The sequence below is a fragment of the Clostridium sp. AF17-21AC genome, from assembly GCF_003461365.1.
Lineage (GTDB): Bacteria > Bacillota > Clostridia > Lachnospirales > Lachnospiraceae > Coprococcus > Coprococcus ammoniilyticus.
In genome coordinates this window covers 1-115,343 of record NZ_QTWY01000001.1, presented here as the reverse complement: position 1 = coordinate 115,343, position 115,343 = coordinate 1, and the positions used below count along the sequence as shown (strand labels likewise).

The 115,343-nt window shown below is 41.0% G+C and carries 108 protein-coding genes and 4 pseudogenes (1 of these 112 running past the window's edge); 14 read left to right on the top strand and 98 right to left on the bottom strand.

Annotated elements, in window-relative coordinates:
- The 10 genes from DWW85_RS00555 to DWW85_RS00510 form a co-directional block, all read right to left on the bottom strand.
- A protein-coding gene (locus DWW85_RS00555; RefSeq protein ID WP_117807162.1) for a BMP family ABC transporter substrate-binding protein crosses the window boundary here: on the bottom strand, positions 1 to 614 show its 5' portion. It extends 1,333 nt beyond the left edge of the window; the window shows 614 of its 1,947 coding nt (coding positions 1–614); it begins with the start codon at positions 612 to 614; its stop codon lies off the left edge, out of view.
- 349 nt (positions 615 to 963) lie between these two features.
- Entirely contained in the window at positions 964 to 2,346 is a 1,383-nt protein-coding gene (locus DWW85_RS00550) for an ATP-binding protein (RefSeq protein WP_117807161.1), read from the bottom strand.
- Between the two features lie 77 nt (positions 2,347 to 2,423).
- Positions 2,424 to 3,098: a response regulator transcription factor gene (locus DWW85_RS00545; protein ID WP_117807160.1), complete on the bottom strand. Its 675-nt coding sequence runs from the start codon at positions 3,096 to 3,098 to the stop codon at positions 2,424 to 2,426.
- A 96-nt stretch (positions 3,099 to 3,194) separates the two neighbouring features.
- The gene (locus DWW85_RS00540) at positions 3,195 to 4,961 is read right to left on the bottom strand and encodes a Na/Pi cotransporter family protein (RefSeq protein WP_117807159.1); all 1,767 of its coding nucleotides are present in this window, start codon (positions 4,959 to 4,961) and stop codon (positions 3,195 to 3,197) included.
- A 143-nt stretch (positions 4,962 to 5,104) separates the two neighbouring features.
- Positions 5,105 to 5,395: a hypothetical protein gene (locus DWW85_RS00535; RefSeq protein ID WP_117807158.1), complete on the bottom strand. Its 291-nt coding sequence runs from the start codon at positions 5,393 to 5,395 to the stop codon at positions 5,105 to 5,107.
- A 36-nt stretch (positions 5,396 to 5,431) separates the two neighbouring features.
- On the bottom strand, positions 5,432 to 6,082 hold the full coding sequence (gene phoU / locus DWW85_RS00530; protein ID WP_117807157.1) for a phosphate signaling complex protein PhoU: 651 nt from the start codon (positions 6,080 to 6,082) through the stop codon (positions 5,432 to 5,434).
- A gap of 14 nt (positions 6,083 to 6,096) precedes the next feature.
- Entirely contained in the window at positions 6,097 to 6,852 is a 756-nt protein-coding gene (gene pstB, locus DWW85_RS00525) for a phosphate ABC transporter ATP-binding protein PstB (protein WP_008402764.1), read from the bottom strand.
- 27 nt (positions 6,853 to 6,879) lie between these two features.
- Positions 6,880 to 7,743 (bottom strand): phosphate ABC transporter permease PstA, encoded by an 864-nt coding sequence (pstA, locus tag DWW85_RS00520; protein ID WP_117807156.1) that lies wholly within the window; start codon positions 7,741 to 7,743, stop codon positions 6,880 to 6,882.
- Positions 7,744 to 8,595 carry a phosphate ABC transporter permease subunit PstC gene (pstC, locus tag DWW85_RS00515; RefSeq protein WP_117807155.1) on the bottom strand — a complete coding sequence of 284 codons (852 nt, stop codon included), beginning with the start codon at positions 8,593 to 8,595 and terminating at the stop codon, positions 7,744 to 7,746.
- Positions 8,596 to 8,610: 15 nt separating this feature from the next.
- Complete coding sequence (locus tag DWW85_RS00510; RefSeq protein ID WP_117807154.1) at positions 8,611 to 9,507, bottom strand: substrate-binding domain-containing protein; 897 nt, start codon at positions 9,505 to 9,507, stop codon at positions 8,611 to 8,613.
- A gap of 303 nt (positions 9,508 to 9,810) precedes the next feature.
- On the opposite strand from DWW85_RS00510, the gene tsaA reads away from it, so the two are divergent.
- Positions 9,811 to 10,482: a tRNA (N6-threonylcarbamoyladenosine(37)-N6)-methyltransferase TrmO gene (gene tsaA / locus DWW85_RS00505; RefSeq protein WP_242995969.1), complete on the top strand. Its 672-nt coding sequence runs from the start codon at positions 9,811 to 9,813 to the stop codon at positions 10,480 to 10,482.
- 279 nt (positions 10,483 to 10,761) lie between these two features.
- On the opposite strand, the gene DWW85_RS00500 is transcribed toward tsaA, so the two are convergent.
- The 6 genes from DWW85_RS00500 to DWW85_RS00475 all read right to left on the bottom strand — a co-directional run bounded on the left by DWW85_RS00500 (position 10,762) and on the right by DWW85_RS00475 (position 17,244).
- Positions 10,762 to 11,097: a cupin domain-containing protein gene (locus DWW85_RS00500; RefSeq protein WP_117785647.1), complete on the bottom strand. Its 336-nt coding sequence runs from the start codon at positions 11,095 to 11,097 to the stop codon at positions 10,762 to 10,764.
- A 46-nt stretch (positions 11,098 to 11,143) separates the two neighbouring features.
- Positions 11,144 to 12,544, bottom strand: a complete 1,401-nt coding sequence (locus DWW85_RS00495; RefSeq protein WP_117807152.1) for a PLP-dependent aminotransferase family protein — start codon at positions 12,542 to 12,544, stop codon at positions 11,144 to 11,146.
- 530 nt (positions 12,545 to 13,074) lie between these two features.
- Entirely contained in the window at positions 13,075 to 13,638 is a 564-nt protein-coding gene (gene pdxT, locus DWW85_RS00490) for a pyridoxal 5'-phosphate synthase glutaminase subunit PdxT (RefSeq protein ID WP_117807151.1), read from the bottom strand.
- 75 nt (positions 13,639 to 13,713) lie between these two features.
- On the bottom strand, positions 13,714 to 14,589 hold the full coding sequence (gene pdxS, locus DWW85_RS00485; RefSeq protein WP_021944999.1) for a pyridoxal 5'-phosphate synthase lyase subunit PdxS: 876 nt from the start codon (positions 14,587 to 14,589) through the stop codon (positions 13,714 to 13,716).
- Positions 14,590 to 15,029: 440 nt separating this feature from the next.
- Positions 15,030 to 15,944 (bottom strand): quinolinate synthase NadA, encoded by a 915-nt coding sequence (nadA, locus tag DWW85_RS00480; RefSeq protein ID WP_021945000.1) that lies wholly within the window; start codon positions 15,942 to 15,944, stop codon positions 15,030 to 15,032.
- Between the two features lie 94 nt (positions 15,945 to 16,038).
- The gene (locus DWW85_RS00475; protein WP_117807150.1) at positions 16,039 to 17,244 is read right to left on the bottom strand and encodes a 2-hydroxyacyl-CoA dehydratase; all 1,206 of its coding nucleotides are present in this window, start codon (positions 17,242 to 17,244) and stop codon (positions 16,039 to 16,041) included.
- 230 nt (positions 17,245 to 17,474) lie between these two features.
- Here DWW85_RS00475 and DWW85_RS00470 point away from each other — a divergent pair, with 230 nt between their 5' ends.
- The gene (locus DWW85_RS00470) at positions 17,475 to 18,227 is read left to right on the top strand and encodes a putative ABC transporter permease (RefSeq protein ID WP_117807149.1); all 753 of its coding nucleotides are present in this window, start codon (positions 17,475 to 17,477) and stop codon (positions 18,225 to 18,227) included.
- Between the two features lie 202 nt (positions 18,228 to 18,429).
- Here DWW85_RS00470 and DWW85_RS00465 read toward each other — a convergent pair whose 3' ends face one another.
- The 24 genes and pseudogenes from DWW85_RS00465 to malQ form a co-directional block, all read right to left on the bottom strand.
- The gene (locus DWW85_RS00465; protein ID WP_117807148.1) at positions 18,430 to 19,365 is read right to left on the bottom strand and encodes a DMT family transporter; all 936 of its coding nucleotides are present in this window, start codon (positions 19,363 to 19,365) and stop codon (positions 18,430 to 18,432) included.
- Positions 19,366 to 19,408: 43 nt separating this feature from the next.
- The gene (locus DWW85_RS00460) at positions 19,409 to 20,566 is read right to left on the bottom strand and encodes an ATP-binding protein (RefSeq protein WP_117807435.1); all 1,158 of its coding nucleotides are present in this window, start codon (positions 20,564 to 20,566) and stop codon (positions 19,409 to 19,411) included.
- An 83-nt stretch (positions 20,567 to 20,649) separates the two neighbouring features.
- Positions 20,650 to 22,053, bottom strand: coding sequence for a hypothetical protein (locus DWW85_RS00455; protein ID WP_117807147.1), 1,404 nt, complete (start codon positions 22,051 to 22,053; stop codon positions 20,650 to 20,652).
- A complete protein-coding gene (locus DWW85_RS00450) occupies positions 22,050 to 22,715 on the bottom strand; it encodes an ABC transporter ATP-binding protein (protein ID WP_173783785.1) in 666 nt (221 codons plus the stop codon). Before DWW85_RS00450 ends, DWW85_RS00455 begins: the two co-directional genes overlap by 4 nt.
- 2 nt (positions 22,716 to 22,717) lie before the next feature.
- Positions 22,718 to 23,995, bottom strand: coding sequence for an ABC transporter permease (locus tag DWW85_RS00445; protein WP_117807146.1), 1,278 nt, complete (start codon positions 23,993 to 23,995; stop codon positions 22,718 to 22,720).
- 2 nt (positions 23,996 to 23,997) lie between these two features.
- The gene (locus DWW85_RS00440; RefSeq protein ID WP_147340886.1) at positions 23,998 to 25,179 is read right to left on the bottom strand and encodes an ABC transporter permease; all 1,182 of its coding nucleotides are present in this window, start codon (positions 25,177 to 25,179) and stop codon (positions 23,998 to 24,000) included.
- Between the two features lie 37 nt (positions 25,180 to 25,216).
- Complete coding sequence (locus DWW85_RS00435) at positions 25,217 to 25,396, bottom strand: hypothetical protein (RefSeq protein ID WP_181986466.1); 180 nt, start codon at positions 25,394 to 25,396, stop codon at positions 25,217 to 25,219.
- A complete protein-coding gene (locus DWW85_RS00430) occupies positions 25,359 to 26,165 on the bottom strand; it encodes a tRNA threonylcarbamoyladenosine dehydratase (protein ID WP_117807144.1) in 807 nt (268 codons plus the stop codon). The genes DWW85_RS00435 and DWW85_RS00430 overlap by 38 nt, the downstream gene beginning before the upstream one ends.
- A gap of 146 nt (positions 26,166 to 26,311) precedes the next feature.
- Positions 26,312 to 27,028: a leucine-rich repeat domain-containing protein gene (locus DWW85_RS12840; protein WP_242995967.1), complete on the bottom strand. Its 717-nt coding sequence runs from the start codon at positions 27,026 to 27,028 to the stop codon at positions 26,312 to 26,314.
- Positions 27,029 to 27,072: 44 nt separating this feature from the next.
- Positions 27,073 to 27,552, bottom strand: coding sequence for a leucine-rich repeat domain-containing protein (locus DWW85_RS12835; protein ID WP_242995965.1), 480 nt, complete (start codon positions 27,550 to 27,552; stop codon positions 27,073 to 27,075).
- A gap of 284 nt (positions 27,553 to 27,836) precedes the next feature.
- The gene (locus DWW85_RS00420; RefSeq protein ID WP_117807143.1) at positions 27,837 to 28,817 is read right to left on the bottom strand and encodes a hypothetical protein; all 981 of its coding nucleotides are present in this window, start codon (positions 28,815 to 28,817) and stop codon (positions 27,837 to 27,839) included.
- 208 nt (positions 28,818 to 29,025) lie between these two features.
- Positions 29,026 to 29,439, bottom strand: a complete 414-nt coding sequence (locus DWW85_RS00415) for an EamA family transporter (RefSeq protein WP_021943198.1) — start codon at positions 29,437 to 29,439, stop codon at positions 29,026 to 29,028.
- Positions 29,440 to 29,501: 62 nt separating this feature from the next.
- Positions 29,502 to 30,836 carry an MATE family efflux transporter gene (locus DWW85_RS00410; protein ID WP_117807142.1) on the bottom strand — a complete coding sequence of 445 codons (1,335 nt, stop codon included), beginning with the start codon at positions 30,834 to 30,836 and terminating at the stop codon, positions 29,502 to 29,504.
- A 156-nt stretch (positions 30,837 to 30,992) separates the two neighbouring features.
- Complete coding sequence (locus DWW85_RS00405; protein ID WP_021943348.1) at positions 30,993 to 31,520, bottom strand: nitroreductase; 528 nt, start codon at positions 31,518 to 31,520, stop codon at positions 30,993 to 30,995.
- Between the two features lie 16 nt (positions 31,521 to 31,536).
- A complete protein-coding gene (locus DWW85_RS00400; RefSeq protein WP_117807141.1) occupies positions 31,537 to 32,517 on the bottom strand; it encodes a diaminopimelate dehydrogenase in 981 nt (326 codons plus the stop codon).
- 110 nt (positions 32,518 to 32,627) lie between these two features.
- Positions 32,628 to 33,224, bottom strand: a complete 597-nt coding sequence (locus tag DWW85_RS00395; protein ID WP_117807140.1) for a sugar O-acetyltransferase — start codon at positions 33,222 to 33,224, stop codon at positions 32,628 to 32,630.
- Between the two features lie 36 nt (positions 33,225 to 33,260).
- A complete protein-coding gene (locus DWW85_RS00390; RefSeq protein WP_242995963.1) occupies positions 33,261 to 34,922 on the bottom strand; it encodes an extracellular solute-binding protein in 1,662 nt (553 codons plus the stop codon).
- Positions 34,923 to 35,011: 89 nt separating this feature from the next.
- Positions 35,012 to 35,887: a sugar ABC transporter permease gene (locus tag DWW85_RS00385; protein WP_008399798.1), complete on the bottom strand. Its 876-nt coding sequence runs from the start codon at positions 35,885 to 35,887 to the stop codon at positions 35,012 to 35,014.
- Complete coding sequence (locus DWW85_RS00380; protein WP_117807138.1) at positions 35,887 to 37,272, bottom strand: sugar ABC transporter permease; 1,386 nt, start codon at positions 37,270 to 37,272, stop codon at positions 35,887 to 35,889. Before DWW85_RS00380 ends, DWW85_RS00385 begins: the two co-directional genes overlap by 1 nt.
- 112 nt (positions 37,273 to 37,384) lie before the next feature.
- Positions 37,385 to 38,692, bottom strand: a complete 1,308-nt coding sequence (locus DWW85_RS00375; protein ID WP_117807137.1) for an extracellular solute-binding protein — start codon at positions 38,690 to 38,692, stop codon at positions 37,385 to 37,387.
- A 136-nt stretch (positions 38,693 to 38,828) separates the two neighbouring features.
- The gene (locus tag DWW85_RS00370; RefSeq protein ID WP_117807136.1) at positions 38,829 to 40,571 is read right to left on the bottom strand and encodes a sensor histidine kinase; all 1,743 of its coding nucleotides are present in this window, start codon (positions 40,569 to 40,571) and stop codon (positions 38,829 to 38,831) included.
- Positions 40,564 to 42,081 (bottom strand): response regulator, encoded by a 1,518-nt coding sequence (locus tag DWW85_RS00365; RefSeq protein ID WP_117807135.1) that lies wholly within the window; start codon positions 42,079 to 42,081, stop codon positions 40,564 to 40,566. Before DWW85_RS00365 ends, DWW85_RS00370 begins: the two co-directional genes overlap by 8 nt.
- Positions 42,082 to 42,132: 51 nt before the next feature.
- Positions 42,133 to 44,382 carry a glycogen/starch/alpha-glucan phosphorylase gene (locus tag DWW85_RS12830; protein WP_242995996.1) on the bottom strand — a complete coding sequence of 750 codons (2,250 nt, stop codon included), beginning with the start codon at positions 44,380 to 44,382 and terminating at the stop codon, positions 42,133 to 42,135.
- 48 nt (positions 44,383 to 44,430) lie between these two features.
- Positions 44,431 to 45,900, bottom strand: a pseudogene (gene malQ, locus DWW85_RS12825) (4-alpha-glucanotransferase); the annotation flags it as partial.
- Between the two features lie 288 nt (positions 45,901 to 46,188).
- Between malQ and DWW85_RS00355 the strand changes: the two are divergent.
- Positions 46,189 to 47,070 (top strand): AraC family transcriptional regulator, encoded by an 882-nt coding sequence (locus DWW85_RS00355; protein ID WP_117807133.1) that lies wholly within the window; start codon positions 46,189 to 46,191, stop codon positions 47,068 to 47,070.
- Between the two features lie 21 nt (positions 47,071 to 47,091).
- Here the strand turns inward: DWW85_RS00355 and DWW85_RS00350 are convergent, their stop codons facing one another.
- The 6 genes from DWW85_RS00350 to DWW85_RS00325 form a co-directional block, all read right to left on the bottom strand.
- Complete coding sequence (locus tag DWW85_RS00350; RefSeq protein WP_117807132.1) at positions 47,092 to 47,850, bottom strand: immunoglobulin-like domain-containing protein; 759 nt, start codon at positions 47,848 to 47,850, stop codon at positions 47,092 to 47,094.
- Between the two features lie 138 nt (positions 47,851 to 47,988).
- On the bottom strand, positions 47,989 to 48,828 hold the full coding sequence (locus DWW85_RS00345; RefSeq protein WP_117807131.1) for a hypothetical protein: 840 nt from the start codon (positions 48,826 to 48,828) through the stop codon (positions 47,989 to 47,991).
- Entirely contained in the window at positions 48,818 to 49,465 is a 648-nt protein-coding gene (locus tag DWW85_RS00340) for an ATP-binding cassette domain-containing protein (RefSeq protein ID WP_117785610.1), read from the bottom strand. Before DWW85_RS00340 ends, DWW85_RS00345 begins: the two co-directional genes overlap by 11 nt.
- Entirely contained in the window at positions 49,462 to 50,343 is an 882-nt protein-coding gene (locus DWW85_RS00335) for a hypothetical protein (RefSeq protein ID WP_117785609.1), read from the bottom strand. The genes DWW85_RS00340 and DWW85_RS00335 overlap by 4 nt, the downstream gene beginning before the upstream one ends.
- Positions 50,340 to 50,915, bottom strand: coding sequence for a hypothetical protein (locus DWW85_RS00330; RefSeq protein ID WP_117785608.1), 576 nt, complete (start codon positions 50,913 to 50,915; stop codon positions 50,340 to 50,342). The genes DWW85_RS00335 and DWW85_RS00330 overlap by 4 nt, the downstream gene beginning before the upstream one ends.
- Before the next feature lie 357 nt (positions 50,916 to 51,272).
- Complete coding sequence (locus DWW85_RS00325) at positions 51,273 to 51,755, bottom strand: hypothetical protein (protein ID WP_117785607.1); 483 nt, start codon at positions 51,753 to 51,755, stop codon at positions 51,273 to 51,275.
- A 290-nt stretch (positions 51,756 to 52,045) separates the two neighbouring features.
- Here DWW85_RS00325 and DWW85_RS00320 point away from each other — a divergent pair, with 290 nt between their 5' ends.
- Both DWW85_RS00320 and DWW85_RS00315 read left to right on the top strand, forming a co-directional pair.
- Positions 52,046 to 52,417 (top strand): PadR family transcriptional regulator, encoded by a 372-nt coding sequence (locus tag DWW85_RS00320; RefSeq protein WP_117785606.1) that lies wholly within the window; start codon positions 52,046 to 52,048, stop codon positions 52,415 to 52,417.
- The gene (locus tag DWW85_RS00315; protein ID WP_117822167.1) at positions 52,389 to 52,856 is read left to right on the top strand and encodes a DUF6120 family protein; all 468 of its coding nucleotides are present in this window, start codon (positions 52,389 to 52,391) and stop codon (positions 52,854 to 52,856) included. Before DWW85_RS00320 ends, DWW85_RS00315 begins: the two co-directional genes overlap by 29 nt.
- Positions 52,857 to 52,970: 114 nt before the next feature.
- Here DWW85_RS00315 and DWW85_RS00310 read toward each other — a convergent pair whose 3' ends face one another.
- From DWW85_RS00310 to DWW85_RS00295, 4 genes are all read right to left on the bottom strand, one after another.
- Positions 52,971 to 54,002, bottom strand: a complete 1,032-nt coding sequence (locus tag DWW85_RS00310; RefSeq protein WP_117807129.1) for a sensor histidine kinase — start codon at positions 54,000 to 54,002, stop codon at positions 52,971 to 52,973.
- A 2-nt stretch (positions 54,003 to 54,004) separates the two neighbouring features.
- The gene (locus tag DWW85_RS00305; protein WP_117807128.1) at positions 54,005 to 54,685 is read right to left on the bottom strand and encodes a response regulator transcription factor; all 681 of its coding nucleotides are present in this window, start codon (positions 54,683 to 54,685) and stop codon (positions 54,005 to 54,007) included.
- A gap of 64 nt (positions 54,686 to 54,749) precedes the next feature.
- The gene (locus tag DWW85_RS00300; RefSeq protein ID WP_117807127.1) at positions 54,750 to 56,837 is read right to left on the bottom strand and encodes an ABC transporter permease; all 2,088 of its coding nucleotides are present in this window, start codon (positions 56,835 to 56,837) and stop codon (positions 54,750 to 54,752) included.
- Positions 56,827 to 57,600, bottom strand: coding sequence for an ABC transporter ATP-binding protein (locus tag DWW85_RS00295; RefSeq protein WP_117807126.1), 774 nt, complete (start codon positions 57,598 to 57,600; stop codon positions 56,827 to 56,829). The genes DWW85_RS00300 and DWW85_RS00295 overlap by 11 nt, the downstream gene beginning before the upstream one ends.
- A 619-nt stretch (positions 57,601 to 58,219) precedes the next feature.
- Between DWW85_RS00295 and hcp the strand changes: the two genes are divergently transcribed.
- The gene (gene hcp, locus DWW85_RS00290; protein WP_330599156.1) at positions 58,220 to 60,004 is read left to right on the top strand and encodes a hydroxylamine reductase; all 1,785 of its coding nucleotides are present in this window, start codon (positions 58,220 to 58,222) and stop codon (positions 60,002 to 60,004) included.
- Positions 60,005 to 60,073: 69 nt separating this feature from the next.
- On the opposite strand, the gene DWW85_RS00285 is transcribed toward hcp, so the two are convergent.
- From DWW85_RS00285 to DWW85_RS00215, 14 genes and pseudogenes are all read right to left on the bottom strand, one after another.
- Positions 60,074 to 60,373 (bottom strand): zinc-ribbon domain-containing protein, encoded by a 300-nt coding sequence (locus DWW85_RS00285; RefSeq protein WP_242995961.1) that lies wholly within the window; start codon positions 60,371 to 60,373, stop codon positions 60,074 to 60,076.
- On the bottom strand, positions 60,340 to 62,196 hold the full coding sequence (locus tag DWW85_RS00280) for a recombinase family protein (RefSeq protein WP_001820670.1): 1,857 nt from the start codon (positions 62,194 to 62,196) through the stop codon (positions 60,340 to 60,342). The genes DWW85_RS00285 and DWW85_RS00280 overlap by 34 nt, the downstream gene beginning before the upstream one ends.
- A 54-nt stretch (positions 62,197 to 62,250) precedes the next feature.
- Positions 62,251 to 62,514, bottom strand: a complete 264-nt coding sequence (locus DWW85_RS00275; protein ID WP_000253176.1) for a hypothetical protein — start codon at positions 62,512 to 62,514, stop codon at positions 62,251 to 62,253.
- Entirely contained in the window at positions 62,514 to 62,744 is a 231-nt protein-coding gene (locus DWW85_RS00270; RefSeq protein ID WP_001206986.1) for a PC4/YdbC family ssDNA-binding protein, read from the bottom strand. Before DWW85_RS00270 ends, DWW85_RS00275 begins: the two co-directional genes overlap by 1 nt.
- 45 nt (positions 62,745 to 62,789) lie before the next feature.
- A complete protein-coding gene (locus DWW85_RS00265; RefSeq protein ID WP_000743700.1) occupies positions 62,790 to 63,644 on the bottom strand; it encodes a ParB/RepB/Spo0J family partition protein in 855 nt (284 codons plus the stop codon).
- A gap of 8 nt (positions 63,645 to 63,652) precedes the next feature.
- Positions 63,653 to 64,618, bottom strand: coding sequence for a MobV family relaxase (gene mobV / locus DWW85_RS00260; RefSeq protein WP_001820668.1), 966 nt, complete (start codon positions 64,616 to 64,618; stop codon positions 63,653 to 63,655).
- Between the two features lie 524 nt (positions 64,619 to 65,142).
- Positions 65,143 to 66,168, bottom strand: a complete 1,026-nt coding sequence (locus DWW85_RS00255; RefSeq protein ID WP_001170964.1) for an AAA family ATPase — start codon at positions 66,166 to 66,168, stop codon at positions 65,143 to 65,145.
- 154 nt (positions 66,169 to 66,322) lie between these two features.
- Positions 66,323 to 66,797 (bottom strand): annotated as a pseudogene (locus tag DWW85_RS00250) (sigma-70 family RNA polymerase sigma factor).
- Between the two features lie 83 nt (positions 66,798 to 66,880).
- Positions 66,881 to 67,306 carry a sigma-70 family RNA polymerase sigma factor gene (locus DWW85_RS00245; RefSeq protein WP_000323895.1) on the bottom strand — a complete coding sequence of 142 codons (426 nt, stop codon included), beginning with the start codon at positions 67,304 to 67,306 and terminating at the stop codon, positions 66,881 to 66,883.
- 94 nt (positions 67,307 to 67,400) lie between these two features.
- Entirely contained in the window at positions 67,401 to 67,910 is a 510-nt protein-coding gene (locus tag DWW85_RS00240; protein WP_105116765.1) for a sigma-70 family RNA polymerase sigma factor, read from the bottom strand.
- Positions 67,911 to 68,509: 599 nt separating this feature from the next.
- Positions 68,510 to 69,730 (bottom strand): tetracycline efflux MFS transporter Tet(40), encoded by a 1,221-nt coding sequence (gene tet(40) / locus DWW85_RS00230; RefSeq protein WP_117807125.1) that lies wholly within the window; start codon positions 69,728 to 69,730, stop codon positions 68,510 to 68,512.
- A 50-nt stretch (positions 69,731 to 69,780) separates the two neighbouring features.
- On the bottom strand, positions 69,781 to 71,700 hold the full coding sequence (gene tet(O) / locus DWW85_RS00225; RefSeq protein WP_117807124.1) for a tetracycline resistance ribosomal protection protein Tet(O): 1,920 nt from the start codon (positions 71,698 to 71,700) through the stop codon (positions 69,781 to 69,783).
- 366 nt (positions 71,701 to 72,066) lie between these two features.
- Positions 72,067 to 72,441, bottom strand: coding sequence for a TnpV protein (locus DWW85_RS00220; protein ID WP_001129922.1), 375 nt, complete (start codon positions 72,439 to 72,441; stop codon positions 72,067 to 72,069).
- Positions 72,442 to 72,492: 51 nt separating this feature from the next.
- The gene (locus tag DWW85_RS00215) at positions 72,493 to 72,831 is read right to left on the bottom strand and encodes a hypothetical protein (RefSeq protein WP_181986465.1); all 339 of its coding nucleotides are present in this window, start codon (positions 72,829 to 72,831) and stop codon (positions 72,493 to 72,495) included.
- A 404-nt stretch (positions 72,832 to 73,235) separates the two neighbouring features.
- On the opposite strand from DWW85_RS00215, the gene DWW85_RS00210 reads away from it, so the two are divergent.
- A complete protein-coding gene (locus DWW85_RS00210; RefSeq protein WP_117807123.1) occupies positions 73,236 to 73,694 on the top strand; it encodes a DUF2798 domain-containing protein in 459 nt (152 codons plus the stop codon).
- 401 nt (positions 73,695 to 74,095) lie between these two features.
- Here the strand turns inward: DWW85_RS00210 and gtfA are convergent, their stop codons facing one another.
- From gtfA to DWW85_RS00180, 6 genes are all read right to left on the bottom strand, one after another.
- Positions 74,096 to 75,733: a sucrose phosphorylase gene (gtfA, locus tag DWW85_RS00205; protein ID WP_117807122.1), complete on the bottom strand. Its 1,638-nt coding sequence runs from the start codon at positions 75,731 to 75,733 to the stop codon at positions 74,096 to 74,098.
- A gap of 24 nt (positions 75,734 to 75,757) precedes the next feature.
- Positions 75,758 to 76,585, bottom strand: a complete 828-nt coding sequence (locus tag DWW85_RS00200) for a zeta toxin family protein (protein ID WP_117807121.1) — start codon at positions 76,583 to 76,585, stop codon at positions 75,758 to 75,760.
- Positions 76,586 to 76,689: 104 nt separating this feature from the next.
- Positions 76,690 to 78,867: an alpha-galactosidase gene (locus DWW85_RS00195; protein WP_117807120.1), complete on the bottom strand. Its 2,178-nt coding sequence runs from the start codon at positions 78,865 to 78,867 to the stop codon at positions 76,690 to 76,692.
- A 15-nt stretch (positions 78,868 to 78,882) separates the two neighbouring features.
- Complete coding sequence (locus DWW85_RS00190) at positions 78,883 to 79,767, bottom strand: carbohydrate ABC transporter permease (RefSeq protein ID WP_181986464.1); 885 nt, start codon at positions 79,765 to 79,767, stop codon at positions 78,883 to 78,885.
- Complete coding sequence (locus DWW85_RS00185; protein WP_347470664.1) at positions 79,764 to 80,621, bottom strand: sugar ABC transporter permease; 858 nt, start codon at positions 80,619 to 80,621, stop codon at positions 79,764 to 79,766. Before DWW85_RS00185 ends, DWW85_RS00190 begins: the two co-directional genes overlap by 4 nt.
- Positions 80,622 to 80,674: 53 nt before the next feature.
- Positions 80,675 to 81,958 (bottom strand): extracellular solute-binding protein, encoded by a 1,284-nt coding sequence (locus DWW85_RS00180; RefSeq protein ID WP_117807119.1) that lies wholly within the window; start codon positions 81,956 to 81,958, stop codon positions 80,675 to 80,677.
- Positions 81,959 to 82,170: 212 nt separating this feature from the next.
- On the opposite strand from DWW85_RS00180, the gene DWW85_RS00175 reads away from it, so the two are divergent.
- Positions 82,171 to 83,013: an AraC family transcriptional regulator gene (locus DWW85_RS00175; protein ID WP_117807118.1), complete on the top strand. Its 843-nt coding sequence runs from the start codon at positions 82,171 to 82,173 to the stop codon at positions 83,011 to 83,013.
- Between the two features lie 163 nt (positions 83,014 to 83,176).
- Here DWW85_RS00175 and DWW85_RS00170 read toward each other — a convergent pair whose 3' ends face one another.
- The 5 genes from DWW85_RS00170 to DWW85_RS00150 form a co-directional block, all read right to left on the bottom strand.
- Positions 83,177 to 84,598, bottom strand: a complete 1,422-nt coding sequence (locus DWW85_RS00170; protein WP_021943317.1) for a M56 family metallopeptidase — start codon at positions 84,596 to 84,598, stop codon at positions 83,177 to 83,179.
- Complete coding sequence (locus tag DWW85_RS00165) at positions 84,591 to 84,956, bottom strand: BlaI/MecI/CopY family transcriptional regulator (protein ID WP_117807116.1); 366 nt, start codon at positions 84,954 to 84,956, stop codon at positions 84,591 to 84,593. Before DWW85_RS00165 ends, DWW85_RS00170 begins: the two co-directional genes overlap by 8 nt.
- A gap of 178 nt (positions 84,957 to 85,134) precedes the next feature.
- Positions 85,135 to 86,646: a DUF975 family protein gene (locus DWW85_RS00160; RefSeq protein WP_117807115.1), complete on the bottom strand. Its 1,512-nt coding sequence runs from the start codon at positions 86,644 to 86,646 to the stop codon at positions 85,135 to 85,137.
- A gap of 26 nt (positions 86,647 to 86,672) precedes the next feature.
- Positions 86,673 to 86,843, bottom strand: coding sequence for a chorismate--pyruvate lyase (locus DWW85_RS00155; protein ID WP_117807114.1), 171 nt, complete (start codon positions 86,841 to 86,843; stop codon positions 86,673 to 86,675).
- Between the two features lie 364 nt (positions 86,844 to 87,207).
- A complete protein-coding gene (locus DWW85_RS00150; protein WP_021943313.1) occupies positions 87,208 to 87,462 on the bottom strand; it encodes a heavy metal-associated domain-containing protein in 255 nt (84 codons plus the stop codon).
- Positions 87,463 to 87,912: 450 nt separating this feature from the next.
- Between DWW85_RS00150 and DWW85_RS00145 the strand changes: the two genes are divergently transcribed.
- Positions 87,913 to 88,719, top strand: coding sequence for a LytTR family DNA-binding domain-containing protein (locus tag DWW85_RS00145; RefSeq protein WP_117807113.1), 807 nt, complete (start codon positions 87,913 to 87,915; stop codon positions 88,717 to 88,719).
- On the opposite strand, the gene mutY is transcribed toward DWW85_RS00145, so the two are convergent.
- The 7 genes from mutY to metF form a co-directional block, all read right to left on the bottom strand.
- Positions 88,702 to 89,754: an A/G-specific adenine glycosylase gene (gene mutY / locus DWW85_RS00140; protein WP_117807112.1), complete on the bottom strand. Its 1,053-nt coding sequence runs from the start codon at positions 89,752 to 89,754 to the stop codon at positions 88,702 to 88,704. The two genes, DWW85_RS00145 and mutY, sit on opposite strands and share 18 nt — an antisense overlap.
- A 134-nt stretch (positions 89,755 to 89,888) precedes the next feature.
- Complete coding sequence (locus tag DWW85_RS00135; protein WP_117807111.1) at positions 89,889 to 90,929, bottom strand: nucleotidyl transferase AbiEii/AbiGii toxin family protein; 1,041 nt, start codon at positions 90,927 to 90,929, stop codon at positions 89,889 to 89,891.
- Positions 90,930 to 90,937: 8 nt separating this feature from the next.
- Positions 90,938 to 91,669 carry a DUF6577 family protein gene (locus tag DWW85_RS00130; RefSeq protein ID WP_117807110.1) on the bottom strand — a complete coding sequence of 244 codons (732 nt, stop codon included), beginning with the start codon at positions 91,667 to 91,669 and terminating at the stop codon, positions 90,938 to 90,940.
- A gap of 205 nt (positions 91,670 to 91,874) precedes the next feature.
- Positions 91,875 to 92,114 carry a hypothetical protein gene (locus tag DWW85_RS00125; protein ID WP_008399828.1) on the bottom strand — a complete coding sequence of 80 codons (240 nt, stop codon included), beginning with the start codon at positions 92,112 to 92,114 and terminating at the stop codon, positions 91,875 to 91,877.
- Positions 92,115 to 92,120: 6 nt separating this feature from the next.
- Positions 92,121 to 92,747, bottom strand: a complete 627-nt coding sequence (locus DWW85_RS00120; RefSeq protein WP_021943307.1) for a metallophosphoesterase — start codon at positions 92,745 to 92,747, stop codon at positions 92,121 to 92,123.
- A 73-nt stretch (positions 92,748 to 92,820) separates the two neighbouring features.
- A complete protein-coding gene (gene bsh / locus DWW85_RS00115; protein ID WP_117807109.1) occupies positions 92,821 to 93,795 on the bottom strand; it encodes a choloylglycine hydrolase in 975 nt (324 codons plus the stop codon).
- Positions 93,796 to 94,422: 627 nt separating this feature from the next.
- Entirely contained in the window at positions 94,423 to 95,292 is an 870-nt protein-coding gene (gene metF / locus DWW85_RS00110) for a methylenetetrahydrofolate reductase [NAD(P)H] (RefSeq protein WP_021943305.1), read from the bottom strand.
- Positions 95,293 to 95,521: 229 nt separating this feature from the next.
- On the opposite strand from metF, the gene DWW85_RS00105 reads away from it, so the two are divergent.
- Entirely contained in the window at positions 95,522 to 96,844 is a 1,323-nt protein-coding gene (locus tag DWW85_RS00105) for a sodium-dependent transporter (RefSeq protein ID WP_117807108.1), read from the top strand.
- 237 nt (positions 96,845 to 97,081) lie between these two features.
- On the opposite strand, the gene DWW85_RS00100 is transcribed toward DWW85_RS00105, so the two are convergent.
- The 4 genes from DWW85_RS00100 to DWW85_RS00085 are packed head-to-tail and all read right to left on the bottom strand — an operon-like array spanning position 97,082 to position 99,984.
- On the bottom strand, positions 97,082 to 97,372 hold the full coding sequence (locus tag DWW85_RS00100; protein WP_117807107.1) for a hypothetical protein: 291 nt from the start codon (positions 97,370 to 97,372) through the stop codon (positions 97,082 to 97,084).
- Positions 97,373 to 97,417: 45 nt separating this feature from the next.
- Positions 97,418 to 98,305, bottom strand: a complete 888-nt coding sequence (locus DWW85_RS00095; protein WP_117807106.1) for a phosphatidylserine decarboxylase — start codon at positions 98,303 to 98,305, stop codon at positions 97,418 to 97,420.
- A gap of 21 nt (positions 98,306 to 98,326) precedes the next feature.
- Positions 98,327 to 98,947 carry a CDP-alcohol phosphatidyltransferase family protein gene (locus DWW85_RS00090; protein ID WP_117807105.1) on the bottom strand — a complete coding sequence of 207 codons (621 nt, stop codon included), beginning with the start codon at positions 98,945 to 98,947 and terminating at the stop codon, positions 98,327 to 98,329.
- Positions 98,941 to 99,984 carry a lysylphosphatidylglycerol synthase transmembrane domain-containing protein gene (locus DWW85_RS00085; protein ID WP_117807104.1) on the bottom strand — a complete coding sequence of 348 codons (1,044 nt, stop codon included), beginning with the start codon at positions 99,982 to 99,984 and terminating at the stop codon, positions 98,941 to 98,943. The genes DWW85_RS00090 and DWW85_RS00085 overlap by 7 nt, the downstream gene beginning before the upstream one ends.
- A gap of 338 nt (positions 99,985 to 100,322) precedes the next feature.
- Between DWW85_RS00085 and DWW85_RS00080 the strand changes: the two genes are divergently transcribed.
- Together DWW85_RS00080 and DWW85_RS00075 are read left to right on the top strand one after the other, a co-directional pair.
- Positions 100,323 to 101,696, top strand: coding sequence for an MATE family efflux transporter (locus DWW85_RS00080; protein ID WP_117807103.1), 1,374 nt, complete (start codon positions 100,323 to 100,325; stop codon positions 101,694 to 101,696).
- Between the two features lie 81 nt (positions 101,697 to 101,777).
- Complete coding sequence (locus DWW85_RS00075; RefSeq protein ID WP_117807102.1) at positions 101,778 to 103,010, top strand: HD domain-containing protein; 1,233 nt, start codon at positions 101,778 to 101,780, stop codon at positions 103,008 to 103,010.
- A gap of 106 nt (positions 103,011 to 103,116) precedes the next feature.
- On the opposite strand, the gene DWW85_RS00070 is transcribed toward DWW85_RS00075, so the two are convergent.
- The 8 genes and pseudogenes from DWW85_RS00070 to DWW85_RS00035 all read right to left on the bottom strand — a co-directional run bounded on the left by DWW85_RS00070 (position 103,117) and on the right by DWW85_RS00035 (position 110,455).
- Positions 103,117 to 103,374, bottom strand: coding sequence for a hypothetical protein (locus DWW85_RS00070; protein ID WP_117807101.1), 258 nt, complete (start codon positions 103,372 to 103,374; stop codon positions 103,117 to 103,119).
- 26 nt (positions 103,375 to 103,400) lie between these two features.
- A complete protein-coding gene (locus DWW85_RS00065) occupies positions 103,401 to 103,679 on the bottom strand; it encodes a hypothetical protein (protein ID WP_117807100.1) in 279 nt (92 codons plus the stop codon).
- A 158-nt stretch (positions 103,680 to 103,837) separates the two neighbouring features.
- Positions 103,838 to 105,547 (bottom strand): hypothetical protein, encoded by a 1,710-nt coding sequence (locus DWW85_RS00060; protein ID WP_117807099.1) that lies wholly within the window; start codon positions 105,545 to 105,547, stop codon positions 103,838 to 103,840.
- Between the two features lie 246 nt (positions 105,548 to 105,793).
- On the bottom strand, positions 105,794 to 106,177 hold the full coding sequence (locus DWW85_RS00055) for a C-GCAxxG-C-C family protein (protein WP_044944522.1): 384 nt from the start codon (positions 106,175 to 106,177) through the stop codon (positions 105,794 to 105,796).
- Positions 106,178 to 106,677: 500 nt separating this feature from the next.
- Positions 106,678 to 107,955 carry an ATP-binding protein gene (locus DWW85_RS00050; protein WP_117807098.1) on the bottom strand — a complete coding sequence of 426 codons (1,278 nt, stop codon included), beginning with the start codon at positions 107,953 to 107,955 and terminating at the stop codon, positions 106,678 to 106,680.
- A 209-nt stretch (positions 107,956 to 108,164) separates the two neighbouring features.
- Positions 108,165 to 108,851, bottom strand: a complete 687-nt coding sequence (locus tag DWW85_RS00045) for a GyrI-like domain-containing protein (RefSeq protein WP_117807097.1) — start codon at positions 108,849 to 108,851, stop codon at positions 108,165 to 108,167.
- Positions 108,852 to 109,151: 300 nt separating this feature from the next.
- A pseudogene (locus DWW85_RS12815) lies at positions 109,152 to 109,511 on the bottom strand (MmcQ/YjbR family DNA-binding protein); the annotation flags it as partial.
- 17 nt (positions 109,512 to 109,528) lie between these two features.
- Complete coding sequence (locus DWW85_RS00035) at positions 109,529 to 110,455, bottom strand: YafY family protein (RefSeq protein WP_117807095.1); 927 nt, start codon at positions 110,453 to 110,455, stop codon at positions 109,529 to 109,531.
- Positions 110,456 to 110,686: 231 nt separating this feature from the next.
- Here DWW85_RS00035 and DWW85_RS00030 point away from each other — a divergent pair, with 231 nt between their 5' ends.
- Positions 110,687 to 111,607: a tyrosine-type recombinase/integrase gene (locus DWW85_RS00030; protein WP_117807094.1), complete on the top strand. Its 921-nt coding sequence runs from the start codon at positions 110,687 to 110,689 to the stop codon at positions 111,605 to 111,607.
- Between the two features lie 276 nt (positions 111,608 to 111,883).
- Positions 111,884 to 113,100 (top strand): annotated as a pseudogene (locus tag DWW85_RS00025) (IS256 family transposase).
- Positions 113,101 to 113,407: 307 nt separating this feature from the next.
- On the opposite strand, the gene DWW85_RS00020 reads toward DWW85_RS00025, so the two are convergent.
- From DWW85_RS00020 to DWW85_RS00005, 4 genes are read right to left on the bottom strand one after another with little or no spacing between them, the layout of a single operon-like run.
- A complete protein-coding gene (locus DWW85_RS00020; protein ID WP_117807093.1) occupies positions 113,408 to 114,079 on the bottom strand; it encodes a hypothetical protein in 672 nt (223 codons plus the stop codon).
- A gap of 13 nt (positions 114,080 to 114,092) precedes the next feature.
- The gene (locus tag DWW85_RS00015) at positions 114,093 to 114,461 is read right to left on the bottom strand and encodes a hypothetical protein (protein WP_117807092.1); all 369 of its coding nucleotides are present in this window, start codon (positions 114,459 to 114,461) and stop codon (positions 114,093 to 114,095) included.
- The gene (locus DWW85_RS00010; RefSeq protein ID WP_117807091.1) at positions 114,458 to 114,754 is read right to left on the bottom strand and encodes a hypothetical protein; all 297 of its coding nucleotides are present in this window, start codon (positions 114,752 to 114,754) and stop codon (positions 114,458 to 114,460) included. Before DWW85_RS00010 ends, DWW85_RS00015 begins: the two co-directional genes overlap by 4 nt.
- On the bottom strand, positions 114,744 to 115,145 hold the full coding sequence (locus tag DWW85_RS00005; RefSeq protein WP_117807090.1) for a hypothetical protein: 402 nt from the start codon (positions 115,143 to 115,145) through the stop codon (positions 114,744 to 114,746). Before DWW85_RS00005 ends, DWW85_RS00010 begins: the two co-directional genes overlap by 11 nt.
- Positions 115,146 to 115,343: the final 198 nt, after the last annotated feature.

Below are 115,343 nucleotides of genomic sequence, written 5' to 3'. Positions count from 1 at the left end.
AATGCCAGATGTGCCGAATTCAGGTTCATACGATCATCATCCGTAAATCCACCATCCGGTGTCAATCCTATATATTCTCTTAATTTGTCATATCCGCCAAGCTGTGTGAACCATATATAGTTGATTCCTGTCTGCTTATGGAAATCTACAAATTCATAATAAATCTTGTTTTCCAGCTCATCTGTCCGCTTCGGCAGCTTTCTGGTTACCATCGCAGGGACAGAATCCGCACCGAAATATTTCAGTACGCTGACACGCTTATTTCCCTCTATGACATAGAATTTATTCATATATTCATATACTTTGATCGGATCATGGATTCCTTCTTCTATATGAGAGTCACAGAGAGATGACCATTTATTTCCGAATTCAGAATTCGCATCTAATATAGGCATGAAGTTACTTGCAAATGCTGTAGTACGGCCTTTTGTCGCTGTACCTACAACCCGATCGAGAGAAATATGCTGTAAACCAAGATTTACTTCGCCTGCAATATCGGAATTCGTGATCAGTTCATCCAGTACCGGCAGATATGGATATTCATTTTTGGAAAGTGCAGCCTGATATCTCTTTTCACCAAGCTTCTGCGCTTTTACATAATCATTTAATGACATGTTAAAAACCTCCTATCTGTGTCTAAATCAACCTGTTTAACTCATTGTCCTATCATTTTTCCGTTCACTATATATATACAACAAAAACCGAAAATTACCAGTGGTAAATCGTATTTTCATCTTTTTCACGCCTTAAAATTTCTTATGTCGGTAAAGTTTTGTATATTTTTAATAAAATGAATTGTGCATTTCTTACATTTTTACCTTGAAATTTAAAATAGCGTGTGTTAATATAGTATCAGAATAGTAAATAACATACAATCTTGAATTTCAAATCGGTGTGTGTGAATACTTATAAATCAAAGGAGCCTGTTTCCTAACTTCTTACAGGCTCCTTTTCCTTGTCTTTTTATCTGCTCTGAAAGGTGATCGTTATCTCTGTCCCCACATTCGGTTCACTTGTTATATCAAGCTTCGCATCATGCTGCGCTACGATGTGTTTTACGATCGCAAGTCCGAGACCGGTTCCTCCGGTCGACTTCGACCGACTCTTATCGACCCGGTAGAATCTCTGGAACACCAGCCCCAGATGCCCCTCAGGTATTCCGATACCGGTATCCTTCACCTTCATGACAACTGAATGATCTTTCTCATAAGAATACACAGTTACTTCTACGGTTCCATCCGGTTTATTATATCGGATCGCATTATCGGTCAGATTGTATACCAGTTCTTCCATCATCATCTTATTACCCATAATATAACTTGGCTGACCGGAAAACTTCAATGTAACGTTATGTTTTTCTGCCGACAGCATCAGCATATCCACATTCGATCTTGCAACCGCGCACAGATCGATTCGTTCCATAGACGGTGCATTCTCTGTTACATCAAGCTCTGACAGACGAATAATGTCATTGATAAGGGTAAGCAGTCGATTTGAATTACGATGGATCTCTGTAGCAAATCGTCTGACATCACCATCTGTCGCCATCCCGTTTTCAATCAGCTCAGAATAACCGGAGATCGCTGTCAGAGGTGTTTTTAACTCATGAGATACATTTGCCGTAAATTCCTGTCGCATCTGTGCATTCTCCATAATATCACTATGCTGTTCCCTAATTGTATCAATCAATGGACGGATCTCCTTATAGGCGTTAATATCATCAATATGATCCAGATCCTTTGCCATCTGTCCGATCGGACGGACGATACTCTTTGTCAGATATCGTGATATCAGAACCACGGCAGTCACAAGCACCAGCATAATAACTGTCATGCTTGGAAGTCCCTTCAAAAATACACTGACAATGCTGCTTGTCTCCTTTGATACACGAAGTACACAACCATTTGAAAGCCGGATCGCATAGTAGAATGTGCTCATATTGAGCGTCTGGGAAAGACGGGTATCCTCGCCTTCTCCTTTCTCAAATGCCTCCTCGATCTCCGGTCTGTCGTTGTGTTTTCCCATGGACTCCGGATCTGCCATGTTATCATATTTAACCGTTCCATCCGGTGCAACTAATGTAATACGCAGTTCTGTATTCTTAATCCTTACATTGCGAAGCTCACTGATATCATCAAATAATCCTGCACTCTTCAAGGTCTGTGTGTAATTTTCCAGATCGCGCATGATCTCCTTTTTAAACAGATCATAATAAACCGTTGTCGAAAGTATCATCGTACACAATATCGCAATCAGCGTCAATGCTATAAAGCGACTGTTGATCTTGCTGGATAATCGTTTGTCTTTTCTGACCTTCTTATCCTTTTTATCTTTCTGTTCTTCCATAAAAACCTGTTCTTTCTGTTATAAGATTCTTCTGTTATAAGATTTTCCTGTTTCTTCTTATTTATTCTTATCCATTTTCATTCCATCTTATATCCGACATTACGAACTGTCTTGATCATATTCCCTGCATCTCCCAGTTTCTGGCGCAGCGTCTTGATATGCATATCAAGAGTTCTGGATTCACCTTCGTAATCCGTTCCCCACACATCCATCATGATCACTTCTCTCCGCAGTACAATTCCGGCGTTGATCATTAGCAGCTTTAACAATTCAAATTCCTTAAAGGTCAACTCACACGGAACATCATTCACCTGCACGATACGTTTCTCGGAATCAAGGGTTACGTTCTTCAGTCGAAGAATCTGATCCTCCTGAATACTCTTACTTCTGCGAAGCAATGCTTTAACTCTGGATATAAGCTCCATTACGCCAAATGGCTTTGTCAGATAATCATCTGCTCCGATATCCAGTCCCTTTACCTTATCAAGTTCTGTCGTCTTTGCCGTCACAAGAATGATCGGCACGCGCACAGTCTCCGGACGTTCTCTTAACTTTCTGACAATCTCCAGTCCATCCTGATCCGGTAACATGATATCCAGCAGAATCAGATCCGGAATCTTCTCAGCTATTCTGGAAAAGAAACTCTTCGCATTCGCAAAACCTTCTGTTACGTATCCCGTGTTCTTTAAGGCAAACATTTCTATTTCCTGAATGTTCATATCATCTTCTACAATATAAATCAATGCCTGCATCTGCCGTTCCTCCTGTCTCTGTTCTTTCCTATTTATAATAATATATTTCTAATATATGGTCAAAGTAATTTGCACTTTATGATATTGTATACTTTACTATAAACTATACTTTTCCTTATACATGCTGTACATCGCCTGAAACTCTACATTTGATTCCTGTTTGACCCGGTTTAGATACTCATGCGTATCAAAGCTGTCTGTCTTAACCTGAAGCAATGATGCAGCCACATTTGAACAATGGTCTGCCACACGTTCATAATTATTCAGAAGATTTTCAAGGGCAATACCAAGCTCGATCGTACATTTTCCCTTCTGCAGACGTTTGATATGCTGCTTTTTGATCGTAGCATTCAGTCCATTAATTACTTCCTCCAATGGTTCAATCCGCTTTGCTATCTTCATATCATCTTCATTCAGCGCTTTACAGGTCATGCTCATGATCTCATAAACTGCATTTGAATACAGATTTAATTCTGCCATTGCCTTATCTGAGAACACCATTTCTTCCTTGTGCATCTTGGCATAAATTTCTGCGATTGCTAATGCATGGTCGGAGATACGCTCCAGATCTCCGATACAATGAAGCCCATTGGATACACGTTTGCTGTCTTCCTCCGCCAGTTCTTTTCCGCTGACTTTCGCCAGATATGTTCCGAGTTCATCTTCGTATTTGTCTACGATATCTTCCAAAGCCTCAACACGTTGCCATTTCTCATCCGAATAATCCTTCAGCAACTCTAATGAATCATATAACGCTTCAGCTGAATACCCTGCCATCTGATTCATAACATCCATGCTCTGTGTAACGGCAAATGCCGGCTGCTCCAGAAATCTTGCATCCAGATGCTTTAACGGTACAAGCTCCGCAATCTCCTCAACAGGTTCTTCCTTCTCACGGATCGTAAGAGTTGCCAACTTCTCAAGACCCTTTCCAAACGGAAGCAATACAATTGTTGTCAGAATATTAAATATACTGTGGATCACTGCTATGCCAGCCGGGGTTGCCATATCCTGTAATACACCGAATTTTACAAATGCATTGATCGAATAGAATACGATCATAAAGAGAATGGTTCCGATCAGATTAAAGTAAAGATGTACAAAAGCTGCACGTTTCGCATTTTTCTTTGCTCCGATACTGGATAATAATGCCGTTACACAAGTACCGATATTCTGTCCCATTATAATAGGAAGTGCCGTTCCATATGTAACTGCTCCTGTCATGCAAAGTGCCTGTAAGATACCAACCGATGCCGATGAGCTCTGGATGATTGCTGTAAATAATGTTCCTACGATCATTCCGAGTATAGGATTTGAGAACATTAAAAGCACATTTGCAAATTCAGGAACATCTGCAAGAGGAGCAACCGCACCGCTCATTGCATCCATTCCGTACATAAGGATCGTAAATCCCAAAAAGATCATGCCAATATCATGTTTTTTCTCATTCTTGGAAAACATCAGAAATGCAATACCGATAACCGCTAGGATCGGAGAAAATGAGGATGGCTTTAACATCTGGATCCAGATACTGTCTCCCTGAATTCCTGACAAACTTAAGATCCAGGAAGTAACTGTCGTACCGATATTGGCACCCATGATAATGCCGACCGCCTGACGCAGTTTCATAATCCCGGAATTTACAAAGCCAACAACCATAACGGTTGTAGCCGATGATGACTGAATAACCGCTGTTACAGCCGCTCCAAGCAGCACCCCTTTGATCGGCGTTGAAGTCAGCTTTTCAAGGATACGTTCCATCTTACCGCCCGCCGCACGGGTCAGACCGTCTCCCATTACGTTCATACCAAATAAAAACAATGCAAGTCCGCCAAACAGTGCAAGTACATCAAAAATACTCATAAAAAAATTCCTTCCTTTTTACATAAATTAGACATTTGTACCTTCGCACATCATCGTATAACAGGTATGTAAAAAGGAAAGGATTCCTACGTAAAGTCTGTGTAAAATTTTAAAATTTGTTTTACATTTCACGCTGAATGCGTTTAATATTCTTCCTGTCGCTGTTCAAGATACGTTCTGTCAGGACCGTCGTTTTGTAAAATACATACGATACCGCCAATCAATCCTACCAGACAAATACCATATCCTGCCGATACCAAAATGCTCTCTGCCATACTCCATGATGACATAAGCCCGATTCCTTTCAACGTGACAGCTACAACCACAGCGATCACGCCCCAGACGATACTGTTCAATAACAAAAACATTTTTATCAGGTGCTGTTTACTTTTTCCTTTACCGGCATCTGCTGTCATATTCCATATACGTCTCATGACAATCACCTCCTGATCCTGTATCCTATAAGACTCTTAATTTCCGGAAATATGTTCTCCTGTTATATAATATATGACCCATTCTGAAATATTCGTTGCATGATCGCCAATCCGCTCCAGATATTTTGCAACCATCAAAAGATCGGTTTCCTGTTCCCCTGCATCTGCATTCCTGTGGATCAGATTGATCAATTCACTCTTCACTTTTATAAACAGATCATCTACCACATCATCCTGGGCAATAACTTTTCTTGCTTTTGTAAGATCAAGATTCACATATGCTTCTATACTGTCAACCAACATGACCATGCTTTCTTTTGCCATTGCCTTAATATGTTCCAATTCTTTTACATAAGGTTTGCCTGCCATCTGGATCGTCAGTTCAGAAATATCTGCTGCATGATCACCGATACGTTCCATATCCGTTACCATTTTGAGCGCAGATGAAACCTGACGAAGATCTGTTGCAACCGGCTGCTCCATTAAAAGAAGTTTAAAACACAGACTCTCAATATCCTTTTCCTGCTGATCGATCTGATCATCCCTGCGGATAACCTCCTGTGCCAGATCAACATCCTGATTTACAAGTGCTTTGATCGCCTTTTCGATCACACCCTCGATCATGGATCCCATCTCAACCATTTCATCATTGAGTTTTTTCAACTGTCTGTCATAATTTGTCCTCATTATCTTTACTCCTTTTAACCAAATCTTCCTGTGATATAATCCTCAGTTCTCTTATCCTGTGGTTTCGAGAACATCTTCTCGGTATCATCAAATTCGATCACCTGACCCAGTAAGAAGAATGCTGTCTTGTCTGCAATACGGGTTGCCTGCTGCATATTATGTGTAACCATGATAATCGTATAATCATGCTTCAGCTCCATAGCAAGATCTTCGATCTTTGACGTAGAAATCGGGTCAAGCGCTGATGTTGGTTCATCCATCAGTAAGACCTCCGGTTCAACCGCAAGTGCTCTGGCAATGCAAAGTCTCTGCTGCTGTCCACCGGAAAGACCCAGCGCCGATTTCTTCAGTCTGTCTTTCAATTCATCCCATATTGCCGCCTGTTTGAGAGACCGCTCTACGATCTCATCCAGTTTTTCTTTATTATGAATACCATGTGTCCTTGGACCATATGCTATATTGTCATATACACTCATTGGGAAAGGATTCGGATTCTGGAACACCATTCCAACCCGTTTTCTTAACAGATTTACATCCATTCCGTCAAATATATCTTCACCATCTAACTTCACATCACCCGTGATGTTACAGCCTTCCACCAGATCATTCATACGGTTTAAACATTTTAAGAATGTTGATTTACCGCATCCGGAAGGTCCGATAAATGCTGTAATCTGTTTTTCCGGTATTTCCATATTTACATCTTTCAACGCATGGAATTTACCATAGTGAAGATTCAGATTTTTTACATCAAATTTTATATTGCTCATCGATTTATCTCCGTTTATATCTATCTGTTATCTGTCTTTTTCTGTTTTTGCCGACATTTTCTTTGCAATTGCATCGGATGCGAAATTAATCAATACTACGAATACAAGAAGAACAACGGCTGTTGCATATGCCTGATCCGTATGAAGTCCCTCTTTGGAAAGAAGATACATATGTACGGACAAGGTTCGTGTGGAAGAAAATACATTCTTCGCTATTCTCGGCACACTGCCTGCCGTATAGATCAACGCTGCTGTCTCTCCGACAATTCGTCCGGTTGCAAGGATAACACCGGATAAAATACCCGGAACAGCACTCGGTAAAACAACCTTAAATACTGTACGAAGTTTTCCTGCACCAAGTCCAAAGCTTCCTTCTCTGTACGACTTTGGAACAGCCAGCAAGGCTTCTTCTGTTGTTCTCATGATAACCGGAAGCACCATAATCGCCAGTGTAAATGCGCCGGACAACAGGGACAATCCCCATCCAAGCTTTGTCATAAATAAGATCATTCCAAACAAACCATATACAATAGATGGAATGCCTGTCAGCGTCTCTGCAGTGATACGTACAATTCCAACCAGCTTATTTCCTGATTTTGCATACTCCACCAGATAAATAGCTGCGAAGATACCGATCGGTCCCGCAATCAGCAATGACAGTAATGTCATAAACAACGTATTAACCAATGCCGGAAGCATCGAGCAATTATCCGATGTATATTCCAACTTGAACAGATCCGGTGTCAGATTCGGAATTCCTTTTGCAAGAATATAGACCAAAATAAAAGCAATACAAACCAACGTCAAAGCTGCTGCCAGATAAACAAGTATCCGAAGGATCAGTGAGCCGGGACGTCTTTTATATTCCGCAAGTAAATTTCTTTTTCCCATTTAGTTCACCGTCTTTCTTTTTAAAATCGAAAACAGCAGGTTAATGATCAGAATGAATACAAACAATACAACACCTGTTGCGATTAAGGCTTCTCTGTGAAGATCCTGGGCATAGCCCATTTCCATTACAATATTTGCAGTCATGGTTCTTACGCCCTTCATCAACCCTTTCGGCATATGAACCTGATTTCCCGCCACCATGATAACAGCCATTGTCTCACCAATTGCACGACCAACGCCCAAGATGATTGCTGCCATGATACCGGATCTTGCAGCCGGCACTACAGTAAGGAATACACTTCTTTCATGTGTCGCTCCAAGTGCTAATGCACCCTGATAATATTTATCCGGGACAGCACTGATCGAAGTTTCAGATACACTGATGATCGTCGGAAGTATCATGATGCCAAGCAGTACAGATGCGGTAAGCATTGTATTTCCGTTCACTCCGAAAATCTGTCTGACTGCCGGAACAAGTACACACATTCCAAAAAATCCGTATACAACCGATGGGATTCCTGCCATCAGATTGATAAATGGTTTAATGATCTTATATGCTTTTGGCGGACAGAACTTTGATAAAAATATCGCTGTCAGAAGTCCGATCGGAACGCCGATCACGATCGCCCCAGCTGTAACGTAGATACTGCCAAGAATAAATGGAAGGATACCAAAATAATCATTGGTCGGTCTCCAGACTTTACCAAAGAGGAAATCAGTCAGACCGATTTCCTTCATGGCAGGAATGCCACTTGCAAATAAGAACACACAGATCAATAAAACCGCTGCTATCGATACAAATGCCGCTAACAGGAATACGATATGCATGAATATTTCTTTAAACTTTTGCATAGAGGACACTCCTTACTATTTGACATCTGCCCAGGTTGCTGCTTCTCCTGTAAAGATTGATTTTACCTGATCGGTCGTTAAATCAGTTGCAGGGTTATTCTTATTTACAATAACTGCGATACCATCCATTGCGATTACAGTAGCTGTAAGGCCTTCACTTGTCTCGCTATCCTTCAGTTCTCTGGATGCCATACCGATATCACATGTACCATCTGCCGCTGCTGTAATACCTGTTGTTGAATCAGATTCCTGAAGCTCGATATCCGCACCACTGTTGACTGCCTTATATGCCTCTGTTAATTTCTCCATAACAGGAGTTACAGATGATGATCCGGCAATTACGATCTTACCGGTTGCTCCTGATGACTTGAAAGCTCCGGAGTTTGCAATCTCAATGTAACCATTGCTTGATACGATCTTCTGTCCGTCTTCACTCATAATGTAGTTGATAAAATCCTGTGCTACATCACTTACCTGACCCTTTGTCACGATGTTAAATGGTCTTGATAAGGTGTATGTACCGTTGTTGATATTATCTGCCGTTGCTTCAACGCCGCCGATCTTAACTGCCTTTACGGTATCATTTAATGCTCCGAGTGAGATATAACCGATCGAATAATCATCTCCTGCAACTGTTGTGAGAACGACTTCTGTACTGTTTGCTGTAATCGCACTCGTAGTTGTCTTATCAACTTTATTTCCATCTGCATCCTTTTCTTCTACACCGGTCAGTTCCACAAATGCGCCTCTTGTACCTGAGCCTTCCTCTCTGGATACAACTGAGATCTCCTGTACTGTATCAAAACTTCCACTCTTGGAATCTGAACCACCTTTACTTCCACATCCTGCAAGGCATCCTGCCGCAAGTGCTGCACTTAATGTTACCGCTAAAATCTTATTTCCTTTTTTCATTTTAATTTTCCTCCAATTGACTCTTTGGACTCAGAATCGTTCATCTTTCTGATCCATTCAAAATTATGTAAATTGCGAAACCGAATCGCGCGCCCTTTTCCGGATCGCAGAATTATCATACGGCATCTATGTAAAATACATCACCATCTCAAAGTAAAGTGAAAGTAAAAACTTTGTGTAAATGGGAGAAATGTAAAATTATGAAGAAAAGCACTTTATGAGTTTCTATGGAAAATAAAAAATTTTCATGTTACTATGAACAGCAGATACAATTCCGTTTTTGAAAGGAAAAATAAAAGCATCATGAATATCATCGGACATGTATATACAGATTTTCAGGAAAAATTTGGGATTCCCAGACAGAGTGGTCTGGTGGATGAACTGACCGGAACGGTCGTTTTTCTGCCGGAATACAGACAGCCGGAAGCCTTCCGGGGGCTGGAGGATTTCTCCCACATCTGGATCCTGTGGGAATTCCATAAAGTCAAACGGGAGAACTGGAGTGCAACAGTAAAGCCGCCAAAACTTGGCGGCAATAAAAGAATGGGCGTATTCGCGACCAGATCGCCGTTCCGCCCAAATAATATAGGTCTGTCTTCTGTAAAATTGACAGGAATTGAATATACCGATGACTATGGTCCAATCCTGCATATCTCTGGTGTCGATCTGTTAAACGGTACTCCTGTATATGATATCAAACCTTATATTCCATACACAGACTGCCACCCGGATGCCACCGGTGGTTTTACCGAACACATTCATACGGAAAAGCTGAATGTCATCTTTCCGCCGGAGCTTCTGGCAATAATCCCGGAAGCCAAACGTCCTGCCCTGATCGGCATTCTTGCAGAAGATCCGCGCCCCGGCTATCAGCACGATCCCGACCGCAGATATGGCGTCGCCTTCGCAGGCTTCGACGTGCGCTTCCACATCAACGGCAACGTCCTCACAGTATGTGAGGTGGTGGCTGTATGATACCCGAACGATAAGAGACAGGGGCAGAGGATATATATCTTTATTCCGCAGAACACTTTCGTTCTATTCTACTCTGTATAACTTCGAACTAACCTCGGCAGAGCCTCGCTAAGGTCTCAGTTATCACGTAGCGGTACTAGGCTCACTGCTTATGCAGTTCACCAAGGACCGACGTTCGAACAGGTCTGCTTCATAAAATATATATCCTCTGCCCCTGTCTCTTATCTGTTTATATACTAACATTAGCAATCATATAAACCTTAGGAGTATGTTTGACGCTCAGTGCTCGTGTTCAGGTACTACGGCGAAGAATATGAGGTCTTCAGTGCCTTCATTTGACAGGCTGTGGGTTGCTCCCTGCGGACAATAATGGCAGTCGCCCGGATACAGCTTCTCTTTGGTGTCCTCATACTCCATCGTTCCGACACCGGAAAGTACATAAATGATTTCACTGTTTGTCTCATGTGTATGTGTTCCGATCGATGAACCAGGCACAAGTCTGCCCTTCATGATCTTGTTATTCATATCCTGAAACATATGCACATGGAATGTTCCTTCTCCCCCTTTAAAATTCTCGATCGCTGATTCTGCGATTGTATCAAACGATATCTTCATATGATTCCTCCTTATATGGTTCCTTATATTAACATCCGCACACTCTTTATTCGATACTTTCAATCAATCTTCTGACTGCTTCTTCTATATGCTCCGGCATGATACCGGAATAATTAATGACCAGTGTATGATATCTGGCATTTTCGGTATTTCTATAATACTGGCTGAGAAATGAAATGTGAATGTCTCTTGCTTCGGCATTATTCCGCAGCCGATCGTCACTGTAATTCGTATCAATCTCCAACAGAAAATGCAGCCCTGAATTCTCTTCGCGAATACGAATCTTGTCCGGATTCATATATTTTTTTATGCAGGCAAGCACCAGATCCCGCTGTTCTCTGTAATAATTACGCATGCGGTTGATATGTTTTTCCAGACAACCATCGGTGATAAATCTTGCAAGTGTATATTGCTCGATATTTGACACCGTACATGCATAAAAGCTGAGCATCTCATCATATCGCCGCATCAAACTCTCCGGAAGAACCATATAACTGATACGGATCGTAGAGGAAAGGCTCTTGGAAAATGTGTTGATATAGATGACCTTTTCGCCCACATCGATACTTTCAAGTGTAGGTACCGGCTTGCCAACCAGTCGAAATTCACTGTCATATTCATCTTCGATGATATAGCGGTTGTCCTTTCTGGATGCCCAAGATAACAATTCATATCTCCTGCTGACAGGTGTTACCAGTCCGGTCGGAAAATGATGCGCCGGCGAAATATGAAGTACATCTGCGCCGGATTCTTCCAGAGCCTCCATATTGATCCCATTTTCATCCATTGCTACGAATTTGCAGCATACATTCTGTGCCTGATAGATCCTTGATATCTTCTGATACCCCGGATCTTCGACCGCATAACATTTGTCATAGCCAAGCAGCTGAATGATAAGACCATAGAGATATTCTGTTCCGGCTCCTATGATGACCTGCTCCGGCTTCACATCCATACCACGAAATTGATACAGATAGCCTGCTACCGCGCTTCGCAGCTCATAGACGCCCTTGGACGGTGATCTGGACATCAGCTCTTTGCTGTTTTCTGCCATGACTTCTTTTAAAAGCTTTGACCAGATGCTGAATGGAAACGCATCCTCTACCGTTGAGTTACTGGCAAAATCCGCAAAATATGTTTTCTTTTCTTCCGGCTTTTCAAATTGCTTCGCCGGTCGCTCCGGCAACGGCTTCATCAGATCTGCCGAAATGTCCGTAACATAATAACCGCTTTTCGGAATCGAATATATATATCCTTCGGCAACCAACTGACTGTATGCATTTTCCACGGTGATCGTGCTGACATTCAGGTTTTTTGCAAGCAGACGCTTCGATGGCAGACGTTCCCCTGCTACAAGCTTCTTAGACAAAATATCTGTTTTGATCTGCTTGTACAGATATTCATATAACGTATCTGTTCCTCGATTTTCCAGTGCATATGTCAGCATAGCAAACCGCCCTTCACATTATTCCTGCCGGCATCCCAAGCCACCTTGCGATACCATAGTTATAAAATATTATATGTGGGAAGAAAGCATTATGCAAGTTTTTTACATTCTATAGATAGACAAAAACTCTATGGCATCCCGCCCTGCGCCTGTCCTTATAGAAATGCCGTGCTGCATTTTCTACTCACTGCACATGTTAAATTCGTAAATACTCCTGTGCTAACTCGCCTTCGGCTGAGCGGAGCACTTAGTGAAGACGAGCGTTAGCGCGAAGTCTGAGGTTAGTGCGTGCCATGTAAGTACACTTAGCGAAAACAAGCGTGAGCGTAGTTTGAGGTTAGTGTAGCTTACTCGAATTTAACATGTGCAGTTCATAACGAAATCCTCGCAATGGCATTTCTATAAGGACAGGCGCAGGGCGGGATATCACATAGTTCTTATATATGGACAATAAAAAACGGTATTTATTATCGTACAGTCAACCTGCTCAATAATAAATACCGTTATCTTATTGTTTACTTTTATTGTCCTTATTTGATCATGTCTAAGAACATCTGATGGATACGGGTATCATCGGAAAGCTCCGGATGGAATGCCAGTGCGATCTGGTTCTGATATTTTACCGCTACAATGTGACCATCTACCTCGGCTAATACCTCAACACCCGGCTTTACACTCTCGATATATGGTGCACGGATGAATTCCATCGGATATACTCCAAGACCTTTGATCTCGCCATCATAATGAAAGCTTCCAAGCTGTCTGCCATATGCATTTCTCTTTACGCAGACCGGAAGGGTCGCAAAATGACGTTTATCATCATTGGACAGTTCTTCTGCAAGAAGGATCAGTCCCGCACAGGTTGCAAGAACCGGCATGCCCTGTTCGATCTTTTCTTTTAATGCATCATACATATCAAGCTCTTTTAACAGCTTACCCTGAACAGTGCTTTCGCCACCCGGCAAAACGATACCGGCAAAATCCTGTTCCAGATCACTTTTCTGTCTGAATTCTATTGTTTCTGCTCCAAGGCTCTCTAACATTTTCTCGTGTTCGATAAATGCGCCCTGAACCGCTAATACTGCTATCTTCATCGTGTCTGTTCATCCTTTCGCTTATGTCGATCATCCATCATTACGATATCCGCATCTATTTGTCTGTCTGATATTTTACTTACCACGCTCAGCCATAAGGAGTTCGATCTCGCTCTCATTGATACCAACCATAGCTTCACCAAGATCCTCTGATAATTCAGCGATCAGTTTTGCATCTGTGAAGTTTGTAACAGCCTTAACGATGGCATTTGCACGCTTCTCCGGATTTCCTGACTTGAAGATACCGGATCCAACGAATACGCCTTCAGCACCAAGCTGCATCATAAGAGCTGCGTCTGCCGGTGTAGCAACACCGCCTGCTGCGAAGTTTACAACCGGAAGGCGCTTGTGCTCATGTACATATAATACAAGGTCATATGGAACCTGAAGAACCTTTGCTGCATCATATAATTCATCTTCACGCATAGAAGAAATACGTGCGATCTCGCTGTTCATCATTCTCATATGTCTTACAGCCTGAACAACATCACCTGTACCGGGTTCACCCTTTGTACGGATCATGGATGCACCTTCATTGATTCTACGAAGTGCCTCGCCGAGATCCTTAGCACCACATACAAATGGTACTTTGAACTTTGTCTTGTCGATGTGATATACATCATCAGCAGGTGAAAGAACTTCACTCTCATCAATGTAATCGATCTCGATTGCTTCAAGAAGCTGAGCTTCTACAAAATGTCCGATACGGCACTTTGCCATAACAGGGATAGATACTGCATCCTGAATACCTTTGATCATCTTAGGATCACTCATTCTTGATACACCGCCTGCTGCTCTGATATCTGCCGGAATACGCTCCAGTGCCATAACTGCACAAGCACCTGCTGCCTCTGCGATCTTTGCCTGCTCCGGTGTTGTTACATCCATGATAACGCCACCCTTTAACATCTGTGCCAATTCTTTGTTTAATTCATACTGTCTGTTTGCCATAATCGTAACTCCTTTTTTCATTTGATGTGTGTATTTATCTGTAACATATTCATCCTTGAATATCACTACTCAAAATCACGAACAGATTCACTACAAACCTGCTAGGATTTATTATAAAATTATCTGACCATATTGAAATATTCAATTTCAAACTTTTTCTTATATCCAAACTGGCCGTATCAATATGTCACATATGCAAATACCAGATATCAGATTATGTAAACTGACCTCTCGGGCAGATCACCATATTGTATAATAAACAAAATAGCAGGAAAATATTGCGAAAATGCCTGCGTTTCGATGGTTTTGTGCCGGGATGGAGGACACAACGATTTTATCGTGTCCGAAATCCCGTGCATATAAAAACCAATCGAAGCAAAGTAAGTTTCGCATTTTTCCTGCTATTTTTGTTTATATGAAATACAGTGATCGTCCGGCTTCTAGCCAAGGCGCAGCATCGCATCGATGCTCTTTCTGGCTTTCTGCATCGTCTCCTCTGTAAGGGTAATGCTCTCGCCCTCACCATTTACCACGCAGTTATAGACATCACCAAGTGTCGTCATCTTCATGTTGTGGCATACACAATCCTTAGACAATGCATAGAAACGCTTCTCCGGGTGTGCAAGCTGAAGGTGTGACACGATACTATTCTCCGTACCGATAATGAATTCTTTTGCATCACTCTTTGCTGCATAATCCATAATTCCGGTTGTACTTCCGGCATAGTCTGCAAGCTCCGTTACTTCCTTTAAACATTCCGGATGTACCAGAAGTAATGCATTTGGATGAGCTGTTTTTGCTTTCTCTACATCTTTTACGGTTACTCTGACATGTGTCGGACAGCCACCCGATACCAGCTTAATATTCTTTTCCGGTACCTGCTTCTTTACCCATGAACCGAGATTACAGTCAGGAATAAATAAAATATCCTTTTCCGGCATATTCTTCACGATCTTTACTGCGGAAGAAGAAGTAACACAGACATCACTCAGCGTCTTTACTTCCGTTGTAGTATTCACATATGCTACAACTGTATAACCCGGATTCTTCTCTCGAAGTGCTGCCAGCAGATCATAGTCGATCTGGTCTGCCATCGGGCATCCGGCATCCGGCTCCGGCAGATATACGGTCTTTTCCGGTGATAACAGTTTTACAGTCTCTGCCATAAAACGCACGCCACACATGATCATAGTCTTTTGAGGTGCTTCTGCTGCTCTCTGTGCAAGACCGAAGGAATCTCCTACATAGTCAGCCACTTCCCAGATATCGTGGCTCTGGTAGGCATGTGCAAGGATACAAATATCCTTTTCCTTCTTTATTCTCATTATTTCATCCTGCATCTCTTTTATATTCATGACAATTTTCTCCTTTGTCTGTTATGTTTTCATTTTTTGTTAAAGAATGCACAGTAAGTATACCGCATATTGAGAAAGATTACCATCTATTCTGTTAAATATGCATATCCACCAACATTCTGGCACGGTTATAAACATTCAACTTTGAAGAACCGGAATCTACATCAGCACTCACAATACGCCCTTCCGGAAGCTTTTGCTGAATGGAAGGATACAATCCCCTCCCACAGATATGATTTGGCATACATCCAAACGGTTGAACTGCCAATACCTTTTTGCAGTCATGCAGAATATGTCCTACCATCTCTGCACCGATCAGCCAGCCATCACCGGTTCTATATGTCCAGTTTACATAACCATCAGCCTCTTTTTTCATTATTTGAAATTCTTCCATCGAATAAAATCCATACTGCCGCATTGCTGCAATCATGGATCTCTGAAGACTTCCGAACAGTTTTAACCCAATACGATAAGCCACCTGTTCTATTTTGCTTACATCCGATAAATGCGAATCTATATAATACATCGCGTACCAGGATAATCCATTTGTATGGGATTCGCAATTATTCTTTTCGAGAAAACGGATCATATCCCAGTTTCCCAAATGACAATACTTTATATAAATCTCTCCGACGATCCCTATTCGTTGCTTTCTTGTCTTCACCAGTTCAATTTTTGAAAAATCCGCCGCAATCCTTATAAAATTCTGTTTCATTCTTGAAATTGTCAGATGTTTTCCTTCCCGAAGATCGCATGCAAGAATCCTGACCCATTTCTTCCATTTCTTTTGTGCCTCACCTTTATGCACTTCATTTGGTCTGACCTGATTTAGTAAAAGCATCAGAATATCACCATAAAACAATCCAAATAACGCACGCCAGACCATATCAGGTTCCAGCTTCATCTGCTCCCCCTTCTCCAATCCCTGAATGTTTAACGACAATACCTGAGCCTGCGGAAATCCTGCTTTCCGAACAGCCGCCTTTAACACATGCAGATAATTTGAACCACGACATGCATCTCCGGCAGTCGGCATTAATAATTTTGTACGGTTCAGATCATATTTCCCTGATTGAAGAGCTGCTATCATCTGTCCTGCATTTAAGATGATCGGATAACACATATCGTTATTGACATATTTTAATCCAATATCCGTTATATCCTTTTCATTTTTTAAAATCACCGGATGATAATTTTTTGAATAAAACGCATATTTTAACAATGGAAAATGTGCATCTAACATTGCTGGAATCAACAGAATACATTTCTCCCGATCCGCATTTTCTCTGATCTTATACATATCTCCCTATCCCTCATTTTCTAAAATGCAGATATATGCTTTCTCACTATCTGCAATGCCTCATATACCTGATCTGAGAGTACCACATTTTGCCATACTTTTTCAATACAAACAACTTGAGAAAGCATTTAATTTATTGACTTTATGACCGCGATATGTCACAATTTGTATCAATGAAAAAAAGAGCCATAATTCTATGGAAAAATATAAATCAGAAAGGTTGAAATATTATGAATAAAGCTCTTGTATTATTGTTTTTATTTTTTATCGGAAGTCTGATCGGATGGGTGATTGAATTGTTCTTCCGCAGATTCTGTTCTCCAAATGGTCGAACAACAAAGAAATGGGTAAATCCCGGCTTTCTGGTCGGTCCTTACCTTCCGCTATATGGATCAGGACTATGCGTCTTGTATATGTTAGCATCTATTAACCTGTCATTTCTGGATGAACATCCAATCATTGAGAAGATTGTTTTATTTGTATTTATGGCGATCGCTATGACCGTGATCGAATACATCACCGGATTGATCTTCATTAAGGGAATGAATGTAAAACTCTGGGACTACACAGACCGCTGGGGAAATATCCAGGGTATCATCTGTCCTTTGTTTTCATTTTTCTGGGCAGTCCTTGGAGCGATCTACTACCTGCTGATTCATCCACATGTGCTCTCAGCACTTGACTGGTTATCCAGAAACCTTGCATTTTCCTTCTTCATTGGATTCTTCTATGGCGTATTCCTGATCGATATCGTTTACTCCTTCAACCTGATCGTCAAGATCCGTCAGCTGGCTGCCGAATACGAGATCGTCGTTAAAATCGATGAACTCAAACAGCATCTGTTAGAGGAAGCTGAGCTCCGCAAGGAAAAATCACATTTCTTCCTTGCTATGAAAAATGCTCGACCACTCCGTGAGATATTTGAGGATTCATTAGAGAAATATTCTATTAAGAAGATTCTGAAAGAAAAGAAGAAGAAATAATATATTGATTTTATCTAAAAAATATGCGCGCTGGCTTATCACTATATCTTTATTGCGCAGAACACTCTCGTTCTATTTTCACGTAGCGGTACTAAACTCGTCACCTATTGGTGACTCGTTAAGGACCGACGTTCAAATAGGTCTGCTCCATAAAATATAGTGATAAGCTGGCGCGCATATTTTTAATGCTACTAAAATTGTTTTATGCTTCTTTCTTCTCCCCCACAGGAATCTGTGCGAAGATAATTGCAATAAAGATCAACAGGCAGCCAAGGAGCTGGCGGACGGTTAGTACTTCTTTTAGAACCACCCATCCGGCAAGTACTGAAAATACAGATTCCAGACTCATGATCATAGATGCCAGCGTCGGATTCAGTCCATTCTGTGCAATAATCTGCAAGGTATAAGCAACACCGCTCGACATCACACCGGCATACAGAATTGCAACCCATGCATCCCATGACTGTAACTGTAGAAGCCATGCTGCTATTCCTGCTGCCGAATGTCCCATCTCTGAAAAGAACATCGGGAACGCACTGAATGCCCCGGCAACCAGGAACTGGATACAGGACATCCGTACACCATCAACCAATGGTGAAAAATGATCGATCACCAGAATATGTATAGCAAACAAAAATGCACAGAGCAATACAAAGAGATCACTGTTCTGAAATGATAGCGACCCCGCTGTCATACATAAAAGATAAAGTCCTACAATCGTGATCACCATTCCAAGCCAGATATTCCAACCACATTTTTTCTTTAAAAACAAACCAAGAATCGGAACCAGCAGAATATAGCAGGCTGTCAGGAAACCGGCCTTTCCTGCCGGAGTACCATAATACAGACCAAGCTGCTGTGCCGAGCTTGCAAAGAACAATGCCATTCCGCAGAACAAACCACCGATCCATAACAGTCTCCGTTCTGCGACTGTCTTCGGCTTCTTATTACTTGGATTAATTTTATCAAGTAACCTGATCACCGGAAGCAATACTACACTTCCAACCAGACTTCGTATACAATTAAAAGAAAATGGTCCCAGTGCCTGTCCACCTTTACTCTGTGCCACAAAGGCGGTTCCCCAGATAAATGCCGTAAGAACTAACAGGAGTGAATTTCTGATTTGTCTGCTTTTCATTTGTATTCCCTCTTCCTATCTTGTTTATTGTCAAATCGTTACATTATTCCTTTGAATCATTTTCTGTACAGATATTTTTCCTGTCATATGCATCCAGAAAATGATGCTTCTCTCCGTGCTGCTTCCATGCAACAACCGTGTCCAGATTTACATTTTCCACACTCTTGAAAATATTCCCTTCCACATAAGGATTTACCTGCTTCAAAGTCTGAATCAGTTCCTTGATCTCAACACGTTTCGAACGATTCTCGTTATTACAAGTCGTACAGGTGTCCGTGAATTTACATGCACACTGGATAAAATGCAGACCATTATAATCCCTCCATGCCTTGATATCATCCTCACGCACCAGATATAACGGTCGGATCAGTTCCATCCCTTCAAAATTCGTGCTGTGAAGCTTCGGCATCATCGTCTGTACCTGTGCACCATACAGCATACCCATCAATATGGTTTCAATTACATCATCATAGTGATGACCAAGTGCAATCTTATTACAGCCAAGCTCCTGTGCAAAATGATACAGATGTCCTCGTCTCATTCGTGCACACAGATAACATGGCGACTTCTCAACCGTAAATACAGATTCAAATATATCCGATTCAAATATCGTGATCGGAATATTCAGACTTTTTGCATTTTCTTCTATAACCTTCCGGTTCGCCTCACTGTAACCGGGATCCATAACCAGAAACTTAACTTCAAATTCAAATTTGTTATGCAGCTTCAATTCCTGAAAACATTTCGCCATCAGCATAGAATCCTTACCACCGGAAATGCAGACCGCGATCTTATCTCCCGGCTTCACCAGCTCATATGTGTTGATCGCCTTGGTGAACTTTGACCAAATGCTTTTCTTGAATTTCTTACGCAGGCTCAGCTCAACATCCTTCGCCTTGTTCTGCTCCTCCGGTTTGCTCATAACATCTAACAGCCATGCAGCATAACCGCCTTCCAGACTCTCTGCCTGATATCCTTTTTCTTTCAAATGCTCCGCTACGTCGATGCTGACTACGCCTCTCGCACAGAAAATAACAAGCAGCTTGTCCTTATCCACCTCGCTGCTTGTCTCTATTTCTTCCGCAGGAACCGCAATCGCATCCGGCACTGCCCCATGAGAAATCTCAATGGCATCCCGGATATCGATCAACCGATAACTGTCTTTATCTCGATTCTTTAATTCCGCTATTGTAATGCTCATATGCACGCTGCCTTTCTTCCTAGTGCACCAATAATCTTTCATATATATTTAACCTACACTAAAATACCAAGCAATTATATGACCTAAAAAGTTACTTTGTCAATGCAATTATGGAAAACAGCTACTCTTGAAGAATATAAACGAAAACAGCTCTGTTTTAGATAGTCAATATATTCTCCTGTTTCAGCGTCAATTACCAGCAGCGAATCAGGAAAATAAAAATAATCATATGTATAACAGATATCCAAATCCTCATAATACGCCACGAGCCAAACAGGTTTGTACTCAAACGTCCCTAATTTTTCCCCCTCCACAAGCATATAATCAAGCTCCATAAAATTAAATGCCGCTGGTTTATCAATTCCTGGATATGCTGCATAAAATGCCTCATATTGTTCTGCGAATTTCGGTTCTATATCTTCAAAATCCATTAATGTTACTGCTTTTTCTCCTGCCTGCACCCCTGCAATATAAAGTTCCGCATTCATCACACCATTATCGTCAACACAAACAGTAAATAATTCAGATGTGCAGAACGGATATGGCGCAAACAACTCCGTTTCAGCTATATATGCCCCTCTATTGCCTGCAGCTCTGGTAAACTGAAAACAATAGCCATTAAAATCAATTGGTCTTGCACTTTCAAACGTACTATAACCAAGCGGTCCTTCTTCTAAAATCTCTACATCCGTAATTCCACATGCTTCCAAAAACAACAAGGCTTCATCACGCGCACAATCCATATCTTTTGCACATCTGTTTTCCACTGTATTCTCTAAGTCAACAATACATTCTGTTACATCTCCCAGATGATTTTCCAATGTGATCGTATCATCCGTCTTCATTCCGTAATATGTATATAAACCCGCAGTTCCCAGATAATTCTCCAGTGTAATTCCTGTAATACAATCATTTTCTTCTTTAAATGTCAAAAGGAATAAATTATCTCCGATATATCCAACATATTTCTGTCCCTCATAATTCTGTATCAATGCTCGTTTATCTGATGCACCTGCCTCACAGGCAATAATATTTTCTATTTCTTGATCGCAGGAAACTGCCTGTGATGTTTGTCCCTGATCCAAATAATATTCTCGAATTTTCTCCTGATATATATGTATGGTTTCCAGATCCTCTCTGCACAGATTCTTATAATCATTTTCCAAACGGTTCTCAAAAATTCCTTTCTCTTCCTCAAACACAGCTTCAACAATCTCCTGTTTTTGTTTTGCAGCATTCGGAATCTGCTTATATTCATATATTCTAAAATCAGAATCTGGTATATATTCAACACCCTCTATCGCAAGCTTAACTGTATTCTTATTTACTTTCCATTCTTCCATATAACTATCCGGAATATGCAAACTATTTGCCGCATCCCCTACATATGATATATTCTTCTCTTTTGCACTTTCACAAGCAGTTAATCCCCCAAAGCACAATAATATAGATATCATAAGCGTGACTTTCCCCAAATTATTTCTCACTTTGCTTCCTCCAATATTTGTCCATCTGCAAGACGTATCACACGATCCGCCCGACTTCCTATCTCTTGATCATGTGTTATCACAATCAATGTCTTTCCTCGTTTATTCAACATTTCTAACAACTCCATAATCGCGATTCCCATTTCATGATCTAATGCGCCTGTCGGTTCATCTGCAAGGATCAAATCTCCCCCTGCCACCATCAATCTTGCAATCGCACAACGCTGCTGTTCCCCACCTGAAATCCTGGTTACCTTTTTGTCTGCTAAATCCCTGATTCCTGTAAATTCTAACATTTCATTCACCAGTTTTTTTCTTTCCCTACCGGAATATCTGCCTGCCAGTAATGGCAGTTCTACATTTTCAAATACCGTATAAGATTTCATTAAGGCATAATTCTGAAATACAAATCCCACATGTTTACGACGAAATTCGTGAAGCTTATCTCCTTTCATCTCATGAACAGCAATATCATTATAATAGTATTCACCGCTTGTCAGATAATCCATAGTCCCAATAATATTTAATAATGTACTTTTCCCTGATCCGGATTGTCCCATGATCGATATGTATTCCCCATCCTGGACATCCAGTGATACATCCTTAAGCGCCGGAAGCTCCCGATGCTCATATATTTTTGTAACATTTCGAAGTTTTATCATCACTATTCTCCTTCTTTTCCTAACAAATCAATCGGTGAACACTTATAAATCATAAATACCGGGCAAATTGTTGATAATGCAACAAATAGTATGCTTATCTCTCCAAGGATAGGAACCACTCGCTTCCAGTATATACTTCTGTAAGAAAATACCATTAACTGATCAGGCTCTATTATATGAATAAACAACCACCATACAAGAAATAATGAACAGCCATAGGCTAGAAGAAACTTAAGAATATTCTCCCATAGGATCATCCAGGTTATATTTTTCATTGAAAATCCCGCCGTCAGCATAATTCCATACTCTCTTCGTCTCCGCAAAAAATCAAGTATCTGTATACATAAAAGTACAATACAAAATGTGAGTCCCACCAGAATTAACATCTGAATAATATTATAATTAATCTTCCGACTCATTTCTTCTCCATTTTCTATTGCTTTACCAATATCAATCACTTTTATATCTTTATATCCAGCCTTTGCCAGCTTTTGCATAAGACTTCTCTTTATCTTTACATAAGAGTGTCCTTGTTTTATAGAAAAATAGAAATCCGAATTATTACAAAATATCTCTCCCGGGCAGGCTAACACTTCATAATCCAACGGAATTGTTCCTGTAACATCTGAAAAATCCAGCATTTCCATTTGTGAAACTGGAAAACTTTGTCCCTTTTCTAATATCCCGGCAACTACATATGTATATGACTGACCTCCCACTTCGCCAATATATTTTGTTCCAACTTCTATCTTGTCCTTATATGCAGATCCCAGATATAAATACATGCCATCTTCCATCGGTTTTAATTCTTCGATTAGGATTCCTTCGTCTAATTTCATCTTCCATATATTCTGAATGGTTGCATCTATTTCAATATAATATAAGCCATCTTTTCCATCTTCATCATCGATTGCCTGAAAACTATGGCCTGTCTGAATATTTTTCAATTTCTCCAATGCCGGATCGGTATTTATATATCCTGTTTGCCACGCACAGGTTACAGCTTCCACTCCATCCACTGATTTTATTATATCCATTGCCGGGTCAGACTGTAATTCACTATCCAGTTCATCCAAAAAACGGATTTCACACAAGGTATCTATATTCCTGATTCCTGACTCTTGCAAAGAATGTCTGATATTGGTTGACATACTATAAACACTGATCAGCACAGCAATCAAAAGCAATAACACCATTGCCAACACAATATTACCACCCAGTTGTAAAACATGAGACATAACATTATCTGCTGCTAAACGTATTATATTTCGTTTTCTCATACTTAATCCCTAACCTCCTTTGCAGGCACCAGCTGTCTTAACAGCTTGCAGATTGGAAAAAGTAATACCAGCAACAAAATACCAATCATAAATATAAAATACCACAAAATATATGTATTCCAGACAAACGTCATCTTCTTTTTCATTGCAAGACAATAGAAAATCTGTAAACATCCTGCAACAATAATAGAAATTCCCATTAATATCCCGATTCGTACCAACTGCCACTCTATGATTCGTCTATCTGTTATTCCAACTGTTTTCATAATTGCAAAATCTCTTTTCTGTCGTGCATACCATACTCTTGCAATCATTATGCAATTTATAATACCCACTATGTACAGTAATATCAGAATAGCTGCTTTTAATTTATAAACGATATACACATCTGTCTGACTCTCATAATGATCCAGCAGCTGTGCATAATAATTATCTGATTGTCCAAATATCTCTATCAATTCATCAGCCTGCTCTGCAACCGGAACACTCTTATCCATAAGCTGGATTGTCATTCCCGGATAAGAAGATGAAGTATAGGTCATTCCATCGGCTATCCGGTTCAAAAATACATCTGATTCCGATGTCCAGTTTTCTAACGAGCCAAACGCAATAATCATTTTATCTGAATCATTTCCAAATGATTCCAGATACCCAGTCACCTGACAATCAATTCCATCTAATGACAAGCATTCCGTTCCATCTTTTGAAACTGTTACTGAATCCTTCCATCCATGTCCTACTACAAGATAAATGTTATCCGAATTCCATTCCTCCATTGTTGGATATCTGCCACTTTCAAGCAATCTGTTCCAGTTTCCATGATATGCCACTGCAATCTGCACTTCATCCGCATCTTCCTCACAACTGCCAATCGAAAACTCATCTCCTCTGATTACAGCATCACAACTAACATCGCTTATACGCTCCAGAATTGCTTTTGTACTCCGAACCGCCATCTCCTGTATTTGTCGATATTCTTCTATATCATTCAATTTATATTCCGTTGCTCCTGTGGTAGAGTAGATATTAATATAAGCGTTATACTTTGAAATACCATCCTGACTTTCATATTTTTGAATCCAATTACTCATAATCTGATATCCATTCAAAATTGTACTCAAGGACAGACTCATACCTACTAAAAAAAGTATAAATGTCAGCTTATCTTTTGTAATTTTATACATATCATCTTCTCCTGTAATCTGTGTTTCATTCATATCACTATAAAACAAAAACAAGCAACTTGTCCTTATCCACCTCGCTGCTTGTCTCTATGTCTTCTGCCGAAACCATGACCGCATCCGGCACTGCCCCATGAGAGATCTCAATGGCATCCCGAATATCGATCAACTGGTAACTGTCTTTATTTCGATTCTTTAATTCCGCTATTGTAATGCTCATATGCACGCTGCCTTTCTTCTTTGCACAAATCTTTTACCACTTCACCTGCAATGATCAGTCCTGCAACCGACGGAACAAATGCCACACTGCCCGGAATATCTCTCCGCTCTGTGCATTTATGCTGTGCTCCCGGAGGGCAGATGCAATTTGTTCTGCAGCTGATCGACATATCCTCAAGTGGTCTTACCGGCTGTTCTTCCGAATATACAACCTTTAACTTTTTCACGCCACGCTTCTTAAGTTCCCGACGCATAACCTTTGCAAGCGGACATACCCTTGTTTTATAAATATCTGCTACCTGAAACATACTGCCATCCAGCTTGTTTCCTGCACCCATACTGCTGATGATCGGCACTCCTTTTTTCTGTGACTGGAGCACCAGCTCAATCTTAGCCGTAACCGTATCTACCGCATCTACAACATAATCATAAGAGTCAAATGGGAATTCATCTGCATTTTCCGGCAGGAAAAAGCATTTGTGCATCTCGACCTTAGCATCCGGATTTATGTCCAGAATCCGTTCTTTCATAACATCTGTTTTATATTTCCCCACAGACTTTCTGGTGGCAATAATCTGGCGGTTCAGGTTTGTCAGGCATACCTTATCATCGTCGATCAGATCAAAGGAACCGACACCGCTCCGTGCCAGAGCTTCGCACACATAACCGCCAACGCCTCCAACGCCGAATACCGCTACTTTTGAATTTGCCAATTTGTCCATTGCTTCTTTACCAAGCAATAATTCTGTCCGGGAAAACTGTGTTAACATGTCTATCTCTCCTAAATAACCTACTAAAACGCTAGGCAAAATTATAGGGCCTGAAAAGGTTCTTTGTCAATGATTTTCTGGCAAAAAGGACCGGTATTATACCACGTCATATAATACCGATCCTGCTTACATTAACTATTTTCTAATTATTTAATCTTCCACGTCTTTACGTATCCGACGGATTTCTTTTTCAGCTGTTTCTTTAAAGCTGTCTTTGCTTTCTTTGTGCCTTTCACAGTAATGGTTGCTTTCTTATTTATGCCCTTGAATGCACTCTTACGGATGGTTGTAAGATTTCCTGCTGTGACTGTGATCTTTTTCAGATTCTTGCAACCGGCGAATGCTTCATTGCCAATCTTCGTTATACCCCTTCCGATCGTGATATTTGTCAGATTTTTGTTACCCTTGAATGCTTGGCTCGCAACCGCTGTTACTTTATAGGTAACACCACCCACCTTTACAGTAGATGGTATGGTAAGTTTTTTCGCTTTCTTGTTTGTGATCTTCATAACAGCAACAGTTGGATTCTTCTTTGAAGATGAAGTTACCTTTACTTTAATCTTCTTAGAAGGAACTGTAAGAATTGTACCTTTCTTAGCAGGCTTTGGCATTAATTTAACTGGTATATTATTCTCCTTTGCATATTTATATGCTACGGAATTTTTATTGCAAATAACTGTAGTATTTTGGTTAAAAACTGTCCACCAATATCCACTCTCATTCTCACCCTTTTTAAATACGTCAATTTCAATAACACTATCTGGTATAACAACCGATTTTAATTTCGGACAGCTAAAAAAAACTCCCTTACCGATACTTGTTACACTATCCGGTATCGTTATGCTGGTTAAATTGCTGCACATAGCAAATGTTTTACTGGAGATTCTTGTTATCCCCTCCGGCAATACTACTTTTTTAATTTATCACATGAAAAAAAAGCCTCGCATCCTATACTTCTTACATTTTCAGGTATGGTGATACTCGTTAGATCAGTAGTTGCAAATCCATAGCTTCCTATACACGTTAAGCTATTTGGTAACGTTATACTGGTCAGATTTAAGCAAAGATCAAATGCAAAATCTCCTATACTTGTTACTCCCTCCAGTATTGTTATGCTGGTTAAACTGCTACAATTCCAAAATGCAGAATCTCCTATACTTATTACCTCTGTCCCATTAATCTTATCCGGGATTACAACCTTTTTCTTATCACCTTTATACTTGGTAATAGTAATTCCATCCTTAGCTTCTTCATATGTAAAATCACCATATGTCTTTGACTCTTCCGCCTGTGCTGTCATACCGCCCCCGCCACACAGCAACACACATAAAATCAATCCCAAGCCCGCATAGATCAGGCTTCTTATCTTCTTTTGCATCATTTTCATTCATCTCTCCTTTTCTCTTATGCTCCTTGTTTTTATAAGTTACATTGCTTTTTCCCATTTTTAGAAACAGTGCTAGGTACAATTAAACACAATTTTATCTGTATCTGACACTTTTTGTTTGATGTCTCTAAAAAAGCATAAACATTATAAAAAAAAAATAACTGTCAATAGTTCACAAAATATTTCTTAATTATTTAAATTTCGACAAAAAAATCCAGATACAACATCTCTGCCATATCCGGACTTCTACTAAAATATACATGTTATCTGTTCTGCTTATGTCTTTATCCTATGATTGCCTTGATTTCATCTTCACTCATTTCGGTTACATCCATGATCTGCTCTAAGGAATAGCCTTTCTTATGCATTTTCAGGATAATCTCCGATTTTCCTCGTGCTTCGCCTATTATTTCACCTTTGACTATGCCCGCGGCTTCGCCCTTTACATATCCCATCTCTTCTACGCCTTCACTCAGATTACACATGACTTTCACCTCATCTCTAATACCATTTCTGTCTACCGGTATGTCATACTCCTGTTTCATAAGCTTCAATTTTTGTTCTGCCGTCATTGTCTGCGACAATAATGTTCCAAGTAATCGATGCAGTTCATATTGTTCTTTCTTTGGTGGAATCTCCTTTGCCAGACCGATCATCACGATGTTAGGGATATCCAGATTTCCCTTCCAGTCCTGATCACCAAGTAAATCATCTTTTACCATATGGATATGACTCAGACTGTTCTCTTTCATATTCATACAGATCCAGATGGAATACACCTGTTTGATCTCGTTGTAATCAGAACCGGTAAATTCCCGCTCTTTCTGGGATGACACCAGTCTTGCCGTATAGAAGATTGCCCGATTTAAGATATGATACTTTGTCGGTTCATTCTTCTGTGCTTCCAGATTGATGATCACCTTTGCCAATCCATCCCGCATCCATACATAGAAGATAATATCAAAATATATCTTTCCTTCATCAATCTCAGAATTCTCAGTATTCAACCCGACAATCCGTTCACCGGTTCTGGCATCCACCATATCTTTGTTCGTTAGTCCGGGTTCAACCGGAATCTGGCTGATATACGGTTCACCTTCGATCAATGAGGCAACCGTATCTGCATCCATACCTTTAAATTCTTCTACTACCCTGATCAGTATATGCGCCAGTATGATCTTCTGTCCAAGCAGGCGCTTGGCACTGGCATCATACTGTGCTTTCTGATCAGTAGCCTTGGAGGAATATACAATTTCGTTATCCATGTCCCATCTCCTTTCCCGACAGAACAGAATAACATGCATATTTTAGCTTTGTATATTGCCTCCGTCTCTCCAAGTTTGATTGTAATGGATATTAAAAAGGAAAACAAGTTTAACCATAAAAAATCCGGATACAGCATTTCTGCCATATCCGGACTTCTACTAAAATATACACCTTATCTGTGCCGCCTGCGCTCTTATCTTAATCTATTTATAACACCATCAACAAAGTTCCCAGTCCGATCAGTACACAACCAATGATCGACTTCATCGTAAATTCTTCGTGCAGGAATACAAATGCAAGAATCAATGTAATAACGACACTTAATTTATCAATTGGTACTACCTTGGATGCATTTCCCATCTGAAGTGCTTTATAATAACACAACCACGATGCTCCGGTTGCAAGTCCTGATAGGATCAGAAACAACCAGCTTTTCTTCCCGATCGCGCTGATTCCGGACTGTGTATGTGTCAGGAACACCATGCCCCATGACATCACAAGCACAACTGCTGTTCGGATCGCTGTTGCAAGATTCGAATTTACTCCGTCAATACCTACCTTTGCAAGAATTGATGTCAATGCCGCAAATACAGACGACAACAATGCAAATACAAACCACATATAAATCCTTCTTTCTTCTTTTATTATCTTCTTTTTCATGCAACTGTGCAATCTATGAAATCTTAACTTTTTCTCTTAACTGCCTGTCGGTAAATGAAAAGTGCGGCAACTGCTGTTATCAGTTCTGCTACCCAGAACGCATTCCAGACACCGACAACACCAAAGATACGACTGAGTACAAATGCAGCCGGAATGATGACAACCACATAGCGAAGCAGGGAGATCATCAATGATGGCGTACCCTTGCCAAGTCCCTCTAATGCACCGGATGAAGTCACGGATACCGAAGAAACAATAAATCCGGCACAGATGATCCGAAGTGCCGTCACGCCCTCCGTGATCGTTACCTGATTATCCGAGAACATTCCGATCAATTTAGCCGGGAAGATCAGACAGATCACTGTTCCAAATACCATGATCAGACCAATGATCGTAAGTGTAATATTATAAATGCTGCGGACACGCTTATGCTCTCCCGCTCCGTAATTATAGCTAATTACCGGACGCATACCCTGGATCATGCCGTTTGCAGGAAGATATAAAAATGTCTGCAATTTATAATAGATTCCAAGGATCACAACATAGATCTGTGAATAGGTACTTAATATCGCATTCAGTGCAGTCGTAAGCAGGGACGGAAGTGCCATATTAAGAATAGCCGGAATACCAATCGCATACAACTTCCCTGTCAGATAATCCTCCGTATGCAGATATCGTCTGCCGATCTTTACGGATATTGGACGGAACACATAGACAAACAGATAGATCAACAGGGTAAACACCTGTCCAAGTCCGGTTGCAAGTGCAGCACCCCGGATTCCCATTTTCGGAAATGGTCCGATACCGAAGATCAATAGAGGATCTAATACAATGTTCATCAGGCATCCACCGCCAAGTCCGACCATTGTAACAACCATTCTTCCAACTGCCTGATAGATCTTCTCAAATGACAGATCAATGGAAATAATAACAGAAAATGCAAATACGATCATCGAATACTGAATTCCCATCTGAACAACTGTCTCATTCGATGTGAACATCCGCAGAAATCCCGGCATGATCAGGATACAGACTACTGTCATGATCACACCATGAACAACAGAAAGAAGAGTACCCTTTGACGCTGCTGCATTTGCCTTGTCCGGTTCCTTTGCGCCGAGATAGAACGCGATCACCGCATTGATTCCCACGCCAAAACCGATGGCTACCGCATTTACAAAATTCTGGATCGGAAAGACAAGCGACAGAGCTGTCATCGCATCCTCGCTGATCTTCGCTACAAAAAAGCTGTCCACAATGTTGTACAGAGAATTGACCAACATCGATAATATCATCGGAAGTGCCATTGACAAAAGCAGCGGCAGCACCGATCGTTCTTTCATAAATTCTTCGTTCATATGTTTCTCCCTCTCTACATAAAAACGCCACACAGTTATAAATGGTTTCACTTATAGCTGTGTGGCGAAAAGATGACTTATTTATTATCCGGAAAAATCCACTTCATTCGTTTTCGTGGCTATTCTACCATATTTTTTCAGAATGTCAATAAATGCTTAGCGAATATAGTATACTCTGTTATCCTTTCTTGGAATAACATCAGGATACGCTCCATCCGTAAATCCAAGTGCGCAATGTCCGACACCGATATAGTCGCCGGTGATTCCAAGGCCTTCAAGGATCTGCTTTCCTTCTTCGCTTTCGAATTCTTCTTTTGCACGATGGATCCAGCAGCTTCCGATTCCAAGATCATGTGCGGCAAGCATCAGATTTCCCATCGTCAGGCTTCCGTCATAGACAGCAGTCGGACAGGATGCATCTGCCAGTACGATCAATATAACAGGTGCTCCGTAAAATGGATCAAAGCCTTCCTCCCAGCCGCCGATCATACGGTTCATCTCCATGATCTTATCCCGCATCTCTTTATTTGTTACCGCAATAATGATCGGAGACTGCAAGCCTCTGCCATTTGCAGCAAATGTTCCTGCTTCAATGATCTGATCCAGAACATCCGCCGGAACCATATCCGGTTTGAACTTCCGGATGCTTCTTCTCGTCTTCATCTCATCCAAAACAACGCTCATCTTAAAATTCTCCTTATTACAACAAGCTCTTGCGGAGTTCTGCTCCGTCTTTTGCGCTCAAGTACGCCGGTGCTATATCGAACACGGTCTTACATCCGCTCTGTCCTTCTTTGTACAGGCGGTATGCTGCTCTTGCATAAGCCACGATGACACAGGATGTGAATTCCGGGTTGGAATCCAGCTTCAGGCTGTATTCGATCACATGATTATTTTCCAGATTCCAGCCGGTCTTACCGGAACGGATCACAAATCCACCATGAGGAATTCCACTGTGGTTTGCCTTTAATTCTTCTTCACTGATAAAGTGAACCGTTGTATCATAATCGGCAAAATAGTTTGGCATGTTCTTGATCGTTTCTTCAACTTTTACAGGATCGGCACCATCCTCTAATACAACAAAGCACTCTCTTGTGTGCTTCTGTCTGGTTGTAAGTTCGGGATTCTCACCATTTCTGACTGCTTCCAGTGCTGCTTCTACAGGGATCGTGTACTGCTTGCCATCCTTAACACCCTCTACACGACGGATCGCATCGGAATGTCCCTGGCTGACACCTTTTCCCCAGAATGTATAATCACGACCTTCCGGTAAGATTGCATTTGCATACATACGGTTTAAAGAGAACATACCCGGATCCCAGCCTACTGAGATGATGCCGACATGACCATTCTTCTTTGCGGCAGCATCTACATTTGCAAAATGCTCCGGAATTCTTGCATGTGTATCGAAGCTGTCTACAACATTGAACATCTCTGCATACTTTGGTGTCTGCTCCGGCAGATCGGTAGCACTGCCGCCGCAGAGTATCATAACATCGATCTTATCCTTCCACTGCTCCACATCATTTACAGAACAAACGGCTGCTCCCTCTGTTAATATCGATACTGTCTCAGGTGCACGTCTGGTAAATACCGCTGCAAGCTCCATATCCGGATTCTGCTTGATCGCACACTCAACACCTCGTCCAAGATTTCCATATCCTAAAATACCTATTTTCATGTTTCATACTCCTTTACAAAAATTACTCTTCTTTCAGTTTAATGATTCAAAAAGAGCCTGTCAACTTTTTCATTGACAGACTCCCATTTCTTTTTCTCAACAATATAATTCTACTTTAAACAGTCTTCCTCCGTGATCTCGCGAATGACTCTGCATGGATTTCCGGCAGCCAGTACTCCCGATGGGATATCTCTCGTAACCACGCTTCCCGCTCCGATCACAGAACCGCTGCCAATCGTTACACCGCCACATACTGTTACATTTCCTGCCAGCCAACAGTTATCTCCGATCGTGATCGGCTTCGCATACTCCCGGTCTGTATACACGCCGTCTTCCCTCTTATAAATGTTACGCTCCTGAAAACGAAACGGATGCATCGGTGTCAGCAGAGAAACATTCGGTCCCATAAATACATTGCAGCCGATCTTAACAGGTGCACAGTCCAGACAGGTAAAATTAAAATTCGCATAACTGTTCTCGCCTATCTCGGTAAAGCAGCCGTAATCGAACTGAACCGGTCCCTGAAGATATACATTCTTACCCTTATTCGGAATCAGCTCTGCCAGAATCTTCTCGCGTTTCTCATCCGTCTCAAAGCAGTCATTATACTCCTTACTCAACCGATGCGCATTCTGTCTTAATTGTATTAATTCATCATCAGATGGATCATAAACGAATCCTGCTATCATTTTTTCTCTTTCTGTCATCTTAATATGCCTCCGTATAAAAACATTGGAAACTTCTTATTCTATCTCAGCCCGTACCTCTTTTGTAATCGTTTCCCCGCCATTCTGATACCAATTCTCGACAAAACGATCAAATTCATCGAGTGAGCTCTCGCCGGTTACAATCTTTAGATAGGTGTCACTTTCCAGATTCTCAAGGCTCCACCAGTCTGTGACCATCGTTTCCGTTTCTCCAAAATATAACGACTCTACTTTGTTTGTCCTTCCATCGTTTAAGATCTTACAGGCTGTGATACGGGAAGCGTACGCCGCCCAATCTTCCGCACTGGCATTCTCCGCATCCTTCAGATAGGATTCGCATGCCTCATAATAGGAATATTCCAGTACGTTCAGATCATCTGCGGATTTGTCCCCCGCAAATACATGATTCAATTCTCCATAGCAGATCTGCAAAGCATTGTTGTAATCTACATTAATCGCAAACGGTCTGGCGGTAGGGTCTACATTTTCTTTATAATAATCGACAATCTCCTGATTGTCTCTGTCATTATACCGCAAATAGTCAAATAATACACTAACAATCTTACATGCAATCTCCGGATATTCATAACCCTTACGCACTACAATATACTTACTGGAAGGATTCTGTGTATGATAACTGGTAAGTCCGGATTCCTCTGTTGCGATCAGATAAGGCTGCCACTCGGCATCTTTATTCTGTTCCACTGCCTGCATCAGTGGATTATTCGGCGCCCACCAAGGGCCAAAGAAAGAACCGCATTGACCATCCACGATCAGCTCGATCAGGTTACTGCTCGTCCGCATCAGAAAATCCTGATCCAGAATTCCCTCTTTATACAACTCATGGATATGGGCAAGTGCCTCTTTCGCCTCCGGCTGAACCGAACCATAGACAACATTGCCGTCCTCATCATAAATCCACTGTTTCGGAAATGCACCATATGCAGCAAATATAATATCTAATGTGTATTCGCTGCTATAACCACAACCGCCGCAGAGACTGGTATCACATACAAGCCCTACGGTATTTCCTGCCCCATTATGTCCGGGATCTTTTTCTTTAAATTGTCTTATGATCTCTTCTACATCCGAGAGTGTTCTCGGTGCGGACAGCCCAAGTGCATCCATCCAATCCTTACGAAGCCAGATCAGATTCGGTCCGTCTGAGATATTCGTTTCCGGTATCGCCATGATCTTCCCGCCAAAGGTTACAACATCAAGGATATCCCGACCATAGCTTCCATATATATTCTTGATCGTATCGCTCATACAGTTATTATAGCTGTCTGTCAGATCTGCGATCATATCATTATCCACCAGATACTGAAGCTCATCCAGATCCTCCACGATCATCACATCCGGAAGATCATTCTGTGCGATCACCATGGTCACACTATCGGTATATTGCTCATCCATAGCCTCAAACACATCCTGGTTTTGAACATTTAGCCTTTCATTCAACAGCCTTGTATAAGCATTATTTTCATACGTCTCGCCATCCGGGAGATTGGAATTATTTGCTCCGGACAGCTTACCCAGTGTGTAGGTAAGCTGTTCCGGATATTTTCCGTAAGGTGTCGTGCGGGCTGTATATAACGCAGCTTCATATTCTTCTTTTGTCTCTGCATTCTCCCGGGTGGAGGGGGTAGCCCCGGAATCACCGCATCCACATAAGATCAATAAATTTATAATCAGCACACATGAAATAATCTTTTTTAAATACGAACCTGTAATCATATACATTCCTCTGTTTCAACCAAACTATAAGCAAATAATCATATGATCCCTTAACCTTTTACACCACCGGAGAAGCTCTCACGATAACACTTCTGCATAAACATGAACAGAATGATGATCGGAATTGAGATCAGCACCGCACCGGCTGCAAAGGAATTGAACCACGGATACACATATTCTTTCTCTAACATATTCCAAAGTCCGATAGATACGGTATAGTAATCCTTATTTGCACGGCAGATAACCTTTGCAAATACGAAATCAATCCAAGGAGCAAGAAAGGAATTCAGAACCGTATATACAATGATCGGACGGCTTAACGGAATAATGATCTTAGTAAACGACTGCCATCTGGTTGCTCCGTCCAGATAAGCTGCTTCCTCGATCGACTTCGGAATCGTATCAAAGAAGCCTTTTGCAATATAGAACTGTAAGCCTGCACCACCGGAATAAACCAGGATAAGTGCAACACGGATCAAGGATCCTTCTGACAGTCCGATCGCCTTTAAGATATAATAAACTGCGATCATAGCCATGAATCCCGGGAACATACCAAGGATCAATGCTACATTCATAAATGGGCGTCTCAGTCGGAAACGCATTCTCGACATACAGTATGACATCGCCAATACAAATACTGTAGATATTATACAGGAGAAGATCGCAATAATCAAAGTATTCATGAACATCTTCGGAAAATTCAGGATACCGGTATCTGTAAATAACTTTGTGTAATTGCCAAGAGTATACGCCTTTGGCAGCAATGTAGAAACATACTGTCCTTTTTCTCCACGGAAGCTGATCAGAACGATCCACAGAATCGGGATCACCCAGATCACGGAAAGAATTACCAGTATAATATGAACAACGATATCCGATGGTGTAAGCTTCTGTTTTCCATTTATTTTCTTACCTGTTTTAGTCATTACTGGAATCCCTCCTCGTCTTTATAAGATGTTGTATTATGATAAGTGATCAGAGATACGATCGCAAGAACGATAAATGTCATGATACCGATAACCGCACCCAGATTATAATACTGATTATCAACTGTCAGCTTGTAGAGCCAGGTAACCAGAAGATCGGTCTTTCCTGCTGTCTTTCCAACCGGAATCGGTGCTCCGTTTGACAGAAGATAGATTACATTAAAGTTATTAATATTACCTGCAAAGGTCGTGATCAGATACGGAGCTGTTACAAATAACATATATGGAAGTGTGATCTTAAAGAAGATCTTCACCGGTCCGGCTCCATCTACTTTTGCGGCCTCATAGATATCTTCCGGTATACTTTGTAAGATACCGGTCACCTGCATAATGGTAAACGGAATACCGATCCAGATATTGATCACGATAACCATGATACGGGCAATGGTTGCGTTGCTCCAGAACGGAATTGCATTGTCGATGATATGATGATTCAGTAATAAGGTATTTACGATACCATTCTGACTGAAGATCGTACGCATCAAAAGCAGGGATACAAACTGTGGAACGGCTGCGGATAACATGAAGATCGACCTCCACACACCCTTACATCTTGTTCCCTTTCGATTGATGACCATTGCAAGGATCATACCGAAGATATAGTTGGTAAATGTCGCAGCAACCGCCCATACTAGTGTCCACCCAAGAACAGACCAGAATGTACTTCCGACTGCGTCATTAAAATTCAAAATCTTGGCAAAGTTTTTCAGTCCTACCCAGTTAAACAATACTGTATGAGAATCCAGCTTACTGTAATTTGTAAATGCCATACAGATCATGAATACGAGCGGAAGGATCGTAAAAACAACAATCCCGAGTACCGGAAGTGGAAGCAGAAACATATGAAGGTTTTTATCAAATAAACTCTTAATATCATCTGTGAATCCCGGAACTTTCTTCCCTGCATCATGCAGGCACTGTGCACGATATGCGCTCTCGACACTGACTACCCAGAGGCATACAAATGCAAATATGATAAATACCGTGGCTACTCCATATAATAACATCAAAAGAGAATTGTCACCCTGTGTATATTCAAATATGCCTTTTGCATCATTCCACACCTTCTCCTGTTCTGCTCCTCCCAGATGGAAGAAATCGGTCAGAAGAGATGCACCGTTTTTTATCATGAAATAAATAAATATGCTTTCAAGTACCAGAAATGATACACCTTTTACAAACTGTTTTCTGACAATGTTTCCGAATCCCATGATCAGGAACGATAATCTGGTGATCCAGTCACCATTTCTCATGGCCTTGAAAACAGTATATGGATAATCACTTCGTCTTATTTTTTTCTTTTTGCTTACTGTCGCTTCAGCCATCCTGACACCTCCGTCTCAAAGTAAATGTTACGTTTTTGCGTTTCTTTCATAAGATAAAGTGTTCCACCACCCCTGTGGAAATGGAACACTTCGTCTTATGCTCTGTTTATTTTTACTCTGCTACATCTGTGTTCAATGATGTATTGAATGCTTCTGTCTGCTCAGCAGCATTATCATGTGTAACTTCACCATTCAAGAGTGCCTTACCAAAATTCTCTGCTGGTGTCCAGAAGTTACCCATCTTAGGTACGAACGGCTGGATCATAGATGTATTGTTGAAGGTATCGTTCTGAGCTGTTACTAATGCATCATTCTTTACCGTATCACTCTCTAAAAGATTTGTGTTACAAGGAACAATACTTCTTGCTTCATAATGTGACTGCTGTGATTCCTCGTTACCAAGGTACAGGGCAAGTGCTACTGCTACCTGTGGATATTCACAGTTTGGATTTACACCGATTGCCTTTGAACCGGCGAATGAAAGTAACTGCTTGTCAGATCCGCCGATCTTGGCTGTAGGCATAGCTGCGATTCCAAGATCGTCACCAAGTGCATCATGTAATGCCTTATAATCCCATGAACCGGAGAACATAGCTGCGATAGATCCATCTGTCATACCGGAAATACCAACACCGGATTCATCATTTACAAAATTCTTATTTGCTACAAGATCTACAAGGTAATCTGTAACAGCCTTTCCATTGTCTCCGCCAAAATTGATTCCTGCGTCGTTATCTGTACCATCACCGAATAATGTACATCCGTTTGCAAGATAGAATGCTGCATTATACCAGCCGTTTGTAAGAGGAAAAGCAACTTTTCCTTTTTCAAGCATTGTATCAAGGCTCTTTACATCGCTGTCTGAATATACTTTCTTGTTATAGTATAAAAACCATGTATTTGTTGTAAACGGAACACCATAGATTCCGCCATCTACTGTGATAGAATTCACAACTGCCTGTGAGTTTGTTGACTTTACATAGTCTGCTGTGCTTCCGCCTAACTCCGAGATTGCATTTGCATCGATCAGTGTCTGTAACTGGTCGTTTGCGAACATATATACATCTGCTGATGCGGATACATCCTGTGTTACGGTCTTTCCTGCATCTGCCTCGCTGCATGTACCATATTCAAATGAAAGATCCCAATTTGGATGTTCCTTATTAAATGCTTCACATCTTCCCTGAAGCCATTCACCATAATCCGGTGACTGATCCTCAGCAGGTCCCCATACTGTAATTGTTGCTTTAATGTTTTCTTCTTCTGCAGATGCATCAGTACTCTCTCCTGATGTTACCTCTGCATTTGATGCTGTTGTGGAATCCTTAGATGTATCATCCTTCTTATCTCCACATCCTGCGAGTAATGACATGCACATAGCTCCTGCCAGTGCAATTGCTGCATACTTTCTAAACTTCATAACCGTTCCTCCTTTAAATAAGTCATGTTTTTTGTTTGTTTTTTAATACTTTTGCAGTACCTTTACCTTATGACATTATTATAAAAAGGAACCGTTTCACCGTATATATCAATAATTTCAGAAACATGTTGGTTTTTTATGAATGTTTGATTTCTGCATGCAGTTCTTTTGGAAAATGGATCGTGACAGTCGTTCCCCTGCCAACTTCACTGTCGATACAAACCGCATATTCCGCGCCATAATACAGTTTGATACGTTCATTGACATTTCGCACACCATAGCCCTTCGAATCGGCAGTCAGTATCAGCTCCGCCTGTTCTTGGGTCATACCGACACCATTATCGGATACCGCAAACCGGATATCTTTATCGTCCTCTTTTCCACTGATCCGGATCTCTCCTCTGCCATCCTGTTTCAGATCTATGCCATGATGGATCGCATTCTCGAGGATCGGCTGTAAGATCAGGTTCAGTGTTTCATATTTTAAAATGGAATCATCGATATCATAGATAACATCGAAACTGTCATCGTGCATCGTAAGCTGGATATCCAGATATGCTTTGATGTTCGCGATCTCATCCCGGACAAGCAGGATATTCTTTCCCTTATTTAACGCTGTCCGGTAAAAGGTGGACAACGACAACGTGATACGACTGATATCCTCCTGGTCTGCCTCTAATGCTTTCCAGTTAATGATAGACAGGGAATTATACAGGAAATGCGGATTGATCTGCGCCTGCAACGCCCGCATCTCATATTCCTTTTCTTTGATCTTGCTTCGGTATACTTCATTGATCGTTGCATCCAGACGCTTCGTCATACTGTTATAACCATTGATCAGATCACCGATCTCATCCGTACTGTCATTCTCAATCTCCATACCAAGATTCCCGGTTTCCAGATTACGCATTTTCTTCTGAAGCTTACTGATACGTTTCGTTATGAACTCGGAAATTATACGGATACATGCGACTGCTGCGATCAGACTGACCAGGATTGCTGCTGCAGCAATTATTAAGATTGGCTGAATCGAAGAAATGATCAGTCGATCCGGCTTATAGATCCAGATCTTCCAGCCGGATGCCTTCGACTCCCGCTTAATAAACTGATAACCGGAATCCTTCTGCCCTACTGTTGCAAAGAACTGTTCCTCTGATAATTCATACGGCTGTTTTTCTTCTGTAAATACACTCTTTTTAAAGATGCAGTTACCTTCTGCATCCTCTATCACAACGCCATAATTATCAAATACCGTTTCGTTATTAAACGGCTGGAATACGCTGTCATAATCCACCCCTACATAGAGCAGACCCTTCGCCTTTTTCTGCTCCAGCATGGCCATGCGGTTTAACGAATACGCAGTCTTATCCTTCGCATTCACGATCCAGTGGATCTGGTTATCGTCAACTATTCCATAGTTCGTCTCTTCATTTTCAAGCGTGGTAATGGGGGCGATCGTACTGCCGTGCTTCACCTGACAGGCATCCGTGTAGATCGTTACCTGCTTTACATCATCATGAAAATACATAATAGAAGAAAGCAGGGGATCTATAACACTTGCCACCTGCTCATAATTCTGATATGTACTCTGATCTGAGCTTAAGATCTTCGCGATCGACTGATTATAGGATATATAATTAGAAAGATTGTTATAAATCTCTAACTCATTATCAAGCGCATCTGTCGTCTGTGTCAGATACGATTCCAGGATCATTGTCTCACGATCCCACAGGATCTTCTTCATCTCATGGTAGGTGATCGTCAGCGTGATCATGATCGGAAGAAACCCGGCAAGTATATAAATGACCAACAGCTTGCCGGATAATCGCAGATTCTGGAACCCTCTTTTTATCCTTTTATCTATTCGTTCTTTATGCATCCGCCTGTCCTCCGCTCTCTCTGAATTTCTGCGGACTCACGCCAAAGAACTCACGGAAGCTGGAACAGAAGTAAGACACATTCGGATATCCGCACGCCACACTGATATCTACGATCTTCGTCATGCTGTTCTCTAACATATCCTTTGCCTGTTCCATCCGGTATGCCTTGATGAATTTGCTTAGATTCTGTCCGGTTTCCTTCTTAAATACCGTACTTAGATAGCTCGGTGCGAGATGTACCATATCCGCCAGCATATCGATTCCAAGCTCGCTTCCATAGTTCCGGTAAATATACTGCTTCACCAGTTCTACTTCCCGATGCGCCATCTGTGTCTTTCCTGCAAAACAGGTTTCCAGTCTCCGGATCGCTTCTTCGACAAGCTCCGTCAACACCTGAAAATCTGTCGCCATATATAATTTCTCAATGTCTTTATTTAGCTCTGCTTCGTCAGTCTCATCAATGCTTCCGTAGATATCCTTCATCAGATTCGAGAACAGGAACTTGATATAGATTTGGGAGTACTCTGTCTTATGTCTGTACTTCTCACAGAATCTCTGGAAATGCTCCCGGAGTGCTTCCACATCCTTCATCTTGATATCCTGTTTCATCTGCTTCATAAAGGTATCATCATCGAACTGGATAATACCCGGAGTCTCGCCCTCCATGTTCGGATAAAATACATGAATCTCCGGATGGTAGAATTTGTTCTCCATCAGCACTTCGAGTTCTTCCATCTTATCTGCCACTTCGGACAGATCACCGATATCAGAGGATATCGCTATGTAACAGTCAGCATCATAATCGGCTTTGATGATCTTTACGATCTCATTTGTCTTACGGAGAATATTCATCTCATCCCCTAAGAATAAGATCTCCTGCTGCTGGTTCAGGTTCAGATATTGCAGGATTCCAATTGACTTTAAGTTCTCATTTTCTTTGAAATCCACTCCACGTCTGCCGAAGAAATCATGATTGAATTCCATCAAAAGCATATTCTTGAATTTACCCAGATCAAGCGATAATCCGCTGTATTCCTGTCTGAGCTTCGTAACATCCGTTCCGTTCAACAGCATATAGAGCGCATGCTCATATAAGAATTCCATGCTCTTATTCTTAAACTCGTCCGAAGCCTTTGCCTCTTCCAATTCATTTACAACCTTATTCAGGGTATTCTTGAATTCATTTGGATCGACCGGCTTTAGAATATAATCAACAACACCCAGCCGGATTGCTTTCTTTGCATAGTCGAATTCATTGCATCCGCTGAATATGACTGTGCGCAGCTTTTTCTTTTCCTTCACAACATGGTCGATCAGTTCGATTCCATCCATGAAAGGCATCTTTACATCTGTAAGCAGGATATCAAAATCTTCTTTTTCCAGCTTCTCCAGTGCATCCACACCATTTACCGCCTCTGCAATCTCAAATTCCAGATTCAGTTTTTTTAAAAGAAACCGGATACCGTTTCTTTCTATCTTCTCATCATCTACGATCAATATCTTGTACATATCTATCAACGCCTTTCTATGGTGGAAATATATATCTTATTTTAACACATTTTACAGCTTCCAGATATCTTTATTATATTCTGCGATCGTACGATCAGAGGAGAAGAAGCCTGCCTTGCTGATATTTACCAGAGTCTTCTCGGCCCAGCCCATACGATTTTCATAATCAGCAAGCACCTGTTCCTTTGTCTGAATGTAATCACAGACATCAAGAAGTGTCATAAACCAGTCTTTTACGATCAGCTCGTTATGAAGTCTGGTAAGAGCTTCCTTCTGACCGATCGCAAGCAGCTCATCACTTACGATAAAGTCTACCAGCTTCTTGATCTCCGGCTTCTCATAATACTCTCTTGCCACATAGTCTGCCTTTGCATAGTGCTCGATCACTTCTTCACTGGATTCACCAAAGAAATAAATATTATCCTCGCCCACCAGTTCTCCGATCTCTACATTTGCACCGTCACGGGTTCCAAGAGTAACCGCACCGTTTAGCATGAACTTCATATTTCCTGTTCCGGATGCTTCCTTGGATGCCAGTGAGATCTGCTCTGAGATATCGCATGCCGGAATGATCTTTGCTGCTTTTGATACATTATAATTCTCGATCATGACAACTTTCAAGTACGGACTTACCTCAGGATCATTGTCGATCAGCTCCCGCAGACAGAGGATCAGATGAATGATGTCCTTTGCGATCGTATAAGCAGGTGCAGCCTTTGCTCCAAATATAACTGTGATCGGAGTCTCAGGCAGATGTCCCTTCTTGATCTCAAAATATTTGTAGATCACCCAGAGGGCGTTCATCTGCTGACGCTTGTATTCATGCAGTCTCTTGACCTGGATATCAAAGATCGAATTCTCGTTGATCTCGATTCCCTGTGTCTCTTTCAGGTAGTCCTTTAAGACTGCCTTATTGCTCTGCTTGATCGCAAGGATCTCTTCTAATACGTTCTTATCCTTATAGTAAGAAGCCAGCTCCTGTAACTTATCGGCATCCTTCTTGTAATCCGGTCCGATCAGCTCTGTGATGTAGGCTGCCAGCTTTTCATTGCAGTGTAACAACCATCTTCTGAATGTGATACCATTTGTCTTATTGTTGAATTTCTCAGGATAGATCTCATAAAATGGATGCAGCTCTGAATTCTTCAGAATCTCGGTATGAAGATAAGCAACACCATTTACACTGTGGCTGTAATGCATATCGATATGTGCCATATGCACACGGGAATCACCATCTATGATATAAACACGCTCATCCTTATAACGGTTTCTGACCTTTTTATCCAGCATGCGGATCACAGGCATAAGCTGTGGAACGACCTTCTCCAGATAAGCAACCGGCCATTTCTCCAATGCTTCTGCAAGGATCGTATGATTGGTGTAAGCACATACATCGGTTACGATCTCTGTTGCTTCATCAAAGGAGATACCCTCTTCCATCAACAGACGGATCAACTCAGGGATCACCATAGACGGATGTGTATCATTGATCTGAATGGCTGCATAATCTGCAAGATCATGAAGATTTGAACCTTTCTCCTTTGCCTCTGCAAGGATCAGCTTTGCACCATTTGCAACCATGAAATACTGCTGATAGATACGAAGTAAGTTGCCGGCTTCGTCACTGTCATCCGGATAGAGACAGAGTGTCAGGTTCTTCTTGATATCTGTCTTATCAAAGCTAATGCCATCCGGCTCCATGATGCTCTCATCCACGCTCTCAATATCAAATAAATGCAGCTTATTTGTGCGGTTCTCATAACCTGTCACATCGATGTCATACATTCTGGACTGTACGGTACAGTTTCCAAACCGGATCGTGTTGCTTACATCGGTCTTTGTCAGCCAACTGTCTGCCTCGATCCATGGATTTGCAGTCTCCTTCTGGTAGTTATTCTCAAATACCTGCTTGAACAGACCCATATGGTAATTTAACCCGATACCATCTCCCGGAAGTCCGAGTGTTGCCATCGAATCAAGGAAGCAGGCTGCCAGTCGTCCAAGTCCGCCATTTCCAAGGGATGGTTCCGGCTCTACTTCTTCGATATCATAGATGCTCTTGCCGTTTTCTGCCAGCACCTGTTTTACTTCATCAAAGATTCCAAGATTGATCAGGTTATTGGATAACAGCTTACCGATCAGGAACTCTGCTGATATATAGTAAACCTTTTTCTTACCATCTTCTGTAACCTTGTCTTCTGCTAATTCCTTTGTCATATCAAGCAGCGCAAAATAGATCTCCTCATTGCTGCATTCCTTGATCGTTTTATTATATTTCTTCTTACAAATCTCTGTTAACATTATATCCTCCTTACAAAAATACTGTTTCACAGCATTTCTTCCATATACTCTTGTTAATTCCCTTAATCTGTCTCTGATCTCGTCTGTAAATTCGCCCTTCTTCATCCGCCAGCGCCAGTTTGTACCGATCGTAGATGGAAGATTCATCCGTGCTTCGTTATCCTTTCCAAGCAGATCCTGCATCTGAACGATAACTGTATCGGCAGGGCTCATATATAATACCTGCATCATCTTCTCCGGGATCTCCTGCTCATTTGCCGCTCCCAGATATTTCATCATAAATGTAAGATTGTCCTTTGATGCATTCTCGATATATCCTTTTAATGTGTCATTATCGTGTGTTCCGATATAGACAACGTAATTCTTTTCGTGATTATGCGCTGCATGTTCATTCTCCGCATTTCCGTCAAATCCAAACTGTAAGATCTTCATTCCCGGATATCCGGATTCCTTCACCAGCTTCTGTACCTCCGGCACAACGACTCCCAGATCTTCTGCGATCACCTTTGCATTTCCTCTGGCACTGTCGATCGCATCTACAAGCTTCTTTCCGGGTCCTTCCAGATAGAAGCCATTCTTCGGCTCTCCGTCTGCCGGAATATTATAGTACCGTACAACCCCTATGAAATGATCGATACGGATCACATCATAGAGACTGGCTGATTTACGGATCCGGTTCTTCCACCAAGAGAACCCATCCTGCTCCATTCGATCCCAGTCATACAAAGGATTGCCCCATTTCTGACCGTAATCGGAGAATGCATCCGGTGGACAACCGGCTACACACACAGGCTGTAGATCATGATCTAACTGAAATTGTTCTGTATTTGCCCATACATCTGCACTGTCCAGTGCTACATAGATTGGAATGTCGCCGATCAGACTGATACCATGACGGTTGGCGTAAGATTTGAGTGTCTTCCACTGCTCATCGAATTTGAACTGAAGGAACATATAGAATCCGATCTCGTCGTGTAACTGTTCCCCGCACTTACGAAGTGCTGTTTCTTCTCTCTTTAAAACCGGTTCTTCCCAGCTTAACCATTCTTTATTCCCATGGTCTGCCTTGACCGCCATATAAAGGGCGTAATCCGGAAGCCAGCTTTCATTTTCCGTAAGAAATTCTGCATACTGCCTTGATGTCTCATGCTTCGATCTGCCATATGCTTTTCTCAATACCTCAAACCTTTGTCTGTACAGACGGGCGTAATCAATGTCATCCGGCTGATCGTACCAGCTATATGCATCTACCTCCTCCTGTGTCAGTAAACCTTCATGAATCAGAATGTCGAAATCGATAAAATAAGGATTGCCTGCAAATGCTGAAAATGACTGATACGGACTGTCACCAAAGCTGGTTGGTCCGATTGGAAGCACCTGCCAGTAACGCTGGCCTGCCTCCTTCAACCTGTCAACAAATTCATATGCCTCTTTCCCCAGAGATCCGATTCCATATGGGGATGGGAGACTGCTGATCGGCAGGAGGATTCCTGCACCACGCTCTAACGCTTTCTTCATATCTGATACCTCTTTATTAAATTTTCTATTGAACAGCTATCCAGTTGCCTGCATTTAATAAAGGTAAAGGTAAGGTAAAGGTCTTATATACGGAATGTCTGTTCTGGTTTGTATTCTAGTATCTTTTTTCTGTTCTTTCTTGCATAATAAGAGCATTTTATGATACTATTCTATCATGTTTGATTTTATCAAGATTCATTTAATGTTACATGGAGTGGATACGGTCATACATCTCCACCTGTTTGTCAGGAATAAAATAGCAGAAAAGGCAGGAAAGAGAGGTTATATATGAACAGCTTAGAATATGAAAATTACATGGAGACCAAAGCGCATGTGGATCCACTGTTTCCTTACAATACCTATCTGTGCTCCATACCACTGGACTTCAATGCTGTCCCACTTCACTGGCATCCCTATATGGAGATCATATATATCAAAAAGGGGAAAGGAAATGTAACGCTGGATTTCACGACGCACTATGTAGAGGAAGGGGATATCATTCTGATCCTGCCGGGCAGGATCCACGGCATCTCCCAGTATGCCTCCTATTCAATGGAATATGAGAATATCATCTTTTCAGTTGACCTGTTCCAATCCAGAAACCACGATACTCTGGACAGTGAGTTTTTTCTGCCTCTGCTCTCTGATGAACTAAATATCAAAAGCATCTATGATCGCGACGATCCTTTATATGAAGCCCTGTCCTCCTGCCTGAACCGGGTGGATGTGCTCTGCTCATCTACTCCAAAAGGATACCGGCTTGCTCTAAAAAGCTGTTATTTTGAATTCTTCTATACCCTGTATGCCCATGCAGAGCAAAAGGCAGAGACCTCAGACCGGAAGAATCATGCAAAGAATCTGGATCGTACCAAAGCGATCTTGTCTTATATCGACCGAAACTACAAAGAAGCAATATCCATTGCGGACATTGCTTCTTACTGTGGATTCTCTGAATCCCATTTTATGCGTTTTTTTAAGAATACGATGGGTGTATCCTTTACCACCTATCTGTGTGACTTCCGGTTAAATATCGCAGCCAGACTTCTTGTCACAACCGATGACAGCATCCTGTCCATCGCAGAAAGCTGCGGTTTCTTTAACCTGTCCTACTTCAACCGGAGCTTCAAGAAGAAATATGGCATCACTCCGGGAGCATACCGGAAGCGGTAGTAAACCGTTTCCCTGCATTGTTTATTTTATCTTAAATGATACATACTTGTTGCTATATCCAACATACAGACGGTACTGACCTTTCTCTAACTTTGAAAGATCATACCGGCCTGCCAGATTGAATGTCCAATACTTGCAGCTATGTGCCGGAAGAACATATCCCTCTGATATCGTTATATTCTTTTCGTCTACCTTCTTCCATTTGCCATTTTCATATTTTCTGAGTTCTCTCATATTGCTGAATGTACGTTCTTTATTTGTTCCATTGTACAATACATAAGTAACTACCATATACTCCGGATCAAATTCAACAAGTTCTGTTTTCACAGCTTTTCCCTTGTATGCAGAGGTTGATTTCACAACCTTGATCTTCAGCTTATAAACAACCGTTTCTGATGATGTTCTGTACTTTGCCTGTAAAACTACAGAACCTGCCTTCTTGCCTGTTTTAATCTGCATACCATTCTTCGTTTTTACAACCTTGGCAATTTTCTTATCGGATACTTTCCAGTCTGCCTTCCGAAGCTTATTTGATACACCATATACAGCATGCAGGTTATCAAAACTTACCTTTGTGTTTGTACCCATCCATAATTTCCATGCATGTGTTGTAACACCTCCATGCACATTATTTCCGCACAATACTGCCTCTGTTGTCTGTTCCGCAGCCTGTACTCCATCATTCGTTTTGATACCTGCTGCATTGCTATTGATACCTGTTGTTACCACCATGGCAAAAACTAACAAGATACCAGTTAAAGTTTTTAATACATTTTTCATTTGATTTCCTCCTTCATATTGGGTTCTTTTTTATATACTATACTGTATGCCGACTCCGCCAACAACCCTCCTTTGCATAAAATGGCAAAATATTGCAGAAAACGGACAAATTCAACTTCGTTTATACAAAATTGCTCCCTATTCCCTGCCAAATACATCTTTTTTCCGGACAATGATATAGCCGATCACCCACAAAGCAATGATCCAAATGGTCAGATACAATAATCCAAACCTGACAGACAGTGCATCTGCTCCATCACTACTGAAAAAACGGGTGATCATAGCATATCCATGCGGAAGATAACGACTGCCATAATAACTGCTTACGACCAACATCATAAATACAACAACCATACCTGCTGAACTGCTGTACTGTACTGTAAGTATCATCTGAAGAAGAGACTGTATGATTCCAACCATTAATGGTAAAACAAGCAGATTCACAAGCAGATCTGATGCCCCGACTCCTATAAAATCTGTTCCGTATATCATGTTAGCCAATGTTATATGATCCCTGAATGATATCTCTCCATACCGTGCCCACGCATACGCAAGTGTTCCAAGCCATGCACATGCAAAATACAGAAGATTCACACAAATACACCAGACACATTTCGAGCACCACCAGATTGAACGTTTCCTGCTCTTAACCATCATATACATACCAAATCCATGCATATCCTGCCGGATATAATCTCCAACACAGAACATCAGACACAGATACAGCATAAACCACGTCATTGGAACCTCAAATGAATTATTGCTTCCTTTTGTAAATACAAAAGGACTCTGTCCCTGAAACAGATTCAAACCATATTCCCATATTGACAGGTTCTGTCCATACCACTGCTGGAAGTACTCGCCAGCTTGATCGACCATCCCACAGGCGATCGCACCAATCAGCACAGCCAGAATATATCGTCCAATATATTTTACCAGCCCCTGCCGGATATCATGTTGAAAAAACTTAACGATCATTCTCCGTCTCCTTTATAAGCCTTCCCTCTGACATATAAATTTTCTCATCTGCTAGATAATCCATTTCAGATTTATCATGACTGGCAACGATAATGATACGGTTTTCAGCCGAAAGCCCACGAATAATTGCACGGATCTCCTGCACTCCATCTGTATCGATCGCATTGATCGGTTCATCTAACAAGATCAGTTCCGGACTTCCCATGATCGCTGCTGCGATTCCAAGACGCTGCCGCATACCAAGTGAATACTTGTAAAATTTTCTCTTATCATCCGGATCCAGTCCCACCTGTTCCAGCACCCGGCGTACTTCTGCCTTATCGACATTTTTCTGAAGACCAGCCAACATCTCCAGATTCTGTTTCCCTGTATAATCATTTAGAAATGATGGATTCTCAATCAACATACCAACACTTTCCGGAAATGAAATATCTTTACCAAGCACTTTATCCTTGATCCGTATAGTTCCGGAACTTGGATAGATCAGGCCTGCTATTAAACGCATCAGCATAGTCTTGCCACATCCATTCTTCCCGCATAAGCCGTAGATCCTGCCACCAGAAAATGTATAATTAATATCATCCAGTACGATAGTTCCCTTTATCACTTTTTTCAAATTAGTAATTTCTATTTTCATTCCATTGCTCCAGTTCTTAATACATCTTTTTTATAGTTACTTGCAGCAAACAGCACTATAAGGATCAGAAACATTCCTGACATTGATAAGAACAGAGAATGCCAGGTAAGCTTCATGCCTTGTTGTGCAGGATTTGGGATCAGACTGATATTATATGCATTTATATCCGGGATCAGATTGTGGATTCCATAATACATACAGCAGTTAAACATCAGTGGCAGGATCATCAATACAAACCGGTTGTAACAGAATTGTGTGATTGCCAGCGCCATCAGTGCAAATAAACCGCCATAGATAAAATCTATAAAAATATACCATGCTGCATACAACGCCGGTGCTTCATACACAATGTCACCCAGAAGTGCCCGTCCCGGCACAACCGACTGTAATGCCATTGGGTCTGTTCCAATAATCGGCATAAAACAGGCAATCGACAGAAAATTAACAAGCAATGGTATTGCTATCACACATCCTCCACTTACAAATGCTGCAATTCCTCTGGCTGTCAGATACCTGCGTCGTCCACATCGTATGATCATCTGCCCGGCATACCCATTGTTCCATTCAGAAAACAACTGGCTTCCATATGGAAGTACTGCCAGAAATGGCAGCAACAGATAGAATAGCTGATTGCAGGGCGACAGCAGCTCCGTTCCTAACCATCCATCCAGAACACCGATCTCATACCAGTATCCATATTCCTTATCCATTTCCCCCAATTCCGTAACCTTTTCGTATTCAACATTATTCGGAGCGTACACATTTCTGTAAATCCACACTGTATGGTACAGACTGATCAACAATCCAACCATCAGTGCAATATAAAACCCCTTTGTCCGGAACGCTTTCTTTAATTCCAAGCTTACAACCTGTCTCACTGTTCTCCCTCCATTTCAATATCTGTGATCTGTAATCTGTTTTTCACCGGATATGTTCCGAGAACCATCTCATATATCACCTGATTATTCTCCACCTGTTCCCATTGTTCCTTTGTCAGGTTCGCCTTATATATTTCATAAGGAATATAAAGGGTATCCCCCGATACAAATGTTCCATCCGATAATGACGGATTCAGATCACTGAAAAAGAATGGATCAAATTGATTAAATACATGGAAATACTGAATTGAAGGCATCGTTTCCAGCACATTCTGGTCCTGAATCTTCTCCACTGTATATGCGACCATCAATAACTTCGTATTTTCTCCTGTAAGCTGCGATTCCTGATAACTCTGATATTCTGGATGTTCTTTGAAATAATCCTCATAATTCCATAAAACAGCGTCTTTGATCTGATAAGTTAATCCTCTGTATGTCAGATTTTCTCCCTGTGCGATCACATTCTGTTCCGGCAGTCTGGCATGTGCAGTTACATAACAGATCCGGGCTCCAATTATTAAAAACACAGCAATTGCCAATACAATACCTGCTATTTTCTTCTTTTTATTCACTTCGTCCTTTTTCCTTTCATCCTGGCAGATATCTGATTTATTACCTGCATAAATAAATGAATAAAGATGGTCTCCTGTCCCCCGCAGAAAACCATCTCTTTCATAATGCTATGAGTCAATCCTGGTAAAGATATGCTTTGTATTCTTGTTCACATTAAATGCTGCTCAGTCGTTATATATTCTCCATAAATTCATGACAATAGGTAGATAGATTTAACTGAATAATTAAATTATTAGCTTCATGAGCAACAATTTTTCCAGTTGAAATAGGAATCTAGTTAACATCCTTTTACAAACTGTCCATAACTTTTTCACCTTTTAATTCTCGTTGAAAATATATTTTAGAATATTTTTCTTCTATTTCAATACTGTATATGATCCAGCACAATCTGGACTCCATACACCTTTTGCTACACCTGACCCCGAAAGTGACTTAAAACCTAGCTTGGCATAAGAATACTTTAATTCATTTACATAGTTAGTCATTGCATACTTTCCCATTCCATTTATACCATAAAAACGTTTCCTGTCTCCATCCAATCTACCCGCAGGATATTTCTTTGCACTATCGCCAGTGCATCCATAAACCCCTACTGAAATTGCACTAAGACCAGACCCATACGTTAGACTCCAGTAGATATAAATTTTTGAATTAGTATCCTTTCTCCTTTTATTGGTATATTTTACCTGCGTAGAATTTTCATCTAGCACGGCCTCCCATTTTGTATCCGATGTATTAGCTGCACTTGATACTGACTCCGATATTCCCATACCAGTTAAAACAAGCATACCAGCAATTGTAGCAAGAATTATTTTGTTACCAATTCTTTTTTTGATCATTATTTTATTCTCCTCCTGATTGTATAAACTATGAAAAACTTTTTACATGTTTTCCACGCTGCCACGATACCAGTCAAAGCCACATACAAGCATAAACTTCAACTTATAATTCATGTAACATTAAGAAGCGAGAAGGTTAATCGTCATCTCCCCCTCATACCCTATACAGTTTTGCTTTATCTATATATTAATAACACAAAGTGTATATGTCAATAGTATTTTAGTTTTTCTGTATATTTACAAAATAAATGATATATGTTATATTAAAACCTTGAAATTGAGGTGTTCTAATGGATCGAAAAAGCAACTTTCGACGTGGATCCGTCGAACTAATGGTCTTACATCTGTTAAGCTTACGGGATTACTATGGATATGAGCTGACACAGATCATAAGACAGGAAACGAATGGCGTCATTGATATTCCGATTGGTTCATTATACCCGGCATTATACAAATTAATTGATGCCGGATATATCTCTGATCATAAGGAACAAGTGGGAAAAAGAATGATTCGTATATACTATCACTTAGAGGATAGCGGGAAAACACGATTAGATCTTTTGTTACATGATTACTACCAGACCAATCAGGCAATTCAGGACATTTTAAGATTTAATGGAGATGAACAAACAGATGAACACGAAGAAAAAAGGGGAAATTAACAGGTATATGCGCAAAGTGCGCCATCTGTTGCCTACCATGCACAAAGCAGAACGTAAATTTATCACCAACTTACGCCAGGATATAGAAGAAATGGCTCAGACCAGATCTTCTATATCCTATGAGGCGTTAGTAACTGAATTTGGTGACCCACATGAACTTGTAAACAATTATATTTCTGAAAAAGACATTGATACAATTCGAAAAGAATTACATATTTCACATTATATTAAATCACTTGTTATCACAGGCATTCTTGCGATTTTACTGGTAACCGGATTCAAGATGTTTCTTGCTCATCTGGACTATCTGCATGCTCAGGAAAGCCAAATTGCATATGACACCACAGTAATAGAAGAATTGGAAACATCCTCAGCAGAAGAAGCACTAGAACCATCTGATATATATGATGATACAACAGCAAATGAAGAGGAACATTAATCCAACTCTGTCATGTTCCAAAACCGGAACATTATCTTAAATAAATGCAAAAGCAAAGAAACCAAATGGGAATCCCAACTTACAGGATTCCCATTTGGTTTCTTTGCTTTTATTTTATTCTTCTACCACCGGAAAATATACTTTTATCTCACAGCCGCCTGCAGCTTCATCAGAGGAAACATCCAGTTCCACATTCAGGTCATGTGCCATTTCTTTTGCAAGATAAAGTCCCATCCCGGTTGCTTTCTTCCGCCTGTCACCGGAATCTCCGGTAAAGCCTTTCTCAAATACATACGGAAGATCGCAGGCTTTAATACCCATGCCATTATCCCGGACAGATAAAATGATCTTCTCCTGCTCTCTGATACAGGAGATCCAGAGCTGTTTATCCTTTCCTTTGCTGTATTTGATCGAATTACTGATAAACTGTCCGAGCATAAATGCGAAGCCACGTTTATCGGTAAATAATGTGTTCTCCTTTATATCAAGCTGAACCTGTATCTTCTGTTCTTCTAACAGTGGTGTGAAATCCTCCAGCACTTCTTTTACACAGGTTTCCGTATCGACCGACTCAAACCTGTAATCTTTTCTCGCCCCCTTTAAACGGGCATAGTATAACATCTGGTCGATATATCTCTGCATCTGACAGTTGATCCGGTCAAGCTTGCATACCACATCTTCTGACAGCTCGTCTCTGTGATTGTCCAGCATAAATGTCAACAGGGCAAGCGGCGTCTTTACCTCATGCGCCCATGCTTCCACATATTCCTCATAATCATTTAGCTGTAACTTCGTCTGTGCGCATTGATCCATCTGTTCATGTAATATCTGACTGAAGCTTCTGATCTCTGCCTGCAGATTCTCCGCATCATGAAGCAGTTGTTCCTCATGATAGGAATCCGGCACTGCAAGGAATTCATCAAATGCTTTCTTCCGTTTTCTCTCTTTCTTTGCCAGATAAAGAACAGCCGTTACAAATACCAGCAGGCTGAACAGAATTACCGATATTGCGATCACATAAAATGCCTGTGCATCGATCAGCCATAACAGCAGGATACTGAGCAGATCAAGCAGTCCGATGATCCCCAGCCAGAATCTATTCTGTTTTATGATCTGTCCGATCTCCTTTATGGATATATGTTCCATCTCTACCTCTCCGCTGTCTGTCCGACAAAACGATATCCGACGCCACGCACAGGAAGGATCTGCTGTGGCATATCAAGATTTGCCATTGTCTTTTTCAGTCTCGTAAGATTCACCTGTAAAGCATTTTCATCGATGAATTCTGCCGTCCCCCATAAGGCGATACAGAGTTCCTCTTTCGTCACGATATCCGATCCGTGCTCTAAGAATATCCCAAGGATTTTTCCCTGATTCTGCGGCAGGATAACAGACTGGTTATGAATATATAAAGTATAGGTCTGACGGTCAAGGAGAAATCCGTTTCCTTCCAAAAGGTTATTTCTTCCCTCGTACCGTTTCAACACATTGGATACTCTGGCGAGCAGACGTTCTTTTCTGCACGGCTTCGTCAGGAATTCATCTGCGCCCAGATCCAGGGCATGCAGTTCATCCTGAAGTTGATCCCTCGACGTCAGAACCAGAACCGGTATGGAGCTTTTCTGCTTCAGTTCCCGGCAGATCTGGAATCCACCCATGCCCGGCAGATTCAGATCGAGCAGCACCAGATCCGGGGATGCTGCAAGAATAGCTGCTGCCGCATTCTCAAAATCCGTGATACCGCTGGTCTGATAGCCCGCCTTCTGCAATATATCTTCCAGTTCTTCCCGCATCATATCTTCATCTTCTACCACTGCTATATGCTTCATATCTACTCCTCATCTATCAGTCAAGGTTTCACGCCATCGCCATTGATCTTCATCTGCTCTGAATCTACTCCTCACGTTCCGGTACCATCAGTGTCAGAAGATACCGGTTGCTTGACCGTTTTACAAATGCCATATAAATGCATTCTACCACACAGAGCAGCAAAATCATAGCCGCAGCAAGCAGCATGGCATCTCCGATACTATTTGAGATCATACCGGAAACCAATGTAAGAACGGCACGCACACCAAAGATACTGCTGATGCCTGCAACGACAACCGGCATACCAAAGTACCAGTTGATCTGCTTTCTTGCGGAACGGCAGAGCAATTCATAGGTTGCTCCAAGCCGGATCAGTGTCTTATATCTGCGGCCGGATTTCTGCTGCCCCATCAGGAATTGTACCCCGATCACGGTATTTGCAATGATCAGGAAAATGATCGCCAGATAGATCGTGATATAACTTGCTGCTACGATATAGAACATCCGGCGTCCCATATTTTTCAAATAACTTTCATATTCAATATTTTTTGCTGCAAAATCGATCTGCGCAAGTTTATCATTCATCTGCATGACCGACTGAAGCAGGTTATCTCCCTTGACCTTTGACTGATCCAGCACACCATTCAGATAGATCGTGCTGTCCCATGTATATTTGTCAAATATTTCATCCGGCACGATCAGGGCAAAGGATAATGTAATTGCCCGGTCGGTAATAAGCGGTGTGTTCTGTATCTTACCGGTCAGATACATCTTATGATCCAGATATGCCACCTCCGGGCGGTCTGCCAGAATATCATTTATATTCTGATTCATACTATCCGATGTAAATTCCAGACTTTTAAATACTGCCGCCTCATCGTCTGACAATGCAAGAGGTTCTTTCCCTGCAAGTTCGAGTACATGATTATATCCGCTCAAAGAGATCAGATATGGATATGACACATATTCCAGATTGTTAAGCAGAATATCTTTATCCTCTGAATCCGGCAGTTGTTCTACCCGGCTCATAACGGATGACAGATCAAATACATCATAATCATCATTTGCACCCGGAATAAGATGACCGACCCGCACCTCAAACAGATCGGAAAAATCCTGTTCCAGTCCGTTGTCTGTCAGAAGCTTTTTTACATTTTCCACACCCTGTTTCTGATCTTCTTCGTAATTTTCAAATGTATAATCCATGATATGGATATTTCCCTTTTCATTTCCATAGGAAAATGCGATCACGATTCCTGCTCCAAAACAGCAGAGAGCTGCAAGGATCAGAATAGAACTGATCGATAAGGTACTGGATTTTCTTATGACATTTTCCTGCACCTGACGGAAGTTAAATACCCGAAGGGCAGCTCCCCCATGGCTGTGTTTTGCCAGACGGTCGATAAAAAACCGCATGCCATAGAATAAGAGCAGCATACCAACAAAACCGATCAATATTGTCTCAGACATCTTACGAAGTGTCGTCCATGATCTTCCTCCAATCGCCATGCTGTATGCCACAGCCAGACAGATAATACCGAGAACGAAACTTACCGCATAGACGCCAGCCGGGAACTGCTTCTTGGTTCCCTCCGGTGTATCAACTAATAATGCACCGATCTCCTGTCCTGCGATCTTCCCGCTTAAGATCAGGAATGCAACCAGCTTGATCACCAGAAATCCAACAGCCGTTATTATGATTGCCTGAATGGAGAATGTTACCTGATGACCGACGATCCCAAGTCCTACACATTTGGCTGTGATCAGACTGATCAGTTCGGATAATAAAATGGCAATCGGAAGTCCTGTTACAAGTGCTGCCAGACTGCTTCCTATATCTTCTGCAAGAAGCATCCCGAATAGCTTGCTTCTCCGCATTCCCATCATCAGGTAGACGCCAAATTCGTGTTTTCTCCGTTCCAGTTGGAATTTGCTTGCATAGTAGATCAGGAAGAATAAGATCACCAGTGTCATTACAAAAAATGCAGGTATGATCTGGAACAGACGATCTACCGCATCACTCTCCATTTTCTTAAGGAATACCATAACATCCTGTGAAGAAAGTGACAGGATAATATAGAATGCCACGATAGATATTACTAACGAGGAGAAAAATAAACCGTTTTCTTTTCTGTTTCGTTTACTGTTTTTTCGGATCAGTTTAAAGAACATTTGCGCTGCCCCCTCCCAACTGTGCCATGACCTGCAGGATTCTTTCATAGAACTGTTGCTGTGTCTCTGCGAGCAGATCACGTCTTAATTCATGGAAGATCACGCCATCCTGAATAAAAAGTATCCGCTTGCAGTAGCTTGCAGCATTGGAATCATGCGTTACCATCAAAACCGTTGTTTTGTCGTCTCGGTTCAGGCCGGCTAATTTCTCCATTAAGGCTTTGGCATTTCTGGAATCAAGTGCTCCGGTTGGTTCATCTGCCAGAATGATGCCCGGATTCAGGATTAGTGCTCTGGCTGCTGCCAGTCTCTGCTTCTGTCCGCCAGACATCTGCGATGGGAACTTATCCAGTACCTCGGTGATCTCCAGATATTTCGCTAACTGCTCCAGACGCTTTCCGCCCTCTGCCTCCGATATGTTATGAATCGACAATGGAACCATGATGTTCTCACGTCCGGTCAGATTATCCAGCAGTTCAAAATTCTGGAACAGGTATCCGATCTCCTTGCCACGGTATCCTGCCAGCTTCTTGCCCTTCAACCTCTGGATCTCTGTACCCTTCATCCGGATCTTACCGCTGTCCGGCTGGATCACTGTTGCGATACAGTTTAATAACGTTGATTTACCGGAACCACTGCTACCCATAATTCCCAAAAACTCGCCCGGCATCACCTGAAACGTGATTCCATTTAACGCCTTTGTCTGGTTCGGTTCCTTGCCATAATATTTTTTCAGATTTTCTATCTCTAATAATGCATCCATGCTGCCGCCTCCTTGTACTTTCTTAATTGCTGCTGTCTGACTTCTTGGGGTATCATGGTTTCCTTCGCTCTCTCATACCCTCGCCATTTTGCTTCTGCGGGTATCACATTCTTTTTTTCTCTCTCATACCCGCTACTGCCCGGCTCCTGGGGTATGACATTGGCTTTCTCGCTTTCATACCCGCTGTTGTCTGACTTCTGGGGGTATCATGGTTTCCTTCGCTCTCTCATACCCGCTGCCGCCCGACTTCTGGGGGTATCATGGTTTCCTTCGCACTCTCATACCCTCGCCATTTTGCTTCTGCGGGTATCACATTCTTTTTTTCGCTCTCATACCCGCTGCTGCCCAGCTCCTGGGGGTATCATAATTTATTTCTTAATTTCATACCCACCATATCTGACAATATTTATACTATCAGATATCTTCCTCAAATAACACTTACACTGAATGAAAGGTTTTGCCTGTATAATTCCGGAAACATCCGACGATACTAAATATGTTTAAAAAGATAATTGCAGAATTATTATATATATTGCTCATACATGAACAGTATGCCTTACCAGCACAGTATATATGCCCTTCCGCAATCATCAATAAAATTCCATCAGGAGGTTATCCCATGTCAAATATGTTTTGTTTTCAGTGCCAGCAGACGGCTGGCAATAAAGCCTGTGTGAATACCGGAGTCTGCGGTAAACAGCCCTCGACATCCAATCTGCAGGACGAATTAATCTGTGAACTGATACGACTTGCCGAAGCAGCCGAGCTTACAAAGAAATCCATACAACAGAAAAAAGAGACAGATCCCAAACTTCTGTCCCGATACCTGAACAACCGAAAATCCGCTGACCGTCTGCTGATCGATGGTTTATTTACAACACTTACAAATGTAAATTTTGATGATAAATCAATCAAAGATTACATCAACGAAGTGCAGAAAAACCAGAAGGATATCATGCGCTGTATGCCTACAGACATATGTAACATATCAGATATCGCATATAAGAACTCCCCGACTACAAATATGAATTCATCAATTGCAAATATGAACTTCTCAGATACAAATATGAATTCATCAACAGCAAATATCAATCCTCCGACCTGTGGATTGAAAGATCCACATGATATACCGGTAATCAGCCTGTGGGATGGTACGGACGATATCGTGTCACTCCGCTCCACGTTATTGTTCGGCTTAAAGGGAATGGCTGCGTATGCGCATCATGCAATGAATCTCGGCTATCAAAATGATAATGTAACAACCTGGTTCTATAAGGGCTTGTGTGAAGTGAACCGCGAACACTCGGTAGAAGAATGGATCGAGCTTATTATGGAATTTGGAAAAGTGAACTATCAGTGCATGGAACTGCTCGATAAGGCAAATACCGAATCCTTCGGCACACCAACGCCGACTAAGGTTCACACCGATATCCGCAAGGGGCCTTTCATTGTTGTATCCGGTCATGATCTCCGCGATCTGGATCTGCTCTTAAAACAGACCGAAGGAACCGGGATCAATGTCTATACACATTGCGAAATGCTTCCGGCTCACGGCTATCCAAAATTAGCCGCCTATAAGCATCTTGCCGGCAACTTCGGAACTGCATGGCAGAGCCAGCAGACGGAATTTGAAAATATCCCTGCACCCGTCCTCTTTACAACCAACTGCCTGATGCCGCCACGCCCAAGCTATGAAGATCGCATCTACACCACCTCTGTTGTCGGCTATGAAGGAATGGTGCATATCGAGGGAACAAAGGATGGCAAGAAGGATTTTACTCCGATCATCAAGCATGCCCTAAAGCTGGGCGGTTATGAACACGATCACAGCATGAGCGGTATCAATGGCGGACATATCCTGACAACAGGATTTGCACATGGCGCAGTCCTCTCCCATGCAGATAAACTTACAGCCGCCATCAAGAATGGTGATATCAAACACATCTTCTTAGTTGGCGGCTGTGACGGTGCCCATCCGGGCAGAAATTATTATACGGAATTTGTAAAACAGACTCCTATGGATTCTCTCGTTCTGACACTTGCCTGTGGCAAATACCGGTTCAATGATCTCGACCTGGGTGAGATCGATGGAATTCCAAGGATCTTAGATATGGGGCAGTGTAATGATTCTTACAGCGCGATCAAAGTTGCCCTTGCACTGGCAGAAGCTTTTAACTGTGATATCAACGAGCTTCCTCTGACTCTCGTTCTTTCATGGTATGAACAGAAGGCTGTCTGCATCCTTTTAACCCTGCTTGCCCTCGGTGTCAAAAACATCTATCTCGGCCCAACCCTTCCGGCATTCATGACAGAGACCGTTGTCCGTTTTCTGGTTGACACCTACAACCTGCAGCCGATCACGGCTCCTGAGCAGGATATGGATGCGATCCTCGGGCGCGGCTAAATAGTCAGCCGGCATCATCCCATTCCGGCAACAGCTTCATCACACGTTCCGGCAAACATCAGTGCTTTATCACACATTCTGGTAACCACCACAATAAGGGCAGCGGCTGGCATATCCGGTTGCTGCCTTATAAGAAGCACCGCAGTTCGAACATCGGACTGCGATCAGGTGAAGCTGTTCCGGATCGATCGGCTTGTTGTCCATCAGCTCTTCTTCTCTTCTGAGCCGTTCTCCACGGACAGAAGCAGGATCATAACTGTACTTACCATTGTATTCATAGATATCGATCGTCATTCCGATCGGGAACATGGAATCCGCTCCTCCACTGATCGAAGTCAGTCGGTCATTTTTTGCGGACAGTTCATACATGCTATCCTTTTCTGTTCTCTGCTCCTGCGTTTGCTCTCGTTTGATTTCTCCCTCCGTATCTTCTTGGCACAAGCAGGACAATACCTTGATGCACCAGAGCCCGGGACATATTCAACGCCGCACACCGTACAATTTTTAGCGGGCATTGCTGCCCACCGTTTTGTAGGTATGATATGTAATTCATCGACAAAGCCGATGAATTTATAGTAAATCTTGATTTCCTGCTTCACTGTTCCGTCTGCCATCTTCTCACGCTCCGAAACAAGTATCTTGTCTATGAGTGCGTTTATAACTGTTGCATCCAGTTCTTTTAAGCCTTGATAATTTCGGATAAGGGCGAGGAAGTCACGGATTCCCCGTGATTTCTCGTAGCTTTCATTAAGAGTTTCCGTCACCTCTTTCAGCCTTGCTTCAATTTCAAGCTGCTCTTTCTGGTATTTCCCCGACATCATCTCAAAATTCCGCTCGGTAATACGCTCCATGACCTTATCCTCGTAGAGAGAGGAAAACAGCCTGTCCAGTTCCGCAAGGCGTTTGTTCAGCTTCTTACGTTCTTTCTCTAATGCTTTCGCCCTGCTCTGGTCTGTTTCCGTGAGCCGCTTTTCTATGGCCCTGACCGCCTTTTCATCATTCACTGCCATATCCGCAAAACAGTTGATGTCGGCAAGAACGGCATTGAATAAATCCCTTGCTTCTATATTGTGGGCACTACACTCGCTTCTTCCGTTTCTTGCATAATTATTACATGAATACTGTACACAGTCGATAATCTCTGGGCGTTTCCTCCTGTGTACGTTCATTGCCCGCAGAGCACATCCGCAGTCCACACACTTGATAACGCCTGCAAAAATATTTACAAATCCTCCCTTGTTCTGTGGAAGCCTACGACTTGTAATAAGCTGTTGGACAATATCAAATTCCTCCTGCGTGACTATTCCCTCATGGGTATTGGGTATCACTTCCCATTCTTCGGGCAGCTTAGAGGGGCGTTTCTTGCTTTTCATATTGGCGGCAATCCGTTTGTAGCCTACAAGATTTCCCGCATATATCGGGCTTCTTAAAATGCTCCTCACGCTGTTCCCACTCCAAATATAGCGTTTGTCCTCGTTCCCCTCAAAATGACGTTCAAAGCCTGTTTCGCCACGCTCCGCCGCATAAGCGGCAGGGCGTAGGATATGCTGTTTATTAAGATGTCTGCAAATTTTGGCAACTCCATTCCCTTTTAATGCAAGGTCGAATATCTCTTTTACAACATGTGCCACTTTATCATCTATCAGCAGATGGTTGTGGTCGGCAGGGTCTTTGATATAGCCATAAGGGGCGGTAGTTCCCATGAATTTCCCCTGTTGAAACCTCGCCCGATATGCCGATTTTATCTTAACAGATATGTCAGCGGCATACATTTCGTTTAAAATGTTGCGGAAAGGCGTGATGTCCATAGCAGATTTATTCAAGGTATCTACGCCGTCATTGACCGCTATATACCTCACGTTATGCTCTGGGAAGAAAACTTCCAGATATAACCCACAATCAAGATAGTTTCTCCCCAGACGGGATAAATCTTTCGTAATCACGCAGTTTATCAGACCGCTTTCAATGTCTTTTATCATATTCTGGAAACTTGGTCTTTGGAAATTTGTACCAGAATAACCATCGTCCACATACGTTTTTGCTATGTGCCATCCCTGCTTTTTCACATAATCCGTGAGGATGGATTTCTGTGTCGCAATGCTCGCACTCTCGTTATCCGTACCATCGTCTTTAGATAAGCGGCAATAAATGCCGACTAAATAGATTTTCTTTTCTTCTTTGATTCCTGCCATACTGTAAAACCTCCGTATCTGTCCTATCTGTTTTCATGTCCCATTGCGTACATTCTAAGCGGACAGCCCCTCATTGTCGAAGGTGTCGCCCTCGGCAATCTTCTTCCGAATATCCTCGGAGATAATCGGGACAAACGCTTCTGTAACGGTCTGTGTGCCGACATATTCACGGCTGATTATCATCTGCACTGGTGCTTTTGGCACGATACGCTTTCTCTTTTTATCTGCTTTCTTATCCTCGCCCATACTTAAATCTTCCTTTCCAGACAGGGCAGGGAAGAGTTTGGAAATGTCCCCGCCCTGCCAATCAGATACCATTAATCCTCGCTGTTTAATTCTTTCTGTAATGCTTTAAGGAGTGCCGCCGCTTCATCAGCGTTCAGCGTGATTCCCTTGCCGCACTTTTCACGGTTCGGGGAAAAGCTGCGGATGTCATACTTCGGCTCTTTCCCATTCCATGAAATGAGATTGATTTCCTTTGTGTAGCCACTGTCGCCCGTAGACAATACTGCGATTTCCTTTACGATTTCATACTGGATTTCTCTCATTCTCCATACCTCAACTCTCTGTATTTACTTCCCGAAAAAAGAAGATTAGCGGCTGTCACGGTTGCGTTTCCTCTGCAACTCACGCTCCAAAAGTTTGATGATGGTTTCCTCCATCTGCTTCGGCGTTGTGTTCTTCGGAAAGTATTTTTTCAGCTTGCTTGTGTTGATTTTCAAGGTTTCTTTCTGGTTGCCCTTTTCCTCCGTCATAATCGCAAATATCGTATCCATGTCAAGCCGCCCGCTCTGGCTTAACTGTTTCATCCGCTGTGCCTGTGAGAGTGAGGGCGTTGCTTCTTCGCTCTCCATCGTGGCAAAGAGGTTTTCCTGCTCGTCTTTCTTCAAGAAGGACAGTTCCACCGCAGGCGTGAGGGCGATTTTCCCCTCGTCCACCATCTGCAAAATCGGCGGTATCAGTTCCGTCAGGCGGATAAAACGCTGCACGGTCATCCTGCCCACGCCGAAGCCCTGTGCCACCTTGTCGTCCGTCCGCAACTTCGTCACAACTTGTGACGAGGTTAAGTCTGTGCGGAAACCCTGCCGCTTCATGGCTTCGGATTTCATCTTGTAAGCAAACGCCCGCTCCGATGGCAGGATATTCTCACGCTGCAAATTGCTGTCTACAAGGGTGATGATGGCTCGGTCACGGTCTAAGGGCAGGACAAACGCAGGCACGGTATTTATCCCTGCAAGTTCAGAAGCACGGACACGCCGCTGTCCTGCAATCACTTCATAACCGTCCCCGTCCTCTTTCGGGCGTGTGATTATCGGCGTGACAATGCCAAATTCCTTGATGCTTTCCGCTAACTCTGACAGTGTTTCATCTTCTGCCACATGAAACGGATTGTCGGGGAACGGGTACAAGTCTTTGGTCTTTAACACCTTAAAATCCTGTTTCTTCATTCACATATCTACCTTTCTTTCGCTCTGCTTCTATGATTTTTCTGCAATTCTTCCAACACTTCGGGCGGTATTTTTGACAGCAGCCGCCCCATCTGCTCGTTGGTTCTCTGCAATTCAAATATCTTCTGATTCGCTTTCTGCACCTTTAGTTCCTGCTCGTACTTTTCATCACGCATACGCCCCGCATAGTCTGATTCCTGCCCAATTCTCTCTTTCAAACTGTCGATATACGCCTGCTGTTTCCCGATTTCCTTAGAGAATTTCTCCACGTCTGGCAGCCATGCAGAGAGTAAATCTAACGCTTTATCCCTTTTCTTCCCTGCGTTAAAGGCGTTGATGTCGGATAGGGCAGACACGATTTCTTCATACTGTTTATCAAGCCTGCCGCCTAATTTATAGAGCCATGTGGGGACGTGTTTCCGCTTGGTTTCCATTGAGGACTGCCCCCGTTCAAGCTGATTCCACCGTGAGGACATCCGCTCATGGTAGGCGGTCTGCCACTCGGATAATGATTTCTGGTTGCCTAAGATAGCTTTCGCTGACAGCTTATTGTCTGGCGTAATCGGCACAAAGCAGAGGTGCATATGGGGCGTTCTCTCGTCCATATGGACGACAGCGGAGAGGATATTCTGCTTTCCAACACGCTCCGAAATGAAGTCAAGAGCCGTCTGGAAATACGCTTTTTGTTCTTCGGGCGGTAACTGGTTCATAAATTCTGGTGAAGCTGTGATGAGCGTTTCCACCATCATCACGCTGTCTTTCCTTGTCCTGCACCCCGCTTCGGCTACCATGCGGTTAATCTCTTTCTTGTAGGTGTACTTTGGTGGTGCTATGAGATGGTAATTGTTTTTAGAGCGTTCCATATCTATATCTGGGTTGCTTTTGTAGGCTTCTTTCTTCCGCTCGTTGTGGCGTTCACAAGCCGCAACGCCGCCCGCTTTTCGTTTCTGGAAACGCAGGATTGCATAAGGCATAGGCGGATTCCTCCTTTCTTTCGGCGGGTGACCGTCCTTTGGGGTGACAGCGGTGACGGTGGTGACAGCAGTTTTGGGATACCCCCTGCCGACTGCCGCAACTGTCACCCTCACCCCCTGCATGACGGTCATGTCGATGATGACGGTGTTTTTGGGATACCCCCCTCGCAAGAGCCGTCACCGTCATGCCGCCATTCTTTTATCCGAAGCCGTAAGGCGTAGGATAGCAGGGCACAGCCCTGCCTTAAGGGAGTCCAGAGGGAACGTCTGGCACACGACTTTGCAGGGCAAAGTGTAGTGTGTTACACCCTGTAAACGCAGTCGGAAAAATCGGAATGATTTTTCTGACCGCAGGGGTGGTTTTACACGACCGAAAAGGGCGAGTAAATCTCACGCCTGCATTTTGCGTTTACGGGGTGTTCTCCCGTAGGGATGACAGCGGCAGGGTATCCTAAAATCACTGTCACCACCGTCACTGCTGTCACCCGCAGGGCAGAGCCGCCAGCTTTACATGGCTTTAAGCGTCAATGACAGTAACAGGGGGGTATCCTAATATCGCTGTCACCACCATCACCGCTGTCACCCGCCCTCCTTGCAAGGGCAATCCGCCTGCCGTCTTTCCTGCGGCTGTACTGGTAGCAGATACGGTTCTCGCTTAAAAATGTGGTGCGGTATTCATTCAGCCATTTCGTAATCACCGTGGGTATGGTTTCCGTTTCCCCCATAGCGGCTAACAGTTCCGTTGCCGTGCCTATCCATTCTTCCTTATCCCTCATAAAATCCACCAACCGAAAAAGGACATCTGGTATCGTTTCTTTCGCAAGCTGCTCCTGCGTTTTCCGCTCCACAAGCTCCCAACGGCAATCACGGAAACGCAGCGTGTATTCCTGATAAGGCGTGTCCCTGCCCGTCACATACAGCTTGGCGGTGTCAGACGCACGTTTCTCCTTTTCCAGAACAAAGGTAGCGTCCGCACTCCCCGTTAATCCTGTCGTCCCAGACACCTTGTTGAACACGTCGCTGTCATTCTGCTTTCGGATGTGGTGTACGACAATGACCGCCAGAGAGTGCCTGTCGGCAAAGTCTTTGATGAGGGAGATGTCCCCATAGTCGCTTGCATAGGCATTGTCTTTTGAAGCTGTACGGACTTTCTGCAAGGTATCAATGACAATGAGCCTGCTGTCTGGGTAATCTTTCAGATAATCTTCAAGCTGCACGATAAGACCGTCTGACAGCTTGCAGCTTGCCACGGCAAAGTGGAGCCGCCCGCTTGCTTCGTCCGTCAAACGAAATAACCTGTCCTGTATGCGGCAGAACGTGTCCTCAAGGCAGAGGTAAAGCACATCGCCCTCCATTGTCGGCATATCCCATAAAGGGATTCCCTGCGACACGCATAAGCATAGCTTCAGCATGAGCCAGCTTTTGCCTATCTTCTGTGAGCCGCAGAACAGCGATAAGCCTGTCGGGATAAGGCTGTCCACCACAAAGGATGGTTTCTCAAGCGGTTCATAAAGGAGCGTTTCGGCGTTGACTGTCTGTAACTTCTGCATGGCTTTCCTCCTTTCGGGCGGTGTCTTTGTTTTCGTTGCACATAGGCGTTGACCTCCTTAAAAATAGATTTACTCCCACGGAAAAAAGTGAGAGTATGTAATGCCGCCAATCCCACACAAATAAAAAACAGATTTCTTTTTCGGGCGGTGTCGGTCACGGTTGGAGATATTTCTTCAATTTCCGCCTTTACTTTCTCCTTTGCAATCGCAACAGATTTCTGTATTGCCGAAGCGGTGCAATGCTCCATAGCGGCGATTTGGTAAAAATTGAACTCATACTCGTAGTAGAGCAGGAAACGCCGCCTTTGTATCTCTGGAAGGCTCCCAACCGCCTTATAGAGCGTTTCATTCCGTTCTTCCTCAACCATGCGTTCATCAAGGCTCTTAGGCACACGCAACGCCCGTCTGTAAAGGGTTTCGTCCCATACCTCGTTAAACTCCCTGTGCCGCTCGTCCCATTAGAAAAGATTCCTGTTCCTGCGCTCCATCTGCCGAAACTCCATAAAGAACTGTTCCGACACTTCCAACTCGTGGGATTTGCCCTGCCCGTCCTTAAAGCTGATAAAATACCTTGTGCCGCTTTCCGTGGATTCCTCCCGAAGCGTGTATGCCTTAACCCTGTATGCCATCCTGTTGTCCTCCTGCAAAAAATGAGTGAGGGGATTTCCATCCCTCACCCAGTAGCCCGCAGGATGGCAGGCTGTTTTAGAAGCTATAAAATTTTCCGCAGCTTCTTCCGCAGATGGTCTAACCTCGCATAGATGGCACCAGTCGTCAAATGCACAAGCGGGGCAATCTCCTTTGTGGAATACCCCTGCATTTTCAGCAGGACGATTTTCAAGGTACGCCCGTCCACCGTGACTAATACTTGATAGAGATTTTCGCTCTCAATCTCTTCCAGTAACTCCGCAACCGTACCCACTTCCGCCTGCCGCTCCCTGCCTGCCATGTCCTCAAGATATTCCGCAACGTCATTCGTCCATCGGTAAAACCGCCTGTTGGAATTGAAGTCTGCCCTGTCCGCCATGCGTATCTGCTCAATGGTCGCTTCATCAACGCCGCACTCACGCAGCAGCTTTTCCTCCGCTTCTTTCCAGATACGCCATTTCCTGTCCTCCCGTCCGTGGTTGTATGCCATTCTTACTTCCTCCAATCAGAATTGATTGAGAGGGCAGAGAAAAGCCCCCTCATCTTCCCAAAGGAAAAAACAAGGGGGCTGAACGCCTTAAATTTTAATTTTCTATTATCTTTCTTAGTTTTATTAGGATTCTGGCTTTGCGTTTGTTTACAACGCTCTGGGTTATGCCCAACCTCGCCCCGACTTCACGCTCGGAAAGTCCGTCAAAAAAGATTGCCTGTATCAGCTCCTGTTCACTATCCGACAGCAAAGGCAGGGCGGCTTTCAGCCTGTCCACCATGACCGCATTGACAACGGTTTCTGCAATGTCCACCGCTTCATCAGTGATAAAGTCCAGAGGATTCCCCTCGCTGTCCGTAAATCCGTCGAGAGATAGCAGTCTATTCTTTGTATCTAATTTTTGCAGATAACGCCACCGTTCCTTGTCACGGTAGAAGTCTGTGTATTGCTCCCTCACGACTTCAAGCAGACAGCCTTGAATGGGGATAAACAGCTTGTCCATATAGGTCTGGTCGGATTCCCTGCAACGGCAGAACTCCGTGTAGGATAATTCCACATAGCCGCCACTTTCTCTGATATATACCTTTCTTGGTGCATATTTCACCATAAATACCTCCCATCTGAATTTTTGAAATGTAAAAAATCCAGATGGAGAGGCGGAGAACGACACCGCATATCAGAAACAGCCCTACGGCACTTTCCAACAAAAATCGACAAAAGAAAAACCGCAAAGGCTCTGTGACCTTTACGGTTATAGGAAATAGTAATTCTATTGTATGGAGATTGTACTTCTACTTTCAAGGTGAGAAGTACCGTTGCACTGGCAGAAATTTTTTTAACTGGTTTCCTGCCGTTCTCTGATATGCTATGTATTGATAAATTTTGCTTCGTATGAGCAGATAGATAACTGCCCGAAAAAAGGACATAAAAAAATCCCTCCAAATTTAAAAACAAATTCAGAGGGTAATTTAGGGTATAACAAAATAACCCACCCGAATATCGTTTTTTTTATTTGGTGAGTTTGTTCTTTCAAATACGAAACAAATGCTCATGTACGGTAAAGTATCACAAGAAAATTATGTCGAATTGACAGCCGCCTCCGCTATACCGAATAAGGAAATAAAGAGTCCTCAAATTTTGCGCTACTAAATGAAGACGAGCGGAAGTAATCTCCCGCTCGTCAGTAAACTTAACTATGCCATATCAATCCCGCTTCTTTCCCGCCACCGGCACTAAGAACAGCGCGGGCAACAGCAGGAAAGCGGTACAGACCAGCCCCCAGGGTATGGACACCTGCTGGGCTACCAGCCCCACAATAGGCCCGCCGATGATCTGCCCGAAAGAGTCCAGCTGTCCGCTGGTGGAAAAGACTGTGGCGCGCATTTTCTCATCCACATGGTCGTTCATCCAGGCGGCCAGCACAGGCTCCTTGATGGTGCGCATAAGCCCCGCCAGCAGGAACACCAACAACATGAACCAAAAGCTCCGCCCCACCGCGAAGAGAACCAGGAACAGGATATACCCGGCGCTGGTGGACATGACCACACTGGTTCGGCTGACAGTCCCTTTTTTCTCCATGCGGGCGATGAGCAACTGAGAAGCCAGAATACCTAAGCCGCTGCCGATAAGACTGATAACACCGAACCAAGTGACGCTGTTCAGCGGCCCGATAACGGGTATTACCGTGTCATCCAGAAAATGAGCGGTGGAGAGCCGGTCAAAGCCTTCACTGGCAAGTCCCCCGCATAGTGTGATTGCTAAGAGCGTCAGCAACACAGGTGCGCCTTTCACAAAGCCCAGGTTGAGCTTGAACAGGCAGACAAAGTCTTTAAGCAAGCCCTGCCGTTCCTCAATAGCAGGGGAGAAGTTGGTTTCTGGCATGATGCGACCCAACACCAGCCCCAACAACAAGCACAAACTGCCCCCCAAGATGAGAGGCATTTGCAGGTTTATGTTTCCCAGCAGTGTGCCCAGCACCACGCCCAGAACGCCGCCGATTTGCCCCATTTGACTGCCCCGCAGGAACACCTTGTCTATGGGTTTGTCCTCTTCCTCCGAGGCAATCCACGCCTCCAGAGCGCCGGTGATGAAGGTATCACCGCAACCCCAGACAACCTGGGCCAGCAGAACCGGCGCGAACCACGGTAGCGCACCCTCCATCAGAAAGCCCAGGCCGTAGAGGAACATTCCAATCAGCACCGAGCGCCGACGGCTATACAAATCCGCCACCACACCGGTGGGCATCTCGAACAGAAAGCAGGAGGTCTCCTGAACCGTCCCTACCAGGACAAGCTGGAAAGCATCCAGCTGCACCACCTCCAGGTGGTACACGATGGAAAGCACTGTGGACATAGAAACCGCCAGGGAACAGACAAATCGGAACAGCAGGTAGACAGAATATGCCTTTGAATTTTTAGCAAACATGAAGTTACATTCTCCTTTCAAATCTCATTTTATATGACTTTTGCAAGCTGTTAAGCTAACTTGTGGAACATATGCCGAACCTTATCTATACGGCTATTCGGGCGGCGGGGTTGGCAAATAAATTTACCAATAGCTGGCTGGTATCCTTTTAACTCTGTCAAGCAGACTCCCTGCCCATTTGTGAAATAAGTTAAATCGTTCCTGTATTCTTGAATACATCTAGCAGGGATTTCTCCTTTCAGAATGACCTCGTCATTCTTTATCTGAGTACTTACAATATCTGCACAATACCTTGGAGCATCATGATACGCCCGTGAGAGATATTCCTGCGGTGCATAAATTTCAAAGTGGAGATATGGCTCTAATAGTTCTGTCCCTGCTTTTTTTAAAGCCTGCTCCAATACGATAGGGGAAAGCAGCCGAAAGTCTGCGGGGGTACTTACAGGACTATAATACAATCCATATTCAAAACAGATTTTACAGTCTGTCACTTTCCATCCATACAGCCCCTGCTCGCAGCCATAAAGAACCCCCTCCATAACCGCATTTTGGAACGATTGGTTTAAATATCCAAGTGAAACTCTGCTTTCATACTGCACTCCGCTTCCAATAGGGAGCGGCTCTATGGACAACCCGACAGAAGCCCAGAAAGGATTTGGCGGGACTTCTATGTGGATGGTATATTCTGCTTTTCTAAGCGGTCTTTCCATATATATAACAGTAGGCTCTTTTATTTCTGCCTCCACATGATATTTTTCCTCAAGGATGGCACAAATGACTTCCATCTGCACTTTCCCCAAAAAAGAAAGTATAATCTCATGCGTTGTAGTATCCACATAATATTTTAAAAGAGGGTCGCCATCTGAAATTTCTGTAAGTGCCCCAAGCAATATTTCCCGCTGTTCAGATTTCTTTGCTGCAATCGTTGTTTGGAGCATAGGGAGAGGATTTTCAATAAATGTTCTCTGCGGCAACAGCATTTCGTTCCCCAAAATACTGTTTAGCTGCAAAACATCATTTGGTAAAATTACAATATCACCAGAGCAGGCTATATCGGATGAACATAATTCCCCGTTTATCGGAACACACATCTCTGTGATTTTTATTTTCTCTTTTTCAGATATTCTAATAACATCCCTCAAATGCAATGTTCCGCTATATATACGCACATAAACAAAACGCCGCCTTTTCTCTGAATATTCAATCTTAAAAACCTGCCCGCATAGTTCAGATTGACCTTCAGGCGTTGATGAATAAAACTTACTGGCAATCACTTCTATAAGCTTCCGAATCCCCAGATTGTTTTTAGCGCTTCCGTGATAAACGGGAAATAACGTTCCGTTTTGGAATCTCCTGTTTTCTTCCTGTTCCAGTTCTGACATTTTAAACGGTTTCCCTGACATATATTTCTCTAATAGTTCATCGTTTCCCATAATTACCGCATCCCACTGTTCCATATCGTCATTGTCCGTTACATTTATATGGGGATGCTGCCCAACCTTTTGCTTTACTATAATTTCCGAAGAAAGCTTTGCTTTCATTTCCCGATATACCATTGGCAAATCAATCCCCTCTTGGTCAATTTTATTGATGAAAAAAATTGTCGGAATCTTCATTATCTGTAGTGCATGAAACAGTATACGGGTCTGTGCCTGTATGCCATCCTTTGCAGAAACTAATAATACTGCTCCGTCTAATACGGATAAAGAACGGTATACTTCCGCCAAAAAATCCATATGGCCTGGCGTATCTATAATGTTGACTTTTACATCCTCCCACTGAAAAGATGTCACTGCTGTCTGGATAGTGATTCCCCTTTGACGCTCCAAATTCATTGTATCTGTCCTTGTTGTGCCTTCATCTACGCTCCCTAGTTCTGCAATTGCACCACTGGTATACAATAAACTTTCCGTTAATGTTGTCTTTCCTGCGTCAACGTGAGCCAGAATGCCTAAGTTAATTATTTTCATGTGATTTTCCTCCTATCAACACCCAAAAAAGGGCATAAAAATACCCAGTGATAAATACTCCTATCACTGGGTAAATAACTCCAATAGCCCCAAAACACTTATATGTTTTCGGGCATATAAAATTACATGATAAAAGTATTCTTAAACTGGGTACAAAAAACTAAGCCCCATATTAAAAGTGAAACGGGACTGCTACTTTTTGTTCCCACTATCAAATTGACAGTTTATTTAAGAATACCTTGCCGCATATTTATTAACTCCTTGTATAATACTGAATCTAATTATATTCCTTAACCCTTTATTTGTCAAGCTGACAAACTAAAGCAGAAAAAGCGGCAGGATTTCCCCCTGCCACTAATCATCTGTTTATGCAAAAATAATTTCCTTTTCCACAATCTCCCTCGCACAAGCCCTTATGTTATTGAGGCATCCTGTCCATTCTAAGGCGTTTTCTGCCTTTAGCTGTTCCGTTATGCCCTGTGCCTGTTTCATACCCTCTATGAGCCTTTCAAAGCGTTCCTGTGCCTGTCTGTTGATGTCGGCAAGGTAGGCGTTTAGCCTGCCGCTTGTAAGAAGATTGGTGTATGTAACTTTACGGTACTGTTTTAGATAATCTAAATGCCGTTGCCCCCAGATGCCTATTGCCTGTTCTTCTTCGGCGGGTACAGTTAAGCACGGTATCAAATAATCCCCTTGCCTTTCGTATTTGCCGCCCAGTTCCTCAAATAATGATTTTGCCATTGTCTGTTACCTCCACATTCTTTTTTATTTTGAATGTCCGCAAAATCCGTCCTACATCGGCAGGATCACTTCCCGCTCGATACCATAATTATCAAAATAATGCACCTTTACATTTAAAGGAAATCTGCCATTTACCATATAAGATGTATTTTTTACATAACCATAAATCTTCGCTGTATACTTTTCACCATGTACACGGATCATTTTCTTGTTATGGAGCATAACAAGGATCGTCACGATAAAACATAATCCAAGTACCACAAACATTAATGGAATTAATATAAATGCCCCGGGCTTACCAAATGCAAATAAAAAGATCAATGTCATAAAAATCCCTATTCCTGCAAAACCCACTCCGACAATCATACATATCTTCTGTGCACTGTTCATATCCATCTGCCTCCCACATAATGATCATAACTATGATACTAGCATCTACCCATTTATAAGTCAAACAAGTCCATGTATTATTGCGTATACAATTATCTGTTTTCACATATGATATTCTTTATACCTGCATATGAAATTTTATAAGTTTGAATATGAAATTTTCACTTGCATTTTTACTAAAAGCTTAGTATAATGACCGACGTTGTAAAAATTGAAGAAAAAGCTTTGGTATAAAATTGGAAACGACACAAGTGTGCTCCTGATATTTCACCTCGTTTGCCGACGGATGAGCATATCACTTGATAACGAACAACACATGTGTCTTTTTTGTGCTTATTTTTAAGATATTTGCAGTTTTGGTTCTGCATTTATTCAGATTATTTATCAAAAAGGAGATTTATTTTATGCCAAAAACTTTATTTCAAAACATTGTTTTCACATTAATGATGTCTTTTCTTATGGTCTATGCCATGATCTGCTACAACATTTCCCTAAACACGGGTGGAATGTCAAACTCCGTTTTCTTAGCCGCCTTTCATGAGCTTATCATCATGTGGCCGGTTGCCTTTTTACTTGAATTCCTGTTTGTAGATAAGGCTGCACATGCTCTTGCATTCCGCTTCGTGAAGCCGGATGACCGCCCGATCATCATCACGCTTGCAATTTCTACCATGATCATCTGCATTATGTGTCCTTGCATGAGCCTTGTTGCCACTATTTTATTCAAGCATGCCGGTCGTCAGTTTGCAGCCGTGTGGCTCCAGACCACCTTCTTAAACTTCCCGATAGCTTTCTTCTGGCAGCTTTTTTACTGCGGTCCATTTATCCGTCTGATCTTCCGCAAGCTTTTTCCAGAGAAATAAGTCTGCATAAACAATGAATTCGAGTGATCCGGCAGGCTGGCACTTCCTACATATGATCCGCTTTATTTTCTATTCGGTTCGCACGCTTATTCATCAGCAGTCGCCCAAACTCGTCCTTACGGACTCAAACATGGGCTTAATGCTGATAGCCAGTGCAAACCTCATAACGAAAATACGCTAATATCATATGTAGGAAGTGCCAGCCTGCCCGGATCACTCGAATCCATTATTTATATTATGAAATTAAAGAATCCCCTCCGACAGATGGTTATATGCGTAACGTTTTACCTGTATTTCTTATATGGTCATCAGACGTTTTCTAACTATGACATTTGCGAAGATTTCGTTGTGAGCTGCATATTGCCAGTAAATACGGGTGCCTGTCGGAGGGGATTTACACATTACGACTGCCAGACCAGGTTACCGGATGGATCAAGAGCCTGAATCCGATAGGTATGGGCTTTGAGATCTGCGGACAGACGGGCAAGATAACCGTCCTTTTTCCAGATGATATAAATACGGTTATACATCTGGTCCGCCGGTAGTTCTGCAAAATGCAAAGCATTTTCTGCCTGAGCAGAGATCTGCGCTGCAGGCTTTGTACGGATTGTCATTTCCGCATCAAATCCAAATGCCGGAAATTCTTTCCGGAATTTCAACATTTCAAGCTGCTTTTTTACGACTTTCTTTTCAAGTCTTGACTCTATATCTTTTTGTGAAAGATTCGTCCGGTTGATCTCTTTATGTCCACCTGCACCCGCACGCTTCACTGCCTCATAATCATTAGATCCGGCAAACAGATCCAGATACCAGACCTGAGGTTTTCCCGGCATAAATATCTGTAATGCTCTGGCTAATAACAAAGCCTGCTCATTTTCGCCAAGTGCATTATAATAAGTCGTATTTACCTGATAATACATCTTTTTATTACCATGAAGATCCTTTACAAAACCACCCCAATCCACAAGCAGCCGGATCAAATCTTCAATCCTGTCGTCCGGCAACAATCCAGTAAGATCCAGTACCGGTATTCCATCATGGCATCCAAGCATATTCACAGTATGAATATTCTCTTTTATCTGTTCCTTTGCCCATTGCTCCAGATAAGTGCCATCGCCTCTGTAAAGAGCATCCAGGATCAATCCCGGAAGGAAAAAGTCATACGTCAGATATCCCTTCTCTGCTATCAGCTTATACTTTTTCTCTTTATATCCGGCATGAATCTCCGGAAGAAGGCGGATTCCATATGGTTGTGCAAGCTTATGGATCTGTTCAAGAAATTCCCATGTTTCCGGTTCATTTAAGAAATTGGCACGTCCCGGTGCTTTTGGGGCATATGCAAATGCATCCAGACGGATTATCTTCGCTCCGTAACCTGCCAGTTTTTTTATGGTTTCACGGTAAAAGTCCCAGACCTTTTCTGATTTAATATTGAGATCCATTTGTCCCAAATATCTGGTATGATAATCCTCAGTATCCCGAATCTCCTGATAAAACGTATTCCAGTATGGAATCCGACTGCCATCTGCCATTTCCACCATCAACAGAGGTAATCCCGGTTTGCGGAAGAACATTGGATCCAGATACTTCTGTTCCGGTTGTATATAGCCATCTTCTGTCATTTCTCCACAGTTTTCCCAGAATGTATTCCAGTTAATAAAAAAGTCACGATATTCCGATCGACTGCCCTTCTCCAACAGATCCTGAAACTGTGGTGACTGCACAGATGCATGGTTTAACACAAAATCCAGCTTCAGATCAATATTCTGTCTGCCTAACCGTAATAGTGCCTTTTCAGAATGAAATGTTTCCTCAAGATCGTAGTCGATTACAGAAAAACCACGATCCAGATCAGAATGGTAAATACTCGGTAGTATATACATTGAGGAAAATGCATCTGCAAATCCATCTTTTTCAAATAAATCCGCAACAGCTTCCAGATCTCCGCCAAGACTGTCCGGATACAGATTCAGCATTGGACCATTTTCAATTTTATTTATATCTGTCATATTTGTTTCTTCTATCTCTGTTTTCCTCATATTCTATAACCTCCTGTTCCCTTACTATTCCGTATAAATCCTGCCATGCATATCCTGAATGATATCTGCCCGATCCAGTCCATCATTAATCTTTTTCTGCTCAATTCTTAATACTCTGGCTACAAATGGACTGTCAATGGCAGTGTCACGATTCCTCTTCTTTCGGTTTTCAAGTGTTTCTTCCGGCGTACTGATCAATACAACAGATACATCCACCCCCTGCAGGTATGCACTGTTTCCATGTGTCCATTCAAGGATCAGAATATCTGTATCTGATACATCCCTGCGATCATACCAGATATCATCCGGGGTTCTTCCCATATGACGTAGCAGCAGTTGTGAGGTTCCTCCATGAAACTGCATGAGAAGATTCGATATAGCTTCATAATCCAGTTCCTGATCCGTACCCAGATAGTCTGTAAGAGCCTTGTCTCCATACTTCTGATATATGGATAACCACTGCATGTCCTCCTGTTCTTCTGCATCCCTTCCGGCTTTTTGAAGCTCTAATAGTTTTTCTTTTACTTCATCTGTATATAGCCTTTCAGTTATAAGTCCATTTAACCCGGACATACGAAATCTCGCAATTCGTTCTGCATCATTATACATGGGAATCCGATGCGGATAATTGTCCCCGCTTATAATAAGTGATTTCTTTCCCTGTTTTTCAAACATATTTTGAAGTAAGAAAGCCATTCCGGTCTTACCAACACCAGAACCTCCGGATACCGATATGACTGTTTTTTTCTCTTTTCTTTCCTCTGTTTTTTTCCGGATCAACGGAAATAATCGTTCTGCGTTTTTGATCTGTTCCTGTGCCAGATCCGATACTGTAATTTCTTTCGTATCCATCTGTCCGTCACCTCATTTCTGATCATCTTATATATCTTTTATTCTATTGTTTTTGCCAAACTCCCCGATCTCTGCAAACAGAAACCGGGGAGTCCTATTTATTCTTATTCTACTGCATCAAGCAGGATCTGATAGCTTGGATAATTACCGGATACTACCGTAAACGGCATACCGAGCTCCATCAAAGCAGCTCCTGAATAAACAGTACCTGTTTTCTTATCCCGATAGGAACGTTCCGGCGCAAGCCCTCTCAATCGAATATAAAATACAGGATGATTACCATGTGTATTTAATAAAACAGCACCTACAACTGCATGTTTTTTTTCTTCATCGACAGACATCCATGCTCCATATTCCGCCTCAAACGGATTACTTAATCTGTAATAATCCCCTTTTAAAATAACCGGTGCTGCTTCATGATAGGTTTTGATCTGTTCACGGACTGCCGTCTTATCTTCCTCAGATAACTTTCCAAGATCCAGTTCATATCCGAATGCACCTGTCATGGCAACCACACCTCTGGTCTTCATGTCCGTCACTCTGCCAGTCTGATGATTCGGCACCGCAGATACGTGGGCTCCCATCGTTGATAAAGGATAAGCAAACGATGTACCATACTGGATACGGATACGATCAACGGCATCTGTATTATCACTGCACCATATCTGTGGTGTATAATACAACATACCCATATCAAACCTTCCGCCACCGCCGGAGCAGCCTTCCCATAACATATCCGGAAATGCCTGCGTCAGGCGTTCCAGCAGGTCATATACACCAAGCATATAGTCATACATTACATTTCCCTGCCATACCATACTGTCGGAATATATATCACATAAGCTTCGATTCATATCCCATTTCACATAATTGATATCGCCCTGCCTGAGGACAGCTGCAATCTGTTCATAGATATGATCCACCACCTCCGGATTTGCAAAATCAAGTACAAGCTGATTTCTGCCGTGTACCGGATGTTTACCGGGAACCTGAATTGCCCACTCCGGATGTTTTCTGTAAAGATCACTGTTTTCTGAAACCATCTCCGGCTCTATCCAGATACCAAACTGAACACCTTTGTCATGAACCCGTTTTGTCAGCTCCGTAAGAGAACAGCCCAGCTTATCTTCATTTACAATCCAGTCACCAAGGGATGAATTGTCATCATCTCTTGTGCCAAACCAGCCATCATCCATGACCAGAAGCTCTACACCAAGTGCTGCAGCCTGCTCCGCAAGATTAACGATCGCTTCACCATTAAAATCAAAATAACAGGCTTCCCAGCTATTTACAAGAACCGGACGGATCTGATCTTTATATTTCCCGCGACAGATATGCTCTCTCACCAAATGATGCATCTGATTGGATAGCTGTTCCATTCCATACGCTGAATATGACAGAACTGCTTCTGGGGCATAAAATGTCTGCTCCGGCTTTAATTGATAGGAAAAGAAATCCTCCTGAAGACCCATAACCAGACGGATCTGATCAAACTGATCTAATTCTACGCTTCCTTCAAAGCTTCCACTGTACACCAGTGATACACCATAACAGGCTCCGGCGGTCTCTGTTGTGCCATGTTCCGCAAGGATCATATATGGATTATACTGATGTCCGGACGTACCACGATTACTTCCGATTACCTGTCTGCCATGTGTTACCGGTGTTCGCTGCATATTCCGTTCCATTGCATGCCGGCCATAAAATGTCAGTACATCATAATCTCCATACAAAAGATCAAGACATGCGCTGGAAAGCTTCTCCAGATAGATTTCATTCTTTCCGACATTTGTAACTTTTACACTTCTGGTTATTACATCGCAGTCAGGTAATACGCCATATAATAATGTTACCTCTACACCGACTCTTTCGTCCTTCAGATATATGCACAGAGTCTGTGCAGCTTCAGAATGTGCTGCCGGAAGTCCCGGGAGATCATACTTACCATCCTGAATCTGATATCCTGTATAGCGAAGATCAAGTGCCATACAGCCATTTGCTTCACGGATCTTTCCTGCCGTTGTTCTGTAATCACCGGTTCCAAGAACAGGGAATTCCTGAGGAAGTGCATCTAGGGAATAAGTACGATCGTTTCCAAGATCATATGGATTTCCTGAAAAACCTCGATCATAGTAAGTCAGTATATAATCCATTTCCGAATCCAAGCGTTTTCCGTAATACAGATGAAGCAAATAATCATGTGTATCGGCCATCATCTGATAAGTTGTATGTTCCGTATGGAGAGAAAATATTCTTTTCTCTTTGTTATATATAATAGCCATAAATTAAGTCTCCTTTTATTTTACTGCTCCGTTTGCCACACCTGATATGATATGTTTCTGACAAATAATATAGAAGATCAGAATCGGAAGTAACGCTAACAGATAAGATGCAAAAGCCAGATTGTAATTTGTTCCAAACTGAGTCTGGAAATTCAGCTGCGCAAGCGGAAGTGTATTCTGATCACCGGACATAATTACAAGCGGTGTCATAACGTCATTCCATGTGCCAAGGGCTGTAAGGATCGCAACCGTTGCATGCATTGGTTTCATATTCGGGAAGATGATCTTCCAGTAAGTCGTCCATGTAGTGGCTCCGTCAACACAAGCTGCCTCTTCCAGTTCAAGCGGAAGATTATTCAGATATCCTGCATATAACATTGTGTTCATCGGAAGATAAAATACTGTATAAAGTAATACCACACCAATCATATTTGCCAATCCCATTTTTGCTGTCTGTTTTACAAGCGGCATCATCAAAATAGCAAATGGCACGAACATACCACTGACAAGATAAAGATAAATTCCATTATAGATCCGATTCTTTTTCTTGCTTCGTCCAAGTACATAACCAATCAGGGAATGTATTACGATCGATAATGCGATAGTTGCCAGTGTGATAAATAAACTGTTACCGAGAGAATGCCAGAAATCTGTTACCTCCATAGCTTCCTTAAAATTACTCAGACTCCAGTGCTGCGGAAGAGATAAGATTCCATGGATATCATTTGTCATCTCAGATGGCTGCTTAAATGCGATCATAACCGTCATATATAATGGGAACAGGATGGTTACAAGACCAAGGATCAACAGAATCGTAACCCCGATATTATATCGTTCTTTTCCTGTCTTAATCCCCTTTTCTTTATATTCTTTTCTGATCTGTCTCTGCGATTTTTTCATAACTGTTCCTCCTTCTTACCCAGGAAACGCATCTGTAATACAGATATCACAACGATTACTATAAAGAACACGACTGCATTTGCACTCTGGAATCCAAACTGTCCGCCACTCATACCATTGTTGTAGATCAGGTAGGAAATGGATTCTGTGCTCTGCGCAGGACCACCCTTTGTCAACGACATGATCTGGTCAAATACCATCAGGAAGTTCTTCATGCAAAGGACTACATTAATTGTAAAAAACGGAAGGATCAGTGGGAATGTCAGATAACGGAATTTTGCAAATCCGGTTGCACCATCTAAAGATCCTGCTTCGTATACATCTTCCGGAACTGTCTGAAGACCGGATATATAAATGATCGTATTCATCGCGATTGACTGCCATGCACATACTACTGCGATTGCAAGCCAGGCCGTTTTAGAACTTGCCAGCATACTGTTTCCCTCAAAACCAAGCATGATTGCAATCTGTGGCAGAATATAAGTAAAGAAATAGTTAAAAATATAACCAACAACCAGACCGCCTAAGATATTTGGCAGGAAATACAGTCCACGCAGACCGCTCTTAAAACGTATCTTGCTGTTTAATGCCATCGCAAGGATCAGGCTGACAACATTTACGATGATCGTCGTTACTATAGCCAGCTTAAATGTAAACAGATAGGATGAACCAACTCTGGCATCATGAAAAAGATCAATATAGTTTCGAAAACCAACCCACTCATAGCTGCCATACCCACGGAAATTGGTAAAGCTGTAAATCGCACCCTGAATCAAAGGCAATGTGTTGAATGTAAAGAACAATGCTACGATAGGAATTGTGATCAACATAAATGTTCTGGATTTCCCGGACATTTTCTTTTTCTTTTTAACAAACTTCATATCTTCTGTCTTTTTTGTATCCATTTCTATTCCTCCTCTCCGGAATGCTCCTGCTCATATTTGCGAACCTTTGTGATCAGGTCACGATTGTACCGTTTCCATTCCGTATCAAATTTCTTCAAAAACGCTTCTGTATCTCCATCTAACAGATAAGTCTGAATCAATGCATCTACTGCCATCTCAGATGGATAAAAATGATCCTGATAATCAGTTACGATTCCGTTGTCCAGATATTCCTGCATACCGTCTAACATAGATGCAAGCTTGAAATCACCTTTCTTACAAGGTACTGCGTTCTGATTGTCTGTATAGTCCTGTACATTTTCATCCTCTAACAGGAAACGGAGGACTTCATAGGCTGCTTCCTTATTCGGACAGTCTTCCATCACGCAGAACTGAAGATCTACACCGGATGTCAGAACCATGTCATCCTTATTGTTAGAAGCCGGGAATACAAATGAATCAATATTGATATCCGGATTTACTGACTGGATCTGTGGTACAGCATAGCTTCCGATCATATACATTGCTGACTCACCTTTTGCAAATGCTGTACAAGCATCATTATAAGAATATGCAACCGGATTGGCTTCTCCATACTGAAGCAGGGTTTTCATTTCTTCCGCAACCTGAACATACTGATCGGAAAATGTCGTTTCTCCCTTATTAACATCCTTACATACGGTCGAAGATGTCAATGAAGCTACTGCACTGTTCCATGGAGAAAGACAGGTCCATGTATCCTTGTAGCCCATATAAAACGGAAGAATTCCTTCTGCTTCAATCTCATCGCATAATGCAAGAAGCTCATCCCATGTTTCCGGGATCGTCCATCCATGCTCCTCAAACATATCCCGGTTGTACAGGATACCGGCAGCATTTGCCACATATGGAACACTGTATGTTCCTTCTGTTGGAATAAATTTCAGATTCTCACAGATGGTCAGATAATTTTCCTTTATATCTGCCAGTCCATCAAAATCAGAAATATCCATCAACATATCGGCATCAATAAAATTCGAATAATTGATGTCACCGCCAATACCAATGATATCCGGATTATCTTCACGAACAAATCTGGTCTTCAACACCGTCATTGCATCGTTCGGAGAACTGATCTTCAATTCAATATCATCATGACTGGCATTAAACCGTTCCTCAACTTCTTCAAAATAAGAGGTTGCTTCCGGCTTGTACTGTACCAGTTCGATCACTGTTTTTCCGTCTTTATTATTCTTGCCACACCCCGCCAGTAAGCAGAAACCAGTCATCATTGTAAGTACAAATAATAGTTTTTTCCCTTTTAGCATAAATACATTTCTCCCTTCTTTTATAATATGCTTTTTTAAGTTGTTTTCATTCTAACATATCATAATGCTTGTTAAAATATCGTAATAACGCCAGTTTTATACCAAAATGCATTATTTTTGTCTCACTATTGCATTTATCTAGCATTTTGGTATATAGTAGAAAACAGTAGAGTTTATATTGTGTATTTGTTCTAATTTTGGGAGGTTTTTTTATGCATGAATACCTTTTTTCTATATTTCCAAATGAGAAATTTATAGATCTTGGACTATACCAGTACGGATGGGAACGCTGTGCACCGGCCCATCAGTTCGGTCCGGCTGCCAGAACCCACTATCTGTTTCATTATGTCATCTCCGGAACCGGACTTTTAATGGCACAGGACAAAAATGGAGAAACAAGAAATTATTCGATCAAAAGCGGACAGGGCTTTCTTCTGTATCCGGGACAGATCAGCACCTATATCGCAGATGAGACAAACCCATGGGAATATACCTGGCTGGAATTTGATGGATTACGGGTAAAAGAAGCACTGGACATTGCCGGTTTTTCAAAAGACCAGCCCATCTATCATGCTACCTCAAAGGAATACCGGGAAATCATGATGAACGAAATGCTCTATATTGCCAATCACCCAAACGAACCGCCATTTCACCTGATCGGTCATTCCTACCTTTTTCTGGATGCACTCACCCGTTCCACCGCCTCTACCCAGATGATAAAAACCGGTAAAATGAGCGATTACTATATAAAAGAAGCGATAAACTTCGTAGAGCAGAATTTCCCTTACGACATCTCTATCGAAGATATAGCTGCCTGTTGCGGCATCAACCGCAGCTATCTGGGAAAGATCTTTCATGACTCCATTGGCAAAACGCCACAGGAATTCCTGATAAACTATCGGATGTCCAAAGCAACAGAGCTGCTGAAAATGACTAAATTATCAATTGCAGATATAGGAAATGCAGTCGGCTATCCAAACCAACTGCATTTCTCAAGAGCTTTTAAAAATATATATGGTGTCTCCCCAAAAAACTGGCGGGACCAGAATCACTAATATAGAACCCCATCTTAAACTTTCCGGTTGCTTTCTTCTGGCAGCTTTTTACTACGGTCCATTTCTCCGACTGATCTTCCGCAAGCTTTTTCTGAAATAATAAACGCTGGATTTACTTAACTATATTGTCAAGCAAATCCAGCCTCTTTCTTATATCACTTTATTATTTAAATATAGTATAAACTGTTTTCTTTCCCCCCTTTTCTATATTCAACTCCAAATCCTTATATAATCCAGTTCCACCAATAACATATGACCAATATATTTTTCTATCATTATATAAATATATGCCACCAATACTATTATCTTCATCTTCTAGATTTTTTTCAAAATGAAACATATTAGTTACAATCACTGCATTATCATATTGCCTAATTTTGTTTTTTCCCATATCATATACATATTGATTTTTTCCCGATAAAATATATAATTTTCTTCCATTCTGCTCTGCATACACCTGTATAGCATTTTCTCCTTGTATCTGTGAAACCAATCCCATCTCTGAAAAAGTTATATATCTATATATATTAGAATTTTGAATATCATATATATATATTCCATGGTAATCATAAAACTCTACATAGTTATCATCTGCATATATAAATTTAGGCAAATCACTTCCTATTATATTCTCTCCTATCTGCTGCATCTCTTCTTTATAATTTTCCAACTGATAAAAACATGCCCCAGTTACCAATATAGCACAGCAACAAACCAATATTAAAATAGTAATTTTCTTAGATTTTTTTTTGTTAATTCCTATATCTTTCACCCTCTTTTTTATAGCTTTTTTTGAAAAACCAAGTATATATTTAAATGAATCTCTTTCATAGGTTCCACTATAAAATTGAATCAGTGAATAGGCATACTTTTTTCTTTCATTCAATGTTGCATTTCTCAATGCTTGTTCATCACATGCACATTCTATATCTTGAAGCATCACAATATACACTATCCACGCCAAAGGATTATACCAATTTAACATCAATGCTATATAATATAAAAAAACAACCAAATAATCTCGCCGTTGAATATGTGTCTGCTCATGACATATTATTACTTTTTTTATGTCATCAGGTAAATTGTTTGGCAGATAAATACATGGTTTCAGTAAGCCTATTACACATGCTCCTGTAGAGTCTTTCCATTCTCTGACATTGTTATAATTTTCTAATAATCTAGCCCCTCTTCCTTTTTTATAAACCAATATACACTGTATTATGTAATAAAATCCCATGATTCCTATTCCTATGTACCATATACATTCACTTTTTCTTACATAACGATCATTACTATTTTTATTGCTTAATTCATTATTTTCCTGATCTACATTTAAATTATCTGTAGTAGATTTGATGTCTATTGTTCTGCTCTCATGATTTACTACTTCATAAACTGGATCACTCACTCCCCAGTCAGTTTCTAAAGATACTGGAAAAAGCAATCTAAATAATAAAATTATCCAAATGAAACAAATTTGTACATTAGATTTTTTACGAAACAACCATCTTATTAACAAAAATATCACTATGATAATTGTTGTTGAAAGAAACGAGCCAACATAAAATCGAAAAATATCAGTCACCCAAATTCTCCTTATATTCAGCAATTATGTGTTCTAATTCATCTATATCTTCTTTACTAAGTTTTTTTTCATGTGCAAAAGCAACAAAAAAATCCGGCAATGAATTTTTAAAATATTTTTTTATCACTTTTCTTTTTTCTTGATTTTCATATTCTTTTTTTGAAACTAATATTTGAAGTACTGTAGAATCGTTTTTAATCATACCTTTTTTTTCTAGCTTTTTTAACATCGTATAAGTTGTTGATTTTTTCCATGCAAACTTAGTCATACATATATTAACTAACTCCATAGATGTTAAATTTTGTTTTTCCCAGATTACTACCATCAATCTATACTCCGTTTCCGTTAATGTTTCCATTATCTTCCTCCAGTCTATATTATATAGACCAGTCTACATCACATAGACCGTTATGTCAATTATAAAACAAAAAAACATCTATCCTTTTCCATGATAATTCTTTAGCTATTAATTATTATGTAATATTACTACAGCTAAACAACTATTTATAATAAAAAAGATACATGTTTTTTCCTTACTAATTATAAGTTCCACCTACGCCGGATCCGGCATTGAAGCCAAATAACGCACAACAGATCAGGTCGATAATAAAGACCGTGCTTAAGACAGCACAGATCAGGATCTGTGTTTTCCGGCTCTTCTTATGCATAAAGCGGCTGAGCTTCGGCGCCGCGATATAGACACCGAACAGACTTCCGATGCCAAATGCAAGTAAGCCGACCAGACAGATCCTTCCATTTAAATTCAGGAAGAATTTCTTATAATTCCAGTAGTGGGAATTAAAGAAGAAATCCAGGATCCAGCTTGCGATATATTCGAGCACGCCACAGATACCCATAGACATCAAGAATAATTTCAATTTATCTGCCTTAAATCGGTCTAACAGGAAGATGATAACGACACCTCCGACACCATAGATTGGAAGCCACGGTCCATACATTGTTCCACGATTTACAAGCTCATGATCTCTGACGATATGGAGCATAACCTCCCACACCCAGCCGACAAAACAGAATGAGAAGAAGAAAAAGATGAAATCCGTCAACCGGTATTCACTCTTGATCTTGATTCCCTTTGGTACTTCTACTGCTGCATCCTGCAAGAGATATACCGGCACAGCAGTTTCTATACCTTTACAGTATGGTGCTCCGTCAAATGCACGCTCAACAAATGCTTCACTGTCTATTCTCTTTCTAAGATGAAAATACATCTCCACGTCGATCTCTACATCAAACGGTACTGCTACTAACAGACCGGCAATCGGAACAAGCTTTAACAGCATAACAGGAATGCATGACAGATCTGTTACGAACATCTTCCATTTGTATCCATTTGTCATTTCTTTGGATAAAGCTTTTGCCTCTTTCCAGCTAAGTGTCTGATTCTCTGCAACCAGATACGGAATCATCCGGTACTGATAGAATTTGTATATACCACCGACGATCGTAAGATTCCATAAGAACAGAACCACCTTATATACGAACATCGTCCAGATCAATCTCAATAAATGTTTAAAATGAAATGGTGCAAACATACGGTTGATTGATACTTTATCACTGTACCGGCACTCCATCGCATACCGATTCTTTCCAACGATGGCTGCACTCTGAATAAAGAAATGCACGATCATCATAATAAATGCGGATAATAGAAGTGCAATGATCACTTCTCCGGTATTACGTTCCAGATAGGCGGCATTTGCGCCTAACAGCTTAATGATCCATGTCTGACTCTTGGAAGCAACATCGATCAGTCCGATCACAAAATCCGAATGTATAAACGGAACATCCTTTACAATCGGTGTATTTACAGCATAGTCTTTTAAGATTTCCACGTTACTTGCTACATGCGAAGTATCCAGTCCGATTGCCTTGTCAATCCCATTTACAAATGTCGACTGTGCAAATTCATCGACACCTAAAAATGCAAAGATGAAGCAGACTGCAACCAGTGCAAGCCACGCCATCGTTCCACGCTTAAACACCGTGTTCCACGCGCCTTTTCTCAGTTCTTTTCGATTCCAGTTCATATTCTTATGCTCTCCTCCAGCTCTGCTTACTGTATAATCTCATACTGTAACAGCTCGTAGTGCAGCTCCGTTCCCTCTGCGATCCCATCCGGCAGCAAGGCTCTTGCAACCAGCTTATCTTCTTCGGAACCATCCAGATTCTGCAGATGCGCATATTCTCCATCAATCTGTTTTACAATATAATCACATACTAACATTTCTATATCTCCTATCAAAAGCGTTAGCCTGATTATACTATCTCTTTCGACAAAATTCTATCTTTATATGCAATTTGAAATTTACAAAAAAACTTCGCAATCAAAATAAACTGCCTGTACGCATACATTTAATCATTAGACAAATATATCCACCCGGAAAAGAATTCAATGCATTTTTCGTTATAAGATACACATTGTCAACAAATGCGGGTGTATGTCTGAGCCCAAAGGGCGAGTTCACACAGGAGCATTTGTGAATCAGACATGTGTATCGAATAGAAAATGCATTGATATTTTCAGAGTGGATATATCTGTCTAATGTTATACTGCTTATAAACAGTTTATTTTGATTGCGAAATTTTTGCTACTTGCCAAAATGGAATAAGCCTTTTTTCTCATATGGCTCACTGGTTGCGGAAAGCATCTCATAACCGATATCCTTGATTGCCTTCTTTGCAGCCTCAGTATCGATATTGTCCTCGCTGATGATCACCGTTTCCCCGCTCTTGGCAGAAGAAGTTACCTTTTTTACCTTGAAATTCTTACGGATCACATCATTCATGTGGGCTTCGCACATACCACACATCATTCCATCAATTTTTAAAGTTGTCTTTATCATCTCAATTCCTTCTTTCGTATTCATTATGTCGCATTTAATATATACCCCACATGGGTATATGTCAATTCTGTTTCTATTATATTGAGAATTAATTATCGCTTAATCGGATATTACTTCACAAATCACTTTTTGAAAAATCATGCTGTATAAAAAGGAAAAACCGGCAGTCCCTAATCTGCCGGTCATCACCGATATCCCCACATCGGTCTCACGCTCTTTTCTTTATACTAAATTCCCAAATGCACTGATCTATTATCGATCATAGTCAAATTATATCACCCTGCACCACTTTTTGTACACTAACCAAACGGATAGTATTTGCCATTTATTTCATTTATTTTTATCTTTTTTACCTCTTCTAATCGAATCAAACATACACACCCTGTCCAATTTGCGGGTTGTATTTTTATATAGTTCTGATTAAAATAGAAAAAAAGAAAGGAGCACCCCATGACAATTCAGGATTTTGTTTCTCTTTCCGGCGAGATATTGACACAATATTATGACAACAACATTACGCCATTTCTCGATGCATGCCATGAAGATATTCTGTGGATCGGTCCTGCCGAAAAACAGGTGATTCGCACAAAAAAAGTACTGGTCAACACATTTCTGTCTGAACAGCACGAATTAAAATTTGTTCTTCATGATCTGGTTATTACTCCTCTTGCTACGACCAGCAACCGGGTAGTTGAGATCATTATGTTCTTTATGGTTGATACGATATGGCCTGATAACAGCATGAATCGGGTTAATCAGAGGATTCATCTGTCCTGGATCATGAACAACGGAGTTCCTCAGATTCGGCTCTGCCATATCTCAAATGCTATCTCTTACGATGAACGAGATACCATCTATCCGGTGCATTACGATTCCAAATTCCGCGGAATGCCGCTTGCCGGCGTATCCCGCTCGGAACGTTTGTCGTTTAAGGGTACAGATAAATCTCTGCTTTTTCTGAATCGGAATCAGATCCTGTACATAGAATCCCATGGCAGACACTCCAATATCCATACAACCTCCAATTCCTACGAGATTACAGAAAGTCTGCTTTCTCTGGAAAAACGCTTCCCGGATTATTTCCTGCGTTGCCACCAGAGTTATTTGATCAATCCTGATTTCGCATCATCAATTGAACGTTTTAAACTTACAATGTCCGATGGCTTTGTAATCCCAATCCCGGAAAAGAAATATACTCAGGTAAAACGTCTGCTTCTGGATTTTATTAACGCCCGGTCATCAGGCACCGGAATTTAAAAGATCTTTAAACGGTGCAAATGCTGACGGAATCGCAATCTCCTGCTTCAGCTCTTCTAATGTAACCCAACGAAGATCTTTCGCCTGCTGTTCCATACATTCCATATAAAAGGCTTTCATATGCCATTCTACATGGGAAAAAATATGTGTATATGTTGTCTCCATCCAGATTTCTTTTGGGTGGAGATTTTTTGACGTTACATACGAAAGGATCTCCTGTGTGCTGTAGCTTCCGGGAAGATTCGGGAATTCCCACAATCCATGTAACAACCCTTTCTCTGTCCGCTTCCGTATCGCAACCTTATCTTCATACCGAAGCATCAGCACCGCTTTTTCTTCCACTTTCCGTTTCTTCTTTGCTTCACGAACCGGATACTGCTGCCAGGAATCATGCTTATGAGCTTTACACAATTCCTGTAGTGGACACACCTCACATTTTGGCGCACCATTTGGCAGACAGATTGTTGCTCCAACCTCCATCAAACTCTGTGTCAGCATATCGCAATGTCCATACCGGTACACCTGCAGAAGTTCCTCCCGGATTTTCTTCTTTACTGCCTGCTTGTCGATATTTGACGGATCTTCCATCACTCTGGTATATACCCGGAGGACATTTCCGTCCACTGCAGGAGTGGGCAGATCAAAGCAGATCGAGCCGATTGCTCCCGCCGTATATTCTCCGATTCCCGGCAGGCTCAGGATCTCATCGTATTCTGCAGGGAAGTTTCCCTGCCATTCTATCACCACTTCTCCTGCTGCCTTTTTCAGATTTCTTGCACGGTTATAATATCCAAGTCCTTCCCAAAGTTTCATCAGGCGGTCATCATCTACCTCTGCCAGCGCCTCAATCGTCGGAAGCTCCTGCAAAAACGTTCTGTAATATTCTTTTACTGCTTCCACTCTCGTCTGCTGCAGCATGATCTCCGACAACCATACATGATACGGTTCTTTATCTTTTCTCCATGGAAGATCTCTGGCATGCTCCGGATACCATGCGATCAAATTGTCCGCGATCTGCTTATATACATTTTGCATAAACTCATTCCATCCTGTTGCGTTTTTTTATTTTATTTCTATCATTCTATCACAATATCCTGCAAAACAGCATTACCATTTTCTTCCCGTTTTCATTTATTTGCTGCCATCGGATATTGCTCCTCTCGATGTTTTTATTTTTCCAACAATTCTACCGTTTTTACCACATACGCAAATGCTTCTGCATTAAACTTTCGTAATTTTGAGAGCTTCGAATAGTTTGATTTACCTATATTACAATCCAGATATAAATTACAGTCTATAATTTTTTCAAAATTTGATTTTCGCAAAATACAAGCAGCAAGATACATTGTTTTACAGGCAGATTGCACCGCCTTCTCAGCAGAATATCTTTCATCATATATATGTGTGGAAATACTTTTTATTCCTGCCAGATACATTGGATATTCATTACCGAGCTGTCCTCTGCCAGCAATACAGGCAGCAGTATCTATTGTATCCATTAATACCTCATTTGCCGATATATCTAACCCTCTATAATTTATCTCCGTTTCAACGATAGCCATATAAGAATTATAAACATCTTCAAAATCATCAAATACATCGATCAACGCAGCTACATCATACATTTGTTTGATTATCTCAAGTTCTTTTCCTATTCCCAATGGTATACCCGTCGTATGTGGTGCAAATGCTGTTAATTTATCACCCAGAATACAATCTACCGATGGCAATACAACTTCTAAATCTTCCCCCTGTGTATTTAAAAGATCATTTTTAATAGGTTTTCTTACAATCCTTGCATAATGATTCTCTTCAAAGAGGATATCTAAAAGTATATAAAACAAAGTATCATTTTTCACTGGAGATTTATAATAAAATTTATAGTGTTTCTTTGCGATACCATTTTTTCCAATTCTCTCCTGTTGCACGACTTTCTCAAAAGGAAAGACATCTTTTACTTTCTTCAAATAACTTTCCACATCCGTTCCTTGTGGAACGATTATATCAACATCTGTCGATAATCTTCTTGGATGTTCAAGTAACAACATTAAACTGGTTCCACCCTTAAATATAAACGGCATCTTTACCTTGCAAAGAGCCTCCAGCAAACCAAACGCATAGATGCTTCTCTCTAAAATAAAAGTATCCGTATTTTTATTTTTTCTCAATTCATTTATATGTTCTAATGTATAATTATCCTTTGTAAGCATCCAATCTCCTATACAATCAGTTGTATGTTCGTGTTATCTTTTATAAAATCCCGAATTTCAATTTCTTTATTACGCCTCCGTGCATATCGAAATAACTTTGTTTCATCAATTTTGTACATGGAAAACATATTTTCCAAGGCCTGTGGATAATCAGAAAATGAAAGCATCTGCTTCAATTTTTTATTGGCAAACAAATCAACTACCAGCTTTTCCAGTGAAAGACCATACGCCGAACTTTCCCCTTTCGGAGACTCACTGACAAGACGATCTAGCAATATTGTTTCATATGTTGCATAACGCAATACATCTTCTACACTTGGCTTAAAAAGAACCTTTTTATTTTCAACTATTAACTGATCAAACACAAATTCACATCCTGTATGTTCAACTTCTAAAAAAATATAATTATATCCTACCTGATGATTAAAAAATTCATTCAACCATCGAAGTTCCCATATTCTATAATCCACCAATGGAAATTTCTGCTCCATCTCATCTATTATTTTTTTTGATCTGTCTGTATAGATATTTGTATATTTTTTCAGATGTTCTCCTGATGTACACTTCTTGTATTTATCACGACCAACTCTTTCTATCTCTGACATTCGAATCCAATATTCTATTAATCGCTTCATCTGTCCTTCACGAAACTCCGGTTGTACCTCAATCACAAGCTTCATCAATTCTTTTCTTGATATTATTCCATCAGGTATTCTTATCAATAAATCCATATTTTTCATTCTTCCATACAATCCAATCTGTAATTGGAATCCTCCTTTCCTCTTTTTCTAATCGTTTCATTATCTCGTTCGGCAAATTTTTATTTTTTTGCCGATATGGTCATTAATAGGATAACATCTTTTATAATAAAAGGCAATGACCAGAGCAGCATTTTTTTATTTTTTTGCCGTTCCGGTCATTTTGATAAGAATAATAATTATATACTTAAAATCTTCTTCCGCCCATACCACACATAGGTTTTTCTTCTGTTTCCGGTGTTTCTACTACATAATTTGTGCGAAATGCAGCATTTACTTCTGCAATTTCTTTCTTGCCATCAATGTAATCTCTGAAATATTCCATCAAATTCATACCGGAATTCTCACAGCCTTCTTCTTCCTCCCACTGTTTTACAAGTGCAATTCGTTCTGATTTTGTTGTGTCTTTAATTAATGTACTTTTCATCTGAAATTACCTTCCTTTTTTCTTTTTTTCCGGGATCTCGATTCCTCTTGCTTCTAACAGTTCCTTCAATGACTGTGGCTCATAATTCATATACGGTTGCATACAACCGACATTGATCGCCAGGAAATCCTGGTCTTCCTCATGAAGATCCTTGCGTTCATTCAGCCGCTTTATGCAGTCCTGAAAAAACACATCCTCCGGGGATCGGTGTGTATGCCCATACAACAGGATATTCCCTCTATGCTGACCATTCCAGAACAGGATTGGATAATGACAAAGCACCAGCTTATATGCATTTCCTCGAATGTTGTCTGTAATCTCTTTGTAATTACAAACCTCCTCAAATAACTGCCGGAGCCTGTAATCTGACAGATCATCATGGTTCCCATGCACAAGAATCTTATGTCCTTTTAACTGCGCAACGAGTGCAATCAATTCTTCACTTTTTCCCCGCTTACTGAGGTCGCCAAGGATATAGACCGTATCACCATTTGTCACCTTCCGGTTCCATCTGGCAAGCATATCGGTATGCATTTCTTCCAGTGTCTTATAATCTCTCTCATCATATCCGCTTCCGCTGCCTGCAAGCTGACTGGCACAGCAGAAATGCAGATCGCTGATATAATAATTCATTCCGTGTTTTCACCTCGCAATGTCCTTATGACATTTTTCCTCTCACCAGTTTACATTCTACCAAATAGGTATATCAATTCATCCAGTGGATCTGTTCTCCCTGAACCAGTGGATATCTAAAAAGCTCGGAGCCATCCAGATCACAATGGTACATATCCACACCTGTGATCTGGTGGTTGTCGTATGTTGTATAATAATAAATTCCTTTATCTGCATTACAGCAGGAAGTATAGAGTGTGATCTCATATTTGCCATCTGCCACTTCACAGCATCCACGCTGCTGATCGACCGATCCGAGAATATGGAAGAACTGGCTGATACTCTCTGCCTCGCTGTCACCGGATTTCGAATTCATTTTTGTAAATGCGACCTTCGCAAATCGTGACGCTGACGACAGATCACCCGGCAAACCAAGTGCACCCATGCCCCTGCTGTAAGACTGTAACTGCAGCTGCTCTGCGAAAGTATTTTCCGGCTGCTTCGGAGATAAGCCCTGATAATTATTCAATAAAAACATCTGTGTCTCAAATGGTGGATTGTTCGTGAGAACTCCGACCGGATTCTCATGTATATGCATTCCATCCGCCATACACTCAACTGTGATCGCAGCATTTCGATCTGCTATGATCCAGTGTAACTGTGCCGATGGAATCTGTTCGCTGAAAGGTGTTCCGACCAGATTCATCCGGTCAAGCAATGCCCGTACCTCGTCCAGATCCGCACACTGTCCAAGTATCCACGGGATAAATTCAAACTGCGCAACATTATCCCTGCCAGCTTCTACTGCCTGATAAACTGCATTTCCAACAAAATTAAGTCCCGCCATACCGACACCCTTTTCATTGATCGCATCATAATAAAGCGGATACCCACCTGCCACATGCGCCATGCCAATGATCGCATAATGTGAATTCCTCTTTCCCATATGACGAAACTCAAACGGGAACTTTCTCGGCGCCACCGTAATCTCATCCCCATAAGAAAATTCATAATCTAACGTTCTGCCAAAATAAAAATCCTTCGTTTTATACGTCGCTGCTGTACACATCTATAACCATCATCCTTTCCTGTTTTCTCAATTTTGCAATCTTGCACTCATCAAGTTCAAAATTATATTCTTATTATTTTCATATACTACACATGTTACTATTAGCATTCGCATAAAACAATGGTTCAATTATAAAAGAATTATAAAAAGCGGCATTCTTGCAAAAGCATTTCCGTATAACCAGCTATTCACTATAATATAACATCAGCGAGGATTTCGTTATGACATGCACATTGCCAGTAAATGCGAGTGCTTGTATGAGCCGAAGGCGAGTTGCACAGGAGCATTTACGAATCAGGCATGTGCATGGAATAGAAACCACAGCGAGTTATATATAGTGAGTAGCTGATTATACAGAAATGTCTCTGCAAGAATGACGCTTCCAGATTCTATTCTTCCATGTATTCAATATAATCTGTTTCATCCGCAAAAAGCTGGTATCTTCCATCTACATATCCCATATAACCTTCCGTTACAAAATATCCTTTTATCATAATTCCGATCTCCTGTACATTTGTTCTGTCCTATAAAGTTCCGATTTTCTTTGAATTTCCTGTATTTTTTATACAGTCAACCCGTTTATGGCTTTATATTACAGTTTTATATGCACAAAAAATCGTACATCTTTTAAACCAGCAAAATATCAGACAGATTTGCCTGAATTCCTGCTGCCACCTCCGGCTTGTTCATGGAATATACATGAATGTGCTTTACGCCATTTGCCAGAAGATCTATGATCTGATCAGTCGCATAAGCAATACCTGCCTGCTTCATTGCAGCTTCGGTATCTCCAAACCGGTCAACAATATTCTTGAAACGTTCCGGCACATTGCAGCCGGATAATTTGACGGCATTTTTCACCTGAACCCGCTTCGTGATCGGCATAATTCCCGGAATCACCGGCACAGCAATCCCAGCTTCTCTGATACGATACATGAAATTAAAGAAAATATTGTTATCAAAAAACATCTGTGTAGTCAGATATTCACATCCCGCTTCCACTTTCTTTTTCAGGTTTGCAATATCATCCTGCTTGTTTGCAGAATCCGGATGAACCTCCGGATAACAAGCTCCGCCCACACAGAAGTCTCCGCTCTCTTTTATTAATTTTACCAGCTCCGATGCGTGAGCAAAATCAGTAAATACCTGTCCATCATAATTCTTTGGAATATCCCCACGAAGTGCCAGGATATTTTCAATCCCTGCATTTTTCATTTCAGAAAGTGCTGTCCGGATGCTGTCTTTATTTGCGCATACACAGGTCAGATGCGCAATCGTCGGAACTCCGTATTTTTCTTGAATCTCATTTGCAAGCTTGATCGTATGTCCTTTTGTGCTGCCACCCGCCCCATATGTAACACTCATATAACTCGGCCGTAATGCCGCAATTCCAAGTGCCGCAGCTTCCACACTTGCAAAATCTGTATCCTTCTTCGGTGGAAAAACCTCAAATGACAATGTTGCTTTCTCCTGCCCTATAATATCTCTTATCTTCATGTATTTCCTCCTGTCATTTCATCTCTTTTGTATATCTGCAGTTGGGATAATTCGTGCATCCCAGAGAATTTTCTCATCCTTTTTCATTATATAAATTCTACGATAATATGACAATAACAACATTCTTTTCTGCCATACCATGAAAACTTTCGAAAAGTTTGCTGGCGTAATCCCACATTTTCCTGTATAGTATATGGGTATGTAATTTGTTTGGAGGAGTTATCAAAAGATGAAAAAACGTGAATCATTTAACAACAAATGGGGATTTGTCCTCGCCTGTATCGGCTCAGCGGTCGGCATGGGTAATATCTGGATGTTCCCAACCAGAGTATCCCTCTATGGCGGAGGCTCTTATCTGATCCCTTACTTCATATTCGTTATCCTGATCGGATTCACCGGTGTGATCGGCGAAATGAGTTTCGGACGTGCTACCAAATCCGGTCCGGTCGACGCTTTCGGCTATGCCTGTGGAACAAAGGGTAAACAAAAACTTGGCGAACTTCTTGGTTTTATACCGGTACTTGGCGCACTTGCCATGGCGATCGGCTATACTGTCGTAATGGGCTGGATCTTAAAATATATGATCGGTGCATTTACCGGTTCAACACTTGCACCGGAAAATGTAGAATCCTTTGGTGCCGCATTTGGCTCAACCGCTTCTGCATTCGGCAATAACCTGTGGCAGATCATTGCACTCGCTGTCGGCATTATCATTCTGATGTTTGGTATCGGAAACGGAATCGAAAAGGCAAATAAGATCCTGATGCCTCTGTTCTTTATCCTGTTTATCATTCTTGCGATCTATACCGCCTGCCAGCCGGGTGCTGCCGAAGGATATAAATATATCTTTCGGATCGAGCCAAAGGTTCTCGCCGATCCAAAGACATGGATCTACGCACTTGGCCAGGCATTTTTCTCCCTGTCTGTTGCAGGAAATGGGACACTGATCTATGGCTCTTATCTGCCGGACGAAGAAAATATACCGGAAGCTGCCGGACAGGTTGCTTTATTTGATACGATCGCTGCGTTACTTGCAGCCCTCGTTATCATTCCGGTTATGGCAACGACCGGTGCGCAGTTAGACCAGGGTGGTCCGGGACTTATGTTCATCTATCTGCCTGCCCTGTTCAAATCTATGCCGGGCGGACATATCATCGCCATGATCTTCTTCGTTGCAGTATTCTTTGCAGGCTTGTCCTCATTGATCAATCTGTACGAAGCTCCGATCGCAACGATTCAGGAAAAGCTTGGATTAAATCGTAAATTATCCTGTGGTGTGATCGCAGGAATCGGCGTGATCGTATCCATCTGTATTCAGGGAATCGTATCCGGCTGGATGGATGTTCTGTCCATCTATATCTGCCCGCTTGGTGCAGGACTTGCCGGAATCATGTTTTTCTGGGTATGCGGTAAGAAATATGTAGAGGAGCAGGTAAACCTTGGACGTGAAAAGAAGTTCACAGACAAATTCCTGCCAATCTGTAAATATGTCTATTGCCCTATCTGCATTCTGGTTTTAATACTTGGAATCGCATTAGGCGGAATCGGCTAAAACAGGGATAATGCGAGATTCAGATACTTCTATTTATAACAATACCCCTATTGAATAACACACTACGATTTCTGTTCGATGCACATGCCTGATTCGTAAATGCTCCTGTGCAAACTCGCCCTTTGGGCTCAAACATGCACCCGCATTTACTGGCAATGTGCATTCTCACAACGAAATCTCGTTCATGTTATATCAATAGGGGTATTATTATAAATATAAAATATCTGAATCTCGGCATTACTCCTCGTCATTAGGAATGCCATTTGCCAGGTATTCATTCCACTTGGCGTTGTTACGCTCCAGTTCTTTTTTCTGCATGATGCGGTTGCGGTCTGTGAGGATCGCGAGCATCTCATCTACGACCTCCTCCATAGGAAGGGTCTGATAATGTGACAAATAGCCGATCATACGACCGGCTGTAAAATCTGTATTCAGATTCTGTGTTATAACCTCGCAGAATTCCACCGGATAGCCCCGGTCAAGCATCATCTGATATAGGTTTTTACTTGCTTCTGATCTTGGTTTCATTTATGATCACCTGACTATTCTTTCGATATATATCTGCATATCCAATTATGCATCCAAACGGTTCGCTGATCGTCCGATCTGCTCTCCCATTTTCACCAGTGTTTCCATTCCTGATCCGGTATGTTCCAATAAATCCTGATCCGGTATCACGACATTCTTCTGTGTCAGCAGAATGATCGTTGAACCGCCGAATTCAAATCGTCCTTTTTCAACACCCTTATGAACAAATCCCAAGCCTTGCTGATTATTACTGATCTTACCAACCATCAATGCCCCGACTTCCATCTGAAGAAGCGTTCCAAACTGCTCCGTCTTTATCAGACAATACTCTCTGGAATTCATCTTGTAGATCGGACAGACATCATTTGCAACCGGGTTCACCGTATGCAGAATTCCTGCTATCTTACGCTGTTCGGATTTTCTTCCATCTGCTGCATAGCAATACCTGTGATAATCATCTACCGTCAATCGGATCACATAAATATGTCCGTCCAGATATCGCTTAGCCAGCTTCTTGTCCTGCAACAACTGTTCCAATGTATACCCGGTGTGTTTAATAAGAAAATGTCCATTTTCATGGATCTTATACACACTGACCTTTCCATCACTTGGGCTGACCAGCGCATTTGCATCCGGATTAACCGGTCGTTCTTCTGCTCTGATCTTTCGAGTGAAAAAATCATTATATGAATCAAATATCTGTTTCTCATATAAGGACAGATCAATGCCATTCTTCTTTACAAACCCCGGAACTGCCAGTCCTGAAATCCGGGTATCCAAAAATGCCCCGCCTATGCGGGACACTACCGGTGACAGAAAGGGACGGATCAGACACCTCGTCACTGCATGTCCATAGATAAATGCAAGCAGGCGATCCTGACCGGTCTCGCCCTGTCTTTTATGTCCTTTTCGATCTATATATATGATACTCATTTTCTTTTCTCCAATCTTCTCCTACCATATATGGAGCATTCGAAGTACCGCCAGCGTTACAACGCCAACGATGATCGCCAGTGTGCGGTTCTTTGGTTTACGGAATTTGAAATTTGTAATAAACAGCAAACCGACCAACAGTACCAACGCATGAAGGCTAAGCATGAATTCCCGCTTGCCAAGCATCGGCTTAAATACTGCCAGAAGTGGCAAAAGCACAGCCATAGATGTGATCGGAAGTCCCTGATAATATTTACGTTTTTCCTCTGTCTCATCCTGTCTGACTTCCTCAGAAACATTAAACCATGCCAGACGGATCAAGCCCGACAGCACATAGAATAACAGGATCGCAACACCAGTCAATCCACGCATTCCCATGCGGTAGCAAAGGATTGCCGGTGAAACTCCAAAGCAGACAATATCCGCCAGAGAATCAATCTGGATTCCAAATCGTTTTTCAACCTCTGTACGATCTTTCTTTGTCCGTGCAACCTTGCCGTCAAACATATCGCACAAACCGGAAATTGCCAGACATACAAGCGCCATCCGGCAGTCGCCATTTAACGAAAATAACATACCACCGATGGACACCATCAGACTGATATATGTAAGAATTACTGTATAATCATAAACACCTAACATTTCTCTACCACACTTTTCTTTTTTCTTCCAATAGTAAAATTTGCAACAATCGTAAATATCGCACTGAGGATCAGTTCCGTATAATACCCCAGGCCACGGGACAATACCATACCCGGAAGGAGAAGCATACTTCCAAATACCGGAAGGAAGATATCAAGGAATATCTTCTCACTGATTCCCATTCCGCCCGGAAGCGGCAGCATATCAACTGCAACCGCAATTGAGCCTTGAAGAAGTATCACGGTAAACGCTGATGTTCCTTTTAATCCAAATGCAAGATATACGAACCAGGTTGCTGCAAACAACGCAAACCGCTGCACCATCGTAATGAGGAATACAACGATCAGCACCTTTTTATTTTCCTGCAAATAAACAGCAGCCCCCCGATACTGATCCATCGACTGAACCAGCTTCTTTGCTCTTGACTTTCTATGTTTTAATATATGGATTCTTTCTAACAAAATATGCCCTTTGATCATAATTGACTTTGCAAAATTCGGATGAAATGCAAATACAACCATAATCGCTACACACACCACATTCAATCCCATTCCGAGATAAAACCAGAAGATTGCATCCGATAAATACCGATGTATAAATCCCTGCCCAAAAATCACCAATGCAACACCAAGCAGTACCAGTACCATCTTGTAGATAATGGTTATGATCAACAATACCATCGTTGAGATCGGAATCGGTATATCTTCTTTCTTCATATAGTAAACCTGTGCCGGCTGGCCGCCCGATGCAGACGGAGTAATGCAGCTAAAGAAAAAGCCAACGGATGAAAATAAAAAGCAGATCCATTTCTTTACCTTTATACCTAGTGAATGCATCAGATAATGAATAATGATAGATTCTCCCCATATGAAGATTATTACACAGATAACGCCGGGAATCAACCAAAACGGGTTCACAGTTTTAATTATTTCGATGATCCGCCCCATATCCTTGCCATGAAACACACCATAAAGGGTTGCTGCAAAGATCAGAAGCAAAAAAATTATATTAAATATCCATTTTTTCTTACTCTCCATACGTCCTCATTTCCAATTTCACTGCCTTATGCATGAAGCATTTTTACTGTTTCTTTACCATGTCTTTGCCAATATCTGTTTCAGTATATCACAACGTTTGAAAAAAATGTTAAATCTGACATTAATATCACATTAATAATATTTAATGTTGTATTGCAAAGTGTTTTTAATTCCTTATTCACCTTCCATCGCTTATATGACAACACAACTGAAAAAACATTACAGAAAAGCGTATTTTTTATAATCCCATCTTGACGACATTTGTCGATAGTGTTTAAATAGATTCTGCTTCTAATGTGTGAAAAAACATTTTAAAATACTACTTTGGGATTATAGATATGAAAACGATACAGTCAAAAGAAATGGATATGTTAAACGGGGGATTGGTTGGCAAGCTGATCCTTTTTTCACTGCCGCTTGCATTCAGCAGCATTTTACAGCAATTATTCAACTCCGCAGATGTCGCTGTTGTCGGCAGATTTGCCGGAGATAATGCGCTCGCTGCAGTCGGAAGCTGTGTGGCTCTGGTCGGCATCTTTGTCAACCTGATCGTCGGTCTGGCTGTGGGACCAAATGCCGTCCTCGCTAATCTGATCGGTCAGAAACAGCGTGACAAGATCAACGATATGGTACATACGATCCTGACATTTGGCACAATCCTCGGACTTGGGCTTATGATCCTCGGCTTTGCCTCTGCCCGGATCATTCTGGAATTATCCGGTACTCCGTCCGGTGTTCTTACCGAAGCACTGTTATATATCCGCATCTATTTCTTAAGCATTCCGTTTATGACCGTTTATAATTTTGGAGCTGCCATTCTGCGAAGCTTCGGTGATACCAGACGACCAATGTTCTACCTTATCATCTCCGGTATCGTAAATGTCATCCTGAATCTGATCCTCGTCATCTGCTTTCATCTGGGTGTTGCCGGTGTTGCCATTTCCACTGTAATCTCTAATGTTATCAGTGCTGTTATGGTCATGGTATACCTTTACCGCAGAGATGATGAATTTGCATTCCGGTTCAACCGGATGAAGATTGTACGCCCATATCTGCGCAAGATCCTTCAAATCGGTATTCCATCCGGTATCCAGGGAACCATTTTCTCGATCTCGAATGTTTTTATCCAGAGTGGTATTAATTCATTTGGCAAATTTGCGATTGCAGGTTCTTCTCTTGCGCTTAATTTTGAATATTTTACCTATGACATTGCAAATGCATTTGCACAGGCAACGGTCACCTTCACCAGCCAGAACTATGGCGCAGGAAACATCAAACGCTGCAAGAAGGTGTTCTGGTTAAATATGCTGTTTGGCATTGTCTTCACAGAGATTCTCGCAGTTATCTTTATCGTATGGAGTGACTTTTTCGTCGGAATCTACACAAAAAGTACAGCAGTCGCTGCCTATGCTTTGATCCGTATGTATCATGTCTGCTCATTGGAAGGTCTAACCACTACTTATGAAGTTGAAAGTGCCGCTCTCCGTGGTATGGGCAAATCAGTGGAACCTGCAATCTTCACCATCTTAGGAACGGTTGTTTTCCGCTTGATCTGGCTTGGAACAGTCTTCCGCCTGCGTTCAACATTTGACTGGCTGCTGAATGTATATGCGGCTTCATGGATATTTACCGGGTGCGCACTGTTTATCGTGTATGTAAGACATATGAAGAAGGTGGAGGGGAATTTTGCTTCCACCCATCAAAATCTGTAATAAATTATTAAATTAAATACTTTTTTGTCTGTCAAATTTCTGGTATATTGTATACATATATTATTAAAGGGAGGGTAACATATGAGTCAATATCATTCACTATCCAATGAAATTTCTGAACGGATCAAAGAAGACCGCATAAAACATACAGAAAATCCATACGCATGTAAAGATACACAGATCATCAGGCGATATGCGAATCATGACAATCCAAAACTCTGGCGTCCTGCTTTTGTAATGGACGTCGAAAAAATCCTACATAATAATTATTACAATCGATATTCAGATAAAACGCAGGTTCTATCCTGCTATAAAAACGATGATGTCTCCCGCCGTGCACTTCATGTACAGTTAGTTTCAAGAATTGCACGCACAATCGGTGCAAGTCTCAATCTTAATCTAGATCTTATCGAAGCGATTTCACTTGGTCATGATATCGGACATACCCCTTTCGGTCATGCAGGAGAACGTTTCCTGAATGAATTATATTCAGAAAATACAAGCCGCTTATTTAATCATAATGTCCAAAGTGTCCGGGTTCTGGACAAACTGGTCTGCCGAAATGTCAGCTTACAGGTCCTGAACGGAATTCTTTGTCATAATGGTGAAATGGAACAACAGGAATATACCCCTAAAAAACTGAATACTTTTGCTGAATTTGATAGAAATGTTGAAAGCTGCTATACCGACATCACTGCAAATAAAAAACAAATCCCATCAACTTTAGAAGGGTGTATTATGCGTATCAGTGATATTATTGCATATATCGGAAAGGATCGGCAGGATGCAGCCAAGATTGGACTTGTTCCAGAACAGCCTCCATTCTCCTCCAGAGCTATTGGCACTACAAATGCAGAAATTATTAATAACATGACTGTCAGTATTATAGAAAACAGTTATGGAGAATCATACATCAGCATGGACGAAGAAATCTATGAAGCTTTTTCCCTCGCCAAAAAAGAAAACTATGAATGGATATATGGTAATCCTAAAATTGAGGCTATGTACACAAATAATGTCAGACCAATGTTTTATGAACTTTATACAGAACTATTAAAACAAGCAAAAAACCATGATAAAAACTCTATTCTGTACAAACACCATATTGAATATCTGCGAACAGCCAATAAGGCTTCCCGCTATTTTAATGTAAATACTTTCATAGATGAATACTGGAATAGTGATCCGAATGACATTGTAGTTGATTTTATTGCCAGTATGACAGATGATTATTTTATTGATCTCTATCACTATCTGTTTCCAAATGGGAAATATGATGTAAATTATATTGGATATTTTGACACTATTTTCTGATAGATGTCATCCCTTGTTCCCCAATGGGTGGGGAACAAGGGTATAAAATCCAAATTTCTGCCATTTTTATGATATCTTTCTTCTCCTTTTATCTATATTAAATACTTCAATTTGCATTCTTCACTATTTTAGGACATCTTTCTATATTTTTATATTCATATACCCCACTATAAGAATCTTTAAACATATACTCTTTTGTATTAAATATGTAGCCGCCATTATTATCTATCTGGAACGGAACAACTAAAATTTTATCGCCTGATGATGAAAGAACAACATATTCTTTATCGTAAATAACAAATTCATACCGTGTTTTGTCCTCTATCGATATACTAAGTTTTATCATTGTACCAACAAGCATCATCAATATACTACCTAATAAAGCAACTGTTAGTATCGGTTATCCCTGTGGGTAAACACGACCTCACAATTCATCTGAGAAAGCACAGACATGACTTCCCCAAGATCCTGTTCCGATCTTCGGATCACCTGCTTCTCCAGATTTTCCTGCTGGCTCTTCGGCATCTCCAGATAATGAAGATACAACGATGTCTCCAATGTTCGGGAATTACAGATGCTTTTGTGAAAATAACTGCTGACGATCATGTAGAGCACATATGTGGTCTGTTCCTGAATGTTGTTTCTTTTTTCTGTAAATTTGTATGCCATATCAGCACCTCCATTGAAAATAATATAAAAAAGGTATATATCCGGACAGACTTTTAGCCTCGTCCTAATATATACCTTGTCTTTTCAATTATTTTCGATGTTTTTCCATTATATATAAATGCAGATAAATATGCAAGTACTTTTATCTATTTGCACTATTACTCTAAATGAGCAGACCATGTATGCCAGTCATATGGATCATACTTGTTGATATCTACATAATAATCACCCTTCATTAACTCTTCGATCGTATTATATTCATTCAAAGCGAACTTACATGATGCAGAAGTTAATGTACTATAAGTTGGTTTATGCCAACCCGTAGGATCAAACTTAAATTCTGGACTGTCCGATGCATACCCCTGAACCTCACATTCTACAAACTTACCCTGCCCCATAAAAATCAGTGTCACCATATGTCCACTTGCATTATGCGGCTTTTTACTTGCAGCAGAATAATACCGGCTATAATCATTATAAAGACCATTTTCCCCATCATATGAACAGAATAATATTATATAGGGATAACCAAGTTCTGTCATGGCATTTGCTACCGTCGCCGCACCCCAGCATGTATACTCTGAATAACTATGACTACTGCTCCAATATTTAAGTGCCGTATATGTTTCATAATCTGTCATGTTTGGTGCACATTTAGCAACATCTTTTAACATATCTTTTAGAAGCACTTCGCTTTCATAAATATACACAGGTTCTATGAACGGATTATATCCTCTATATTTTCTGTAGTCATATTCCTTGGCTTTTGAATATCCATTTGATACCAGTGTTACAACCTTTGCATCACCAAAATATACACCTACCGATTGCTTTTTATCCAACAGACAGCTTGCATTTACAAGTATGTATCCAACATAGCCCTGCTTATAAAGGGCCTGCTGCATTTTATCTTCAACCGGCATTTCATTATAATATGTCACCGATATATTTGTTGCTACCTGAACATCTTTTCTGTTCGGAATGTATTGCGAATGTGAAAAACTGCTAAATCCACATTTTTCATTATATTCTGTATGAATTATAAAATTATCCTTCAGCCTCTGCTTAATAAAGATCGGAAAATAGCACTGTGCAAAATTCTTTGAAGTTCTGTCCTTTACATCGCCATCATAACTCGAATAACCGGTATATTTAAAGAATGGAAATGCGTCCTGCTTGTATGCAAGCTCTATCCCATTTACTGTCTTAGTAGTCATATGATAATCTGGTACCGGTACCTTTTTCGTTACTTTAGACCATTTGGAATAATATTTTTTCCCGCCTATTTTCTTATAGGAACGTATGCGGAATGTATATGTCGTCCCATATTCATAAATCTCAACATTGTAGTTGCTATAATAAGCTTCTATTTTCTTCTTTGTTAATTTATTTCCATTTTTCCCATTATTTTTTACTTCTATGTCATATCCATCGATATTCATAGCCGAATTGTTATCCCAGCTAAAGCATAAAGCATCCCCATAATACTCACCGCTCTTAATTGTGCCACTCAGACCTTTTACCGCAGGAACCGCTATGCTATATTCTATGGTTTTGCTTCCTTTTAATTTTGTACCTTTATATTTGCCTTTTAAGGTAACTTTAATTTTGTACTTACCCGGTTTGACGGGCTTTTTAGGATATATAACCTTATAGTTCTTCGGTTTTAATTTCTTCCCCTTATACTTCACTGTAACTTTCGGTTTAATTTTCTTTCCTGTATAAGCATAAGTTTTTTTACTCGTAGTTACCGTCCATTTCGAAGTTGTACCTTTTGCATAAGTCTCTATATCGGCTCCCTGAAATGCAAATATACCGAATACTAATAAAATAACTACGGCTAGTAAAAGTCCTCGTTTTCCTCTCATATTTTTCTCCTTCTAAAGTATTAGCTATAATACCCATTTTTATTAAATTAAAAGACCCAACGTGGTCCGCATCGTTGAGAGGCGTGTTGGGTTCTGTTAATATTTATTATAGGTAGATCAACGAAAAAAATCAACAATAGTTATAGATCGCTAATTATATTTTTCTTTTACCAATCATCAACCACCTACATTTCCACAGAAATATGGTGATTATCTTTTGTTGTCAATTCATTCATATAAAAATGTCTATCGATATTCTTCTATCAGTTCAATGGCTTCTTTGATCATACCGTCACAATGTGGTTTCTTCTGACCGCCCGCCTGTGCATTTGCTCTTAACAGATCAAAGCAATTTATCATACCATTATGATTCTCTTTCATCTTTCTCTGGAACTCTCCTACGATATGAGGATCTGAGATTCCCAATGCTCCAAGTACCATCAGTGCTCCTGTCACAGCTCCACATGTACTGCCTGACTTCATTCCTCCACCAAAATTTGTACCAAGTGCCTTCATCTGGCTCTCCGACAAACCAAGCTCCTCTGCATAGGTCATCATTATCGTTTCCGCACAGTTCGGGCACATCGCATTACTTCTTAACTGCATTGCTTTTTCTATGTGTTTATCCATAAAAAACCTCCTGTTTATCATTTGTATATCTGGATATAAAAATACCCATTTGCCATTGTTTTTAATGAGCAGCATACTTTTCGGTAAAAATCATCTGCTGAATTAAAAATATAATTGTAAAATTATTATACAAGATACAAATACCATCGCAAATACCTTTTCATCATTTTTTCACATGCCTCAAAGAAAAGCTATCTAAAAAAACAAAACGATGTGAAATAGAGTAGTTGCTATTAGTCGCAAATTAGTAGCAGAGCAAAAGAAAAAGTCTCGGAAGCCGCTTGTTTAGCGGGTTCCAAGACTTGTGGCTCTTATTCAAACTCGATTTCGGCAACTATATATTGTATCTAATCAAATTGTAAACATCTATATTTGGTACAATTATTCTTAAAATTCTACATATTCTTTGTCGTTTTTGGACTTTTTGCAAGCATTTTGCAATCATTACTATTTCAATATTAATATGTTCCAGCATTACTAATAGCATCTTCTATTAGTTGTTATTTGGCATCGGCATCATCCCCCTTTACACCACTTTTAATGCTAAGCAAAGAGTTAATCAATTCTGGATCAGGTAAAGCGCCAAGCGCACCTTTTCTATATTTTTCCATAACATCTGTCGTATCTCGCACTCCCTGCTGTGCTGTAAAATCTGCAAGTGAATACACATATACGCCTTCTTCATCCTTATGAACAAACCAAATCTGCTCCTTCCGGAACATTCTCTTGCAATCCATAAGATTTATATCATGTACTGTAAATATCATCTGTGCACTTGTATTCAATTCATTATTAAACATAGCAACAATCGCCCTAGTAAGCTTAAAATGAATACTGCTATCCAACTCATCCACGACTAAGATCCTGCCTTGTTCAAGTGCTTTAATTACATAGCTGGCAATAGCCGCAATCTTCTTTGTTCCTGTGGAGTCAAACATCATGCTTGGCACATGGACTCCCTTATAAGTGGATACCAATCTGATTTGATCCATAATGTTCTCTGGAATATCTAGCATTTTCTCATCTGGCTTTTCGACGCCTTCACCAGTTTTCAGCTGTATCCTATCCATATCCACATATTCAAAATTATCCATGTATAAGTCAGCATTTTTTATGAACCCAACAACCTTCTGCTGCAACTGATTCTTATTCTTCATGAGTTCAATCGTGCGCTGCATAGGTATGTTATTCATATTGATGATATCAATTTTTTCTGCAAATCCGACAAGGATCTGCTTCATCTCATTGATATGTTCGAATTTACTTGTATCTACCACATAGCATAACAAATTATTCTTTGATACAACTGAAATCATAGTCTGAACAGATTCATCAATACACTCATATATTTCACTAACAGTATCTTTTTTCAACCAACAAACTACCTTTTCGTTGTTGTACTTATCTTTAAATATCTCCGAAAATGACTCATATATATATTCTTCTTTTTCTGCGTCATACTTAAAATCATAAGAAAATTTTCTTCCAGATGCCATAAATGTAACACCTAATTCGCATACATCATTATCAGTAAATATATTCGGCATCAGTCCATTTTTCTTATTTAAAAGCACATTTCTTATTGCCCTAATACACTTAATTAAACATGTTTTCCCTGCATTGTTTGGTCCATATATTCCTACCGTTTTAAGGACATTAAAATTGTTCTCTTTATGAACATTGGCTCCAAATTTTTTATTTCGCATATCTGCTTTCATTGAAAATGTAATATCATCCTCAAATGCATAACAGTTTTTTGCTCTTACCTCTATAATCATGGCTCATTCCTCCAAGTCACTTTTTCTATTTACTTATCATTATTATATCACCGATTATTTTTTATGCAATTTTTTTTCATAAAAAATATTAATTTTTGAGATTTAATGTTCATTCACAAAAACAAAAAGCAGCCTCTCGGCTGCTCTATCTGTATATCCACTATATTACTTTCGTTTCATTCTCTAATCTCACTCAATGCAATTTGCCTCTATACTTTCTTGATTGGATGTCTAATTACAGTTTTCCATTTTTCAGGAGCAACCTTTCTTGCATCGGACATATAAATCTCATGGTGTAAACGCTGTTCATTTATATTATTCTCATAGCCCTGCTCCTTCAAATAATCCTCCAGCAAAGCTATTGTTGCAGGTTCCGAATCAAATGAACCTTGATGCATAATCTGGACACAAAGCCCCTCATCAATCGTTAAAAACTCTGCCGGCGAACAATCTATTTTTTTCTTCTTGGTTGCTGTTTGTACCGCCCATGCAAAATCTTTTTCGGTTATAAAATCAGGCAAACGAATAACAGAAATCCAATTAAATGTATCTTTGTTGCTATAATCAATTCCTTTGACATTTTCTCGCCTGTCGGTTCGGTCAGTTCGCATCTCAGCATCCACAGGATGCTGCTCACCCTGCCACCAGAATCCTTCCAGCGGCGGTACTACATATTCAAAAAATCCTTCAATTTTATAATCTGTCTTATAACTCATTTTTAATGTATAAGCAACTGCATATAAAATGCTTATTGCCTGCTGGTAATCACCACACTCTACATTCGGATTTCCCTTTCCGCGAACTGCAACATAATTCATTGGAGGAATTTTTACAATTTCCGGTTTATTCTTCGGCATATAAAATTCCTTGTATTCTTTTTTAAAATCAAACGCCATCTTTTTTCATCCTTTCTTTAATCTGTCTACTCGCTCCTGTATATTACGTTCAAATTCTTCCTCTGTAAAAGCAGGATCTTTTGTTTTTCTCCATATATCACAAGGGATATGCTCGCACTCTCCACATCCTTTCATGTCTTTTTGATTTACCACGCATTCATATATTGGACACGCCTGACCATCCGGTGCATGAAATACTTTTCCAAGACTTGCACTACACCCCTTGCACATATTTCCAAAGCACCCGCACTTGGAACAATCTGTGCCACAACAGCTTATTATATTTACCGATTGAGCCACTTCTAATATTTCCCTCTGCTTCTTTTTACTAAATCCACCAAGCACAAGTTGATACGATTTATCCAATAAGTCTTTCAATAAATTGTCGGGCACTTCACCATCTGGTTTTATTGAATTCCAATGGGTTTTATTCATATAATATCCAGGAATGATATCTTCGTACTGTTGACGCAAAAAATCACCTTCCGTTGGTTCAAGTTTTAGGGTAATATAATATGGCTCATCCGTCTCCCATACCAAACAGACTGCGACAAACATTTTCCCACCTACTTGATAACGAATCCAATTCCAATCCTTCTGGAGATCTTTTGTCACTCCTGCCTTGCTAAGTAAATATTCGTCAATCCATGTATACCTCATAAAGCATTTCTCCTTTTTTATTTTATAGCCAAAATTTTACCTTCATATTTCTTTTTCATACATTCGATATTGACCTTAATCTCCTCCCGTATTTCCTCTGGTTCTAATAATTCTACCTTGTCCCTGAAGGACAGCAACCATGTAATCAGATTTTCCTTATCTGTGTAATCTGCGTGAAACAAAAGTTTTCCATTCTGCTGCACACTGAAACATTCCGGTCCAAATTCCTCAACCAATCTCCATTTGCAGTCTTTCTCAAATAATGCTTTGACCTTTATCCCTCCGGGAAATATCTTTTCATCGCTTAAATCCGGCATTGGCACCTGCCTTCGGGAAAACTCCTGCTCCGATATTATTACCTCATCCATTCGGTTCAATTTGAACAATCGAAAATCACCACGTTTTATACACCATCCCCATACATACCAGCTTGACCACCGAAAAATCAGATAATACGGCTCAATGCAACGTGCAGACTCTCCTTTTGGAGAATAATAGACGAATTCCAGTTTTCTGCATTTATCAATTGATGTGCGTATCAATTCGATTTTAGGTGCAAGTGAATCCTTATACCAAGAGGATAGATCAATCAATACCGTCTGGTTACCCACCATAAAATCAGATGAACCAACTGACAGCTTTTCCATCAATTGTCCATACCTGTTTGTTCCATTCACACTGTCCAGACTGCGCAGTCCTGCAAGAATATCCTGCATTTCTCCCCGTGTAAATAGTGTCCTATCCAGTCTATAGTTCTCCATAATGGAAATACCGCCATTCACACCCTGTTTTGTTACAATGGGAATCCCCGCTTTGCACAAATCTTCTATGTCTCTGTTTATGGTTCGCCGGGATACCTCAAACTTTCCTGCAAGATAAGGTGCGGTAACCGTATCTTTTTGTAACAGCATTGACAAAATCCCAATCTGTCTGTCTATTTTCATGATTTCTCCTTTAACAACTCCTATGATACTATACAAAACACGTCAACTGTATGTCATGTTTTAATTATACTTATAAAAAGTCTTGTCTTCAATTATTTTGTCGGTTCAGTAAAACAATAATCGCATATTATCTGTTCATTTCCTTACGGAATCCCCATAAATAAAAAAATTTTCTCTCTTATCATGTAAGATATACTTTTAACAAGAAAAAAATACAAAGGAGATTTTACAATGAACGACTTACAAACACTTATCAAAAAATATATGGATTACTGCAATGTGCAAAAATGCCTGGATGAAAAAACACTTAAAGCATATCGGATTGATTTACGACAATTTTCAGAACAGATATGTACTGATGAAGTAATACAAGTCAATTCTGCTATATTGGAAAGTTTTATTGCTACCTTACACTGTCAATACAAACCTAAAACTGTAAAGCGCAAAATTGCATCCATAAAATCCTTCTTTCATTTTCTGGAATATAAAGATTTCATTGAACAGAACCCTTTTAACAAAGTACTGGTGCATTTTCGCGAGCCAGTTAAATTACCCAAAACAATTCCTTTACCTGTTATAGAAGCTTTGTTAACTACTATTTATTCACAACACAAGAATGCCGGAACAGCCTACCAAAGAAGAAACGCTTTGCGTGACGCGGCTGCCATTGAACTTTTGTTTTCAAGTGGAATGCGTATATCTGAGCTTTGTGCGCTACATGTCAATGATGTAAATTTATACGACGGAACAATTCTTATATACGGTAAAGGGAATAAAGAACGTCGCATTCAAATTGGAAACGAATCTGTTCTTCAGATTTTGAGAGAATATCAAAATAACTTTAATACTGAAATCAATCATTGCAACCATTTCTTTGTCAATCAGAACGGAAATGCTTTATCTGACCAGGCGGTACGCAGAATGATAAAAAAATATTCTGACATGACGTCTATTAATATGCATATTACTCCCCATATGTTCCGGCATACATTTGCAACCAGTCTTCTGGAAGCAGATGTTGACATCCGCTATATTCAGGAAATGTTAGGTCACAGTTCTATTAATATAACGGAAATATATACACACGTCGCCGTGGCAAAGCAAAGGGATATTTTGGTTTCGAAACATCCTAGAAAGGATTTTAGGATATAAGGGTGTTCAGCAATCCTTTGATATGTTGTTGAGGGTTTGCTTTTGTGGAGGATAATATTTTATTATCCGTTACTAAAAAACTGAGGTAAAAAATAAAATGAATGAATTATCAAAATATAAATATGTTGCTAATGATTTTAATGACCTATGCAATATCATAGGAAATTGGGAGTATCCCAAAGTTTGTGTAAACCTCCAAACTGATGTAAGATAAAATTACTCAGTCTGGAGGTTATTTTTATGGCAAGAAGAAAAGACAACCCACAAAAAGCAGCAATGAGAGAAATGATGCGTGACTATCTGAAAAATAATGATATCAGCATCAAAGACGGCGCCGATGTAAATAGCATCATGCGTGACATGATGTCTGTCCTTTTGGAAGGTGCTTTGGATGAAGAACTGGATGAGGAATTAGGATATTCCAAGTATGACTATCGAAACAAAGAAACAGACAATAGTAGAAATGGACATTCCAGCAAAACCATGCACACCAGTTATGGAGATATGGATGTGGCGATTCCAAGGGATCGTAACGGTGATTATGAACCACAGCTGATTAAAAAATATCAGAATACCGTAACTCAGGACATGGAAGAAAAATACTTTCCATGTATGCCAAGGGAATGACAACTGGAGACATTGAATCTCACATGCGTGAATTATACGATATTGATATTTCTGACAGTACAATCAGCAGGATCACAGATAAAATCCTGCCGATTGTAAAAGAATGGCAGGAACGCCCTTTGGAAGAAGTGTACGCTGTAGTATTTATGGATGTAATCCATTATCATGTCCGTAGCGAAGGACGTATTGTAAAACGTGCAGTTTACATTGCTCTTGGTATCGACATGAATGGAAAAAAAGATGTCCTTGGAATGTATGTTGGGGAAAACGAAAGTGCAAAGTTCTGGCTTTCTATCATGAATGGATTAAAAAACAGAGGTGTTGAGGATAGCCTGATTGCATGCGTTGATGGTTTAAATGGATTTCCACAGGCAATCGAGGCTGTTTATCCAAAAACAGAGATTCAGCAGTGTATCATTCACCAGATCCGCAATTCAACGAAGTTTGTCTCCTACAAAGATATCAAAAAACTGATGGCTGATCTGAAGCTTGTATATGCGGCTCCAACGGAAGAAACAGCTTTAAATGAGTTAGAATTGTTCAAAGATAAATGGGATTCCAAGTACCCGAAAATCTATAAATCCTGGCATGATAACTGGGCAACCCTGTCCACTTATTTCAAGTATCCAGAAGCTGTAAGACGTTTGATTTATACCACAAATGCTATTGAAGGATTCAACCGTCAGCTTCGGAAAGTGACCAAAAGCAAGACAGTTTTTCCGTCAGATGATAGCCTTTTAAAAATGCTGTATCTGGCAACTATGGATATCACGAAAAAATGGACCGGACACAGGCAGGACTGGGGGCAGATCCATTCCCAGCTGGAAATCTATTTTGAAGAACGTCTAATCGGACGCAACCTGTAAAAACAGCTTGTTTTAGGCAGGTTTTATTGACATGCCCAAAAACTCCTGTATAATGCAGATATGGGCAGAATCCGGGAAATCGGCTCTGCCCATTTGTAACTATTCACAAATCTTATATCAGTTTTTAACGTTTACACAAAACTTGAAACGGTCTCTGTCCTTGACAAAGGGTACACTTTAATTTGGTTATTTCTCGGTACACATTTGTGCGTTTTATTCTTCATATTCATCATATTTTGCATTTTTGTGTACCTCGCCCCAAATTTTTAGAGCCAAAATGGAGCCAATTAAATTGCTGAATCACTCATCACTTTTTCTCCGGTTCTTCCTGAAGCGCTTGAATGACTTGGGTAAATCCTTTCATCTCCCGTTTTGAATTTATAGCAAATGCTTGTGCTAAAAGAACCGCTTGTGTCACCTCATCTTTTCCAGATAATTCCTTTAAAATCAATGAAGATGTCTCTGTCCTTTGCTCAAGGGGAATCGAAAGAATATAGGATATTCTTTCCGATGATTTTTTATTTTCCTCAATAATCCTCTTATATTCGTCATTTTCCATAGACAATGGTGTCCCTAACTCATAATACGGTATCCCATTATCCGCTACAATCCATAATAATCCAAACACTCTTTCTTTCTCAAGAGTCAATAATGAATCACTAAACACTGTATTCCAAAGAAGCGCATAAAATTCATGAACTGATAATTTCTGGCTAACCACTTTTCTTCTAACAGAATTTATTGCTTCATCAACGTATTTTCCATAAAGCTCTTTTAGACTATCCACTTCCCCCTCAGTAAAGTATCTTTCCACTTTTACACTTTCGTCAGAATCAACTTCCCCAATTTTTTCACAGATAAACTGAAAACACTGAATTCTTTTTTCTGCATTTTCTTTCATAAGCATACTATATAATTCATAACATAAATCCTCTAGTTCTCCGCTCCATGTCTCCAATATTTTAATGTAATTATCCATCTTGTCCTCCATTTCAATTATCAATATATTTAGTCACCCAACTACAATACAAGTCGCTAGGCAAACTGATTAGTAAAGCTAATATAGTTAAGATATCATTTCCTTTACTTCCTAAAACAATAAAATTCCAAAACATTCCAGCCAATATAATCATAAAAAGGAATACTATTACCACTGCCAAACCTGATATAATCCTAAATTTATCTTTCTCATGATTTACTTTATATAAATTACCATATAGATCTGCCAAAGCAATTATAACACCCAACAAACCAATAATTTGTATTCCCTTGCTTTGTTCATCTTTCAGTAATAGTCGAATAATCAAAACTATTAACAAAAACACAAACACTGCCCATTTATCTAACTGTTTATCTTTCATGACAACTTTATTAACCTTGCTCTTTTTAATTCAAATACATCTGCATATTTTTCTTGTATCCCTATATAATCATCTTTAAATATACAATCTAAATATTTCTGTATTTCCTCAATAGTTTCATTTTTAGAATTCGCTATTTCTATTTGTATATGTCTCTTTCTCAAAAATATATAGTATTTTTTTTCATAACCTTCAACAACATCAGGCAAGCCTTTTAACTTATAATACTTCTTTGTCCTTAACAAGATTTGAATAAGTGAAATATATTTAGGAGTAGTAATGTTAATCACCATTTTCATTACCTCCTACAATATTCGTTATGCCGCCCAAAAAATACAATGGATTTTTTCTGTATGGAGCCTGTTTTTCTATGTAAAAATTTAAATTTTCAAATTCATCAATTATTTCATTTGTTATATTATCCTGATTCCAATCTTTCGTTTTTTTTCTAAGTTCTTCAATTAATTCATGCGAAAACCCTAATTCTTCTGCCTCTGAAAGCAATCTTTCTCTTTTTTCCTCTCTCATATACATCCGAAGACCAACATCTTTTCTATCTTCTAATGTATTCTTTTCAAGATTTTCCAATTCTTCCATACGTTGTTTTAATTGTAATTTTTCTTGTTGTATTTTCCCCAATTGGTTATCATATTCTTCCAATGGGTTTTTCTTCCATATTCCCACAAGGATACTCTCCATATCTTTTAGTATAGCATTTTTAGTATATCACACTAGAGTTTCAAACGCAATTTTAAAATACACTATCGTTGTTGTGTAGGATTACAATACATGTGTTACAACTGAATATAAAAAAAGCAGAGATGCTTCTTTTGTGTTATATTTTAGTCACCACAACAAAAAAACAAAAAAGGAGTTCTCTGC

Coding starts and splice junctions, on each gene's coding strand:
- DWW85_RS00550 (WP_117807161.1), bottom strand. CDS start 2,346: ATGGAAGAACAGAAAGATAAAAAGGATAAGAAGGTCAGAAAAGACAAA.
- DWW85_RS00545 (WP_117807160.1), bottom strand. CDS start 3,098: ATGCAGGCATTGATTTATATTGTAGAAGATGATATGAACATTCAGGAA.
- DWW85_RS00540 (WP_117807159.1), bottom strand. CDS start 4,961: ATGAGTATTTTTGATGTACTTGCACTGTTTGGCGGACTTGCATTGTTT.
- DWW85_RS00535 (WP_117807158.1), bottom strand. CDS start 5,395: ATGAGACGTATATGGAATATGACAGCAGATGCCGGTAAAGGAAAAAGT.
- phoU (WP_117807157.1), bottom strand. CDS start 6,082: ATGAGGACAAATTATGACAGACAGTTGAAAAAACTCAATGATGAAATG.
- pstB (WP_008402764.1), bottom strand. CDS start 6,852: ATGAGCAATATAAAATTTGATGTAAAAAATCTGAATCTTCACTATGGT.
- pstA (WP_117807156.1), bottom strand. CDS start 7,743: ATGGGAAAAAGAAATTTACTTGCGGAATATAAAAGACGTCCCGGCTCA.
- pstC (WP_117807155.1), bottom strand. CDS start 8,595: ATGCAAAAGTTTAAAGAAATATTCATGCATATCGTATTCCTGTTAGCG.
- DWW85_RS00510 (WP_117807154.1), bottom strand. CDS start 9,507: ATGAAAAAAGGAAATAAGATTTTAGCGGTAACATTAAGTGCAGCACTT.
- tsaA (WP_242995969.1), top strand. CDS start 9,811: ATGAATATCATCGGACATGTATATACAGATTTTCAGGAAAAATTTGGG.
- DWW85_RS00500 (WP_117785647.1), bottom strand. CDS start 11,097: ATGAAGATATCGTTTGATACAATCGCAGAATCAGCGATCGAGAATTTT.
- DWW85_RS00495 (WP_117807152.1), bottom strand. CDS start 12,544: ATGCTGACATATGCACTGGAAAATCGAGGAACAGATACGTTATATGAA.
- pdxT (WP_117807151.1), bottom strand. CDS start 13,638: ATGAAGATAGCAGTATTAGCGGTTCAGGGCGCATTTATCGAACACGAG.
- pdxS (WP_021944999.1), bottom strand. CDS start 14,589: ATGGCAAACAGACAGTATGAATTAAACAAAGAATTGGCACAGATGTTA.
- nadA (WP_021945000.1), bottom strand. CDS start 15,944: ATGAATATAAAAGAGATGCAGGATGAAATAATGAGAATAAAGAAGGAA.
- DWW85_RS00475 (WP_117807150.1), bottom strand. CDS start 17,244: ATGTATAAGATCAGAGAAAATGCGGATCGGGAGAAATGTATTCTGTTG.
- DWW85_RS00470 (WP_117807149.1), top strand. CDS start 17,475: ATGAATAAAGCTCTTGTATTATTGTTTTTATTTTTTATCGGAAGTCTG.
- DWW85_RS00465 (WP_117807148.1), bottom strand. CDS start 19,365: ATGAAAAGCAGACAAATCAGAAATTCACTCCTGTTAGTTCTTACGGCA.
- DWW85_RS00460 (WP_117807435.1), bottom strand. CDS start 20,566: ATGAGCATTACAATAGCGGAATTAAAGAATCGAGATAAAGACAGTTAT.
- DWW85_RS00450 (WP_173783785.1), bottom strand. CDS start 22,715: ATGATAAAACTTCGAAATGTTACAAAAATATATGAGCATCGGGAGCTT.
- DWW85_RS00445 (WP_117807146.1), bottom strand. CDS start 23,995: ATGAGAAAACGAAATATAATACGTTTAGCAGCAGATAATGTTATGTCT.
- DWW85_RS00440 (WP_147340886.1), bottom strand. CDS start 25,179: ATGTATAAAATTACAAAAGATAAGCTGACATTTATACTTTTTTTAGTA.
- DWW85_RS00435 (WP_181986466.1), bottom strand. CDS start 25,396: ATGAGCATTACAATAGCGGAATTAAAGAATCGAAATAAAGACAGTTAC.
- DWW85_RS00430 (WP_117807144.1), bottom strand. CDS start 26,165: ATGTTAACACAGTTTTCCCGGACAGAATTATTGCTTGGTAAAGAAGCA.
- DWW85_RS12840 (WP_242995967.1), bottom strand. CDS start 27,028: ATGTGCAGCAATTTAACCAGCATAACGATACCGGATAGTGTAACAAGT.
- DWW85_RS12835 (WP_242995965.1), bottom strand. CDS start 27,552: ATGAAAATGATGCAAAAGAAGATAAGAAGCCTGATCTATGCGGGCTTG.
- DWW85_RS00420 (WP_117807143.1), bottom strand. CDS start 28,817: ATGGATAACGAAATTGTATATTCCTCCAAGGCTACTGATCAGAAAGCA.
- DWW85_RS00415 (WP_021943198.1), bottom strand. CDS start 29,439: ATGTGGTTTGTATTTGCATTGTTGTCGTCTGTATTTGCGGCATTGACA.
- DWW85_RS00410 (WP_117807142.1), bottom strand. CDS start 30,836: ATGAACGAAGAATTTATGAAAGAACGATCGGTGCTGCCGCTGCTTTTG.
- DWW85_RS00405 (WP_021943348.1), bottom strand. CDS start 31,520: ATGAGCGTTGTTTTGGATGAGATGAAGACGAGAAGAAGCATCCGGAAG.
- DWW85_RS00400 (WP_117807141.1), bottom strand. CDS start 32,517: ATGAAAATAGGTATTTTAGGATATGGAAATCTTGGACGAGGTGTTGAG.
- DWW85_RS00395 (WP_117807140.1), bottom strand. CDS start 33,224: ATGACAGAAAGAGAAAAAATGATAGCAGGATTCGTTTATGATCCATCT.
- DWW85_RS00385 (WP_008399798.1), bottom strand. CDS start 35,887: ATGACTAAAACAGGTAAGAAAATAAATGGAAAACAGAAGCTTACACCA.
- DWW85_RS00380 (WP_117807138.1), bottom strand. CDS start 37,272: ATGGCTGAAGCGACAGTAAGCAAAAAGAAAAAAATAAGACGAAGTGAT.
- DWW85_RS00375 (WP_117807137.1), bottom strand. CDS start 38,692: ATGAAGTTTAGAAAGTATGCAGCAATTGCACTGGCAGGAGCTATGTGC.
- DWW85_RS00370 (WP_117807136.1), bottom strand. CDS start 40,571: ATGCATAAAGAACGAATAGATAAAAGGATAAAAAGAGGGTTCCAGAAT.
- DWW85_RS00365 (WP_117807135.1), bottom strand. CDS start 42,081: ATGTACAAGATATTGATCGTAGATGATGAGAAGATAGAAAGAAACGGT.
- DWW85_RS12830 (WP_242995996.1), bottom strand. CDS start 44,382: ATGTTAACAGAGATTTGTAAGAAGAAATATAATAAAACGATCAAGGAA.
- DWW85_RS00355 (WP_117807133.1), top strand. CDS start 46,189: ATGAACAGCTTAGAATATGAAAATTACATGGAGACCAAAGCGCATGTG.
- DWW85_RS00350 (WP_117807132.1), bottom strand. CDS start 47,850: ATGAAAAATGTATTAAAAACTTTAACTGGTATCTTGTTAGTTTTTGCC.
- DWW85_RS00345 (WP_117807131.1), bottom strand. CDS start 48,828: ATGATCGTTAAGTTTTTTCAACATGATATCCGGCAGGGGCTGGTAAAA.
- DWW85_RS00340 (WP_117785610.1), bottom strand. CDS start 49,465: ATGAAAATAGAAATTACTAATTTGAAAAAAGTGATAAAGGGAACTATC.
- DWW85_RS00325 (WP_117785607.1), bottom strand. CDS start 51,755: ATGATCAAAAAAAGAATTGGTAACAAAATAATTCTTGCTACAATTGCT.
- DWW85_RS00320 (WP_117785606.1), top strand. CDS start 52,046: ATGGATCGAAAAAGCAACTTTCGACGTGGATCCGTCGAACTAATGGTC.
- DWW85_RS00315 (WP_117822167.1), top strand. CDS start 52,389: ATGAACACGAAGAAAAAAGGGGAAATTAACAGGTATATGCGCAAAGTG.
- DWW85_RS00310 (WP_117807129.1), bottom strand. CDS start 54,002: ATGGAACATATATCCATAAAGGAGATCGGACAGATCATAAAACAGAAT.
- DWW85_RS00305 (WP_117807128.1), bottom strand. CDS start 54,685: ATGAAGCATATAGCAGTGGTAGAAGATGAAGATATGATGCGGGAAGAA.
- DWW85_RS00300 (WP_117807127.1), bottom strand. CDS start 56,837: ATGTTCTTTAAACTGATCCGAAAAAACAGTAAACGAAACAGAAAAGAA.
- DWW85_RS00295 (WP_117807126.1), bottom strand. CDS start 57,600: ATGGATGCATTATTAGAGATAGAAAATCTGAAAAAATATTATGGCAAG.
- hcp (WP_330599156.1), top strand. CDS start 58,220: ATGTCAAATATGTTTTGTTTTCAGTGCCAGCAGACGGCTGGCAATAAA.
- DWW85_RS00285 (WP_242995961.1), bottom strand. CDS start 60,373: ATGTATGAACTGTCCGCAAAAAATGACCGACTGACTTCGATCAGTGGA.
- DWW85_RS00280 (WP_001820670.1), bottom strand. CDS start 62,196: ATGGCAGGAATCAAAGAAGAAAAGAAAATCTATTTAGTCGGCATTTAT.
- DWW85_RS00275 (WP_000253176.1), bottom strand. CDS start 62,514: ATGGTATCTGATTGGCAGGGCGGGGACATTTCCAAACTCTTCCCTGCC.
- DWW85_RS00270 (WP_001206986.1), bottom strand. CDS start 62,744: ATGAGAGAAATCCAGTATGAAATCGTAAAGGAAATCGCAGTATTGTCT.
- DWW85_RS00265 (WP_000743700.1), bottom strand. CDS start 63,644: ATGAAGAAACAGGATTTTAAGGTGTTAAAGACCAAAGACTTGTACCCG.
- mobV (WP_001820668.1), bottom strand. CDS start 64,618: ATGCCTTATGCAATCCTGCGTTTCCAGAAACGAAAAGCGGGCGGCGTT.
- DWW85_RS00255 (WP_001170964.1), bottom strand. CDS start 66,168: ATGCAGAAGTTACAGACAGTCAACGCCGAAACGCTCCTTTATGAACCG.
- DWW85_RS00245 (WP_000323895.1), bottom strand. CDS start 67,306: ATGGCATACAACCACGGACGGGAGGACAGGAAATGGCGTATCTGGAAA.
- DWW85_RS00220 (WP_001129922.1), bottom strand. CDS start 72,441: ATGGCAAAATCATTATTTGAGGAACTGGGCGGCAAATACGAAAGGCAA.
- DWW85_RS00215 (WP_181986465.1), bottom strand. CDS start 72,831: ATGAACAGTGCACAGAAGATATGTATGATTGTCGGAGTGGGTTTTGCA.
- DWW85_RS00210 (WP_117807123.1), top strand. CDS start 73,236: ATGCCAAAAACTTTATTTCAAAACATTGTTTTCACATTAATGATGTCT.
- gtfA (WP_117807122.1), bottom strand. CDS start 75,733: ATGAGGAAAACAGAGATAGAAGAAACAAATATGACAGATATAAATAAA.
- DWW85_RS00200 (WP_117807121.1), bottom strand. CDS start 76,585: ATGGATACGAAAGAAATTACAGTATCGGATCTGGCACAGGAACAGATC.
- DWW85_RS00195 (WP_117807120.1), bottom strand. CDS start 78,867: ATGGCTATTATATATAACAAAGAGAAAAGAATATTTTCTCTCCATACG.
- DWW85_RS00190 (WP_181986464.1), bottom strand. CDS start 79,767: ATGAAAAAATCGCAGAGACAGATCAGAAAAGAATATAAAGAAAAGGGG.
- DWW85_RS00185 (WP_347470664.1), bottom strand. CDS start 80,621: ATGTCCGGGAAATCCAGAACATTTATGTTGATCACAATTCCTATCGTA.
- DWW85_RS00180 (WP_117807119.1), bottom strand. CDS start 81,958: ATGCTAAAAGGGAAAAAACTATTATTTGTACTTACAATGATGACTGGT.
- DWW85_RS00175 (WP_117807118.1), top strand. CDS start 82,171: ATGCATGAATACCTTTTTTCTATATTTCCAAATGAGAAATTTATAGAT.
- DWW85_RS00165 (WP_117807116.1), bottom strand. CDS start 84,956: ATGGAAACATTAACGGAAACGGAGTATAGATTGATGGTAGTAATCTGG.
- DWW85_RS00160 (WP_117807115.1), bottom strand. CDS start 86,646: ATGAACTGGAATCGAAAAGAACTGAGAAAAGGCGCGTGGAACACGGTG.
- DWW85_RS00155 (WP_117807114.1), bottom strand. CDS start 86,843: ATGTTAGTATGTGATTATATTGTAAAACAGATTGATGGAGAATATGCG.
- DWW85_RS00150 (WP_021943313.1), bottom strand. CDS start 87,462: ATGATAAAGACAACTTTAAAAATTGATGGAATGATGTGTGGTATGTGC.
- DWW85_RS00145 (WP_117807113.1), top strand. CDS start 87,913: ATGACAATTCAGGATTTTGTTTCTCTTTCCGGCGAGATATTGACACAA.
- mutY (WP_117807112.1), bottom strand. CDS start 89,754: ATGCAAAATGTATATAAGCAGATCGCGGACAATTTGATCGCATGGTAT.
- DWW85_RS00135 (WP_117807111.1), bottom strand. CDS start 90,929: ATGCTTACAAAGGATAATTATACATTAGAACATATAAATGAATTGAGA.
- DWW85_RS00130 (WP_117807110.1), bottom strand. CDS start 91,669: ATGAAAAATATGGATTTATTGATAAGAATACCTGATGGAATAATATCA.
- DWW85_RS00125 (WP_008399828.1), bottom strand. CDS start 92,114: ATGAAAAGTACATTAATTAAAGACACAACAAAATCAGAACGAATTGCA.
- DWW85_RS00120 (WP_021943307.1), bottom strand. CDS start 92,747: ATGAATTATTATATCAGCGATCTGCATTTCTGCTGTGCCAGTCAGCTT.
- bsh (WP_117807109.1), bottom strand. CDS start 93,795: ATGTGTACAGCAGCGACGTATAAAACGAAGGATTTTTATTTTGGCAGA.
- metF (WP_021943305.1), bottom strand. CDS start 95,292: ATGAAGATAAGAGATATTATAGGGCAGGAGAAAGCAACATTGTCATTT.
- DWW85_RS00105 (WP_117807108.1), top strand. CDS start 95,522: ATGAAAAAACGTGAATCATTTAACAACAAATGGGGATTTGTCCTCGCC.
- DWW85_RS00100 (WP_117807107.1), bottom strand. CDS start 97,372: ATGAAACCAAGATCAGAAGCAAGTAAAAACCTATATCAGATGATGCTT.
- DWW85_RS00095 (WP_117807106.1), bottom strand. CDS start 98,305: ATGAGTATCATATATATAGATCGAAAAGGACATAAAAGACAGGGCGAG.
- DWW85_RS00090 (WP_117807105.1), bottom strand. CDS start 98,947: ATGTTAGGTGTTTATGATTATACAGTAATTCTTACATATATCAGTCTG.
- DWW85_RS00085 (WP_117807104.1), bottom strand. CDS start 99,984: ATGGAGAGTAAGAAAAAATGGATATTTAATATAATTTTTTTGCTTCTG.
- DWW85_RS00080 (WP_117807103.1), top strand. CDS start 100,323: ATGAAAACGATACAGTCAAAAGAAATGGATATGTTAAACGGGGGATTG.
- DWW85_RS00075 (WP_117807102.1), top strand. CDS start 101,778: ATGAGTCAATATCATTCACTATCCAATGAAATTTCTGAACGGATCAAA.
- DWW85_RS00070 (WP_117807101.1), bottom strand. CDS start 103,374: ATGATGCTTGTTGGTACAATGATAAAACTTAGTATATCGATAGAGGAC.
- DWW85_RS00065 (WP_117807100.1), bottom strand. CDS start 103,679: ATGGCATACAAATTTACAGAAAAAAGAAACAACATTCAGGAACAGACC.
- DWW85_RS00060 (WP_117807099.1), bottom strand. CDS start 105,547: ATGAGAGGAAAACGAGGACTTTTACTAGCCGTAGTTATTTTATTAGTA.
- DWW85_RS00055 (WP_044944522.1), bottom strand. CDS start 106,177: ATGGATAAACACATAGAAAAAGCAATGCAGTTAAGAAGTAATGCGATG.
- DWW85_RS00050 (WP_117807098.1), bottom strand. CDS start 107,955: ATGATTATAGAGGTAAGAGCAAAAAACTGTTATGCATTTGAGGATGAT.
- DWW85_RS00045 (WP_117807097.1), bottom strand. CDS start 108,851: ATGGCGTTTGATTTTAAAAAAGAATACAAGGAATTTTATATGCCGAAG.
- DWW85_RS00035 (WP_117807095.1), bottom strand. CDS start 110,455: ATGAAAATAGACAGACAGATTGGGATTTTGTCAATGCTGTTACAAAAA.
- DWW85_RS00030 (WP_117807094.1), top strand. CDS start 110,687: ATGAACGACTTACAAACACTTATCAAAAAATATATGGATTACTGCAAT.
- DWW85_RS00020 (WP_117807093.1), bottom strand. CDS start 114,079: ATGGATAATTACATTAAAATATTGGAGACATGGAGCGGAGAACTAGAG.
- DWW85_RS00015 (WP_117807092.1), bottom strand. CDS start 114,461: ATGAAAGATAAACAGTTAGATAAATGGGCAGTGTTTGTGTTTTTGTTA.
- DWW85_RS00010 (WP_117807091.1), bottom strand. CDS start 114,754: ATGGTGATTAACATTACTACTCCTAAATATATTTCACTTATTCAAATC.